This is a genomic window from SAR86 cluster bacterium, assembly GCA_023703535.1.
GTDB lineage: Bacteria > Pseudomonadota > Gammaproteobacteria > Magnimaribacterales > TMED112 > TMED112.
The window spans coordinates 115,343-229,663 of the sequence record CP097967.1; the positions used below are offsets into that span (position 1 = coordinate 115,343).

125 protein-coding genes, 4 tRNA genes, 3 rRNA genes, 1 other RNA gene and 2 pseudogenes (2 of these 135 only partly in view) are annotated in these 114,321 nt (G+C 33.9%); 98 read left to right on the plus strand and 37 right to left on the minus strand.

Annotated features, from left to right (window positions below):
• The 8 genes from M9B42_00625 to yacG form a co-directional block, all read left to right on the plus strand.
• Positions 1–113 (plus strand): 16S ribosomal RNA (locus tag M9B42_00625); it begins 1,408 nt to the left of the window's first position.
• A 120-nt stretch (positions 114–233) separates the two neighbouring features.
• Positions 234–2,946 (plus strand): 23S ribosomal RNA (locus M9B42_00630).
• Between the two features lie 44 nt (positions 2,947–2,990).
• Positions 2,991–3,097, plus strand: a 5S ribosomal RNA gene (gene rrf, locus M9B42_00635).
• Together the 16S, 23S and 5S rRNA genes form the textbook arrangement of a ribosomal RNA operon.
• Before the next feature lie 74 nt (positions 3,098–3,171).
• Positions 3,172–3,762 carry a hypothetical protein gene (locus tag M9B42_00640; GenBank protein URQ64363.1) on the plus strand — a complete coding sequence of 197 codons (591 nt, stop codon included), beginning with the start codon at positions 3,172–3,174 and terminating at the stop codon, positions 3,760–3,762.
• 8 nt (positions 3,763–3,770) lie between these two features.
• Positions 3,771–5,393, plus strand: coding sequence for an aldehyde dehydrogenase family protein (locus M9B42_00645; protein ID URQ64364.1), 1,623 nt, complete (start codon positions 3,771–3,773; stop codon positions 5,391–5,393).
• Entirely contained in the window at positions 5,386–5,553 is a 168-nt protein-coding gene (locus tag M9B42_00650) for a hypothetical protein (protein ID URQ64365.1), read from the plus strand. Before M9B42_00645 ends, M9B42_00650 begins: the two co-directional genes overlap by 8 nt.
• Positions 5,554–5,559: 6 nt before the next feature.
• Positions 5,560–6,135 (plus strand): dephospho-CoA kinase, encoded by a 576-nt coding sequence (coaE, locus tag M9B42_00655; protein ID URQ64366.1) that lies wholly within the window; start codon positions 5,560–5,562, stop codon positions 6,133–6,135.
• Entirely contained in the window at positions 6,132–6,296 is a 165-nt protein-coding gene (gene yacG, locus M9B42_00660; protein ID URQ64367.1) for a DNA gyrase inhibitor YacG, read from the plus strand. Before coaE ends, yacG begins: the two co-directional genes overlap by 4 nt.
• Here yacG and M9B42_00665 read toward each other — a convergent pair.
• From M9B42_00665 to M9B42_00685, 5 genes are read right to left on the minus strand one after another with little or no spacing between them, the layout of a single operon-like run.
• Positions 6,268–6,822 carry a thiamine phosphate synthase gene (locus M9B42_00665; protein URQ64368.1) on the minus strand — a complete coding sequence of 185 codons (555 nt, stop codon included), beginning with the start codon at positions 6,820–6,822 and terminating at the stop codon, positions 6,268–6,270. The genes yacG and M9B42_00665 overlap by 29 nt on opposite strands.
• Positions 6,823–6,824: 2 nt before the next feature.
• Positions 6,825–9,293 carry a preprotein translocase subunit SecA gene (gene secA, locus M9B42_00670; GenBank protein URQ64369.1) on the minus strand — a complete coding sequence of 823 codons (2,469 nt, stop codon included), beginning with the start codon at positions 9,291–9,293 and terminating at the stop codon, positions 6,825–6,827.
• Complete coding sequence (lpxC, locus tag M9B42_00675) at positions 9,293–10,207, minus strand: UDP-3-O-acyl-N-acetylglucosamine deacetylase (GenBank protein ID URQ64370.1); 915 nt, start codon at positions 10,205–10,207, stop codon at positions 9,293–9,295. Before lpxC ends, secA begins: the two co-directional genes overlap by 1 nt.
• 30 nt (positions 10,208–10,237) lie before the next feature.
• Positions 10,238–10,915 carry an RNA methyltransferase gene (locus M9B42_00680; GenBank protein URQ64371.1) on the minus strand — a complete coding sequence of 226 codons (678 nt, stop codon included), beginning with the start codon at positions 10,913–10,915 and terminating at the stop codon, positions 10,238–10,240.
• Entirely contained in the window at positions 10,912–12,384 is a 1,473-nt protein-coding gene (locus M9B42_00685; protein URQ64372.1) for a VacB/RNase II family 3'-5' exoribonuclease, read from the minus strand. The genes M9B42_00680 and M9B42_00685 overlap by 4 nt, the downstream gene beginning before the upstream one ends.
• 33 nt (positions 12,385–12,417) lie before the next feature.
• Between M9B42_00685 and M9B42_00690 the strand changes: the two genes are divergently transcribed.
• On the plus strand, positions 12,418–12,939 hold the full coding sequence (locus M9B42_00690) for a thioredoxin family protein (protein URQ64373.1): 522 nt from the start codon (positions 12,418–12,420) through the stop codon (positions 12,937–12,939).
• On the opposite strand, the gene M9B42_00695 is transcribed toward M9B42_00690, so the two are convergent.
• Both M9B42_00695 and M9B42_00700 read right to left on the minus strand, forming a co-directional pair.
• Positions 12,931–13,350, minus strand: coding sequence for a VOC family protein (locus M9B42_00695; protein ID URQ64374.1), 420 nt, complete (start codon positions 13,348–13,350; stop codon positions 12,931–12,933). The two genes, M9B42_00690 and M9B42_00695, sit on opposite strands and share 9 nt — an antisense overlap.
• Complete coding sequence (locus M9B42_00700; GenBank protein URQ64375.1) at positions 13,337–13,588, minus strand: DUF1289 domain-containing protein; 252 nt, start codon at positions 13,586–13,588, stop codon at positions 13,337–13,339. The genes M9B42_00695 and M9B42_00700 overlap by 14 nt, the downstream gene beginning before the upstream one ends.
• A gap of 23 nt (positions 13,589–13,611) precedes the next feature.
• Here M9B42_00700 and M9B42_00705 point away from each other — a divergent pair, with 23 nt between their 5' ends.
• Positions 13,612–14,928 carry an amidohydrolase gene (locus M9B42_00705; GenBank protein URQ64376.1) on the plus strand — a complete coding sequence of 439 codons (1,317 nt, stop codon included), beginning with the start codon at positions 13,612–13,614 and terminating at the stop codon, positions 14,926–14,928.
• Here the strand turns inward: M9B42_00705 and M9B42_00710 are convergent.
• A complete protein-coding gene (locus M9B42_00710) occupies positions 14,915–15,661 on the minus strand; it encodes a type 1 glutamine amidotransferase (protein ID URQ64377.1) in 747 nt (248 codons plus the stop codon). The genes M9B42_00705 and M9B42_00710 overlap by 14 nt on opposite strands.
• Before the next feature lie 43 nt (positions 15,662–15,704).
• On the opposite strand from M9B42_00710, the gene M9B42_00715 reads away from it, so the two are divergent.
• From M9B42_00715 to M9B42_00730, 4 genes are all read left to right on the plus strand, one after another.
• Complete coding sequence (locus M9B42_00715) at positions 15,705–15,872, plus strand: hypothetical protein (GenBank protein URQ64378.1); 168 nt, start codon at positions 15,705–15,707, stop codon at positions 15,870–15,872.
• Between the two features lie 9 nt (positions 15,873–15,881).
• Entirely contained in the window at positions 15,882–17,327 is a 1,446-nt protein-coding gene (locus tag M9B42_00720; GenBank protein ID URQ64379.1) for a peptidase S10, read from the plus strand.
• 66 nt (positions 17,328–17,393) lie between these two features.
• Positions 17,394–18,137 carry a hypothetical protein gene (locus M9B42_00725; GenBank protein ID URQ64380.1) on the plus strand — a complete coding sequence of 248 codons (744 nt, stop codon included), beginning with the start codon at positions 17,394–17,396 and terminating at the stop codon, positions 18,135–18,137.
• A gap of 29 nt (positions 18,138–18,166) precedes the next feature.
• Positions 18,167–18,967: a PDZ domain-containing protein gene (locus M9B42_00730; protein URQ64381.1), complete on the plus strand. Its 801-nt coding sequence runs from the start codon at positions 18,167–18,169 to the stop codon at positions 18,965–18,967.
• A gap of 230 nt (positions 18,968–19,197) precedes the next feature.
• On the opposite strand, the gene M9B42_00735 is transcribed toward M9B42_00730, so the two are convergent.
• Both M9B42_00735 and msrA read right to left on the minus strand, forming a co-directional pair.
• Positions 19,198–19,273, minus strand: a tRNA-Thr gene (locus M9B42_00735).
• A gap of 63 nt (positions 19,274–19,336) precedes the next feature.
• A complete protein-coding gene (gene msrA, locus M9B42_00740) occupies positions 19,337–19,885 on the minus strand; it encodes a peptide-methionine (S)-S-oxide reductase MsrA (protein ID URQ64382.1) in 549 nt (182 codons plus the stop codon).
• Between the two features lie 61 nt (positions 19,886–19,946).
• On the opposite strand from msrA, the gene M9B42_00745 reads away from it, so the two are divergent.
• The 43 genes and pseudogenes from M9B42_00745 (at position 19,947) to rplQ (ending at position 49,036) form a co-directional block, all read left to right on the plus strand.
• Positions 19,947–20,031 (plus strand) — tRNA-Tyr (locus tag M9B42_00745).
• Between the two features lie 65 nt (positions 20,032–20,096).
• A tRNA-Thr gene (locus tag M9B42_00750) sits at positions 20,097–20,172 on the plus strand.
• 15 nt (positions 20,173–20,187) lie between these two features.
• The gene (gene tuf / locus M9B42_00755; protein URQ64383.1) at positions 20,188–21,375 is read left to right on the plus strand and encodes an elongation factor Tu; all 1,188 of its coding nucleotides are present in this window, start codon (positions 20,188–20,190) and stop codon (positions 21,373–21,375) included.
• A gap of 43 nt (positions 21,376–21,418) precedes the next feature.
• A tRNA-Trp gene (locus M9B42_00760) sits at positions 21,419–21,494 on the plus strand.
• 9 nt (positions 21,495–21,503) lie between these two features.
• Positions 21,504–21,851 carry a preprotein translocase subunit SecE gene (gene secE / locus M9B42_00765; protein ID URQ64384.1) on the plus strand — a complete coding sequence of 116 codons (348 nt, stop codon included), beginning with the start codon at positions 21,504–21,506 and terminating at the stop codon, positions 21,849–21,851.
• A 3-nt stretch (positions 21,852–21,854) separates the two neighbouring features.
• Positions 21,855–22,382, plus strand: a complete 528-nt coding sequence (gene nusG / locus M9B42_00770; GenBank protein ID URQ64385.1) for a transcription termination/antitermination protein NusG — start codon at positions 21,855–21,857, stop codon at positions 22,380–22,382.
• A gap of 2 nt (positions 22,383–22,384) precedes the next feature.
• A pseudogene (gene rplK / locus M9B42_00775) lies at positions 22,385–22,807 on the plus strand (50S ribosomal protein L11).
• 143 nt (positions 22,808–22,950) lie between these two features.
• Complete coding sequence (gene rplA, locus M9B42_00780; protein ID URQ64781.1) at positions 22,951–23,637, plus strand: 50S ribosomal protein L1; 687 nt, start codon at positions 22,951–22,953, stop codon at positions 23,635–23,637.
• Between the two features lie 88 nt (positions 23,638–23,725).
• Positions 23,726–24,247: a 50S ribosomal protein L10 gene (rplJ, locus tag M9B42_00785; protein URQ64386.1), complete on the plus strand. Its 522-nt coding sequence runs from the start codon at positions 23,726–23,728 to the stop codon at positions 24,245–24,247.
• Between the two features lie 9 nt (positions 24,248–24,256).
• A complete protein-coding gene (gene rplL, locus M9B42_00790) occupies positions 24,257–24,646 on the plus strand; it encodes a 50S ribosomal protein L7/L12 (GenBank protein ID URQ64387.1) in 390 nt (129 codons plus the stop codon).
• A gap of 39 nt (positions 24,647–24,685) precedes the next feature.
• Entirely contained in the window at positions 24,686–28,738 is a 4,053-nt protein-coding gene (gene rpoB / locus M9B42_00795; protein ID URQ64388.1) for a DNA-directed RNA polymerase subunit beta, read from the plus strand.
• 1 nt (position 28,739) lies between these two features.
• Entirely contained in the window at positions 28,740–32,858 is a 4,119-nt protein-coding gene (gene rpoC / locus M9B42_00800; protein ID URQ64389.1) for a DNA-directed RNA polymerase subunit beta', read from the plus strand.
• A gap of 44 nt (positions 32,859–32,902) precedes the next feature.
• A complete protein-coding gene (gene rpsL / locus M9B42_00805) occupies positions 32,903–33,277 on the plus strand; it encodes a 30S ribosomal protein S12 (protein ID URQ64390.1) in 375 nt (124 codons plus the stop codon).
• Positions 33,274–33,744, plus strand: a complete 471-nt coding sequence (gene rpsG, locus M9B42_00810; protein URQ64391.1) for a 30S ribosomal protein S7 — start codon at positions 33,274–33,276, stop codon at positions 33,742–33,744. Before rpsL ends, rpsG begins: the two co-directional genes overlap by 4 nt.
• Before the next feature lie 2 nt (positions 33,745–33,746).
• Positions 33,747–35,834 (plus strand): elongation factor G, encoded by a 2,088-nt coding sequence (fusA, locus tag M9B42_00815; protein ID URQ64392.1) that lies wholly within the window; start codon positions 33,747–33,749, stop codon positions 35,832–35,834.
• 65 nt (positions 35,835–35,899) lie between these two features.
• Positions 35,900–36,211 carry a 30S ribosomal protein S10 gene (rpsJ, locus tag M9B42_00820; protein URQ64393.1) on the plus strand — a complete coding sequence of 104 codons (312 nt, stop codon included), beginning with the start codon at positions 35,900–35,902 and terminating at the stop codon, positions 36,209–36,211.
• Position 36,212: 1 nt separating this feature from the next.
• Entirely contained in the window at positions 36,213–36,896 is a 684-nt protein-coding gene (gene rplC, locus M9B42_00825) for a 50S ribosomal protein L3 (GenBank protein ID URQ64394.1), read from the plus strand.
• The gene (rplD, locus tag M9B42_00830; protein URQ64395.1) at positions 36,889–37,506 is read left to right on the plus strand and encodes a 50S ribosomal protein L4; all 618 of its coding nucleotides are present in this window, start codon (positions 36,889–36,891) and stop codon (positions 37,504–37,506) included. The genes rplC and rplD overlap by 8 nt, the downstream gene beginning before the upstream one ends.
• Positions 37,496–37,795: a 50S ribosomal protein L23 gene (gene rplW, locus M9B42_00835; protein URQ64396.1), complete on the plus strand. Its 300-nt coding sequence runs from the start codon at positions 37,496–37,498 to the stop codon at positions 37,793–37,795. The genes rplD and rplW overlap by 11 nt, the downstream gene beginning before the upstream one ends.
• Positions 37,795–38,616 carry a 50S ribosomal protein L2 gene (gene rplB / locus M9B42_00840; GenBank protein URQ64397.1) on the plus strand — a complete coding sequence of 274 codons (822 nt, stop codon included), beginning with the start codon at positions 37,795–37,797 and terminating at the stop codon, positions 38,614–38,616. The genes rplW and rplB overlap by 1 nt, the downstream gene beginning before the upstream one ends.
• Positions 38,616–38,891, plus strand: a complete 276-nt coding sequence (gene rpsS, locus M9B42_00845) for a 30S ribosomal protein S19 (GenBank protein URQ64398.1) — start codon at positions 38,616–38,618, stop codon at positions 38,889–38,891. Before rplB ends, rpsS begins: the two co-directional genes overlap by 1 nt.
• Positions 38,891–39,250: a 50S ribosomal protein L22 gene (gene rplV / locus M9B42_00850; protein ID URQ64399.1), complete on the plus strand. Its 360-nt coding sequence runs from the start codon at positions 38,891–38,893 to the stop codon at positions 39,248–39,250. Before rpsS ends, rplV begins: the two co-directional genes overlap by 1 nt.
• On the plus strand, positions 39,234–39,869 hold the full coding sequence (rpsC, locus tag M9B42_00855; protein URQ64400.1) for a 30S ribosomal protein S3: 636 nt from the start codon (positions 39,234–39,236) through the stop codon (positions 39,867–39,869). The genes rplV and rpsC overlap by 17 nt, the downstream gene beginning before the upstream one ends.
• Entirely contained in the window at positions 39,856–40,272 is a 417-nt protein-coding gene (gene rplP, locus M9B42_00860) for a 50S ribosomal protein L16 (protein URQ64401.1), read from the plus strand. Before rpsC ends, rplP begins: the two co-directional genes overlap by 14 nt.
• Entirely contained in the window at positions 40,265–40,465 is a 201-nt protein-coding gene (gene rpmC / locus M9B42_00865) for a 50S ribosomal protein L29 (GenBank protein ID URQ64402.1), read from the plus strand. The genes rplP and rpmC overlap by 8 nt, the downstream gene beginning before the upstream one ends.
• Positions 40,449–40,763, plus strand: a complete 315-nt coding sequence (rpsQ, locus tag M9B42_00870; GenBank protein URQ64782.1) for a 30S ribosomal protein S17 — start codon at positions 40,449–40,451, stop codon at positions 40,761–40,763. The genes rpmC and rpsQ overlap by 17 nt, the downstream gene beginning before the upstream one ends.
• Complete coding sequence (gene rplN, locus M9B42_00875) at positions 40,760–41,128, plus strand: 50S ribosomal protein L14 (protein URQ64403.1); 369 nt, start codon at positions 40,760–40,762, stop codon at positions 41,126–41,128. The genes rpsQ and rplN overlap by 4 nt, the downstream gene beginning before the upstream one ends.
• Positions 41,128–41,451 (plus strand): 50S ribosomal protein L24, encoded by a 324-nt coding sequence (rplX, locus tag M9B42_00880; protein URQ64404.1) that lies wholly within the window; start codon positions 41,128–41,130, stop codon positions 41,449–41,451. Before rplN ends, rplX begins: the two co-directional genes overlap by 1 nt.
• Entirely contained in the window at positions 41,448–41,993 is a 546-nt protein-coding gene (gene rplE / locus M9B42_00885) for a 50S ribosomal protein L5 (GenBank protein ID URQ64405.1), read from the plus strand. Before rplX ends, rplE begins: the two co-directional genes overlap by 4 nt.
• Positions 41,986–42,288 (plus strand): 30S ribosomal protein S14, encoded by a 303-nt coding sequence (gene rpsN / locus M9B42_00890; GenBank protein ID URQ64406.1) that lies wholly within the window; start codon positions 41,986–41,988, stop codon positions 42,286–42,288. The genes rplE and rpsN overlap by 8 nt, the downstream gene beginning before the upstream one ends.
• Positions 42,289–42,292: 4 nt before the next feature.
• Complete coding sequence (rpsH, locus tag M9B42_00895; GenBank protein URQ64407.1) at positions 42,293–42,679, plus strand: 30S ribosomal protein S8; 387 nt, start codon at positions 42,293–42,295, stop codon at positions 42,677–42,679.
• A complete protein-coding gene (rplF, locus tag M9B42_00900; GenBank protein URQ64408.1) occupies positions 42,679–43,215 on the plus strand; it encodes a 50S ribosomal protein L6 in 537 nt (178 codons plus the stop codon). The genes rpsH and rplF overlap by 1 nt, the downstream gene beginning before the upstream one ends.
• Positions 43,216–43,218: 3 nt before the next feature.
• The gene (gene rplR, locus M9B42_00905) at positions 43,219–43,566 is read left to right on the plus strand and encodes a 50S ribosomal protein L18 (protein ID URQ64409.1); all 348 of its coding nucleotides are present in this window, start codon (positions 43,219–43,221) and stop codon (positions 43,564–43,566) included.
• A complete protein-coding gene (gene rpsE, locus M9B42_00910) occupies positions 43,566–44,054 on the plus strand; it encodes a 30S ribosomal protein S5 (protein URQ64410.1) in 489 nt (162 codons plus the stop codon). Before rplR ends, rpsE begins: the two co-directional genes overlap by 1 nt.
• The gene (gene rpmD, locus M9B42_00915) at positions 44,051–44,236 is read left to right on the plus strand and encodes a 50S ribosomal protein L30 (GenBank protein ID URQ64411.1); all 186 of its coding nucleotides are present in this window, start codon (positions 44,051–44,053) and stop codon (positions 44,234–44,236) included. The genes rpsE and rpmD overlap by 4 nt, the downstream gene beginning before the upstream one ends.
• Before the next feature lie 8 nt (positions 44,237–44,244).
• Positions 44,245–44,640 carry a 50S ribosomal protein L15 gene (rplO, locus tag M9B42_00920; GenBank protein ID URQ64783.1) on the plus strand — a complete coding sequence of 132 codons (396 nt, stop codon included), beginning with the start codon at positions 44,245–44,247 and terminating at the stop codon, positions 44,638–44,640.
• 4 nt (positions 44,641–44,644) lie between these two features.
• Positions 44,645–45,931 carry a preprotein translocase subunit SecY gene (secY, locus tag M9B42_00925; GenBank protein ID URQ64412.1) on the plus strand — a complete coding sequence of 429 codons (1,287 nt, stop codon included), beginning with the start codon at positions 44,645–44,647 and terminating at the stop codon, positions 45,929–45,931.
• Entirely contained in the window at positions 45,928–46,041 is a 114-nt protein-coding gene (rpmJ, locus tag M9B42_00930) for a 50S ribosomal protein L36 (protein ID URQ64413.1), read from the plus strand. The genes secY and rpmJ overlap by 4 nt, the downstream gene beginning before the upstream one ends.
• Before the next feature lie 2 nt (positions 46,042–46,043).
• Positions 46,044–46,400: a 30S ribosomal protein S13 gene (gene rpsM, locus M9B42_00935; GenBank protein URQ64414.1), complete on the plus strand. Its 357-nt coding sequence runs from the start codon at positions 46,044–46,046 to the stop codon at positions 46,398–46,400.
• A complete protein-coding gene (gene rpsK / locus M9B42_00940; protein ID URQ64415.1) occupies positions 46,400–46,774 on the plus strand; it encodes a 30S ribosomal protein S11 in 375 nt (124 codons plus the stop codon). Before rpsM ends, rpsK begins: the two co-directional genes overlap by 1 nt.
• A complete protein-coding gene (gene rpsD / locus M9B42_00945; GenBank protein ID URQ64416.1) occupies positions 46,775–47,392 on the plus strand; it encodes a 30S ribosomal protein S4 in 618 nt (205 codons plus the stop codon).
• A gap of 11 nt (positions 47,393–47,403) precedes the next feature.
• The gene (gene rpoA, locus M9B42_00950; GenBank protein ID URQ64417.1) at positions 47,404–48,357 is read left to right on the plus strand and encodes a DNA-directed RNA polymerase subunit alpha; all 954 of its coding nucleotides are present in this window, start codon (positions 47,404–47,406) and stop codon (positions 48,355–48,357) included.
• A gap of 1 nt (position 48,358) precedes the next feature.
• Positions 48,359–49,036, plus strand: a complete 678-nt coding sequence (rplQ, locus tag M9B42_00955; protein ID URQ64418.1) for a 50S ribosomal protein L17 — start codon at positions 48,359–48,361, stop codon at positions 49,034–49,036.
• On the opposite strand, the gene uvrA is transcribed toward rplQ, so the two are convergent.
• Positions 49,029–51,821, minus strand: coding sequence for an excinuclease ABC subunit UvrA (uvrA, locus tag M9B42_00960; GenBank protein URQ64419.1), 2,793 nt, complete (start codon positions 51,819–51,821; stop codon positions 49,029–49,031). The genes rplQ and uvrA overlap by 8 nt on opposite strands.
• 41 nt (positions 51,822–51,862) lie before the next feature.
• On the opposite strand from uvrA, the gene M9B42_00965 reads away from it, so the two are divergent.
• The gene (locus M9B42_00965; protein ID URQ64420.1) at positions 51,863–52,279 is read left to right on the plus strand and encodes a single-stranded DNA-binding protein; all 417 of its coding nucleotides are present in this window, start codon (positions 51,863–51,865) and stop codon (positions 52,277–52,279) included.
• Here M9B42_00965 and M9B42_00970 read toward each other — a convergent pair.
• Together M9B42_00970 and M9B42_00975 are read right to left on the minus strand one after the other, a co-directional pair.
• Positions 52,276–53,472, minus strand: coding sequence for a beta-ketoacyl-ACP synthase I (locus tag M9B42_00970; GenBank protein URQ64421.1), 1,197 nt, complete (start codon positions 53,470–53,472; stop codon positions 52,276–52,278). The genes M9B42_00965 and M9B42_00970 overlap by 4 nt on opposite strands.
• Positions 53,469–54,410, minus strand: coding sequence for a polyprenyl synthetase family protein (locus M9B42_00975; protein ID URQ64422.1), 942 nt, complete (start codon positions 54,408–54,410; stop codon positions 53,469–53,471). The genes M9B42_00970 and M9B42_00975 overlap by 4 nt, the downstream gene beginning before the upstream one ends.
• A 16-nt stretch (positions 54,411–54,426) precedes the next feature.
• Between M9B42_00975 and rplU the strand changes: the two genes are divergently transcribed.
• From rplU to cgtA, 3 genes are read left to right on the plus strand one after another with little or no spacing between them, the layout of a single operon-like run.
• Complete coding sequence (gene rplU / locus M9B42_00980) at positions 54,427–54,747, plus strand: 50S ribosomal protein L21 (protein ID URQ64423.1); 321 nt, start codon at positions 54,427–54,429, stop codon at positions 54,745–54,747.
• Entirely contained in the window at positions 54,737–54,997 is a 261-nt protein-coding gene (gene rpmA, locus M9B42_00985; GenBank protein URQ64424.1) for a 50S ribosomal protein L27, read from the plus strand. Before rplU ends, rpmA begins: the two co-directional genes overlap by 11 nt.
• Positions 54,998–55,002: 5 nt before the next feature.
• Positions 55,003–55,992, plus strand: coding sequence for an Obg family GTPase CgtA (gene cgtA, locus M9B42_00990; protein ID URQ64425.1), 990 nt, complete (start codon positions 55,003–55,005; stop codon positions 55,990–55,992).
• Here cgtA and rpsT read toward each other — a convergent pair.
• The 3 genes from rpsT to smpB all read right to left on the minus strand — a co-directional run bounded on the left by rpsT (position 55,979) and on the right by smpB (position 57,069).
• On the minus strand, positions 55,979–56,236 hold the full coding sequence (rpsT, locus tag M9B42_00995; GenBank protein ID URQ64426.1) for a 30S ribosomal protein S20: 258 nt from the start codon (positions 56,234–56,236) through the stop codon (positions 55,979–55,981). The genes cgtA and rpsT overlap by 14 nt on opposite strands.
• Before the next feature lie 15 nt (positions 56,237–56,251).
• Positions 56,252–56,594: a transfer-messenger RNA gene (gene ssrA / locus M9B42_01000) on the minus strand.
• Between the two features lie 19 nt (positions 56,595–56,613).
• Positions 56,614–57,069, minus strand: a complete 456-nt coding sequence (gene smpB / locus M9B42_01005; GenBank protein URQ64427.1) for an SsrA-binding protein SmpB — start codon at positions 57,067–57,069, stop codon at positions 56,614–56,616.
• A gap of 4 nt (positions 57,070–57,073) precedes the next feature.
• Between smpB and M9B42_01010 the strand changes: the two genes are divergently transcribed.
• Both M9B42_01010 and M9B42_01015 read left to right on the plus strand, forming a co-directional pair.
• A complete protein-coding gene (locus M9B42_01010) occupies positions 57,074–57,517 on the plus strand; it encodes a DUF3429 domain-containing protein (GenBank protein URQ64428.1) in 444 nt (147 codons plus the stop codon).
• Positions 57,518–57,528: 11 nt separating this feature from the next.
• Complete coding sequence (locus M9B42_01015) at positions 57,529–58,893, plus strand: sodium-dependent transporter (GenBank protein URQ64429.1); 1,365 nt, start codon at positions 57,529–57,531, stop codon at positions 58,891–58,893.
• Here M9B42_01015 and bamE read toward each other — a convergent pair.
• Complete coding sequence (gene bamE, locus M9B42_01020; GenBank protein URQ64430.1) at positions 58,890–59,201, minus strand: outer membrane protein assembly factor BamE; 312 nt, start codon at positions 59,199–59,201, stop codon at positions 58,890–58,892. The genes M9B42_01015 and bamE overlap by 4 nt on opposite strands.
• Before the next feature lie 19 nt (positions 59,202–59,220).
• Here bamE and fur point away from each other — a divergent pair, with 19 nt between their 5' ends.
• From fur to rimI, 24 genes are read left to right on the plus strand one after another with little or no spacing between them, the layout of a single operon-like run.
• Positions 59,221–59,640, plus strand: coding sequence for a ferric iron uptake transcriptional regulator (fur, locus tag M9B42_01025; protein URQ64431.1), 420 nt, complete (start codon positions 59,221–59,223; stop codon positions 59,638–59,640).
• 9 nt (positions 59,641–59,649) lie between these two features.
• Positions 59,650–60,174 carry a nucleotide exchange factor GrpE gene (locus M9B42_01030; protein URQ64432.1) on the plus strand — a complete coding sequence of 175 codons (525 nt, stop codon included), beginning with the start codon at positions 59,650–59,652 and terminating at the stop codon, positions 60,172–60,174.
• A 12-nt stretch (positions 60,175–60,186) separates the two neighbouring features.
• Positions 60,187–62,100 (plus strand): molecular chaperone DnaK, encoded by a 1,914-nt coding sequence (dnaK, locus tag M9B42_01035; protein URQ64433.1) that lies wholly within the window; start codon positions 60,187–60,189, stop codon positions 62,098–62,100.
• A 2-nt stretch (positions 62,101–62,102) separates the two neighbouring features.
• Positions 62,103–63,023: a DnaJ domain-containing protein gene (locus M9B42_01040; GenBank protein ID URQ64434.1), complete on the plus strand. Its 921-nt coding sequence runs from the start codon at positions 62,103–62,105 to the stop codon at positions 63,021–63,023.
• Entirely contained in the window at positions 63,016–63,747 is a 732-nt protein-coding gene (locus M9B42_01045) for a hypothetical protein (GenBank protein URQ64435.1), read from the plus strand. Before M9B42_01040 ends, M9B42_01045 begins: the two co-directional genes overlap by 8 nt.
• Complete coding sequence (gene rpsB / locus M9B42_01050; protein URQ64436.1) at positions 63,734–64,753, plus strand: 30S ribosomal protein S2; 1,020 nt, start codon at positions 63,734–63,736, stop codon at positions 64,751–64,753. The genes M9B42_01045 and rpsB overlap by 14 nt, the downstream gene beginning before the upstream one ends.
• Entirely contained in the window at positions 64,753–65,547 is a 795-nt protein-coding gene (gene tsf, locus M9B42_01055) for a translation elongation factor Ts (GenBank protein URQ64437.1), read from the plus strand. The genes rpsB and tsf overlap by 1 nt, the downstream gene beginning before the upstream one ends.
• Positions 65,544–66,263, plus strand: coding sequence for a UMP kinase (gene pyrH, locus M9B42_01060; GenBank protein ID URQ64438.1), 720 nt, complete (start codon positions 65,544–65,546; stop codon positions 66,261–66,263). The genes tsf and pyrH overlap by 4 nt, the downstream gene beginning before the upstream one ends.
• Positions 66,256–66,819 carry a ribosome recycling factor gene (gene frr / locus M9B42_01065; protein ID URQ64439.1) on the plus strand — a complete coding sequence of 188 codons (564 nt, stop codon included), beginning with the start codon at positions 66,256–66,258 and terminating at the stop codon, positions 66,817–66,819. The genes pyrH and frr overlap by 8 nt, the downstream gene beginning before the upstream one ends.
• Positions 66,820–66,821: 2 nt before the next feature.
• The gene (gene uppS / locus M9B42_01070; GenBank protein ID URQ64440.1) at positions 66,822–67,490 is read left to right on the plus strand and encodes a polyprenyl diphosphate synthase; all 669 of its coding nucleotides are present in this window, start codon (positions 66,822–66,824) and stop codon (positions 67,488–67,490) included.
• Complete coding sequence (locus M9B42_01075) at positions 67,487–68,629, plus strand: 1-deoxy-D-xylulose-5-phosphate reductoisomerase (GenBank protein URQ64441.1); 1,143 nt, start codon at positions 67,487–67,489, stop codon at positions 68,627–68,629. The genes uppS and M9B42_01075 overlap by 4 nt, the downstream gene beginning before the upstream one ends.
• Complete coding sequence (rseP, locus tag M9B42_01080) at positions 68,626–69,906, plus strand: RIP metalloprotease RseP (protein ID URQ64442.1); 1,281 nt, start codon at positions 68,626–68,628, stop codon at positions 69,904–69,906. Before M9B42_01075 ends, rseP begins: the two co-directional genes overlap by 4 nt.
• Entirely contained in the window at positions 69,903–72,305 is a 2,403-nt protein-coding gene (gene bamA / locus M9B42_01085) for an outer membrane protein assembly factor BamA (protein URQ64443.1), read from the plus strand. Before rseP ends, bamA begins: the two co-directional genes overlap by 4 nt.
• 46 nt (positions 72,306–72,351) lie before the next feature.
• A complete protein-coding gene (locus tag M9B42_01090) occupies positions 72,352–72,867 on the plus strand; it encodes an OmpH family outer membrane protein (GenBank protein ID URQ64444.1) in 516 nt (171 codons plus the stop codon).
• Between the two features lie 8 nt (positions 72,868–72,875).
• Entirely contained in the window at positions 72,876–73,772 is an 897-nt protein-coding gene (locus M9B42_01095) for a UDP-3-O-(3-hydroxymyristoyl)glucosamine N-acyltransferase (protein URQ64445.1), read from the plus strand.
• A complete protein-coding gene (fabZ, locus tag M9B42_01100) occupies positions 73,769–74,197 on the plus strand; it encodes a 3-hydroxyacyl-ACP dehydratase FabZ (protein URQ64446.1) in 429 nt (142 codons plus the stop codon). The genes M9B42_01095 and fabZ overlap by 4 nt, the downstream gene beginning before the upstream one ends.
• On the plus strand, positions 74,190–74,966 hold the full coding sequence (gene lpxA, locus M9B42_01105; GenBank protein URQ64447.1) for an acyl-ACP--UDP-N-acetylglucosamine O-acyltransferase: 777 nt from the start codon (positions 74,190–74,192) through the stop codon (positions 74,964–74,966). Before fabZ ends, lpxA begins: the two co-directional genes overlap by 8 nt.
• On the plus strand, positions 74,967–76,046 hold the full coding sequence (gene lpxB / locus M9B42_01110) for a lipid-A-disaccharide synthase (GenBank protein URQ64448.1): 1,080 nt from the start codon (positions 74,967–74,969) through the stop codon (positions 76,044–76,046).
• Positions 76,027–76,566: a ribonuclease HII gene (locus M9B42_01115; GenBank protein ID URQ64449.1), complete on the plus strand. Its 540-nt coding sequence runs from the start codon at positions 76,027–76,029 to the stop codon at positions 76,564–76,566. The genes lpxB and M9B42_01115 overlap by 20 nt, the downstream gene beginning before the upstream one ends.
• Positions 76,566–80,117, plus strand: coding sequence for a DNA polymerase III subunit alpha (gene dnaE, locus M9B42_01120; protein ID URQ64450.1), 3,552 nt, complete (start codon positions 76,566–76,568; stop codon positions 80,115–80,117). The genes M9B42_01115 and dnaE overlap by 1 nt, the downstream gene beginning before the upstream one ends.
• Position 80,118: 1 nt before the next feature.
• Positions 80,119–81,060, plus strand: coding sequence for an acetyl-CoA carboxylase carboxyltransferase subunit alpha (locus M9B42_01125; GenBank protein ID URQ64451.1), 942 nt, complete (start codon positions 80,119–80,121; stop codon positions 81,058–81,060).
• A 3-nt stretch (positions 81,061–81,063) separates the two neighbouring features.
• On the plus strand, positions 81,064–82,032 hold the full coding sequence (gene tilS, locus M9B42_01130; GenBank protein ID URQ64452.1) for a tRNA lysidine(34) synthetase TilS: 969 nt from the start codon (positions 81,064–81,066) through the stop codon (positions 82,030–82,032).
• Positions 82,025–82,807, plus strand: coding sequence for an enoyl-CoA hydratase/isomerase family protein (locus M9B42_01135; GenBank protein URQ64453.1), 783 nt, complete (start codon positions 82,025–82,027; stop codon positions 82,805–82,807). Before tilS ends, M9B42_01135 begins: the two co-directional genes overlap by 8 nt.
• Complete coding sequence (gene rimI, locus M9B42_01140) at positions 82,770–83,249, plus strand: ribosomal protein S18-alanine N-acetyltransferase (GenBank protein URQ64454.1); 480 nt, start codon at positions 82,770–82,772, stop codon at positions 83,247–83,249. The genes M9B42_01135 and rimI overlap by 38 nt, the downstream gene beginning before the upstream one ends.
• Here the strand turns inward: rimI and M9B42_01145 are convergent.
• A complete protein-coding gene (locus tag M9B42_01145) occupies positions 83,235–83,726 on the minus strand; it encodes a glutathione peroxidase (GenBank protein ID URQ64455.1) in 492 nt (163 codons plus the stop codon). The genes rimI and M9B42_01145 overlap by 15 nt on opposite strands.
• A 9-nt stretch (positions 83,727–83,735) precedes the next feature.
• On the opposite strand from M9B42_01145, the gene M9B42_01150 reads away from it, so the two are divergent.
• The 3 genes from M9B42_01150 to M9B42_01160 are packed head-to-tail and all read left to right on the plus strand — an operon-like array spanning position 83,736 to position 85,784.
• Positions 83,736–84,188 carry a GNAT family N-acetyltransferase gene (locus M9B42_01150; GenBank protein URQ64456.1) on the plus strand — a complete coding sequence of 151 codons (453 nt, stop codon included), beginning with the start codon at positions 83,736–83,738 and terminating at the stop codon, positions 84,186–84,188.
• A complete protein-coding gene (locus tag M9B42_01155) occupies positions 84,185–84,907 on the plus strand; it encodes a PD-(D/E)XK nuclease family protein (protein ID URQ64457.1) in 723 nt (240 codons plus the stop codon). Before M9B42_01150 ends, M9B42_01155 begins: the two co-directional genes overlap by 4 nt.
• A gap of 31 nt (positions 84,908–84,938) precedes the next feature.
• Positions 84,939–85,784: a hypothetical protein gene (locus M9B42_01160; protein URQ64458.1), complete on the plus strand. Its 846-nt coding sequence runs from the start codon at positions 84,939–84,941 to the stop codon at positions 85,782–85,784.
• Here M9B42_01160 and M9B42_01165 read toward each other — a convergent pair.
• From M9B42_01165 to M9B42_01180, 4 genes are read right to left on the minus strand one after another with little or no spacing between them, the layout of a single operon-like run.
• Entirely contained in the window at positions 85,764–86,498 is a 735-nt protein-coding gene (locus tag M9B42_01165; GenBank protein ID URQ64459.1) for a hypothetical protein, read from the minus strand. The genes M9B42_01160 and M9B42_01165 overlap by 21 nt on opposite strands.
• Before the next feature lie 3 nt (positions 86,499–86,501).
• Positions 86,502–87,623, minus strand: coding sequence for a hypothetical protein (locus M9B42_01170; protein ID URQ64460.1), 1,122 nt, complete (start codon positions 87,621–87,623; stop codon positions 86,502–86,504).
• Positions 87,620–88,747: a VWA-like domain-containing protein gene (locus tag M9B42_01175; protein ID URQ64461.1), complete on the minus strand. Its 1,128-nt coding sequence runs from the start codon at positions 88,745–88,747 to the stop codon at positions 87,620–87,622. Before M9B42_01175 ends, M9B42_01170 begins: the two co-directional genes overlap by 4 nt.
• Positions 88,747–89,754: a MoxR family ATPase gene (locus tag M9B42_01180; protein ID URQ64462.1), complete on the minus strand. Its 1,008-nt coding sequence runs from the start codon at positions 89,752–89,754 to the stop codon at positions 88,747–88,749. The genes M9B42_01175 and M9B42_01180 overlap by 1 nt, the downstream gene beginning before the upstream one ends.
• A 70-nt stretch (positions 89,755–89,824) precedes the next feature.
• On the opposite strand from M9B42_01180, the gene M9B42_01185 reads away from it, so the two are divergent.
• From M9B42_01185 to M9B42_01195, 3 genes are read left to right on the plus strand one after another with little or no spacing between them, the layout of a single operon-like run.
• Positions 89,825–90,823 carry a WYL domain-containing protein gene (locus tag M9B42_01185; GenBank protein ID URQ64463.1) on the plus strand — a complete coding sequence of 333 codons (999 nt, stop codon included), beginning with the start codon at positions 89,825–89,827 and terminating at the stop codon, positions 90,821–90,823.
• On the plus strand, positions 90,807–91,208 hold the full coding sequence (locus M9B42_01190; protein URQ64464.1) for a hypothetical protein: 402 nt from the start codon (positions 90,807–90,809) through the stop codon (positions 91,206–91,208). Before M9B42_01185 ends, M9B42_01190 begins: the two co-directional genes overlap by 17 nt.
• Before the next feature lie 21 nt (positions 91,209–91,229).
• Positions 91,230–92,144: a DNA cytosine methyltransferase gene (locus M9B42_01195; GenBank protein URQ64465.1), complete on the plus strand. Its 915-nt coding sequence runs from the start codon at positions 91,230–91,232 to the stop codon at positions 92,142–92,144.
• On the opposite strand, the gene M9B42_01200 is transcribed toward M9B42_01195, so the two are convergent.
• The 5 genes from M9B42_01200 to M9B42_01220 are packed head-to-tail and all read right to left on the minus strand — an operon-like array spanning position 92,123 to position 99,702.
• Positions 92,123–94,225, minus strand: coding sequence for an AIPR family protein (locus M9B42_01200; GenBank protein URQ64466.1), 2,103 nt, complete (start codon positions 94,223–94,225; stop codon positions 92,123–92,125). The two genes, M9B42_01195 and M9B42_01200, sit on opposite strands and share 22 nt — an antisense overlap.
• Complete coding sequence (locus M9B42_01205) at positions 94,218–95,198, minus strand: PD-(D/E)XK motif protein (GenBank protein ID URQ64467.1); 981 nt, start codon at positions 95,196–95,198, stop codon at positions 94,218–94,220. The genes M9B42_01200 and M9B42_01205 overlap by 8 nt, the downstream gene beginning before the upstream one ends.
• Complete coding sequence (locus M9B42_01210) at positions 95,191–98,004, minus strand: Z1 domain-containing protein (GenBank protein ID URQ64468.1); 2,814 nt, start codon at positions 98,002–98,004, stop codon at positions 95,191–95,193. The genes M9B42_01205 and M9B42_01210 overlap by 8 nt, the downstream gene beginning before the upstream one ends.
• A gap of 4 nt (positions 98,005–98,008) precedes the next feature.
• A complete protein-coding gene (locus M9B42_01215; protein ID URQ64469.1) occupies positions 98,009–99,358 on the minus strand; it encodes an ATP-binding protein in 1,350 nt (449 codons plus the stop codon).
• Positions 99,346–99,702, minus strand: a complete 357-nt coding sequence (locus M9B42_01220) for a hypothetical protein (protein URQ64470.1) — start codon at positions 99,700–99,702, stop codon at positions 99,346–99,348. The genes M9B42_01215 and M9B42_01220 overlap by 13 nt, the downstream gene beginning before the upstream one ends.
• Before the next feature lie 111 nt (positions 99,703–99,813).
• Between M9B42_01220 and M9B42_01225 the strand changes: the two genes are divergently transcribed.
• A complete protein-coding gene (locus M9B42_01225) occupies positions 99,814–100,257 on the plus strand; it encodes a hypothetical protein (protein URQ64471.1) in 444 nt (147 codons plus the stop codon).
• Between the two features lie 42 nt (positions 100,258–100,299).
• Here the strand turns inward: M9B42_01225 and M9B42_01230 are convergent, their stop codons facing one another.
• Positions 100,300–101,067 (minus strand): site-specific DNA-methyltransferase, encoded by a 768-nt coding sequence (locus tag M9B42_01230; protein URQ64472.1) that lies wholly within the window; start codon positions 101,065–101,067, stop codon positions 100,300–100,302.
• Between the two features lie 26 nt (positions 101,068–101,093).
• Complete coding sequence (locus M9B42_01235; GenBank protein ID URQ64473.1) at positions 101,094–101,747, minus strand: SDR family oxidoreductase; 654 nt, start codon at positions 101,745–101,747, stop codon at positions 101,094–101,096.
• A gap of 37 nt (positions 101,748–101,784) precedes the next feature.
• On the opposite strand from M9B42_01235, the gene M9B42_01240 reads away from it, so the two are divergent.
• Positions 101,785–102,192: a hypothetical protein gene (locus M9B42_01240; GenBank protein ID URQ64474.1), complete on the plus strand. Its 408-nt coding sequence runs from the start codon at positions 101,785–101,787 to the stop codon at positions 102,190–102,192.
• 1 nt (position 102,193) lies between these two features.
• On the opposite strand, the gene M9B42_01245 is transcribed toward M9B42_01240, so the two are convergent.
• Genes M9B42_01245 through M9B42_01255 form a run of 3 tightly spaced genes read right to left on the minus strand, consistent with a single transcriptional unit; the run spans position 102,194 to position 106,286 of the window.
• Positions 102,194–104,416, minus strand: coding sequence for a valine--tRNA ligase (locus tag M9B42_01245; GenBank protein ID URQ64475.1), 2,223 nt, complete (start codon positions 104,414–104,416; stop codon positions 102,194–102,196).
• The gene (locus M9B42_01250) at positions 104,416–104,814 is read right to left on the minus strand and encodes a hypothetical protein (protein ID URQ64476.1); all 399 of its coding nucleotides are present in this window, start codon (positions 104,812–104,814) and stop codon (positions 104,416–104,418) included. Before M9B42_01250 ends, M9B42_01245 begins: the two co-directional genes overlap by 1 nt.
• On the minus strand, positions 104,814–106,286 hold the full coding sequence (locus tag M9B42_01255) for a leucyl aminopeptidase (protein ID URQ64477.1): 1,473 nt from the start codon (positions 106,284–106,286) through the stop codon (positions 104,814–104,816). The genes M9B42_01250 and M9B42_01255 overlap by 1 nt, the downstream gene beginning before the upstream one ends.
• A 28-nt stretch (positions 106,287–106,314) precedes the next feature.
• On the opposite strand from M9B42_01255, the gene M9B42_01260 reads away from it, so the two are divergent.
• Positions 106,315–107,328, plus strand: a complete 1,014-nt coding sequence (locus M9B42_01260) for an LptF/LptG family permease (GenBank protein ID URQ64478.1) — start codon at positions 106,315–106,317, stop codon at positions 107,326–107,328.
• Positions 107,315–108,220, plus strand: coding sequence for a hypothetical protein (locus tag M9B42_01265; protein URQ64479.1), 906 nt, complete (start codon positions 107,315–107,317; stop codon positions 108,218–108,220). The genes M9B42_01260 and M9B42_01265 overlap by 14 nt, the downstream gene beginning before the upstream one ends.
• On the opposite strand, the gene M9B42_01270 is transcribed toward M9B42_01265, so the two are convergent.
• Complete coding sequence (locus M9B42_01270; GenBank protein ID URQ64480.1) at positions 108,194–108,622, minus strand: RDD family protein; 429 nt, start codon at positions 108,620–108,622, stop codon at positions 108,194–108,196. The two genes, M9B42_01265 and M9B42_01270, sit on opposite strands and share 27 nt — an antisense overlap.
• A 28-nt stretch (positions 108,623–108,650) precedes the next feature.
• Between M9B42_01270 and M9B42_01275 the strand changes: the two genes are divergently transcribed.
• Positions 108,651–110,153, plus strand: coding sequence for a peptide MFS transporter (locus M9B42_01275; protein ID URQ64481.1), 1,503 nt, complete (start codon positions 108,651–108,653; stop codon positions 110,151–110,153).
• A 1-nt stretch (position 110,154) separates the two neighbouring features.
• Here M9B42_01275 and M9B42_01280 read toward each other — a convergent pair whose 3' ends face one another.
• The 4 genes and pseudogenes from M9B42_01280 to map form a co-directional block, all read right to left on the minus strand.
• On the minus strand, positions 110,155–111,744 hold the full coding sequence (locus M9B42_01280; protein ID URQ64482.1) for a hypothetical protein: 1,590 nt from the start codon (positions 111,742–111,744) through the stop codon (positions 110,155–110,157).
• 26 nt (positions 111,745–111,770) lie between these two features.
• The gene (dapE, locus tag M9B42_01285; protein URQ64483.1) at positions 111,771–112,901 is read right to left on the minus strand and encodes a succinyl-diaminopimelate desuccinylase; all 1,131 of its coding nucleotides are present in this window, start codon (positions 112,899–112,901) and stop codon (positions 111,771–111,773) included.
• Positions 112,901–113,602, minus strand: a pseudogene (locus M9B42_01290) (2,3,4,5-tetrahydropyridine-2,6-carboxylate N-succinyltransferase). The gene dapE and the pseudogene M9B42_01290 overlap by 1 nt, the downstream one beginning before the upstream one ends.
• Positions 113,603–113,784: 182 nt before the next feature.
• Positions 113,785–114,321: the 3' portion of a type I methionyl aminopeptidase gene (map, locus tag M9B42_01295; protein ID URQ64484.1), read on the minus strand. The gene runs 231 nt beyond the window's last position; the window shows 537 of its 768 coding nt (coding positions 232–768); its start codon lies beyond the right edge, outside the window; it ends in the stop codon at positions 113,785–113,787.

The window sequence follows — 114,321 nt, forward strand, 5'->3', positions numbered from 1 at the left end:
CAGAAGTAGATAGCTTAACCTTCGGGATGGCGTTTACCACGGTGTGGTCCATGACTGGGGTGAAGTCGTAACAAGGTAGCACTAGGGGAACCTGGGGCTGGATCACCTCCTTACGGAAGGGCGCCCACAAGGGTGACTAAATTTTCAGACGATCATAAGATCTATAAAAGAACAATTTGCGAAACTGCAATAAAATTATTTCAAAGAACAAAGAGTTAACTTTGAGGTTACTTATTCAAGTAATTAAGTGCTAAAGGCGGATGCCTTGGCATCTAGAGGCGATGAAGGACGTTGTAACTTGCGATAAGCCCCGGTGAGCCAGTACACAGGCTACGATCCGAGGATTTCCGAATGGGGAAACCCGACATTTATGTCACCACTTTTGTGGAGCAAACCCGGAGAACTGAAACATCTTAGTACCCGGAGGAAAAGAAATCAATTGAGATTCCGTTAGTAGTGGCGAGCGAAAGCGGACCAGCCCTTAAGCTAATTTTTGTCTAGTAGAATGTTATGGAAAGAACAGCCATAGTGGGTGATAGCCCCGTATACGAAAGGCATTAATTAGTGAAATCGAGTAGGTCGGAACACGTGAAATTTTGACTGAATATGGGAGGACCATCTTCCAAGGCTAAATACTCCTAGATGACCGATAGTGAACAAGTACCGTGAGGGAAAGGTGAAAAGTCCCCCTGTTAGGGGAGTGAAATAGTACCTGAAACCTTTAGCATACAATCAGTCAGAGCCCTTCGGGGTGATGGCGTACCTTTTGTATAATGGGTCAGCGACTTAATTTCAGTAGCAAGCTTAACGTTAGGTAGGCGTAGGGAAACCGAGTCTTAAATGGGCGATTTAGTTTCTGGAATTAGACCCGAAACCAAGCGATCTATCCATGGTCAGGTTGAAGTGTGAGTAACATCACATGGAGGACCGAACCCACTTATGTTGAAAAATGAGGGGATGAACTGTGGATAGGGGTGAAAGGCCAATCAAGCTTGGAGATAGCTGGTTCTCTTCGAAAACTATTTAGGTAGTGCCTCTTGTATTACCAATGGGGGTAGAGCACTGTTTCGGCTAGGGGGTCATCCCGACTTACCAAACCGATGCAAACTCCGAATACCATTGAGTATAAGCAAGGGAGACAGACAGCGGGTGATAACGTCCGTTGTCGAGAGGGAAACAACCCAGACCAACAGCTAAGGTCCCTAATCGTGGTTAAGTGGAAAACGATGTGAATAGACTTATACAGCTAGGAGGTTGGCTTAGAAGCAGCCATCCTTTAAAGAAAGCGTAATAGCTCACTAGTCTAGTTTGTCTGCGCGGAAGATTTAACGGGGCTAAATCACGAACCGAAGCTTTGGATCATCTTCGGATGATGGTAGAAGAGCGTTCTGTAAGCCTGTGAAGGTGAACCGAGAGGTTTGCTGGAGGTATCAGAAGTGCGAATGCTGACATGAGTAACGAATAAGGAGGTGAAAAACCTCCTCGCCGGAAGACTAAGGATTCCTGTCCAACGCTTTTCGTGGCAGGGTTAGTCGGCCCCTAAGGCGTACCCGAAAGGGGAAGTCGATGGGAAACAGGTTAATATTCCTGTACCAGTTGGAAGTGACGGATCTGGTAAATTGTATGCACTTATTGGATTGTGCATGCAGTGAACAGGTTCCAAGAAATAGCTCCAACATAGACCGTACCACAAACCGACACAGGTGGTCAGGTAGAGAATACCGAGGCGGATGAGATAACTCTGGTGAAGGAACTAGGCAAAATGTAACCGTAACTTCGGGAGAAGGTTAGCCAATTTTAAGGCAACTTTAAATTGGTCGAAGATACCAGGTGGCTGCGACTGTTTACTAAAAACACAGCACTCTGCTAACACGAAAGTGGACGTATAGGGTGTGACGCCTGCCCGGTGCCGGAAGGTTAAATGATGGGGTTAGCTTCGGCAAAGCTCTTGATTGAAGCCCCGGTAAACGGCGGCCGTAACTATAACGGTCCTAAGGTAGCGAAATTCCTTGTCGGGTAAGTTCCGACCTGCACGAATGGCGTAACGATGGCCACACTGTCTCCACCAGAGGCTCAGTGAAATTGAAATAGCTGTTAAGATGCAGTTTACCCGCAGCTAGACGGAAAGACCCCGTGCACCTTTACTACAGGTTCACACTGAATTTCGGTCATATTTGTGTAGGATAGGTGGGAGACTTTGAAACTATGACGCCAGTTGTAGTGGAGTCGTCCTTGAAATACCACCCTTGTAAGATTGACATTCTAACTTTGATTTAGTCAAGGACAGTGTGTGCTGGGTAGTTTGACTGGGGCGGTCTCCTCCTAAAGAGTAACGGAGGAGCACGAAGGTATCCTCAACACGGTCGGACATCGTGTGTAGAGTGCAAAAGCAAAAGGATGCTTGACTGCGAGATCGACGGATCGAGCAGGTAGGAAACTAGGTTTTAGTGATCCGGTGGTTCTGAATGGAAGGGCCATCGCTCAACGGATAAAAGGTACGCCGGGGATAACAGGCTGATAGCGCCCAAGAGTTCATATCGACGGCGCTGTTTGGCACCTCGATGTCGGCTCATCTCATCCTGGGGCTGGAGCAGGTCCCAAGGGTATGGCTGTTCGCCATTTAAAGAGGTACGCGAGCTGGGTTTAGAACGTCGTGAGACAGTTCGGTCCCTATCTGCTGTGGGCGTTGGAGATTTGAAGGAAGCTGCTTCTAGTACGAGAGGACCGAAGTGGACGAACCCCTGGTGGGCCGGTTGTTGCGCCAGTAGCATTGCCGGGTAGCTATGTTCGGAAAGGATAACCGCTGAAAGCATATAAGCGGGAAGCCTCACCTAAGATGAGATCTCCCTTGAGAGCCGTTGAAGACGACAACGTTGATAGGCTAGATGTGTAAGTCCTGTAAAGGATTCAGCTTACTAGTACTAATTGCTCGATCGGCTTGAATAAACCTCAAAGTAAATTCTTTTATTAAGTTTCGCAAATCACGGTTGCCCGATAACAATAGCTCACTGGAACCACCTAATCCATCTCGAACTTAGAAGTGAAACGGTGTAGCGCCAATGGTAGTGCGTAAGTGCGAGAGTAGGTATTATCGGGCTTTTTTTTGTTCTTTTTATTACTTGAATTCATCTCATTTTTCCTTTTTAATCAATAGTTCAACTTGGAGAAATTATGAGATATCTATTTACATTATTAATACTAAATTCTTTTATTCTGCTATCGCATACTAAAGATAGCTCACATGCTAGTGCCGAATGGCAAATTGAAGCCTATGGTTCTGCTGCACCTGATTTTATTGGCAATTACGCAACAATAATTGGTGGCAATGGAGAAGTTTTGCACGAAGGAAGTAACGGTTGGACTTGTCAGTCAGGTAACAACAGACCTTTTCCTAAAATGGGTTGGTCAAGTGCTCACGAAGCAATGCCATTATGCATGGATGAAAATGCTTTCAAATTTATGAATGGTAAACAGAGCGAAATGACAGCTGATGGTTGGGCTTGGATGCTGCATGGTGATGTTGGTGAAGATAACTCCAAACCAGGAGTACTCAATAAGAAAGATAGTGCACCTGGGCAATGGATTGAATCGGGGCCTCATATGATGTTAATGCCTAAAGATCCGGCAACTATTAAGAATATGTCATCAGATTTCACTACTGGTGCACCTTATGTGATGATGCCTAATACACCAATAGCACATTTAATGATTCCATTAACTGGCTATTATGTATATCAGCCAGAATCTAATCCAAAAAATTAATTTTTTTGATGGGGGAAAAACACAGCGATTTAATAAATAAATCTAGAGCTGCTTTTTTAAAATGGAGAGCTTTACCAGCTCCTGAGCGTGGCAATTACATCAGGTTGTTTGGAGAAGCTCTTCGAGAGCAAAAAAAAGAAGTTGCAAATCAAATAACATTTGAAGCAAAAAAAATTATTTCAGAATCTGAAGGTGAGGTTCAAGAAGTCATTGATATGTGTGACTTTGCTACTGGTTTAAGTAGGCAGCTCTATGGTCTCACCATGCCAAGTGAAAGACCTAATCATCGATTGCAGGAGATTTGGCAACCTTTAGGTATTGTTGGTTGTATTACAGCTTTCAATTTTCCTGTAGCTGTGTTCGGTTGGAATTTTTGTTTAGCTGCTGTTTGCGGCAATAGTATTATTTGGAAACCATCACCTCATAGTGAGGGATGTGCAGACTTAACAAAAAAAATATGGGATTCTGTCGCAGGTGAATATAAGGATTTGGTTTTAATCAAAAAAGGAGCAAATGAGGCTTCAGTAGAATTTGCTGAAGATGAAAATATTGCCCTACTTTCTGCCACTGGAAGTTGTGCTATGGGCAAGGCTATTGCGCCAATAGTTTCAGCCAGATTAGGAAGAAACTTACTCGAACTTGGTGGGAATAACGCAGCTATTATTTGTCCAACTGCAGATCTGGATTTGACAATTAAAGGTGTGACTTTTTCTGCAGCAGGTACAACTGGTCAAAGATGCACAACATTAAGAAGACTCTTCGTACATGAAGACATTTATGAGGAGGTAATAAACAAACTTATACCTTCGTTTGAGAGTTTAAAAATTGGAGATCCTTTTGATAGAAATATTCAGGTGGGACCTTTAATTTCTGAGCAAAGTTACGATGCTATGAAAAAAACATTAGATGCTTGTTCGAGTAAAGCAAAGAAAATACATGGTGGTCAAAAATTAGATATCGAGGGCGGCACATATGTGCAGCCGGCAATTGTTGAAGTTGACAGCCATATCGATGAAATGAAAGATGAGACCTTTGCGCCAATTCTTTTTGTAATGCCATTTAATAAATTAACTGATGCTATTGAATTGCAAAACTCTGTTAAGCAAGGTTTAAGCAGCTCTATCTTTACTAATGATTTTCGAGAGTCAGAACTTTTCCTTGGTCCTGAGGGATCAGATTGTGGTATTGCAAATGTGAATATTGGCACAAGCGGCGCAGAAATTGGTGGTGCTTTTGGAGGAGAAAAAGAAACTGGAGGCGGCCGTGAATCAGGTTCAGATGCATGGAAAGCTTATATGAGAAGAACAACTGCAACTCTTAACTACGGAACAGAATTGCCCCTTGCTCAAGGAGTAGAGTTTGGAGATAAAGGGAAAATCATGTATGAAGGCATGACATTTGTAAGGACAGAAAATGAATTAATCCCACAAGTAGCAATTCATAATCGTCAAAGAATTGAATGGATCGCAGAGGCTGGTGAAGATGGTAGAACTTATGAGGAAATAAATGCACCAAATTCTTACTACAGAAAATGTATTAAAAGGCGAACTTACCATGGCAATCATTCAAGTATTCTTCAGGACCTAAGGTATGATGTAGCAAGAGGTTGGATAAGATTAAAACATGAATAACGACAAGAAGTTTCAATTTTTCAAAGAGGAAATAGAAGCACTTTATAAGAATCAGGAGTTCCTCAACAAAAAATTAAACTTAATTGATAAAAAATTAAATCTCACAAGAAAACAACTAAATATTCTTGCTAAAGGCGCAGAAGCTGAAGATCAAATATAGATGTTTTTGGTTGGTATAACAGGAGGTATTGCTACAGGTAAAACCCTTGCTTGTGATTTTTTTAAAAAGAAAAAAATTGAGATAGTCGATGCTGATGAAATTTCTCGAAGCTTGCAAGAGGTAGGAGAGAAAGGTTATGAAGAGGTAGTAAAAGCCTTTGGTAAAGATATTCTAAAACCTAATAAAGAATTAGATAAAGCAAAACTAAGAAAGATAATTTTTTCTGATCAAAAAAAGAAGGAAAAACTAGAGGCCATAATGCATCCAATTATTGGTGAAAAGACTATAAAGGATGTAGCAAAAATTAAATCAAAATGGGGTATTTACTCTGCCCCAATTTGGGGAAAGTACGATAATTTTAATAGAACTCTTGTCATAGACGCTCCAGAAAATACTCAAATTGAAAGAATTGTTAAAAGAGATAAAGTTAGTGAGGAGGAAGCTAAAATAATTATAGATAAACAAATGTCTAGGCATGACAGAATATCTTATGCTACAGATTTTATTCTAAACGATTCAAGTATTGAGGATTTTGAACGTAAACTAGAGTTCTACTTTAATTTTTTTGAGAGTCAATTATGAATGAAAAGGTAAACATGAAATGTCCGCAGTGCAAAAATATTGTAGAAATCAGTTCAGAGTTCAAACCTTTTTGTTCGAAGACATGTAAAAATTTAGACTTTTTAAATTGGGCTAATGAAGAAAAATCTATACCTATGCCTGATGATTCCACCAGTGACTAATACCCGCAAAAGCCTCGACTATTGCATTAGACTCATTAATACCACCCAAGGGCACAATTGTGATTTGTGGATATTTATCCTTTAAAGCAAAAAAAGAATCCCAACCCATACCTTCAATACCATTCTTTCTTATAACAGGCGAGAGAAAGGCATATGAACAGCCAATATCAATTGCTTGAATAATATCTTGATCATTATGGCATGAAGCTCCAAGTACTAAATTCTTACTATTTTTGTATTCATAAATTTCTTTGGAGGTAAGATGATAGCCCTTCGCTTTGTATGAAAATTTATTTGGAGAATTAAGCAACAAAGGTACATTTTCTTTTTTACAAAATTTTTTGACCTCTAAAATAATTTCATCAAGCTGGCCTGTATCCTCTTTTATTCGAAGTATTAGAATTTTTTTATTAAATCTTTTTGTATTTAGTAATTTTTTTTTAAGAGTTGAAATTTTTTTAAATTCACCAGTAATCAAAAAAAAGGTTTCTGGATCTTTGATGAGGTCTCTAATATTTTCAGCCAAGGTTAAGTAGTATTTTTTCTAGCTTCGAATTCAGCTTGTGACATTTTTTGAATTTTTATATTAAAAAGTATTTTCACAGAATCATCTTTAAAAGATTCAATCATGCTATCAAAAAGTTCAAATGATTCTTTTTTAAATTCATTAATTGGGTTTCTCTGAGCATAAGCTCTTAGACCTATATTCCCCCTCAAAGAGTCAATATTTTGAAGATGTCTTTTCCAACAGGCATCTAAAACCTGAATCGAAACCTGTCGCTCCAATTCTTTTTTCTTTTCTTTAAGTGGCTCAAATTTATTTAAATATTCTTCTTTATAGAAATCGTTTAGCACATCCATAATTTCTGCGAAAGTTTGATTTTTATTAAATTCTTTTGGTTCTGGAGCACTCCCCAAAGACTGACTTAAGCTTTTTGTAAAGTCGTCAAAACTCCAATACTCATTTTGATCCTCAGGCAATGCTTTATCTGCAATTTTTTCTAGCAGATTATCAAGATATTCAAAAATAAGTTTTTCATTATCATTGTCTTCAAGAAAAAAGTTTCTGAGCTCATACACAGTTAATCTTTGATCATTTGATACATCATCGTATTCAAGAATTTGTTTTCTTATTTCGAAGTTACGATTTTCTATTTTCTTCTGCGCATTTGCTATCGCACCATTTAGAAGAGGATGCTCAATGCTTGAATCATCCATTCCTTCACTTAATCTTGAGAATAATTGCTTTCTATTTTCATCAATAAAAAGCCTAAGCACTGTATCATCAAGACTTAAAAAGAACTTTGAGTAACCTGGGTCACCTTGTCTTCCAGATCTTCCTCGCAGCTGATTGTCTATTCTTCTTGATTCATGGCGCTCTGTTCCAATAACATGCAAACCCCCGGCATCAATCACTTTTTGATGGTTTTGATTCCATTCTTTATCGTCTTCTTTTTTTCCACCCAAAACAATATCAGTTCCACGCCCAGCCATGTTGGTAGCAATGGTAATAGCACCTGGTCTTCCAGCCTCCTCAATAATCATTGCCTCTTTCTCGTGATATTTTGCATTTAGAACCTGATGTTTAATGCCAGCTTTTTTCAGAATAGAAGAAACCTTCTCTGAACTTTCAATTGAAGCCGTTCCCACTAAAATAGGGGCTTCTTTTTTATTTATTTCCTTAATTTCTGTAAGTAATGCGCTGTATTTATCCTCTTCATTTACGTAGACGACATCATTAACATCCTCTCTTACCATTGTTTGGTTTGTAGGAATGACAACAACACTCATATTATAAATTTGCTTAAACTCAGCTGCTTCGGTGTCTGCAGTGCCTGTCATACCTGAGATTTGATCAAATAATCTAAAGTAATTTTGGAATGTAGTTGAAGCAAGAGTCTGCGTTTCTTGTTGAATGGGTACTTTCTCTTTACATTCTAATGCTTGATGAACACCTTCCGAAATTCTTCTGCCAGGCAACTTTCTTCCAGTATTATCATCGATTAAAACAACTTTATTCCCCTCTTTTACATAATGAACATCTTTTTCAAAAAGATAATTAGCTTTTAAAGTAGCTTGAATGTATTTAAGGAATTTCAAATTATTAGTTGTGTAGAGACTTTCATCTTCCTTAATCATATTTCTGTTGACTAAAAAATTTTCAACTTTTTCAAACCCATTTTCTGTAAGTTCCACTGAGCGACCTTTTTCATCTATCAGAAAATCTCCCTTTTCTTCTTCAGATAAAGGTTCTTCATCAGTACCTTCCCTCAATTGCTGTTTTAAATTTGGAATCAATTTAAGGAAAACAGGGTAAGCAGATGCATCATCATCAGTGGCTCCAGAAATAATCAAAGGAGTTCTTGCCTCATCAATCAAGATTGAGTCTACTTCATCGATAATGGCAAAATTTAAATCTGCTTGTGATTTTTGATTTCTAAATAAGACCATGTTGTCTCTAAGATAATCAAATCCTAACTCACTGCTAGTGCAGTAAATAATATTTGATTCGTAGCTAGATTTTTTTTCTTCAAAACTTTGAGTAGAAGTAAGCGCTGAGACTTTAAGTCCGAAGTACTCATATATTGGAGCCATCCAGGCTGCATCACGTTCAGCCAAGTAGTCATTTACCGTCACGACATAAACTTTTTTTCCATTTAAAGCGTTTAATACTGCAGGCAATGTTGCAACAAGTGTCTTTCCTTCACCTGTTTTCATTTCAGCGATATTTCCATCTTTTAAAACTAGACCTCCTATCATCTGACAGTCAAAATGTCTTAATCCTAGTGTTCTTACCGAAGCTTCACGCACAGATGCAAAAATATGAGAAAATTTTTCTTCATCTGGCTTTTCATCAAAATGAAGTTCTTTAAAAAAATTTTCATCCTTTGATGACATTTCTTCTTCTAAAGCGTTTATTTTATTTACAATTTTGGTGTATTCAGAGATTCTCCTTTGATTGGCTGAAGGAAAAATTTTTCTAAGGATATCTAGCATTAGATAGCTTCTTCAATAAGAGGCTTAAGATAGTTTATAGGCGCATCTTTTATTTCATCGATTTCAATAATTTTGTATGCGTTCTCGCTCTCAATCTTTCTTAATAATTGATTGTTTAATGCATGCCCGGTTTTAAAACCAAAAAATTCACCTATTAAATTATGTCCAAGTAAATAAAGATCACCAATAGCGTCAAGAATCTTATGTTTAACAAATTCATCAGCAAATCTGAGTCCACCCTCATTTAAAACATCTTCATCACCTATTCCAATAGCATTATTTAAATTAGCTCCAAGTGCTAAGTTCATCTTTTTAAGTTTCTCTAAGTCATCCATTAAGCCAAAAGTTCGTGCTCTGCTTACTTCTCTTATAAAAGAAGTTTGTGAAAAGTCTATTGAGGCACTATGGGGATATTTGTTATAAACGGGATGATCAAATTCAAGAGTAAAAGTTACTCTAAAACCATCATATGGTTTAATCCTAGCCACAGCATCATCTCTTTGAACTTGAACAGACTTTGTTACATACACAAATTTTTTCACTGCATTTTGTTCAACAATACCAGCTGTCTGGATTAGGAAAACAAATTGAGTTGAGCTGCCATCCATAATTGGAATTTCAGGCCCATCGCAATCAATAATGCAGTTATCAACGCCAGTGCCTGCTAATGCAGAAAGTAAATGCTCAATAGTTGAGATTTTATAATCTCCATAGACAAGCGTAGTTGAAAGAGTTGTCTCTCCAACGTTTTTAGCAGTGGCTGGAATATCGACAACTTTATCTCCATCAATTCTTCTAAAAAGTATTCCAGTATTTGGCTCAGCGGGATGAAAAGTTAGTTTAACTTTTTTGCCGGTGTGCAAACCTACTCCTGAGCAAGTAATTTTATTTTTTATTGTTCTTTGTGAGAGCATTTGGCTATTTTAGTTTATAAATATCTTTTTTTATATTTTATTTGTTAACGTGTAAGTCGCTATAGCAGCTGCTATAGAAATATTTAATGATGATGTCTGTCCAATTTGCTTGATTTTCAATACTTCATCACAGTTTTTTAAAACTAATTGTTTTATGCCCTTTTGCTCATTGCCAAAAACGAATACATTTTTTTCAGAGGGCACTAATGTATTTATATCTTTTTTAGCATGCTCAGAAAAACCAGTTACCCAATAATTATTTTCTTTAAGTTTGTTTATGGTCTGACTTATGTTTGCAACTTTGTATAAATCTAAATCGTAGACACCTCCTGTTGAGGTCTCTATAACAGCCGTGTTATTAAAATCTGCGGAATTATTTTTAGGAATAATGACTGAATTAATGCCAAAAAATGATGCAGTCCTTAAACAAGATCCTAAATTTCTTGTATCCTGAACCTCATCAAAAATAAGAACTGATTTCCCTATTTCATAATTTGCCGATTTTATATCCCTAACTGCAGGCTCTTTACATGCTGCGTAAAAGTCTTTCGATTTATTTAAAATTTTTATACCAGATTGTTTCGCATTAACAGCTAATTCAGAAATCTTTTTATCTTTAGGGTTAGGGATATTAATGAATTCAATAATCTCGGGATTAGATTCAATCAGAGTCTCAATACAGTAAAAGTTTTTTATATTTATTTTCATACATAAAACAGCGATATTTTGCCTTCAAGCTCCATAACATTATCTATACCAACTGAAATCTTGTCACCCAAACAAAAAGTATTAGCCCTTCGTTTACCTGATAATATTTTATCTCTTGCATTGTATTTATAGTTATCTTTTGGCAACTCAGTTATATGTAGAAGGCCTGAGGTATATAATTTTGGCATATCTACGAAAACTCCAAAGTCTTTTACGCCAGTTATAAAACCATCAAAAATTTGACCCCTAAAATTTGCAGCATAAGAGCACAACATGTTCTGTTGTACTTGTTTAGATGCAAACTCTGATGATCTTTCACGTTCAGAGCAATGCATTAATAAATCGTCCAAATCCTCTATTTCACAATTAAGCTTATTTAATTTTGCAATTATCATGCGATGAACAATAAGGTCTGGATACCTTCTTATTGGAGAAGTAAAGTGTGTATATTTTTTATATTTCAAACCAAAGTGACCAATTTCTTTTGTTGAATATTCAGCTCTTTGCATAGACTGCAATACAACTGCGTTTAGAATGCTTTTATCACTTCTTTTTGAAAGATTTTTTATAAAAATATTGAGATTATCAACATCTTCAATACTGCCCTCCCAATTAATATTTCTTCTTTTTAGAATCTGGCTAAGTCTATCAATTTTATAATTCTCAGGATAATCATGAACTCTGTATATTCCTTGACTGTAATTTTTATTTAAAAAATCAGCTGCACAAATATTTGCAGAGAGCATAAATTCTTCGATTAATTTATGCGACATTAATCTTGTCCTATTTTTTAATTCTTGAATTTTTCCTTCTCTATCAAAACTCATATAAGGCTCATCAAGTTCAAAGTCTAATGCACCTCTTTCTGCTCTACGCTCTAAAAGCTTTGACATTAAAATTTTTGCTGAATCGAGTGACTCCTTGTATTTTTCTCCATTGAGATTGATTTTATTTTCTAAAAAATCTTCAACTTTGTTGTAAGTGAGGCGTGCACAAGATTTAATTTCACTTCTGTGGAATGTATATTTTTCAATATTGCCTGCCTTATCAAAATTAATCTTAACTATTAAAGTTTTTCTTAAGACTCCCTCTTTGAGCGAGCAAAGATCATTTGATAGTTTTTCTGGAAGCATAGGTAGAACTTTTCGAAACATATAAGTTGAAGTGGCCCTTGCTCTCGCCTCCATGTCTATAGCCGAATTTTCTTTCACATAAAAAGATACATCTGCAATAGCAACATAGAGCTTAAATCCATCGGGAATTAACTTACAAAATATTGCATCGTCAAAATCCTTAGCATCCTCACCATCAATTGTTACAAAGGGCAATTCATTAAAGTCTTCCGAATTGACCTTTTCATCACTCAGAAGTTTTGATTCAGTCAATACCTCCTGAGGCCAAATTTCTCTGAGAGAGTAGTCGTAAATGGCTTTATTGTGAAATTTTTGTAAATTATTTTCGTTTTTCATTTTTTTTTAAAAACAATCCTTAAATTAGCCATTATGAATAAATTGATTTTTAGTTTATTTGTGGTCATTTTATTAACCAGCATCTTATTTGTTATGAATTTTAAAAAACCAATTTCAAATCTTTCACAAGATGATATCCCAAAAACTGTTGTTAAGCCCTATAAGCCAGATTTAAATTATCCAGATTTAGTGATCGAGGGTATTGAAAAAGCATTGAAGGAAAATAAGCAACCACTCATTATTTTTGGAGCAAATTGGTGCCCAGATTGCATTATTCTTCATCAAATTACACTTATTCCTCAAATGGCAAAATTTATAAATGAAAACTTTGAGCTAATTTATGTAGATGTTGGGGATTATCGTGATGGCTCAGAACCAAAGAACAAGCAGATATTGCTTAATTACGGAATTGCTGAATTGGAAGGAGTGCCAACAATAGTTGTTTTATCAAAAGATTTGAAAGTGCTAAATAAAGATAGTTCGACACAATGGCGCAATGCAAGAGAAAGACAGCCTTCTGAGTTTTACTTCTATCTAAATAACTTTCTAGGTTGATTTAAAAATCTCATCATCACTTTTGAAAGATTTAAACTCTAAGGAGTTTCCGAAAGGATCTTGAAAAAACATTGTTTTTTGTTCGCCTGGTTTTCCCTCAAATCTCAAATAAGGCTCAATAACAAACTCAAGCTTACTTTCTTTAATTTTTTCAGAGAGCAAGTCAAAATCTTGCCAGTCAAGAATTACACCAAAATGTGGTATTGGAACCATCTTTCCATCAACTTCTTTACTTACTTTTTTTGGCACATCGCCAATATGGCAAACTAATTGGTGACCAAAAAAATTATAATCTACCCAATTTTCTGAAGAGCGACCCTCATTGAAACCAAGAAGATTTCCATAAAAGTTTTTTGCCTTTTCAATACAGTCTACGGGAATGGCTAGGTGAAATGGTCTAAGTTTTTGCATTATCTTTTATTCTTTGTTTTTTCTTCTCATATGTATCTTCCCATGATTTTCTAAAAGAGTCTGACATTCTACTTTTTATATCTTCAAGGTTAGAGTTTTTCCATGCATCTGTAGTTTCATCTTTTTTCCATTTAATTCTTTCATCTTTTGTACGCATACAACCTAGACATTTATTTTGAGAATCATACTGACAAATAGAAATACATGGCGAAACTATTTTGTTGAACTTTTTTTTCATTTTAGAAGTATTATATTTTATTAATGAAATACAGACTTTCAATTATTCTTTTTTTTCTAACATGCTCTTTATGGGCAGATGATTTAAGGAATGAAATGTCTGCATCATTAAAATCTTTAATGCCTAAAGTAATTGAGTGGAGACATGATATTCATGAGTTTCCAGAACTATCAAACAGAGAATTTAGGACTTCAAAAAAAGTTGCAGATCATTTAGAGAGTTTGGGAATTGAGATAGAGACAGGAATAGCATATACAGGTGTTGTTGGAATAATTAAAGGAGGAAAACCTGGACCAACAGTTGCACTTAGAGCTGACATGGATGCCTTACCTGTAGAGGAAAAGACTGGACTTCCCTATGCATCAAAAGTAAGAACAACTTATCTTGGAAACGATGTAGGTGTCATGCATGCATGTGGTCATGATGCACATGTTGCAATTTTGATGGGGGCTGCAGAGTTTTTAGCAAAACATAAAGAGCAACTTGAAGGCAATATCATGCTTATCTTTCAACCTGCTGAAGAAGGTCCACCTGAAGACGAAGGAGGTGGAGCTAAGATGATGCTTGAAGAGGGAATATTTGAAAGATATCAGCCTGAAGCAATTTTTGGCTTACATGTAACTAATATGCCTAATGGACTAATTGCTGTAAAGCCTGGACCAGCAATGGCAGCAGCATCTGCTTATAGAATTTCAATCAAAGGCAAACAAGCTCATGGCTCTGCTCCATGGGCGGGAATTGACCCAATAATGGCAACTGCAGAATTAATTCAGTCTTTAAATACAGTTGTAAGTCGAAGAATAAATATTATTAATAATCCTGCGGTTATTTCAGTTGGCATAGTCGAGGCAGGCACAAGAAATAATATTATTCCAGAAGATGCCATGATAATGGGAACCATTAGAACTTTTGATCCAGAATTAAGAAGTGAAATCTACAGTGAAATTGAACAACTTGCAGAAGGTGTTGCAGTTGGAACTGGTACAACAATAAATGTCGAATTTGATGTAGGTGGCTTCTTTCCAGTTACTTATAATCAAGAAGATCTAGTCAAGAAATATTCATCAACTCTAAAAGAAGCTTCTAACGGAAAATTCATGATTTCTGATGTTCCGACTACAGGCGCAGAAGATTTTTCATATTTTTCCCAAGAAATACCTGGCATGTACTTTTATTTAGGTGTAAACAGACCAGGCAAGGGAGAGGCATCTGGCGAATTCAACAGAAGGTCTGATGTTGCAGGAAATCATTCACCTTATTTCATTGTTGATGATGAAGCATTAGACGAAGGCGTTAGAGCAATGAGTTTTCTTGCAATTGATTACCTTAAGAATAATTAAGTAAAACATTATCTACAAAATTGAGCATTAATTTATGTGAATCTGGTGTTTCTACAAGAGAGTCTAAGACTTTATTAAATTCTTCTTCACCAGAAGTGTACTTTGCCTTATAGATTGCAAGTCTTTCAAAAACTGTAGCTCGATCTACTTCAGGATGAAATTGGAATGCCCAGAGTGGTTTATCTCTTAATTTAAAACTATGTAAACATTGTTGTGTGTATGCTAAAAGATCAAGATTTTCTGGTAAGTCATCTGCATATTGTTGATGAACCGAAAGAGCATAGAATCCTGATTTAACCCCTTTAAAAACAGGATCAATATTTGCTAAATTTGTTGTTTTAATAGGTATGCTTCCCATCTCATAATCAGCATCTTTGCTTTTTATTACTCCATCAAAAGCTAGTACAGCTAATTGAAACCCAAAACATGAAGCAAAAGTTGGTATTGCATTTTCTCCAGCAAATTTTATTAGTCCTACAGAGTCTTTTATGAATGGATATATTTCAGGTTCAAGTACATTAGCTTCACTAGCTCCACCAACATACAAAGCATCATAACCATTCAATACATCTGTAGAAAAATTTGGCTTATCAAAAACATTAAGTATATCTATTTGGTTAAGTTCCAATTCACTGTATTTTGCGAAGCTTTCATGCTCTTCTTTGCGCACTTTCTGATCATCCCTTATCTGTAAAAGGAGTATTTTTAATTGATCTCTTGTTTTATTAACCATTTCGCAAATTTATTTTTTACCATAAATGATATAGAATACAACTATGATTCAATACTTAATCGTGGGGGCGCTTGGGTTAATATCTCTCACAACAATGTGCTTGTTCCTTTTAGTTAAAGAAGGAACTAAAGGTATTAAATCAAAACCATACAAAACTAAAAGTGGAATTGTTCATACCGCTGAAAAATTTCGAGAAAATCATTTAGTTTAAATTTACATAATGAGAGCCATTCTTTTTTTACTTTTAACCTCTTATGTATTTGCAGAGAGTAATTTTGATTTTTCAAAAAAATTTTCGGGCACTTTCAATGGGAAAAAGCTGGAATACACTGCAAAAGTTTATGAAAAAGTAATTTTTGAACGAGATGACTCAACAAAACCTTTAGCTTCTTTTGTCGTCACTGAATACAGTGTTGATAATCAAAAAAATAGACCAGTCATGTTTAGTTTTAATGGAGGTCCTGGATCTGCATCATTGTGGTTGCATATGGGAGTTTTAGGTCCAAAAGTGGTGAAAGTTCCAAGCGACGCAGGTGATGATGGTTCTCCTCCATATAATTTAACAAACAACAAATTATCGCCCTTAGATAAAGCTGATTTAGTTTTCATTGATCCAATTGGGACTGGCTATAGCAGACCATTGGGTGAACATGAAGGAAAAGAATTTTGGGGAGTAAAACAAGATGCCGTAGTAATAGCAGAGTTTATTCGAAGATGGATTAACGACAATAAAAGATGGAATTCTCCAAGATATATTTTAGGTGAGAGTTATGGTGGAATAAGAGGACCATTATTGGTATCAGAGTTGAGAAGTGGCGTTTTAACAAACATCGAAGTCAACGGCCTTCTCTTAGTTTCACCTGCTGCTGATATGCAATATATAAGATTTGCTCCAGGAAACAATTCCCCACATTATGGCTATCTTCCAACTTATGCAGTAACTGCCTATTATCATGGAAAGGTAGATACAGATTTGACTTTGCTCGAATTTTACGAAAACTCAAAAAAATTTAGTCTAGAAAAATATGGTCCAGCTTTATTAAAAGGTACAAGAATTTCTCAAGAAGAATACGACGAAATAGTTAAAGAATATTCTTTTTATACTGGTTTAAGTGAAGAGTTTGTTAGGAATTCAGATTTAAGAGTTGAAGCGTCTGATTTTAGAAAAGAGTTATTACGTGATGAGGGTTTTTCTGTTGGAAGAGCAGACTCAAGATACAAAATGAAAGATTATGTAGCTGCTGGTCAGTATCCTGATACGGATGCTTCAATGGAGGGTTTCTCTTCTGCATATGTATCTGCATTACATACATGGTTTTCTGAGATTGGTGTTGAAACTGTGATGCTGTACCAGAGTAGTGATAGAGATTTATATAATAACTGGGATTGGAACTCCACCCAAGATCAAAAATGGCCTAGATATGTAAACCCAACACCACATATTGGTTATGCTCAACGTGGAAATGAAGAATTTAAAGTTTACGTTTCTTGTGGAATTTATGATTTAGCTACACCTTGTTTTACTGCTGAAAATTTTCTTTATGACAATGGGGTCGATATGGAAAGAGTTATTTTTTCTGAATTTGAAGCAGGACATATGATGTACAATCATCAACCTTCATTTGATCGTTTTTTAAAGGAAGTAAATAATTTCTTAAAAGAATAAGTCACAATTCTGCAAATTAATTCTATTTTTCTTCAAAGTTCTTATTAATTGTTTTAAATTGTAATTATGAATATTCAAAAGTTTTTTATTGGACTACTTGTAGTCACATTCTCGTTATCAATATTTGCAGATCATCACAAAGGTGATGGTATGAAAGACAAAGGAGCTAAAAAAGGGATGATTGCCAAGAAAATGGTTGAATCAGGTTATAAAGGTAAAGATCCATTTCTAAAGATGGTGAAAAAACATATGGCAGATGATGGATATCAATACCCAAGTCGTTTTGTTGGTTTTGGATTCTATTATGACCCAAATGGAGACCAGCCTGATGTTGTAATTTCAACTGTTGAGGGAAGCTCAGCATCAGAGGCAATGAAAGTTGGAGACGAAGTATTGTCAATTAATGGAGTTAAAGACTGGAGAAATACTGATCCAGAGGCAACAAAAGTTGGTGATGTATGGAATGTGAAAGTCAAAAGGGACGGCAAAGAAGTAGACCTTGAAATGGCAAGAACAGTCGTGCAGCCAAGAACTGATAAGGCCACTTTTGTGGAAAATATTGAAGGAGCTGATGCAGAACAATGGGGATCAAGCTTGATCGAATACAGAATGATTGATGTTGCTGTAGGTAAAGAAGTAGCTTATGTACTTCATTGGAGAAAAGATTTAGATGAGGAGTCTGGAGTAGAAGCAGAAACCTATATTGTTACAAGAGTTGGATTTGATGAAAGTGGCAAAGTTAATTTTATTGGTGCTCTTTCAGAGGATGAACTTTTGTTAAGGCAGACTGGTTGGTCTATAACTAGATAATAAAATTCATTTCTTAAGGCGCTATTTTTATGGCGCCTTTTTTTCTTTTAAAAAAAATCATTTTGTTTTATGGTTTTAGGATGGATATTAAAAAAATTATTGTTGGACTCTCAGTAGTCCTAATTTCGTTATCAATTTTTGCAGACCACCACAGAGGTGGAATGAAGTCTATGGCAGCTGTAGCTGAAAGCTGGGTAAAAGCACAATATACCAGTAAAGAAAAAACATTAGCTATGGTTAAAAATCATATGGCTGAAGATGGAGTAAGTTTTTCTGGCAGATTTGTAGGTTTCGGTTTTAACTGGGATCCGCAAAATGAAGAAGGAATGATTGTTACAAGAGTAATTCCTGGTTCACCTTCAGAAGGAGTTTTAGAGGTAGGAGATAAATTTGTTTCTGTTAAAGGTGTAAAGGTTACTGAAGATAATATTAATACAGGGAAGCTTAGCTTTTCTGGATTACCTGGTGAGCCCGTTGATGCTGTTGTTATGAGAAATAATAAAAGGGTAAAAGTATCTGTAACTAGAGGAATTGTAAATCCAACTTGGTCCAAAGCTCAGGTATTGGAAAATATTGAATCTGCAGATGCAGAGGAATGGGCAAGTAATTTAGTTGATTACCAAATTGGAGATGTAGTAGTAGATAGAGGAAAAAATATTGCATATGTCTGGCATTGGTCAAAATCTAAAGATGAAGTTTCTGGAAAGGAAGCAGAATCACATAACTTCACTAGAATGCGATTCAATGAAAATGGTATGGTACAAGGCTATTGGAGCTTATCTGAAGAAGAGCTAGTTTTAAGGCAAACTGGCTGGACAATTACTAGATAATTATGTAATATAAAAAATGTAGAAATAAGGATTGGAAACAAAACTTAGATCTGCAAAAAAGACACCAAGAAATTGGTGTCTTTTTTTTTGTGATGGCTTTAATTTTTTTTATAAATGTATAGACAATTATTAGAAGATTATGTAATATAGAAAATGTAGAAATAAGGTTTGGAAACAAAACTTAGATCTGCAAAAAAGACACCAAGAAATTGGTGTCTTTTTTTTTGTGTTGGAGCCACCTGTCAGAGTCGAACTGACGACCTACTGATTACAAATCAGTTGCTCTACCAGCTGAGCTAAGGTGGCTAGAAGACTGAATTCTACAACATAATATTTTCATAGTGAAGTTGACTTTAACTTTCTAGAATTTTATAAAAAGCAACCTGTGCCTTTTAGGTTGCAATACCCATCTGGATTTTTTGCTAAATATTGTTGATGATAATCTTCTGCTGGAAATGTTTTAGTTTCAATCTTAATTTCGGTAGTTATTGGACCAAATCCTTTTTCATCTAATTTAGTTTGAAACACTTTTTTTGAAATATTTGCTGCATCTAATTGGTGGCTGTCTTTGCAAAAAATTACTGATCTATATTGCTCCCCAATATCATTACCTTGTCTCATCCCTTGTGTTGGATCATGACATTCCCAAAAGGTTTTAAGAATTGTTTCAAATTTGATCTGCTTTTGGTCATAAAAAACATTTACTGTCTCAACATGCCCAGTTACTCCCATACATACTTCCTCATAAGTTGGATTATCTCTTCTTCCTCCTGAGTAGGATACATAAGTTGTCCATACTCCCGGAAGTTCCCAAAAAAGCCTTTCAACACCCCAAAAACATCCAGCTCCTAAAATTATTTCTTTTACTGATTCTGGATAGGATTTAAATAACTCTCTATCAGTGACATAGTGTTTCATTAAGATAATTATATATGTATTGACTAACAAAAATGGAAGTTGATAATAACTACTTCAACTCGGAGGGGTTGGGGAGCGGTCAAACCCAGCAGACTGTAAATCTGCCGCCTCGTGCTTCGAAGGTTCGAATCCTTCCCCCTCCACCATTTTTTAGTTTTTTTTAAAACTAATATAATGGTTGAAGCTTTGCTTTTTAGGGTTTATGATATGCGCTCATATAGCTCAGCAGGTAGAGCACTTCCTTGGTAAGGAAGAGGTCACCGGTTCAAATCCGGTTATGAGCTCCAAACATAGAGGTAATTATGGCTAGAGAAAAATTTGATAGAAGCTTGCCACACATAAACGTGGGTACAATTGGACACGTTGATCATGGTAAGACAACGTTAACAGCAGCACTTACAAAGGTGTGTGCTGATACATTTGGTGGTGAAGCAGTCGCTTTCGAGGGTATTGATAATGCACCTGAAGAGAAAGAAAGAGGCATAACTATTGCAACATCACACGTAGAATATAGTAGTGATCAAAGACATTATGCTCACGTTGACTGTCCAGGTCACGCTGACTATGTCAAAAATATGATTACTGGTGCCGCTCAGATGGACGGCGCTATATTAGTAGTTAGTGCGGCGGATGGCCCAATGCCACAAACAAGAGAACACATACTTCTGGCTAAACAGGTTGGGGTTCCTAATATTGTTGTTTATCTAAATAAAGCAGATATGGTTGATGATGAAGAACTCATTGAACTTGTAGAAATGGAAGTTCGTGAATTGCTTAACAAATACGATTTTCCTGGCGATGATACTCCAATCATAAAAGGAAGTGCGCTTAAAGCTTTAGAAGGTGACGCTAAGTACGTAGAAAGTGTTGTTGAATTAGTAAAATCTCTTGATTCTTACTTCCCAGAACCTGAAAGACCTATTGATAAGCCTTTCTTAATGCCTATCGAGGATGTCTTTACTATTTCAGGTAGAGGTACTGTTGTGACAGGTAGAGTTGAAAGAGGAATCGTCAAGACAGGTGACGAGTTGGAGATTGTTGGGATTAAAGATACCGCAAAAACAACTTGTACTGGTGTTGAAATGTTCAGAAAAACACTTGATGAGGGTCGAGCAGGAGAGAACTGTGGTGTGTTACTTAGAGGAACAGAAAGAGATGACGTTGAAAGAGGTCAAGTTCTTGCTATTCCAGGTTCAGTGAAGCCACATACAAAATTTACTGCAAAGATCACTGTTTTAAGTAAAGAAGAAGGTGGAAGACATACACCATTCTTTAAAGGTTATAGACCACAATTTTATTTCAGAACTACTGATGTTACTGGTGAAGTTAATTTACCTGACGGTGTTGAAATGGTTATGCCAGGGGATACCGTTGACGAACTTAACTGTGAACTTATCGCTCCAATTGCTATGGAAGAGGGATTGAGCTTTGCTGTAAGAGAAGGTGGTAGAACTGTAGGCGCAGGAATTGTGCTTAAGATTGTTGCCTAAATTTTTAAAGGTTTCTTTAGAAGGTTATAATAGGAGATCGCAAAGGCCTGTAGCTCAATTGGCAGAGCGGCGGTCTCCAAAACCGCAGGTTGTGGGTTCGATTCCCTCCAGGCCTGCCATTTAAAACAATGAACAGCACTCTTAATAATATTCTCTGGATTTCTTCCCTGATATTAGGGTTTGCAGCTGTTATATTATTCACTTACTTAGAGGATCTCGGTTTGCTATATCGAGTGCTTATATTAAGTGGTTTATTATTTGCTTCCTTGGGGCTACTTTCTAGAACTGAATTTGGGAAAAATGCAATGAAGCTTATAGTTGACGCAAGAACAGAGGTTTCTAAGGTTGTCTGGCCTGGAAGAGGTGAAACAACTCAAATGACTGTTGTGGTTTTAATAATGATTTTGATTTTAGCTTTAGTTTTCTGGGGCCTAGACTCATTGTTATCATTTCTCTCGAAATTTATTCTGAGTTAAATTATGGACTGGTATATCATTCAAGCTTATTCTAACTGTGAAAAAAAAGTAAAAGCAGCACTAGAAGAGCGCATAGATATTTCGGGGTTATCTTCAAAGTTTGGTGAAATTATGATCCCTACCGAACAGGTAACAGAGTTAAAAAAAGGTCAAAAAAGACAAATCGAAAGAAAGTTTTTTCCTGGATATATGCTTGTACAGATGGAATTAGATGATGATACATGGCACTTAGTTAGAAAGACACCGAATGTAATGGGTTTTCTAGGTGGAAATAAAACAAGACCAAGTCCACTCACTGAAAATGAATTAAATAAAATAGTAAATAGAGTTGATGAAGCTGTAGAGCAGCCAAAATTCAAAACAGTATTTGAATCCGGAGAAACTGTGAGAATAAACGATGGGCCATTTAATGATTTTAATGGTGTTGTTGAGGAAGTTGACTATGAGAAAAATCTTATTAAGGTTTCTGTAAGTATTTTTGGTAAATCTACTCCTGTAGAATTAAATTTCTCGCAAGTAGAAAAGGTATAAGAATGGCAAAAGAAGTGATGACAATAATAAAACTGCAAGTTCCTGCAGGAGGTGCAAATCCAAGCCCACCAGTTGGTCCAGCTTTGGGCCAGCATGGACTAAATATAATGGATTTTTGTAACGCCTTTAACGAAAAAACTAAGGAAGTTGAAAAAGGTCTGAAAGTTCCTGTTGAGATTACAGTTTTTGAAGACAGAACATTTACATTCATAACAAAATCACCTCCAGCATCAATTTTATTGAAAAAAGCTGCTTCAATTCCTAAAGGAAGTGGAGAGCCAAATAGAACAAAAGTGGCAAGAATTTCTTTAGAAAAAGTTAAAGAAATAGCTGAGATGAAGATGGAAGATTTAAATTCAAATGATATTGAATCTGCTATAAAAGTAATAAGTGGTACGGCTAGAAGTATGGGTATCGAAATTAAAGGAGTTTCAGATTCTGGTCAAGAAATAGTAGCGCCAGAGGAAGCAGCACCAGCAGACGCTACAGCAGAAGAAGAAGTGCCAGCAGAAGATGCAGCACCAGCAGAAGATGCTCCAGCTGATGTGAAAGAAGAAGAGTCAAAATAATTATGAAAGAAACAAAATACAAAAAAGCCTTAGGTGCTCTAGACGAAGATAAAAGTTATAGCACTGAAGAAGCGCTGGAATTAATTCTAAAACAGCCAAAAAGAAAATTTCAAGAAACTGTTGATATTTCAGTATGGTTAGGAATAGATCCAAAGAAATCTGAGCAAAACATACGAGGTTCTCTAACTCTTCCAAACTCATTGGGTAAAGAAGTTAAAGTTGCTGCTTTTGTAGATTCAGATAAAGCTGATGAGGCAAAAAAAGGCGGAGCAGATTTTATTGGATTAGATGATTTGATAGAAAAATATAAAGATGGAAATATAGACTTTGATGTTGCTATCACTACTCCAGCTCAAATGAAGAATGTATCTAAACTTGCAAAAGTTTTGGGTCCTAAAGGTTTAATGCCGAGCCCTAAATCTGGGACTGTTACGGAAAATATAGATAAAGCTGTCAAGGAAATAAAACATGGACAAGTAAGGTTTAAAGCAGAACAAGAAGGTATAGTGCAAGGCACTATTGCAAATGTAAGTATGAAAAAAGTTCAACTTAAAGAAAATTTTGATTCTTTTATTAATGAACTTAAAAGATTGAAACCTGCTTCTTCAAAAGGAATATATTTTAAAAGTGTTTTTCTCTCGACAACTATGGGTCCAGGGTATAGAATTGACACTTCTCAATTTTGAGATATCAAAGACTGTAGGTGCCTTGCTTAATTTCCTACATAGATAAATCAAATGATTATCTATTAATGTCTTTAGTAAAAATATAAAAATGGCTTTAAGTGTAGATGATAAAAAAAGAATTGTAGCCGACATTAGCAGCTTTGCTAATGATTCAAGCTCATTAGTCCTTGCAGATGCAAGGGGTTTAAATGTTTCCGAAGCCAATCAACTAAGATCGGAAGGACATAAATCAAACGTAAAATTTGTTGTAGTTAAAAATACATTGGTCAAGCTAGCATTTAAAGGAACAACATACGAAGGTTTAGATGACTATCTAACAGGACCCACAATGTTAGGTTTTTCTTATGATGAACCAGGTGCAGCAGCAAAAATTCTTAGAAAATATTCAAAGTCGAACGAAAACCTAACAATAAAAGGTTTATCGGTTGATGGAGTGCATCTCGAAGGCTCAGAAATAGACAAATTAGCCTCATTACCAACATTTAATGAAGCTATTTCAAAAATTGCTGGACTTTTGAAGGCACCTTTGGGTAAAATTGCATCTCTCATGAATGAGATTCCTTCAAAGTTTGCAAGAACCCTTCATGGTGTAAAAGAGCAAAAAGGTTAAGGAGATATAATGGCAACGAAAGAAGAAATATTAGAATCTATATCCAAAATGTCTGTAATGGACCTTGTGGATCTTATTAAAGAAATCGAAGAAAAATTTGATGTATCAGCTGCGGCAGTAGCAGCTCCAGTTGCAGTCGCTGCAGGCGGTGCAAGTGCGGAAGCTGGTGGTGAGGCCGCTGAAGAAAAAAGTTCATTTGACGTCGTATTAACTGCTTCAGGAGATAAGAAGGTAGCAGTTATTAAAGCCGTTAGAGCGGCTACAGATCTTGGACTAAAAGAAGCTAAAGATTTAGTCGATGGTGCTCCCAAAACTGTGAAAGAAGGAGCAAAAAAAGATGAAGCTGAAGCTTTGGTTGCTGCTTTACAAGAAGCAGGAGCTCAAGCAGAAATGAAATAATCTTATATAATAAAAATTGTAAGGCCCTATAAATAATTAATGACATACTCTTTTACTGAGAAAAAACGAATTAGAAGACAATTCGGTACACTCCCTGACGTCATGGAGTTGCCATATCTTGTTAAAACACAAACTGATTCATATCGTGATTTTCTTCAAGCTTCAAGCGATCCTGATAAAAGAGATAATAAAGGCTTAGAAGAAGTCTTCAGATCAATCTTTCCTATAAATAGTGCTTCTCAAAATGCTGCGCTTGATTATGTCAGTTATGAGCTTGAAGATTGTTTATATACTCCAGAGGAATGCAGGCTAAAAAGTATATCTTACGCAGCAAAATTGCATGTAAACCTTCAACTAAGGCTAATGGATAAAAATACACAATATAAAACTGTTAAAGAAAAGGGAATAAGCCCTGACCGAGTTTTTCTTGGTGAAATTCCTCTCATGACAAAAGATGGAAGTTTTGTTGTTAATGGAACTGAAAGAGTTGTGGTATCCCAATTACATAGATCACCTGGCGTGTTTTTTGATCATGACAAGGGCAAAACTCATGCCTCTGGAAAAGTACTGTATGCAGCAAGAATTATCCCTTACAGAGGCTCTTGGCTGGATTATGAATTTGATGCAAAAGATTTAATTTATGCTCGTATAGATAGAAAAAGAAAATTTCCTGCAACTGCAATATTAAAGGCTCTAGACCTTTCAGATATAGAAATTTTAAATGCTTTTTATGAGTCTCTAGATGTGGAAATAAATAATAAGAAAATTTATCTAAATGTTGACCCTAAAAATTTCAAAGGAAAGGCTTTTGACTTTGACCTTAAAGTAGGAAATTTAGAAGTTGTATCGGGGAAAAGAATAAATGCAAAAGTTGCAAATGAACTAGAAAAACAAAAAAACAAAAGCCTTGAAATAGACTTTGATAATTTTATAGATCAAACAATTGCGGAAGACATCATTGACAAAGAATCAGGAGAGGTCCTCGTTACAGCAAATACAAAACTCGATAAAACAATATTAAAGAAATTAATTGAAAGTGATTTTAGCTTCAAAATTCTCTATATAAATAGTATCGATAGTGGGTCATATATTGCTGATACATTAAGAAATGATCCAAGCACTAATAGACTTGAAGCGCTAGTTGATATTTACAGAATGTTGAGACCTGGAGAGCCTCCAACAAAAGAATCAACTGAAGTTTTATTTAATAACCTTTTCTTTTCCGAGGATAGATATGACTTATCAGATGTTGGAAGGATGAAATTAAATTGGAGATTAAAAATTGAGGATAGAACAGATGTTCACGTTCTAACAAAAGAGGATATTATTGCCGTTCTAAAGAAACTAGTTGATATAAGAAATGGTAAAGATACTGTCGATGACATTGATCATTTAGGTAACAGAAGAATTAGATCTGTTGGAGAGATGACAGCTAATCAATTAAGAATTGCCCTTGTAAGAGTTGAGAGGGCTGTAAAAGATAGATTAGGAATGGCTGAAACTGAGGGTTATAAACCTTCAGATCTTATAAATGCTAAACCTATAACTGCTGCATTTAAGGAATTTTTTGGTTCAAGTCAGCTATCACAATTTATGGATCAGAATAATCCTTTATCAGAAATTACACACAAAAGAAGAGTTTCAGCTTTAGGCCCCGGTGGATTATCAAGAGAAAGAGCGGGTTTTGAGGTACGAGATGTTCATCCCACACATTATGGTAGAGTTTGTCCGATTGAAACTCCTGAAGGTCCTAATATTGGACTAATTAATTCTTTATCATCTTACGCAAGGACTGATAGATATGGTTTTATTGAAACTCCATATAGAGTTGTAAAAGAGGGAAAGGTTACTGATGAGATAATTTATCTCTCTCCAATAATGGAGAGTAATCACTATATTGCGCAGGCAAATGTTGAGCTCGACAAAAAAGGAAAATTTACATCAGATTTTGTAACAGCAAGACATCAAGGTGAAACAAGTTTAACAAGCGTTGGAATGATTACATTAATGGATGTATCACCAAAACAAGTCCTATCTGTTGCTGCATCACTTATACCATTTTTAGAAAATAACGATGCCAACAGAGCACTCATGGGATCAAACATGATGAGACAGGCAGTACCTACACTTATTCCTCAAAAACCTTTGGTGGGAACTGGTTTAGAAAGACAAGTTGCAAGAGACTCAGGTGTATGTGTTGTTGCAAATAACTCTGGAGTTGTTGATTCAGTTGATGGTGGAAGAATAGTTATAAAAGTTTCTAGTGGGGATAGTGTAAGTGTTGATATATATAATCTCGTTAAATATACAAGATCGAACCAAAACACATGCATAAATCAAAGACCGCTTGTTAAAAAAGGAGATGTTGTAAAAGCAGGTGACATTATAGCTGACGGGCCATCAATAGATCTTGGAGAGTTAGCAATTGGACAGAATATGAGAATAGCTTTTATGCCATGGAACGGATTTAATTATGAAGATTCTATTCTAGTTTCAGAAAGGGTTGTTCAAGAGGATAGACTTACAAGCATTCATATCCAAGAACTCACTTGCACAACAAGAGATACAAAACTTGGTATGGAAGAAATTACTTCAGACATCCCAGGTGTAAGCGAATCAGCTTTATCAAAATTAGATGAAAATGGAATTGTTTATGTTGGAGCAAAAGTAGAGGCTGGAGATATTTTAGTTGGGAAAGTTACGCCAAAAGGTGAAACACAACTGTCACCTGAAGAAAAATTACTTAAAGCTATATTTGGAGAGAAGGCATCAGATATTAAAGACACTTCATTGAGAGTGCCGTCAAGTGTAAGTGGAACAGTCATTGATGTTCAAATCTTTACACGAGATGGAGTTGATAAAAATCCGCGTGCTAAAAGTAATGAAGATCTAATGATGTCTGAATTTAGCAAAGATTTAGATGATGAAATGCGAATTGTTACTAATTCACTTAAAAATACAATCATTCAAGCTTTAAAGAAAGAGAATTTAATAAAAGCAAAAGGGAAATTAACTCAAGAGTCTTTGGAAGAAATGGATTTAGCAGCCGTTCTTAAAATAAAAATAACCAATAAAAAAATTACAGAACTTCAAAAAAATGTTTCAGATCAATTCAAAAAATACCAAGCTGAAAATAAAGAAAAAATGAATATTTTTAAGCAAAAAGTTGCTGGTGGAAATGATTTGGCTCCAGGTGTACTTTCTGTTATTAAAGTTTATTTAGCTGTAAAAAGAAAAATACAAGCAGGCGATAAGCTTGCTGGAAGACATGGTAATAAAGGTGTTATTTCAAGCATTGTTCCAGTTGAGGATATGCCCTACGATGAAAATGGTGAACCAGTAGATATAATTCTAAATCCTCTTGGTGTACCGTCAAGAATGAATGTAGGTCAGATTTTAGAGACGCACTTAGGGCTTGCTTCAAAAGGTCTTGGTAACCTGATTGATAAGATGCTAAAAAATAAAGAAAAATTAGATAAAGTTAAAAAAGTTTTAAATGATATATATTCTTTTGGACCTAGAACTAAAGATGATGTTGGTTCAATGAAAGATATTGAGCTTAAGGAACTTTCAGAAAACTTGAAAGATGGTGTTCCATTTGCAACGCCAGTTTTTGATGGAGCAAATGAACACCAAATAAAAGAACTTCTTAAATATGCTGGACTACCTGAAAGCGGCCAATTTGATTTATATGACGGACGAACAGGTGAAAAATTTGATAGGCCAGTTACGGTTGGTTATATGTATATGTTAAAACTTAATCACTTAATCGATGACAAGATGCACGCCAGATCTACAGGTTCATATAGTCTTGTTACACAACAGCCTTTGGGAGGAAAAGCTCAATTTGGTGGACAAAGGTTTGGGGAAATGGAAGTTTGGGCTCTTGAGGCTTATGGTGCTGCCTATACTCTGCAAGAAATGTTAACAGTTAAATCGGATGACATAATTGGAAGATCAAAAGTTTATAAAAATATCGTAGACGGTAACTATGAGGTTGATTCAGGTGTACCAGAATCATTTAACGTTTTAAGTAAAGAAATTAAGGCTCTTGGCCTTAATCTTGAGTTGGAGGACTCATCAGAGGAATAACATGCAAGACATAATTAAAAATATTAATAAAAGTTCAAAAAGAAATTTTGATCTAATATCTTGTGGTTTAGCTTCACCGCAAATGATCAGATCTTGGTCTTGGGGTGAAGTAAAAAAACCAGAGACCATAAATTATAGAACCTTCAAACCTGAAAGAGATGGTCTTTTCTGTGCAAGGATATTTGGACCTGTCAAAGATTTTGAATGTCTTTGTGGAAAATATAAAAGAAGAAAACATAGAGGTGTTATTTGTGAAAAATGTGGTGTAGAAGTAACAGCAACAAAAGTAAGACGTGAGAGAATGGGGCATATTGAGCTAGCCTCTCCTGTTGCTCATATTTGGTTCTTAAAATCTCTCCCATCTCGAATAGGTCTCTTCCTTGATATGACTCTAAGAGAAATAGAAAGAGTTCTTTATTACGAAAGTTACGTTGTTGTTGAGGCAGGGATAACTGATCTCACAAAAGGACAACTTCTCACTGAAGAGGAATACTCCGAAGCTTTAGATGAATATGATGACGACTTTACAGCACTCATGGGTGCAGAAGCTATTCAAATTCTACTCACTGATGTAGATATGGAAAAAGAAACACAATTTATTAAAGAAGAATTAAATACTAGTGGTTCCGAGACAAAAATTAAAAAACTTCAAAAAAGACTGAAATTGATGGAGGCCTTTAAAGAAAGCGGTCAAAAACCTGAATGGATGATAATGAATGTTTTGCCAATTTTACCTCCAGACCTAAGACCATTAGTTCCATTAGATGGTGGAAGATTTGCAACATCTGACTTAAATGATTTATACAGAAGAGTAATAAATAGAAATAACAGGTTAAAGAGACTTCTTGAACTAGGAGCTCCAGAAATCATTGTTAGAAATGAAAAAAGAATGCTGCAAGAGTCAGTTGATGCTTTGCTTGACAATGGAAGAAGAGGTAGAGCTATTCTTGGAACAAACAAAAGACCATTAAAATCCCTTGCAGATATGATTAAAGGCAAACAAGGAAGATTTCGTCAGAATCTATTAGGTAAGAGAGTTGATTATTCTGGACGTTCAGTAATTGTTTCTGGGCCAACCTTAAAATTACATCAATGTGGGCTGCCAAAAAAAATGGCACTTGAGCTCTTCAAGCCTTTCATATTAAACAGATTAGAACAAAAGGGTATAACGGTCACAATAAAAGCTTCAAAACAATTAGTAGAAGAGGAAGCACCAGAGGTTTGGGATTGTTTAGATGAGGTGATAAGGGAACATCCTGTGCTATTAAACAGAGCTCCAACTTTACATAGGCTTGGCATTCAGGCATTTGAGCCAATTCTTATTGAGGGCAAGGCAATTCAATTGCATCCTCTAGTATGTGTTGCATTTAATGCAGACTTTGATGGAGATCAAATGGCTGTACACGTTCCTTTATCCTTAGAAGCTCAATTGGAGGCAAGGGCATTAATGATGTCAACAAACAACATACTTTCACCTGCAAGTGGAGAGCCAATAATACAACCAAATCAAGATGTAGTTTTAGGGGTTTATTACTTAACTAAAGAGGATAAAGATGTAGAAGAAAAGACAAGGACATTTGTTGATGTTCATGAGGTTAAAAGAGCATATTTAGAGAAACAAGTAAGCCTTCATTCAAAAGTAAATGTACGAATTAAAAAAGCTGAGGGTTTAAAAATTGTCTCAACTACAGTTGGAAGATGCTTATTTTTTGAAATCATGCCGCAGGAATTAGATTTTGAAGAAGTAAATAAAACATTTAAGAAAAAAGATATTCTTAAACTTATTTACAAAGTTTACAGAGATTTTGGTCTAAAAGAATCTGTTCTATTTGCAGATAAGTTGATGTATCTAGGGTTTGAATATTCAACTACTTCTGGAGCTTCAATTGGTGTAAATGACTTTGAGATCCCTGATGACAAAAATGAAATTATCTCTAAAGCAGAATCAGAAGTTAAAAATATTGAGCAACAGTTTGAATCAGGACTTCTAACAAAAGGAGAGAAATACAATAAAATTATTGATATCTGGTCAAGGACTAATGAAAAGGTTGCATCTTCAATGATGAAAGCTCTTGGCGATAAAGTAGAAGTTGATAAAAATGGTAATGAGGAAGTAATTCCATCATTTAACAGTGTATTTATGTATGCAGATTCCGGAGCAAGAGGTTCCGCGGCACAAATACGACAGTTAGCTGGAATGAGAGGTCTTATGTCCAAACCTGATGGGAGTATTATTGAGAGTGCAATTACATCAAACTTCAGAGAAGGCCTATCGATGCTTGAATACTTTACTTCAACCCATGGTGCACGAAAAGGTCTCGCAGATACTGCTCTTAAAACAGCAAACTCTGGATATCTTACAAGAAGACTAGTAGACGTATCGCAGGATGTCGTAATAACTACTGACGATTGTGAAACTACTGAAGGAATAACAGTTGAGGCCATTATTGATGGTGCTTCTGTGATTCAAACCATTTCAGAAAGAATTCTTGGCAGGGTTTTACAAGAGGATATTAAAAAAGATGGGAAAGTTTTATTTGAAAAAGGACATTTATTTGATGAAGAGTCAGCAGAGGTAGTACAAAATTCAGGGATCAAAAAAGTAAAAATTCGCTCACCAATTACATGCGAGGCATCTCTTGGTTTGTGCGCAAAATGTTATGGGAGAGATTTAGCTCGTGGACACTTAGTTCATGTAGGTGAGTCTGTAGGAGTTGTAGCAGCACAATCAATTGGAGAGCCTGGTACACAACTTACAATGAGGACATTCCATATAGGTGGTGCCGCTTCAGGTTCAGCTGAAGACGATTCAATAACAACGCTTCGTGGTGGAAAAATAGTTTTTGATGCATCACTAAAGACGGTTGAAAAGAAAAATGGAGAAGCAATTGTTATCTCTAGAAACGCTTATTTAACTATACAAGATGACGATGAAAATCTTCTTGAAAAATACTCAATTCCTTATGGAGCAGAAATTCTTCATACAAACAATACAAAGGTCGACCCTGGAACACTTATTGCAAAGTGGGATCCTCTTACTCTACCTATTATTTCGGAACAAGAGGGAACAATTGTTTTTGCTGATCTAACAGAGGATGTAACTATGAAAGTTGATATTGACGAATTGACAGGATCAACTAAGAGAGAAGTTATTGATGTTAATGAAAGGCCACTAAAAGGAAAAGGAATGACACCAACAATTAGCGTTCTGAATGATAAGAAAAAAGCTCTTGCAACTTATACACTTCCTTCAAAATCAATTTTGATGAAAAACAATAGTAATAAGGTTTCTAAGGGAGAATTTATAGCTAGAGTACCTGTCGAAGGAACAAAAACAAAAGACATTACAGGTGGTTTACCAAGAGTTGCAGATTTATTTGAGGCAAGAAAACCTAAAGATGGTGCAATTTATTCTGAACTTTCTGGAGTGCTTTCATATGGAAAAGAAACTAAGGGACGTAAAAGACTTGTGATTACACCAGAAAAAGGTGAGCCGTGGGAAGTTATGGTTCATAAATACAGAGCTGTTTCCTTCTTAGAAGGAGACACTGTTCAAAGAGGTGATATTCTTTGTTACGGACCTACCGATACACACAGCTTATTGCATTTACATGGTGTTGAAGAATTAGCTAAACACTTAATATCTGAAGTTCAGGATGTATATAGATTGCAAGGCGTTGTTATTAACGACAAACATATAGAAGTAATAACAAGACAAATGCTGAAGAAAGTTACAGTTATTGATTCAGGAGATAGCGGCTTCATTGAAGGGGATGTCTTAGAAATTGCAAAAGTAAGAGCTGAAAATAAAACTTTAGAGGATTCAGGTAAAAAGCCTGTTAAATTTGAGAGAATGCTGCTAGGGATAACAAAAGCAGCGTTATCGACTGATTCATTTATATCGGCAGCTTCTTTCCAAGAAACTACAAGGGTTTTAACTGAAGCGGCTGTCACAAGCAGAAAAGACATCTTAAAAGGTTTAAAAGAAAATGTAGTTGTTGGTAGATTAATTCCTGCTGGAACAGGGTTTGCAGCAAATCAAAAAGCAAGTGTATCTTCAGAAGAAATACAAGATATTGAAGAGGCATTGAAAAAAGAACTTCTAGAGAGCTTTCAGTAAATATTGACCGATGATATTCACTGCTATATTATTCTCCTTTTGATATGGCTACGATAAATCAATTAGTAAGGAAACCACGAAAAACTAAGCGTGCTAAGAGTGATGTTCCTGCACTTAAAAATTGCCCACAAAGAAGAGGGGTTTGCACACGTGTTTATACAACAACCCCAAAGAAACCTAATTCTGCTTTAAGAAAAGTTTGCAGAGTTAAACTTACCTCGAAATTTGAAGTTACATCTTACATTGGAGGTGAAGGTCATAATCTTCAAGAACACTCAGTAGTTCTTATAAGGGGTGGAAGAGTAAAAGATTTACCAGGTGTTAGATATCACACCGTGCGAGGCGCTCTAGATACTTCAGGAGTTGCAGATAGAAAGCAAGGTAGATCTAAATATGGAGCTAAGAAAGCTAAAAAATGAGAAGAAGAGCAGCTCCAAAAAGAAAAATAATTCCAGATTCAAAATACGAGAGTGAGCTTGTAGCTAAATTTATGAATCAACTTATGGTTGATGGGAAGAAGTCAATTGCTGAAAAAATTGTATACGGTGCATTTGATGAGTTAGAAAAGTCAGTACAAAAAGAAAGCCCAGTTGACGTATTTAAAAAAGTTTTAGACCAAGTAGCACCGGTTGTTGAAGTTAGATCTAGAAGAATTGGAGGAGCTACATATCAAGTTCCTGTTGAAGTTAGAGCAAAAAGAAGAACTGCATTAGCGATGAGATGGTTGGTTGAAGCAGCTAGAAAAAGAAAAGAAAAATCAATGCCTGCAAGATTAGCTGCTGAGTTAAAAGAAGCAATGGATGGAAAAGGAGCAGCAGTAAAAAAGAAAGAGGATATGCATAAAATGGCTGAAGCAAATAAAGCTTTTTCACATTTCAGATTTTAAAAATGGCAAGAAAAACACCTTTAAACCGTTACAGAAATATAGGAATTTGTGCCCATGTTGATGCTGGTAAGACAACTACAACTGAAAGAGTTCTTTTCTATACTGGGATTTCACACAAAATTGGGGAAGTGCATGACGGAGCTGCAGTTATGGACTGGATGGAACAAGAACAAGAACGAGGAATAACCATTACATCTGCTGCAACAACATGCTTTTGGAAAGGTATGGATCAACAGTTTGAAGAACACAGAGTAAATATTATCGATACTCCTGGGCACGTAGATTTTACTATTGAGGTAGAGAGGTCATTAAGAGTTCTTGATGGAGCAGTTGTTGTTTTTTGTGGTTCCTCCGGTGTTCAACCACAATCTGAAACGGTTTGGAGACAGGCAAACAGATATGAGGTTCCACGAATTGTTTTTGTAAACAAAATGGATAGAGCTGGAGCTGACTTTGAAAGGGTTATAGGACAAATTAGAGAAAGATTAGGTGCGACTGTCGTTCCTATACAATATAACATTGGAGCTGAAGACGATTTTAAAGGTGTTATTGATCTTATAAAAATGAAAACAATCACTTGGAATGAAGCTGATAAAGGATCTACTTTCGAATATACAGATATACCTGAAGAGCTTAATTCAAAATGCCAGTCTCTAAGAGAGGAATTAGTTGAAGCGGCTGCAGAAGCAAATGAAGATTTAATGGAAAAATATTTAGAAACATCAGACCTATCAGAGGAAGAAATAAAAAAAGGCCTAAGAGAAAGAGTTTTATCAAACGAAATAACTTTAGCATTATGCGGTTCAGCATTCAAAAATAAGGGCGTTCAAGCAGTTTTAGATGCAGTTATAGAATTTTTACCAGCTCCAGATGAAGTTAAGGCTATCGAGGGAGTCAACCCTAAAACAGAGGAAAGCACCTCAAGAAGTTCAAGTGATGAAGAGCCTTTTTCAGCACTTGCATTCAAAATAGCTACAGATCCTTTTGTAGGCAATCTTACTTTCGTAAGAGTTTATTCTGGCGTTCTGTCTCAAGGTGATGGCGTTATCAATACAGTTAAAGATGATAAAGAAAGAATTGGAAGAATGGTACAAATGCACTCTAACAACAGAGAGGAAATAAAAGAGGTTAGAGCAGGCGATATTGCTGCTTGTATAGGACTTAAGAACGTAACTACTGGGGATACACTTTCAGATGAGAAAAACTTAGTTGTTCTAGAAAGGATGGAATTTCCTGAACCGGTTATATCTCTGGCAGTGGAGCCAAAATCAAAACCTGACCAAGAAAAGATGTCAATAGCACTTGGTAAGCTTGCACAAGAAGATCCCTCTTTTAGGGTGAGTTCAGATGAGGAATCAGGTCAAACAATAATATCTGGAATGGGAGAATTGCATTTAGAGGTTCTGGTTGAAAGGATGAAAAGAGAATTCAGTGTGGAGGCAAATGTAGGGAAACCTCAAGTTGCATATAGAGAAGCAATTACACAAAACGTTGAAGTTGAAGCTAAATATGCAAAACAGTCAGGTGGTAGAGGCCAATATGGACATGTTCTAATGAGAATGGAACCTAGCGAAGAGGAATTTGAATTTATTGATGAAATCAAAGGGGGAGTCATACCAAAAGAGTATATTCCTGCAGTTTCTAAAGGTGTTAAAGAACAACTTCAAAATGGTGTTATAGCAGGATATCCACTACAAGGAGTAAAGGTGACACTATATGATGGCTCATATCATGATGTCGATTCAAGTGAAATGGCTTTTAAATTAGCTGGGTCAATGGCAGCTAAAGATGGTGCTATGAAGGCAAAACCTATACTACTAGAGCCAATGATGGATGTAGAAGTTGTAACTCCTGAAGATTATATGGGTGATGTAGTAGGAGATTTAAATAGACGAAGAGGACAGGTTCAAAATATGGAAGATATCCCTTCAGGAAAGGCTATTAAAGCACTTGTTCCCCTTGCAGAAATGTTCGGTTATGCAACAGATTTGAGATCTGCAACACAAGGAAGAGCAACATACACTATGGAGTTTCAAAAATATCTAGAAGTTCCTTCAAATTTAACCGAAGAAATAATCAATAAGAATTAGTCAAATCCTTTGACAGCACATATCTAAAGCCCTAAAATTGTGGTCTTTCGGTATGAATTGATAGTATGGAACAGCAAAAAATTAGAATTAAATTAAAGGCTTTTGACCACAAATTAGTTGATAAATCTACTAAGGAAATAGTCGAGACCGTGACAAAGACTGGGGCCAAAGTTATTGGACCTATTCCACTGCCTGTAAAAAAAGAAAGACTGACAATTCTAATTTCTCCACATAAAGATAAAGATGCAAGAGATCAATATGAGACTAGGACTCATAAACGTCTTTTCGATATCATTAACCCAACAGAACAAACTGTTGACGCACTTATGCGATTAGATATTGCAGCAGGTGTTGATGTAAAAATTACCCTTAATTAAAATGCTTGGTCTGGTTGGTTTAAAAAAGGGTATGTCGCGCGTCTTTAAAGATGATGGTAACTCTATTCCTGTAACAGTAATTAAAATCGAAGATAGTAAAATAGTCCAAAGAAAATCCCAAGAAAAAGATGGTTACTTTGCTGTGCAAGTAAATTATGGGTCTAAGAAAAAAGTATCAAAAAGTTTAGAAAAAAAATTCACAACAAAGAATAAGGGATACTTAACCGAATTCAGTGTTTCAGAAACTGAATTTAATGAATTAAAAGAAGCCAAAAAACTCTCTTTAAAAGGGTTTACAGTAAATTCTAAGGTTGATGTGTCAGGAATATCAAAAGGAAAAGGTTTTTCTGGAGTAGTTAAAAGGCATAATTTTAAGACACAAGATGCTACACATGGAAATTCATTATCACACAGAGCACCAGGTTCGATTGGTCAATGTCAATTTCCTGGAAGAGTTTTTAAAGGAAAGAAAATGGCAGGACAATATGGAAATACTAAAGTTACTATTCAAAATTTAGAAATCGAAAAAATAGATTATGACGAAAATCTTATTTTGGTAAAAGGGTCAGTACCTGGACCAATAGGAACTTTTTTAAAGATTACACCATCTATAAAAGAAAAACCAGAGGCAAAAGCTAAACCAGAAGAAAAATCAGAAGAAGTAGAGGATAAAAAAGATGCCTAAGTCTGAAACTAGTAAAAGCACTAAAACTGCATCACCAAAATTACCTTCTGAAATTTTCTCAGTAGACTTTAATGAATCTTTAGTACATCAGGTTCTTACAAGCTATATGAGCTCTGAAAGACAAGGATCAGTGTTATTAAAAAATCGTTCAGATGTAAGAGGCGGAGGAAAAAAACCTTTTAGACAAAAAGGGACTGGTCGAGCAAGAGCTGGAACTATAAGAAGTCCTATTTGGGTAGGAGGTGGAGTTACTTTTGCAAATGTAAAGAACTATAAAAAGAAAACAAACAAAAAAATGGCAAAAAAAGCTATTGCATCAATTCTTTCAAAATTCAAGACTGAAAAAAGATTAGATCTCGTAAAGGATATTAAATTTAAGGAGGGTAAAACTAAAGAAGCTAAATTATTCTTCGAAAAAATGAAATTAGATTCAGCACTTTTAATTTCCGATGAATTTGATCAGAAATCTATTCTAGCTATGAGAAATCTGAAGAATTTCTCTTTTTTAGAGGTATCAGATTTAAATCCCTACGATCTTATTAAAGCCAAATATATTTTAATAACACATTCATCTGTACCAAAAATAAAGGAGCTTTTAAATGTTAAGTGAAAAAACATATAAACAAATTCTTTCTCCTTTAATAAGTGAAAAATCTGCTATTCAAAAAAGTGTTTCAAATACTTATGTTTTTAAAGTTAATAAAGATGCTACAAAGACGGAGATTAAAAAAGCGACTGAAGAAATTTTTGGTGTCGTTGTGAAATCAATAAGAGTTTTGAATACTAAATTTAAAAATAAAAGAACAAGATTTGGCAAATACAAAACTAAAACCTTTAAAAAAGCTTATATAAAACTGGAGGAAGGGAAAGAAATTAATCTAGAAAACCCTTTTAAATAATGGCAATTATTAAGGCAAAACCAACATCACCAGGTAGAAGGTTCAGAGTAAATATTAAACAAGATCTTTACAAAGGAAGACCAGAAAAGACTCTCGTAGAGTCAAAAAAAAGAACTTCTGGAAGAAATAATAATGGAAATATTACAGTGCGCCATAGGGGTGGAGGCCATAAAAGACTGTATAGAATAATTGATTTTAAAAGAAACAAATTTGATATTGAAGGTGTTGTAAAAACAATCGAATATGATCCTAATAGATCAGCAAATATTGCATTAATTGAGTATAAAGATGGAGATAAGTCTTACATAATTGCTCCTAAAAAATTAAAGGTTAAAGCAAAAATTTTATCTGGAGAAAATGCTCCAATAAAAGATGGGAATTCGCTGCCATTAGCTAAGATTCCACAAGGAACTGAAGTTCATTGTATTGAAATGCGTCCAGGAAAAGGCGCTCAAATAGCTAGAGCTGCCGGCACAACTGCTAGATTGGTTGCAAAGGAAGGTAAGTATGCAACATTGAGACTAAGTTCTGGTGAAATGAGAAAAATACTCCTGAGTTGTCGAGCTACTGTAGGCGTAATATCGAATGAACAACATAATTTACAATCGATTGGTAAAGCAGGTGCAATGAGATGGAGAGGAATTAGACCAACAGTCAGAGGTGTTGCAATGAACCCAGTTGATCATCCACATGGTGGAGGTGAAGGAAAGACTTCTGGCGGAAGAAATCCAGTATCTCCTTGGGGCACACCTACCAAAGGATATAGAACAAGAAAACCAAAAGCGAGCGATAAACTCATAGTGAAAAGGAGATATAAATAATGGCTAGGTCAAGTAAAAAAGGACCATTTGTTGATCATTCTCTTGAGAAAAAAGTTCTAAAAGCGATTGAGACAAAAGATAAAAAACCAATAAAAACTTGGTCAAGATCATCCATGATAACTCCTGACATGGTTGGATTGACTATTGCTGTTCACAATGGAAGGCAGCATATTCCTGTATTTGTTAGAGAGGATATGGTTGGCCAAAAATTAGGAGAGTTTTCCATGACAAGAACATTTAAATTACATTCAGGAGATAGAAAAGTAAAAACATAATGGAAGTAAGAGCATATCTAAGAGGAGCAAGACTCTCACCACAAAAAGCTGGGTTGGTTGCAGACCAAATCAGAGGATTGGGCGTGGAAAAAGCCTTAGATATATTAAATTTTTCAAAGAAAAAAGGAGCAGATTTAATTAAAAAGCTACTTAACTCAGCAATTTCAAATGCAGAAAATAATGAAGAAGCAAACATAGATGAATTAGCAATTAAATCCATAATAGTTAACAAAGGATTCGTTATGAAGAGAATAAAAATTAGAGCAAGAGGTAGAGCAGATAGAATCAGAAAACCTTTTTGCAACATTGAAATAATGCTTACAGACAACAAGGAGGCTAAAGATGGGTCAGAAAGTTAATCCAGTAGGCTTCAGATTAGGAACATCTAGAGATCACGATTCTATTTGGTTTGCAAAATCAAAAGATTATTCAAAGCTTGTTTTACAAGATTTGAAAATTAGAAAAAGAGTAAAAGAAATTCTTCCTCAAGCACCGATTAGCTCTGTAGTAATTAAAAGGACAATGGAAGAGGTAATTATAGATATCAAGACTTCAAGACCAGGAATAGTAATAGGAAAGAAAGGTGAAGAGATTGAGAAAATCAAATCTGAGTTAAAGAAAGTAGTTAAACAAGATGTGAAATTAAATGTTGTTGAAGTTAAGCAGCCTGATTTAGATGCTCAATTAGTGGCAGATTCAGTAACACAACAACTAGAAAAGAGAATTATGTTTAGAAAAGCAATGAAAAGAGCTGTGCAAAATACTATGCGTCAGGGCGCTAAGGGCATAAGGATAGAGGTTTCTGGAAGGCTAAATGGAGCTGAAATAGCAAGATCTGAGTGGTATAGAGAAGGTAGAGTCCCTCTTCATACGCTAAAAGCAGATATTGATTATGCAACAAGTGAAGCGTTAACAACTTATGGGATTTTAGGCGTTAAGGTTTGGATTTACAGGGGAGATGCAAATGCTTCAGCCTAAAAAAACAAAATATAGAAAACAAATGAAGGGCAGAAATACTGGTTTTGCTTCAGCTGGGAATCAAGTTTCTTTTGGCGATTTTGGACTGAAGGCTGTGGGCCATGCAATGGTTACTTCTCGTCAGATAGAGGCTGCTAGGAGAGCGCTGGTTAGATATATAAAAAGAGGTGGAAAAGTATGGATAAGAGTATTCCCTGATAAGCCAATTACCAAAAAACCCTTAGAAACCAGACAAGGTAAAGGAAAAGGGAATGTTGAGTATTGGGCTAGTCCTGTAAGGCCTGGAAAAATTTTATATGAAGTAGCTGGTGTATCTGAGAAAGATGCACAAAAAGCTTTTGAACTTGCAAGTGCAAAACTTCCTATGGCTACAACTTTTACAAAGAGAGGAGCAAATGGCTAAGAAGAAAGTTAAAGACTATGAGTCGATGAAATTAGAGGCTCTGCAGAAAGAATTAATTTCAGAGAGGAAAGAGTTGTTTGAGAGCAATTTCAAGCATAAAATGGGCCAGCTTAAAGAAAGTCATCTTCTGAAAGAGAAGAAAAAAAATATAGCAAGAATTAAAACAGAAATGAGGAATAAAAATGCCAGTTAGAACTCTGCAAGGAAAAGTGGTTAGCCATAAAATGTCAAAAACTAGAACAATTTTAGTCAATAGAAGGCAAAAACATCCAAAGTATGGCAAATACATAAATCTTTCAACTAAATATCATGCACATGATGAAAAAGATGTTTCAAAAGAAGGCGATGAGGTTCTAATTCAGGAGTGTCGTCCAATTTCTAAGACAAAAAGTTGGAAAATTTTAGAAGTTTTAGGTGGAAAAAAAGCAGTGAAAAAGAAAGCCGAAAAAAAGGTTAAAGAAGAAATAAAAGCTGAGGAACAAAAAGAATGATTCAAACACAAAGCATGTTAAATGTTGCAGACAATAGTGGTGCACGTGAAGTTATGTGCATTAAAGTTTTGGGTGGATCAAAAAGAAGAACTGCAAATATAGGCGATGTAATCAAGGTAGCAGTGAAAGATGCGCTGCCACAAAGCAAGATTAAGAAAGGTTCTGTCATGAACGCATTAATTGTGAGGTCAAGATCAGGTGTAAGAAGAAATGACGGATCCAAAATTGGTTTTGATGAGAACGCAGTAGTTCTTTTAAATAATAATAAGGAACCTATTGCTACAAGAATCTTTGGCCCTGTTACACGTGAGTTGAGATCAGCTAAATTCATGAAAATTGTATCACTCGCTCCGGAGGTCCTTTAATGAAACAAAAAAGTACAAAACTAAGAGAGGGCGATGAAGTGATTGTTATCTCAGGTAAAGATAAAGGAAAGAGAGGGAATATATCAAGAATTATTGGCCAAAGATGTATTGTGAACGATATGAATCTTGTTAAAAGACATACTAAGCCTAACCCACAATTAGGTATCACTGGAGGAATAGTTGAAAAAGAAATGTCGATCCATCTATCAAATTTAATGATATGGAATGGCTCTTCTAATAAAAGAGACAAGATTTCGTTTGGGGAATTAAAGGATAAAAAAGTAAGGCTTTTTAGATCAAATAAAAAAGAGGTGAAAAAGTGAATTTAAAAAATCATTATCAAAAAGAAATAGTTCCAAACCTCAAAGAGAAACTTGGTTATAAGTCTGTTATGGAGGTCCCTAAGCTTGAAAAAATTACAATAAATATGGGTGTAGGTGAAGCTTCAAAAGACAAAAAAATTCTAGAAAATGCTTTAAATGACTTAGAGGCTATATCAGGACAAAAACCTGTTGTAACTAAGGCTAAACAAGCTGTTTCAACTTTTAAAATTAGAGAACAATATCCTATTGGCTGCAAAGTAACTTTAAGAGGCAATAAAATGTACGATTTTTTTGAAAGGCTTATTAATCTTGCAATACCAAGAGAAAAAGATTTTAGAGGTTTAAATCAAAAATCTTTCGATGGGATGGGAAATTATAATCTTGGCATTAAGGAACAGATAATTTTTCCAGAGATTGATTATGACAAAATAGATAAGTTGAGAGGAATGGATATAGCAATTACGACTTCTGCTAAAACAGATAATGAGGCAAAAGAACTTCTAGAGAGTTTTAACTTTCCATTCAGGGGGAAAAATGGCTAGAAAATCAATCATAGAGAGAGAAAAAAAGAAACTGAAGTTAACTTCTCAATATTTAGAGAAAAGAAAAAGTATTAAAGAAGAAATGAGAAAAGCTGAGACATTTGAGGAAAAAATGGAAGCACAAAAAAAACTTCAAAAACTTCCTAGAAATTCAAATCCTAATAGAGTTGTCCGTAGATGTGAATTGACTGGTCGACCAAAAGGGGTTTATAGAAAATTTGGGCTTAGTAGAGCAAAGCTTAGAGAGCTTGCAATGGCAGGGAAGCTGCCTGGAGTAAAAAAATCAAGTTGGTAACATTATGACAGATCCTATAGCAGACCTTTTAACAAGAATAAGAAATGCTTTAATGCGTGGGAAGAAAAACGTAAACGCACCCTATTCAAAGTTAAAACATGAATTGGTGAAGGCTCTGGTAAAAGAGGGCTTTTTAGAGGGTGTTAAAAAAGTTAAAAAAGACTTTGACGAACTTGAAATTACACTGAAATATCATGAAGAAAAACCTGTGATAAAAGAAATATCAAGAGAATCAAAACCAGGTTTGAGGAAATACGTTAACTATAAAGATATTAAACCTTACAAAGGAGGTTTAGGTATAAAGCTGTTAACAACAAGTAAAGGAATTTTAACTGACAGCCAAGCAATAAAAAATCAAGTGGGCGGAGAGATAATCTGCAGAGTGTTTTAATGTCAAGAATAGCGAAAGATCCAGTAATCATCCCTGAGGGAGTAACAATAAATATTGTTGATAACTTGCTCGAATTTAAAGGTTCTAAAGGAGAGCTTTCTCTTCATATTCACAATTCTATAAGTTTTGAAATGAAAGATAATCAAATTGCTGTAAAGTGGTCCAAAGACGAACACAGAGCAATGGCCGGAACAATGAGGTCGTTAATTAATAATTGTGTCATTGGAGTGAGTGAGGGCTACACCAAAAATATAAAACTCAATGGTGTTGGTTATCGTGCAAATGTGCAAGGAAAAAAAATTACCTTAACCCTAGGATTTTCTCACCCAGTAGAATATCAACTACCCGAAAATGTTGAAGCTAAGTCTGAGGGGCAGACTGAATTTAATTTAACATCTGCCGATAAACAACTACTAGGTCAGGTATGTGCTGAGATAAGAGCTTTTAGACCTCCAGAACCTTACAAAGGTAAAGGAGTGTTCATTGACAATGAAACTATTATAAGAAAAGAGAGAAAGAAGGCAGCAACAGCGTAAAAAATGAATAAGAAAGAAACAAGAATAAGAAGAACTAAGAAACTGAGAGCTTCTCTAAAAAAGAAAGAGTCTTTGAGATTATGTGTGAGCAGATCTCTTAAAAATATCTCAGTGCAGTTAATTGACTCTAATAATGGAGCAGTGCTTGCATCAGCCTCGACTAATCAGAAGGAATTTAAAGGAAAAAACGGAGGAAATATTGACGCTGCTAAAAAAATTGGCGAAACAATTGCGGCTAAAACAATTAAATTAGGACATAAAAAAGTTTCGTTCGATAGATCTGGATTCAAATATCATGGAAGAGTAAAAGCATTAGCTGAAGGAGCTAGAGAAGGAGGGCTAGAATTTTAATGGAAAATTTAGATCCACAAAATAATCAACAAGATGCTCTTGAAGAGAAGCTTGTTCAAGTTAATAGAGTTGCAAAAACAGTTAAAGGAGGAAGAGTAATGTCCTTTACTGCTCTTACTGTTGTGGGAGATGGAAATGGAAGAGTTGGTTACGGTAGAGGGAAAGCTAAAGAAGTTCCAGTTGCAATTCAAAAAGCTCTAGATGAGGCAAAAAAGAGTTTAGTAAATGTAGAATTAAACGGAAATACACTCTGGTACCCTGTTACAGAAAAAAGTTCAGCAACCAAAGTCTACATGCAGCCAGCATCTGAAGGTACTGGGATTATTGCTGGCGGTGCAATGAGAGCTGTGCTTGAGTTGGTTGGAATAAAAAACGTTCTTGCAAAGTGTTACGGATCTACAAACCCAATAAATGTTGTAAGAGCAACAATTAATGGATTAGCAAAAATGGAGTCTCCAGATAATGTAAAAGAGAGGCGTGGAAAATGAGCAAAGTCAGAGTGAAGCAATTAAAAAGCCTTATAGGTAGAAAAAAAGATCACAAGCTTTGTATATCAGGTTTAGGCCTTAAAAGAATTGGTGATGAAAAAATTCTTGAAGATACCCCTTCCATTAGAGGAATGATCAACAAAGTTGCATACATGCTAGAAGTTGAAGAGGTCAAAAAATAATGGAAAAAATATCTTTAAATAATTTAAGTGATAGTAAGTCTAGATCAAACAGAAAGAGAGTTGGTAGAGGTACCGGCTCAGGTGTCGGAAAAACTGCAGGCAGAGGACATAAGGGTCAAAAATCAAGATCAGGTGGGAATATTAGACTTGGATTTGAAGGCGGACAAATGCCATTGCAGATGCGTGTACCAAAATTTGGTTTTAGCTCAAGAGTCTCTCGAGTAACACAGGAATTAAACGTAAAAGTTCTGGAGAAAGTGAAAGATGTAAGCATACAAAACCTTAAAAAATTAGGTCTTATTAAAAAAAATATCAAAAAAGTAAAAATCTTCGGGGTAGGTAAGCTCTCGAAGAAACCTACAGATGAAAATATTAAATGTTCAAAAGGAGTGAAGTTTGAATAATTCAATGTCTGAGTTGTGGAGTAGGTTAGGATTTCTTGCAATAGCTCTTGTTGTATATAGAATCGGTACTCACATACCAATACCTGGCATAAATCCTGAACAGGTTGCTGCTTTGTTTCAGCAGAGTCAAGGAACAATCCTTCAGTACTTTAATTTGTTTTCAGGTGGTGCATTGGAAAGAATGAGTATATTTGCATTAAGTGTTGTACCTTACATTTCTTCAGCTATTGTGATGCAACTTTTTTCAAACTCAGTACCTTATCTTCAGGAATTAAAAAAAGATGGTCAAGCTGGTAGAAATAAAATTACCCAATACACTCGTTATGGCACTGTTATATTTGCTTTAATTCAATCTTCTGCTTTAACAGTTACACTTCAAACAGCAGGTTTGATAGATGCTGGCAGTATTTTCAGCGCGTTTGTGGCAGTTATATCGATTGTTACCGGAACAATGTTTTTAATGTGGTTAGGTGAACAAATCTCTGAGAGAGGTATTGGTAATGGAATTTCTATTATTATCGCTACAAGTATTATTACAGGTGTACCTAGGGCCTTTGGTCAAGCGTTAGAGCAAACACAGCAGGGAGATCTGAATTATTTATTGCTAATAGTTTTAGCAGTACTTACCCTTCTTGTTGTTGCATTTGTAGTTTTTGTCGAAAATGCACAAAGAAAAATTACTGTAAATTACGCTCAAAGAAATCAAGTTAGAGGTATGATTCAGGCTCCATCAAGCTTTCTTCCGCTAAAATTAAATATGTCTGGTGTAATACCAGCTATATTTGCAAGTACATTCTTACTTTTTCCCGCATCGCTATCATCATGGTTTGGAAACATTGATGGACTTGGCGGTTTACAAGAATTTTCGCTTTATTTAAATCCAGGACAGCCTCTTTACATTCTTTTATTTGTTATTTTAATTGTTTCATTTTGTTACATTTGGCTTGCATTGACCTTTAGCTCTAACGATATTGCTGAAAATTTAAAGAAAGGTGGTGCCTTCATTCCTGGAATAAGACCTGGCGAGCAAACTGCCTCATTTATTGATTTAATTCTTTCAAGACTAACAGTTTTTGGCTCATTTTACTTATCACTTGTTTGTATTTTGCCTCTAGTCCTTATCAACAGTTTTGGTGTCTCCTTTTATTTAGGAGGAACTTCTGTATTAATTGTTGTTGTAGTTATGCTTGATTTACAAAGACAAATCCAGTCATACATTATGAGCCAACAATATCAATCTATCCTGAAAAATGCTAATATTTCGGGCTCAAAAAAGAGTAAAAGAAGATGAAAGTTAGATCGTCAGTAAAGAGAATTTGTAAAAATTGCAAAATAGTAAAAAGGACAGGAACGCTTTATGTTATTTGTAAGAATAAAAGACATAAACAAAGACAAGGATAACTATGGCAAGAGTTGGTGGAATTAATATACCTGACAATAAACATGTTGATGTTTCCTTAACTAGTATATTTGGGATTGGCAGAAAAACAGCACAGGATATTTGCGATAAGTTTAAAATACCTTATTCAAAAAAAGTATCAGAACTTAGTGACGGAGAGCTTGATAAAATCAGAGATGAGCTTAAAAATTACCAAGTTGAAGGTGACTTAAGACGAGACATTAATTACAACATAAAAAGATTAATGGACTTAGGTTGCTATAGAGGGATTAGGCATAGAAAAGGCCTACCCCTAAGAGGGCAAAGAACTAAGACTAATGCAAGGACAAGAAAAGGTCCAAAAAAAGCAATTAAGGCATAATGGCAGTAAAAAAGAAAACAAAAAAAATAGTCACTGATGGTATAGCTCATATAAATGCTAGCTTTAACAACACAATCATTACTATTACTGATATGGGTGGTAATGCTGTTTGTTGGGCAACATCAGGTGGATCAGGATTTAAGGGGTCAAGAAAAAGTACTCCTTTTGCTGCACAGATTGCTGCTGAGAGAGCTGGAACAATGGCAAAAGACATGGGAATGGTAAATGTTGAAGTTAGGGTTAAAGGTCCTGGTGCAGGTAGAGAATCTTCAATTAGAGCCTTAAATGGTTGCGGGTTGCGAATAAATAAAATAACTGATGTTACACCACTGCCACACAACGGGTGCAGACCACCAAAGAAAAGGAGAGTTTAGTTGGCAAGATATAGAGGACCAAGACTAAGACTATCTAGAAGAGAAGGAACAGATTTAATGTTGACTTCTGGAACAAGAGCTATTGAGTCAAAGTGTAAATTTGAGAATAAACCAGGGAATGCTATGTCTCGAGGAAGATTGTCAGATTATGGCACTCAACTAAGGGAAAAACAAAAAGTTAAAAGAATGTATGGCGTCTTGGAGAAACAGTTTAGAAATTACTACTTAAAATCAGCAAGAATGAAAGGTAATACAGGTGAAAATTTATTAAATCTTTTGGAATCAAGGCTCGATAATGTAGTTTATAGAATGGGCTTTGCAACAACTAGAGCTGAAGCAAGACAAGTAGTAAATCATAAATCTGTAGAGGTAAATGGAAAAGTTGTAAATATCCCATCTTATGACTTAAAACCTGGAGATGAAGTTACAGTTAGAGAAAAAAATAAAGAACAACTAAGAATTAAAGCTGCTGTTGAATTGGCTAAATCCAAAGATGGACTCAGCTGGCTTGAGGTGAGCTTTGATGATATGAAAGGGAAGTTTGTTACTTACCCTGACAGATCCGAATTAAGTTCTGAAATTAATGAGAATTTAATTATTGAGTTGTACTCAAAGTAATAGAGGGAAAAATGGAAGAAAAATTGAATGTGCTTGCACCAGAAGTTGCAAAAGTCGAAGAAGTTGATAAGAACAACTTAAAAGTTGTTTTAGAGCCGTTTGAAAGAGGGTTTGGTTATACCATCGGACATAGTTTAAGAAGAATCTTACTGTCCTACATGCCGGGGGCAGCTGTCACTGAAGTGAAAATTGAAGGTGTTGCTCATGAATACGGAACAATAGAGGGAGTTAAAGAAGATATTTTAGATATTTTGTTAAATCTAAAAGATATGGCAATTAAACTTGATGGTTCAAATGAGGCAGAACTAAAGCTAGATATTAAAACACCAAAAACAATTCTTGCATCAGATTTAGAAGTGCCTGCAGGTGTAGAAATAATTGATCCAAATCATGTTATTGCAACACTCGTGGAACCAAAAAAACTTGTTATGACTTTAAAAGTTTGTACAGGAGTGGGATATGAGCCTGCCGAAAATAATCAGAATAAAGGTGTTGACTCACTTCATCTTGATGCAATTTTTTCTCCAGTCAAAAGAGTAAATTATAAAGTCGAGAATACCAGAGTAGAAAATAGAACAGATTTAGATAAATTAATTTTAGAGCTTGAAACTGATGGAACTATCGATGCAAAGCAAGCAATTAAATTTGCTGCAACAATTCTACAACATCAGCTAGCAGTTTTTGTCGACGAGGAACTTGTTTCAAGAAAAGAAAAAAGAAAGGATAAATACGACTTTGATCCACTTTTACTGAGGTCTATTGAAGAGCTTGAATTAACAGTGAGATCAACAAATTGTTTGAAAGCAGAAAGTATTTTTCTAATAGGAGACTTAATACAAAGGTCTGAAATGGATTTACTAAAAACACCAAACCTAGGAAAAAAATCATTAAATGAAATCAAAGACGAACTTGGTTCAAGAGGTTTATCTCTCGGAACTGTGCTGAAAAACTGGCCACCAATGTAAAATGAGACATAGAAAGCTTAGTAGAAGATTTAGCAGAACATCATCACATAGAACAGCTATGATGAGGAATCTAGCTATCTCTCTTATAGAGCATGAAATTGTAAAAACTACAGTCGAAAAAGGAAAATATCTTCGTACATTTTTAGAGCCTCTTATAACTAAATCAAAAAAAGATACTCTTCATAATAGAAGGAAAGTTATTTCATCACTTAATTCTCAAACTGCCGCATCTAAACTTTTTTCTGATATATCTCCAAAATTATCTGAAACAAATGGAGGTTATTTAAGAATTATTAAGGCTGGATTTAGACCAGGAGATAAAGCAGACATGTGTTTTGTTGAATTGACTTGCAGAGATCCTGAAAAAAGTCTGTCTGATACAACTTTAGAAGATAATGCTATTACCTCACCTGAAATAGCTCCAGTTCCAGAACAAACCCAAATTAAAAGTACATCTGAGACTGTTGCTGTAGAAAAAGAAGCTAAAAAACCTGCTTCAAAGAAAGAAGAAGAGAAAAAACCAGTTCCTAAGAAAGAAGCTGCTAAAAAAGAAGAAGAGAAAAAACCAGCTCCTAAGAAAGAAGCTACCCAAAAAGTAGAGGCTAAAAAACCAGCTCCTAAGAAAGAAGAAAAGAAAGAAAGTTGGTGGAAAAGATTTGTTAAAAATCCTTTTAGGTAATTTTTAACATTTGACCGGTAAAGGACTTTTTATTTTTTAAGATAGCCTTTAGATCACCTTCAGCAACTACCGTCCCCCCGCCATCTCCACCTTCTGGGCCAAGATCGATTATCCAATCTGAAAGTCGAATTACGTCTAAATTATGCTCTATAACTAATACAGAATTGCCTTTGCTTACTAACTGGTTTAATACATTCATCAGCATTTGAATATCATGAAAATGAAGTCCAGTAGTAGGTTCATCTAAAATATAAAGAGTTTTTCCAGTATCTCTTTTAGAAAGTTCTTTCGATAATTTTACCCTTTGAGCTTCACCACCAGATAAAGTGTTTGCAGCTTGGCCAAGTTTTACATAAGACAGTCCTACGTCCTGCAGTGTAACTAATTTTTTAAGAATTTGAGGTATTGAACTAAAGAACTCTGCTGCCTCTTCAACTGTCATTTCAAGAATTTCATGTATGTTTTTTTTCTTAAATTTAATTTGCAATGTATCGTCTCTAAATCTTTTACCTTTACAAACATCACATTCAACATATAAATCTGGAAGAAAATGCATTTCAACTTTTACCCAACCTTCTCCTCTACAATTTTCACATCTTCCGCCTTCAACATTAAAACTAAATCTACCTGGTTTATACCCTCTAGCACGTGCTTCTTTAGTATTTGAGAAGATTTCTCTTATATATGTAAATAAGCCTGTATAAGTTGCAGGATTAGATCGAGGTGTTTTGCCTATAGGACTTTGGTCGATCGATATAAGTTTATCAATATGTTCTTCTCCCATAACTTTTTTAAATTCTGTTGAGTCTGGAACTTTATGTCCATGCAGTTTTTCATTTAGTGCGGGTATCAAAGTATGATTTATAAGTGATGATTTTCCAGAACCAGAAACTCCCGTAATAGAAACTAATTTATTTAATGGAATATCAACACTTACATTTTTTAAATTATTAGTATTTGCTCCAGAAATTAATATAGATTTATTAGAAGTAACTCTTTGATCTTTTGAGATGCTTATTTCTTTTTCTCCTCTCAGATATTTTGCTGTAAGTGATTTTTTATTTTTTTTGATTTCTTCTAAATTACCCTCAGCAATAATTTCTCCACCATGAATTCCAGCACCAATACCAAGATCTATTACATGATCAGCAGACTTTATCATTTCCTCATCATGCTCAACTACAATTACTGTGTTTCCAAGATCTCTTAATTTTATAAGAGTATTTATAAGTTTTTGGTTATCTCTTTGATGCAAACCAATTGAAGGCTCATCAAGCACATAGATTACCCCAACAAGACCTGAACCAATTTGGCTAGCTAGTCTAATTCTTTGTGCTTCACCGCCTGAAAGTGTTTGCGCACCTCTTGAGAGATTTAAATAATTAAGTCCAACATCTTTCAAAAAAGAAAGTCTTAGGCTAATTTCTTTACAAATTTTCTCAGCAATCTCTAATTTATTCCCAGTAAGATTTAAGTTATTTACTATTTCAAGAGCATCATCAATCTTTAAGTCACTAATTTCAGGAAGATTAAAACCATCAACAAAAACATTTCTTGAAATAGCATTCAGTCTTTTTCCGCCGCAACTTTCACATTTTTTCTCTGAAATATAGCCACTAATTTTTTCTCTTATAAAAAATGAGTCTGTACGGTTATATTGTCTCTGAAGTGATGGAATTACACCTTCAAAATTTTCCTTTTTAGTTTCTTGATTAGTGAGATCTTTAAATGTAATTTTCTCATTTATTCCCCATAAGATTTTTTTTCTAGTTTTTTCAGACAAACTTTGCCAATTTTTATTTATGTCTTCTTTAAGATGATCAAAAATTCCTATTAATTTTGACTGGTAATAAGGGGTATTCCATGGCTCTATACATCCCTGCATTACACTAAGGTTTTTATATTTAACTATTTTATCTTCATCGAAATAAGTATTTGTTCCAAGGCCATCACATTCTTCACAAGCACCACTAGGATTATTAAAAGAAAATATTTTTGGCTCTAACTCTTGTAAAGAAAAATTGCACTTTGGACACGAATGTTTATTTGATAATCGAAAATTTACGTCTCCAGATTGTATGTCAACTGATCCTTCTGAAAATCTCAATGCAGTTTCTATAGATTCTGTAAGTCTTTGTCTGCAATCATCTTCATCTTCAATCATAAGCTGATCAACCAAAACAGATATATTATGTTTTATATTTTTTTCCAAGATTGGAACTTTATTTATTTGATAAATTTCTCCATCAATACTTACTTTTGTGAATCCCTCTGCCATAAGTTGAGAAAGAAGTTCAACATGTTCTCCCTTACCATCCATAACTATGGGAGCAAATACAGAAATTTTATTTCCTAATTCCTTTTGAATTACATTGGCTACCATAATAGTAACTGGTTTAGCATCTAGCTCAAGCCCATGATCTGGACATTTTGGTATACCTACTCTTGCGAAAAGCAGTCGTAAATAGTCATGAATCTCAGTAATAGTCCCAACTGTTGACCTTGGATTATGAGAGGTTGATTTTTGTTGAATTGAAATCGATGGCGATAATCCCTCTATTGATTCTATATCTGCCTTATCCATTACAGATAAAAACTGCCTAGCATATGTTGAGAGTGATTCAACGTATCTTCTTTGCCCTTCAGCATATATAGTGTCAAAAGCTAGAGAGGATTTCCCAGATCCAGAGAGCCCTGTTATTACAGTGAGCTTATCTCTTGGAATTTTCAGAGATACATTTTTTAAGTTATGAGCCTTAGCTCCTTTTACTTCTATAAATTTCAATTTGATACAATCGAGTAGAAGTTTTATTATAGATTACTTATATGTCTAACGGTCTAAATAAAGTATTAATTATTGGAAATTTAGGAGCTGATCCAGATGTAAAATTTACACAGGCTGGTAGTCCTGTCGCAAATTTGTCTATAGCTACTACCGAAAGATGGAAAGATAAAAGTTCTGGAGAGCAAAAAGAAAAGGTTGAATGGCATAGAGTTGTTCTTTTTAATCGCTTAGCTGAAATTGCCCAAGAGTACTTGAAAAAAGGTTCGCAAATTTATGTTGAAGGTAAACTTCAAACAAGATCTTGGGAAAATGATAAGGGTGAAAAGAAGTATACAACTGAAGTCATAGCAAAAGAACTAACAATGCTAGGTTCTAAATCATCATCAAACGATACGGGAGCGGCACCTCAAATGGATGAACAGAAGCCACCTCCAATTGATGACGAGATTCCTTTCTAAATTTTTTTAATAATTATCGAACCATTTGTTCCACCAAAACCAAATGAATTCGACATGAAAGAATTAATTTCTTTTTCTATATTTTCTTTAAGAATCGGAAAGGGTTTTGCCTTAGGGTCAAGTTCTTCTATATTGTGACTGCCGCACAAGAAATTATTTTTCATCATTAAAAGAGAATAAATAATCTCATGAACACCTGCAGCACCTAAAGAGTGCCCTGTTAATGATTTTGTGGACGATATTGGCGGCACTTCACTTCCAAAAGCTTTTGCAATTGCCTCTATTTCAGATATATCTCCTGCTGGCGTGCTTGTTCCATGCGCATTAATATAATCCACAGTCTCAAGTCCTGATAATTTTTTCATACAATTATAGGCCCCATCCCCTGAAGGGCTAACAAGGCTATAACCATCACTTGATTCAGCACATGAGACTATTTCACCATAAATTTTTGCACCTCTTTTTTTGGCGTTATTAAAGTCTTCAAGAATTAAAATCCCACCACCACCTGAGGGTATAAAGCCATCTCTATCTATATCATATGGTCTAGAGGCTTTTGTAGGAGTTTCATTATATTTTGTACTTAATGCTCCCATTGCATCGAACATCATTGCTCCAGTCCAATGATCATCTTCTGAACCTCCAGCAATAACTATTTTTTGTCCTCCATTTTTTATTAAGTTAAATCCATGTGAAACACAATGAAGGCTTGTGGAGCAAGCAGAGGATATTGAAAGTGAAATTCCTTTTGTTTGAAAAAAAGTAGAAATTACAGCAGAAGTCGTATTGCCCATTGTTCTGGTGACAGAATAAGGTCCAATTTTTTTTATGCCGTTTTCTGAAGCTTCAAATACACGTTTAATTTCTCTGCTTGAACCAGTTCCAGACCCTACAATTACCCCAGTCTCATTATTTGCAATGTCATCAATATCTAAACCAGAATCCTTTATAGCTTCCTCAGCAGCAACAAAACTATATGCTGATGTTTCACTCATAAATCTTCCCATCTTCCTGTCGATTTCATCTATAGAAAATTCCATTTTCCCAGAAACATGGCATCTCATTCCATTATCTTTAAACTCCTGGTTCAATTCGAGCCCTGATCTTGCATTTATAAGGGCATCTAAGACCTCATTCTGCCCTCTTCCCAGACAAGATATTATTCCAATTCCTGTTATGACAACTCTATTCATGCTTTTAAACTAGTTTTTAAAAAACTTTCCATTAATTCTACGTTATCTAGTTTAAATAAAGTTTTTGTGTATTCAATGCAGTTATTAATTGCCTTATCTCTCTCCAGTCTAGTCAAGTTAAAGCCGTCATTCTTCTCAATTTCATCAAATACTGCATCGAATTTTTTTTCTTCTATTAGTTTCGAAATGTTATTTTTTGAATCTTTGTCTGCACGACTCATAGTTATGATGATCGGATAAGTTATTTTTCCTTCATTTAAGTCTTTAAATTTTTCTTTTCCAGAATTTAACTGATCAAAAAAATCAGCAAGATCATCATTTAGTTGAAAAGCATTTCCAAAATTTAATCCCAATTTTTTTAAAGATGAAATTTTTTCTTTTACTAGCTTGCCATGAATACCTAAACACTCCAAAATTCCAGAAAATAGAATAGCTGTCTTTTTCTCAATTACCTTAAAATAATCTTCTTTGCTTTTATCTGATATATTTTGTAATTGAATAAACTCTCCTTCTATCAATTGCTCTGCACAACTTATAAGCACTTCTGCAATTTGTGTATTCTCAAGTGAATTTAGAGCTTGAAAGGTTTTAGTATATAAAAAGTCACCATATAAGATTGCTTTTTTTAGCCCCCATTTTGCTATGACTGTAGGTTTATTCCTTCTAATTTTTGCCTCATCAATTATATCATCATGTATTAGAGTCGATAGATGGATTAATTCAGCCGCAGCTGCAAGTTCAATTAATTTCTTTTTTTCAATATCAATAACAGAGCCATAAATAAATACAAGCTGTGTCCTAATAAATTTTCCAGGATTGGCAAGAACATAATCAGAAATTTCTATAATATTCTTGTTACTAGAACCTGTAATATTCAGCATTTTTAGCTTTACTTCATCTAAAAATTCAGTTAAATTTTCAACCTCATGAAATGACATAACTATATTTTAAGAAATGTACGCAATTATAGACACAGGCAATAATCAAGAAAAAGTAGAAATCGGGTCCAAAATCGAGGTTGACTTCATTTCTGATAAGAAAAAAGGGGATACAGTGAAGTTTGACAAGGTTCTGTTGCTTTCAGACGGCAAAACACCAAAAATTGGTAAGCCATATGTCGCTAAAGCATTTGTTTCAGGAAAAGTGTTAGATCATGCAAAAAAAGATAAAGTTTATGCTATACAATTTAGAAGAAGAAAAGACTCTAAAAGGATAGTAGGACACAGAAGAAAAGTTACTATGATTGATATTAAGGAAATAAACAATGGCACATAAAAAAGCAGGTGGCTCTAGTAAAAATGGTAGAGATTCAAACCCAAATTTTCTTGGAGTTAAAAGATTTGGCGGTCAAAATGTCAACGCAGGTGAAATTCTTGTAAGACAAAGAGGAACAAAATTTCATCCTGGTCAAAATGTCGGTATTGGAAAAGATGATACTCTTTTTGCTTTGAAAAGCGGTTCGGTTGAATTTAAAGTAAAAGGTGAAAACAAAAGAAAATTCGTTAATATCGTCCCTCAAAAATAACTCAAATGGCTTATTTCGATGAAGCCAAAATCACTGTAATTTCTGGCAAAGGTGGTGATGGCTGTTTAAGTTTTCGCCGTGAGAAATATATTGAAAGAGGTGGTCCGGATGGCGGTGATGGCGGTGATGGCGGCGATATAATTTTAGAAATAGATCTTAACTTAAATTCATTATCAAGTTTTAAAGGAAAAAGAAACTTTCAAGCAGTTTCTGGAAAGAATGGCAGTGGTAGAAACAAAAAAGGAAAATCAGGAGAAGATTTAGTGATTAAAGTTCCCATAGGTACTCAAATCTATGCTACTCAGACGAAGGAATTAATTGGTGAAATAAATGAATCTAACTCAAAAATTATAGTTGCAAAAGGTGGCAAAGGTGGTTTGGGGAATGCACGTTTTAAATCTTCAACAAATCAAGCTCCAAAAAAAACTACCAAGGGCGAACAATCAGACAGCAGAGAGATTTTTTTAGAGATGCGTCTTATTGCAGATATTGGGTTGTTAGGTCTGCCAAATGCTGGGAAATCTACACTTATTAACGCTCTTACAAACAGTAAATCAAAAGTGGGAAATTTTCCTTTTACTACATTAATACCAACATTAGGAGTATTAGAAAATTCGGAAAAATCACTAACTATTGCCGATATGCCAGGAATTATTGAGGGAGCTTCAGATGGACATGGTTTAGGGTTTAAATTTTTAAGACATTTACATAGAACAAAATTTTTACTTCATTTAGTTGACTGCAGCATTTCAGCTGATGAGGCATTAGACTCTTTTTCAATTATAGAAAACGAATTGAAAGAGTTTCATTTAGATTTTTCCAAACAAAAAAGATGGGTATGCTTAACAAAAGTAGATTTACTTACAGATCAGAAAATTTCTAACATAGTTAGTCAGTTTTCAAAAAAATTAAAGGATATTCCATTAATACTTATTTCATCAAAGGATGGTACTGGCCTAGAAGAACTTAAAAAAGAATTATTTAAGAGGCTTTGATTTTTTTACTAAGTCTACTTTTTAAACGCGCAGCCTTATTTTTATGAATGACACCTTTATTTGCTAAGTTATCAAGTACTGCTTGAGTAGTTTTAAATGTTTCTTTCTTATTTTTATCTTTAGTCTCAACAGCTTTTTCAACTTTTTTTACAGCTGTTCTCATCATTGATCTTTGAGCATGCTTCAGCTCATATCTTTTTTTATTTTGTCTAGCTCTTTTTTCAGCTGATTTTGAATTTGCCATATATTTCTCTCTAATTGGTGGAGGCGGCGGGATTCGAACCCACGTCCGTCATCACTTTCCCCTAGCATCTACATACATAGATTCATCAATTAATCTCGCATTAGTATAACCTGATGATCAAGACATACTAAGCAAAGCCAGTAAATTCTTCCCATTTCTTGGCAAAAATGAGATATATCCTACATTAATGACTATTTAAACCCGTAGTAGGCTACAGTTTTAAACAGGTTGGCTTTAAGCAGCCAATCTATAGTTGTAATTATCTGCAACTAATTTTTTGAACAATTTTTACGAGGTGTGTCCATTCTCGGTATGCACTTCGGGTTCCATGGTAGACGTCAAAGCCAAATACGCCCCCGAGCGAGAGATAATAATACCTATTTAAAGTTTTTTAAAGCCCTTTCTTTATCTCTGTTTATATCTGCAATTTTTTTAGAAGCCTTTTTATCGTAATTTTTCTTACCTCTTGCTAGTGCTAGTTCAAGCTTAGCCAAAGTTCCCTTCCAAAAAAGTTTAACCGGAACACATGTTTGTCCTTTTGCAGAAATAGCAAAAAGTATTTTTTTTACCTCTTTTTTATTAAGGAGAAGTTTTCTAAACCTCAAAGGATCAACACCTTCTTTTTGGTTAATAAATTTAAGCGGATCTATTCTTGAACCAACTAGCCATAATTCATTTTTAATATCTTTTATGTATGACTCTTTAAGATTTAATTTCCCTTCTCGTAGGGATTTAACCTCCCAGCCCTCTAAAAGCAACCCAGCTACAAAAGTTTCATCTAAAAAATAATCAAACCTTGCTTTCTTATTGGATGCTATAGTTTTACTATTCATAAATATGATTTTACAAGATAAGGCTAAACTTTTTTCTTATCTAGGACTTTTGCCATTTATTTTCATTCCAATAATAGTTTGGATAAATCCTTCAATGCCTGGGTTTTTTATTACGTCATTCATGCTTTGGTCGCAATATATGGCAATTTTTTTATCAGGTACCTTATGGGCATACGCTTTAATGCAAAAAAAAGGAATTATTCCATCCGTATTTTTATTTAGCCTCGCAACATTTGTAGTATTAACTTTAAAGGTATTCCCCATTAATAACCTTATTCAAATTAATATTGTTTTAATCACTTTATTATTAGTTTATGAGGGAATATATTTTTTTGAAAAAAAATTAATCAAATCAGAAAAGTGGTATCAAGACTTAAGATTTTTTTTAACTTTTGCAGTTAGGATTTGCCATTTAGTTATGATTGCGTTTATATTTACATATCAATAATTATCTGAAACATGCAAAGTAATACTAGGTGGAACAATAATTTAGCATTCTTACTAGCTGCAACAGGTTCTGCTGTCGGACTTGGAAATATTTGGGGATTCCCTTATAAGGCTGGAGAAAACGGTGGAGGACTTTTTGTCTTGCTTTACATTTTCTTTGTTATTTTGCTTGGATTGCCCGTATTTATGGCAGAAGTCGCTATAGGAAAGATTGGAAAAAAAGACCCAGTGTCGGCAATGATAAATACTGCAGAAAAAACAAACTCGACTAAGAATTGGAGAGTTGTAGGTTACTTGGGAATTTTATCGAACCTATTTATAGGTGGTTATTACGCTGTTATTGCTGGATTAGTAATAAATTATGGTTTTATATCAGCATCAGGTTTCATTGGCAAAGATCCAACAGTCATTTATGACACTGAAATTTCAAGTTTTTTAGAAATGACATTTTGGTTTCTTTTATTCCTTGCTTTAACAGGATTTGTGCTAGCTAGAGGAATAGAAAAAGGTATAGAGTCATCAATGCGTATTCTTATGCCTACTTTATTTTTCTTAATAATTTTAATGGTAGGTTATGGGGCGTACAGAGGTGATATGAGTGCTGCACTTTCTTATTTATTCTCTTGGAAAGCTGAACAATTTTCTGCTGCAACGATGCAAGCCGCTATAGGACAGGCATTCTTTTCATTAAGTATAGGTATGGGAACACTCATGGCATTTGGATATTACATGCCTAAAGAGCAAAAAGTACCTGGCGCGTCATCCATTGTTGTAACAGCAGATACTTCAGTAGCTCTTCTTGCAGGACTTGCAATTTTCCCATTGGTATTTGCATTTCCTTTTCTAGATCCTAATGCAGGAACAGAGCTCGTTTTTAAAACAATGTCCACAGCTTTTGCCGAGTTAGGTGCAATCGGCCAATTTGTGGGGCCGCTTTTTTATCTTTTGCTTGCAGTTGCAGCATTAAGTTCAATGATTTCAATTCTTGAACCTAGTGTTCTATGGGTTCAAGAGCGAATGCCAACTACAAGAACTCGCGCAACATTTATAGTAATAGCAATTTGTATAATTCTATGTCTCATAAGTGTATCTGGATTTAATGTTTTAAAGGATTTTAAAGTTGGAAGTCTTGAGAATCCTTTTGAAATGATGAAATACATAGCCGATGACTTCTTGCTTCTACTTGGAGGAACAGGTATCTCCGCATTTGTTGGGTGGAGACTGAGCAAAATCATTGATATGGAAAAATTAGGGTTTAAAAGCAAGCTTTTATTTTCCGCCTGGATTTTCATATTGAGGTGGGTGAGCCCATTATTCCTAATGGTAATTTGGGTACTTGGAAATCTTGAGAGAATATTCTTTATAAAGTTTTTCTAAATCTTAATCACTTTAATTTCTTTTAGTTCACCATTTTCATCAAATAACAGCTTTAGTTTTTTTTCAGATTGAATTTTTGTGCCGTTTTTTACTTGAAAATAATAATCCCATATATTTTCATCAAAAATATTTTGAAAACTTGGTTGACCCATGATAAAAGAAACTTGATCTTTACTCATGCCTATTTCAAGTCTATCAATATCGTCTTGTTTAAAAACAGTACCTTGAGTAACTGTTCTATTATAAATACTTGTATTAGAGCAAGAAGCCACTACTAAGAATATAATTACGTAGATGAAAAACCTCATTTGACATAGAATAAATTGTATGGACGATAAAACCAACAAAAATTTACAAGAAGCTGGCTTAAAAGCCACTTTACCAAGAATAAAAATTCTTGAAATAATGCAGAGAACTGCAGGAACAGAGGATCATTACACAGCTGAAGATATATATAAAGAATTAGTAATGAATAGCTATGATATTGGATTAGCAACTGTATACAGAGTTTTAACACAATTCGAAAACGCAGGAATGGTCGTAAAACATAAGTTTGAAGAAAATAAAGCTGTTTATGAATTAAATGATCCCCAACATCATGATCATATGGTGTGCGTAGAAACAGGTGCTATTACAGAGTTCCATGATGAGACAATTAAAAAGAAACAAAGAGAAATAGCTGAGAAGCATGGCTACGATCTTCTAGATCAAAGTGTCATCTTATATGTTAGAAAGAAAAAGAACTAATAATTATTAATGACAAAAAAAGATAATCAATCGCCTGAAGATAGTAAATCTACAGAAAATAATACTGAAGAGAATAAAGATTTAAATACTCTAAGTTACGAAGAGCTACTACAAAAAGTTGCTGATTTAGAAGATGAAATCTTAAGGTATAGAGCTGAATTAGAGAATTTTAAAAAACGTACATCTTCTGAAATTACAAATGCATTAAAATATGCTAACTCTGAATTATTATCCTCATTAATTCCAATCATTACCTCTCTTGAAAAAGCTATAGAAAATTCAAAAGAAGAAAAAAATATAGACAAAGAGGGAATTTTGTTAATTTTAAATTCCTTTGAAAAAACCCTTGAAGATTTCAACATAGTACCCATTAATCCTACTGGTAAAGAGTTTGACCCTGAGAAACATGAAGCTGTTTCAACGGTCAATAACCAGGGGGAAAAAGATAATATTGTTATAGAAACTCTAGAACGGGGTTGGGAACTTAACGAAAGAGTTGTCAAACCTGCTTTAGTTGTAGTTAACAAAAAGTAGAATTTTAAAAAAATGGGAAAAGTAATAGGTATAGACTTAGGCACAACCAATTCATGCGTAGCTGTTATGGAGGGTTCAGAGCCTGAAGTTATTTCGAATTCAGAGGGCAATAGGACTACTCCATCAGCAGTTGCATATACGTCTGATAATCAAATTCTTGTGGGTCAAGCAGCAAAAAGACAGGCTGTAACAAATCCAAAAAATACTTTGTTTGCAGTAAAAAGACTAGTTGGAAGAAAATTTAAAGATAAAGAAGTTCAAAAAGATATTAAATCTTGTCCATTTGGGATAGTTGAAGCAGAAAATGGTGATGCGTGGGTAGAAATTGAAGGCAAAAAGATTGCACCACCACAAGTTTCAGCTGAGATTTTGAAAAAAATGAAAAAAACTGCCGAAGATTATCTTGGTTCAAAAGTTGATGGTGCAGTTGTAACTGTACCAGCTTATTTTAACGATTCACAAAGAAAGGCAACTGAAGCTGCTGGGAAAATTGCAGGATTGGAAGTTAAAAGGATTATTAATGAGCCAACTGCAGCTGCACTAGCCTTTGGATTAGACAAACTAAAAAAAGATGGAGTTATAGCTGTTTATGATTTAGGTGGAGGTACTTTTGATATTTCTATAATAGAAATGACTAATGTTGATGGAGAGTATCAATTTGAGGTTGTATCAACATCAGGCGATACTCATTTAGGGGGAGAAGACTTTGACTCCATTTTAATTGAACATCTTGCTAGTGAATTCAAAAAAGAATCTGGCTTTGATCTCAATACAGACCCAATGGCATTACAAAGGCTTAAAGAGGGTGCTGAAAAAGCAAAAATTGAACTTTCAACATCAGAGCAAACAGAAATAAATCTTCCGTACATAACAGCAGATGCCTCTGGGCCAAAACATTTAGTGCAGAAATTAACTAGGGCAAAGCTCGAATCATTGGTTGGAGATTTGGTAAAGAAAAGTCTCGAACCTGTAAAAACTGCTCTGAAAGATGCGAAATTAAGTCCTAAAGATATAGATGAAGTAATTCTAGTAGGTGGCCAAACTAGAATGCCCATGGTACAGAAAACTGTAACAGATTTCTTTGGGAAAGAGCCAAGAAAAGATATAAACCCTGACGAAGCTGTTGCTTTAGGTGCTGCAACACAAGGAGCTGTTCTTAGTGGAGAGAGATCTGATGTTCTATTATTGGATGTTACACCCTTAACACTTGGAATAGAGACACTGGGAGGGGTAATGACGCCATTAATTGAGAAGAACACAACTATTCCCACTAATAAATCTCAGGTATTTTCCACTGCAGAAGACAATCAAACAGCAGTCACAGTTCACGTTCTGCAGGGAGAAAGGAAGAAAGCAACAGATAACAAATCTTTAGGTCAATTCAATCTTACAGATATTCCTGCTGCACCAAGGGGAACACCACAAATTGAGGTGACTTTTGATATTGATGCAAATGGAAAGATTGATGTTTCTGCAAAAGATAAATCTTCAAACAAGGAACAATCTATCACAATACAAGGTGGCAGCGGTTTATCAGACGATGAAATCGAAAAAATGGTAAAAGATGCTGAAGCTAATGCAGAGGAAGACAAAAAATTTGAGGAACTTGTTGCTTCAAGAAATATGGCTGATAGCTTGGCAAGTGCCACAAAGAAAGCCATGGATGAAAATGCTGACGAACTTTCAGATGATGAGAAAAAATCATTGACCGAATCAATATCAGCTGTAGAAGAAGCATGTAAAAAAGATGATAAATCCGTAATTGATAAGTCAGTTGAAGAATTATCTAAAGTAGCTCAACCTTTGTCCTCAAAGTTATACAAAACTGATCAACCGGAATCTGAACCTGATAAAGGTGAAGGAAAATCTGATGAAGCAGTAGATGCGGAATTTAAAGAAGTTGATGAAGAAAAAGACAAAAGCTAAAAGTGAAAAGGGATTATTACGAAGTTCTTGGTGTATCAAAGAGCGCAACTCCCGAAGAATTAAAAAAAGCTTTTAAAAGACTCGCAATAAAATATCATCCAGATAAAAACCCAGGAAATAAAGAGGCTGAAGACAAGTTTAAAGAAGCAGCTGAAGCCTATGAAGTTTTAAATGATCCACAAAAAAGAACAACTTATGATCAGTTTGGTCATCAAGGTGTTAACTCAAACTTTGGTCATACTGGCTTTAATGACGTAAATATAAATGATATTTTCAATAATATTTTTGGTGGTGATGAAATATTTGGTGATATATTCGGTGACATTTTTGGCTCAAGTAGAAGAAGGCCACCGAGAGGTAGAAATATTCAGATAGCTTTGGAATTAACACTTGAAGAGGCAGTTTTTGGAAAATCAATAGAAATAAAACTTCCTAATAATGGAAAAAAAGTTGAAGTTAACATACCACCAGGGGTAGATATAGGGAACAAAATTAGACTCTCTGGCGAGGGAGAGCAAAGTCAATATGGAGGAGAAAATGGAGATCTCTATATTGTAATAAACCTCAAAAAACATTCTTTTTTTGAGAGAGAAGGAAATAATTTATATTGTGAAGTTCCGTTGAGACTAGATCAGGCGCTAATAGGCGATGATATTGAAATACCAACCCTTACTAAGAAAATATTATTAAAAATTCCACCCGAAACACAAACCGGAAAAGTATTTAAGATCAAAGATAAAGGAGCAGGTTCACTGCATGGCAGAACGCAAGGAGATTTATTTGTAAGAGTTGTAGTTGAAACTCCAACTAATCTTTCTAGCAAAGACAAGAAAGAAATGATAAATATTTTTTCAAATATTAAAGAGAACTATCCAGAGCATAAAAGCTATTTAGATCAGCTAAATAAAAAGTTTGATGATTAATATTTCTTTACTTGGCTCATCTGGAAAAATGGGCAAAGCAATTTTAAATGAATCAAAAAAATTTAAGGATATCTCTGTAATAGATGCTTTGGTTCACAGCAAATCAAAAAACTTAGGAAAAGATTCAGGAAAATTTCATTTCAATAAAAAAAATGGGCTGATATTTAAAAAAGATCTATCTGAAAATACTGACTTAATAATAGATTTTTCTAATTCAAAACAGTTAAACAGTAAAATTAAATTTTTTAAAGAATATAAGAAGCCTGTAATTTTTTGCTCAACAGGAATTGATAAAAAAGGTGAGAAACAACTGCATGCTCTATCAAAATTAATGCCAATTTTTATTGCACCAAATACATCAAAAAATATTTTTGTTCTTGCAACTCTTTTGAGAGACATTTACACATCAAGTGCAGGATACATTTCCATATCGGAGGCTCATCACAAATCAAAAATTGATAGGCCTTCTGGGACAGCGATATTTTTGGCAAATCAAGTTGGAATTCCAAAAAATAAAATTAAGGTTACAAGAAATACATCGAATAAAAGTATTCATAAAATTAAATTTATCTTGAATGGCGAAACAATTGAAATTAAACATACAATTAACGACAGAAAGGTTTTTGCAGAAGGTGCACTTAAAATTGCAAAATGGTTTTACCAAAAGCCTAAAAAACTTTATCATATGCAAACCTTTGTTGAGGAATTAAATGGAAAAAAATAGTTTAACAGTTGAAAAGCTTTTTGAACTTGGTGCACATTTTGGCCATAGAAAAAGATTTTGGAATCCAAATATGGAAGAATTTATCTTTTGTGAAAAAAATAATATTCACATTATCAATCTTTTTAAAACACAGGAAAAGTTACTAGAGTTTTACGATATATTCAAAAATTTGTCTGCTGTGGGAAATAAAATAATGATTGTTGGTACAAAAAGAGCTGCAAATACTTATGTAGAGTCTTTCGGAAAAGAAACAGAAATGCCTTACATATCCCATAGATGGCTCGGTGGAATGCTTACAAATTGGAAAACCATTAGAGTTCCTATCAATAAACTTTTAGAGTATGAGGAAAATAAAGCTTCTGGACAGTTGGAAGGGATGATAAAAAAAGAGGCAGTCCAACTTGAAAAGGAAATGAAGAAGCTTCTTTTAAATTTCGATGGAGTAAAAGATATGAAGGGTCTGCCGGATGCTCTTTTTGTAATTGATGTTGAGAATGAAAAAATAGCGGTTCAAGAGGCCTTAAAAATGGGAATTCCTGTATATGGATTAGTTGACACTAACAGTAATCCAAATAATCTAACAAATTTTATTCCTATAAATGATGATTCTTCGAAAACAATTAAGTTTGTTTTAAATTACTTAGCTCAAGCAGTAAACGAAGGCCAAGAATCAGCTAGAAAGCAAGGACTTGTTCAGAAACTAGAAGGTGAAGGAGGACCAAAGGTATTTTCTTTAAATTCTACAAATCAAAAGGTTTCAGCTAAAGCAGACAGCAGATCTCAACAAGAAGAGAATAATTCAAAACCAACTGTCGTTGGATCGGAGGAGACAGTCAAAAAAGTTTCAAAACCAGCAGCCAAAGCAGCTCCAAAAAAACCAGCAGCCAAAGCAGCTCCTAAAAAACCAGCAGCCAAAGCAGCTCCTAAAAAACCAGCAGCCAAAGCAGCTCCAAAAAAACCAGCAGCTAAAGCTGCTCCAAAAAAACCAGCAGCTAAGAAAAAATAATGATAACTGCTCAACAGGTCAAAGAACTTAGAGATAGAACAGGCATTTCAATGATGGACTGTAAAGATGCTTTAAGTGAGGCGAAGGGTGATATAGATAAAGCAATAGAGATACTCAGAAAAAAAAGTATTATTAAGGCCGAAAAAAAATCTTCCAGAACAACTAATGAGGGAGCTGTAGTTGCCGGAGGCGGCTCAAGTAATTATTTCTTAATAGAAGTAAATACAGAAACTGATTTCGCAGCAAATGATCAAGAATTCAAAAAATTTCTTACAGAACTAAAAGAGTTTTGTGAAAGTAAAATGATAATTGATCTAGAGGATTTACAAAAAAAGTTTAATGATAAAATCTTGGAAATTATTCAAAAAATTGGAGAAAACATAAAAATTTCATATTTTGAAAAAATCACCTCAGATAATGATTCTGTTTACATATATGTTCACTCTGATAATAAGCTTGCTTCTTTAGTACATCTTGAAAAAAATGATGATGAACTTGGAAAAGACATTGCTATGCAAGTTTCAGCGAATGCTCCCCTTGCTATCTATCCTGATGAGATTGATCAACAAATCTTAGATAAAGAAAAAGAAATTGCTTTAGCCACAATAGAAAACGAAAAAAAGCCCGATGAAATTAAAGAAAAAATTGTGATGGGTAAGCTCAAAAAATTTAAAGATGAAAATTCTCTTACCGAGCAGGCTTTTATTAAAAACCCTGACTTCAAAATAAAAGATCTTCCCCGTCTCCGTGATAACAAAATTTTAGGTTTTCTCAGAAAAAAGGTTGGTGAGTGAGCTCCCAAACATATCAAAGGATACTTCTTAAATATAGCGGTGAAGCAGTAGCGGGAGACGAGGATCAAGGAATTGATCCAAAGGTTCTTCATTTTATGTCTAAGGAAATAAAAAGCATTGTTGACAAAGGCGTATGCGTTGGACTGGTGATAGGTGGAGGAAACCTTTTCAGAGGCGAAAAGCTTAATCAGGATGGAATGGATAGAGTTGCTGGAGATCATATGGGGATGTTGGCAACAGTTATGAATGGCATTGCTTTAAGAGACGCATTAGAGAGAGATGGAATAAAAACTAGAGTTATGTCTGCTATTCCTATGCCTGGAATAGTTGAACATTTCGATAGGAGGATAGCAACTCAACTTCTTGAAGCTGGTTTTGTTGTAATTTTTACTGCTGGAACTGGAAATCCTTTTTTCACAACTGATACTGCTGCTTGTCTTAGGGGTATTGAGATTGGAGCTGACTTAATGTTAAAAGCAACAAAAGTTGATGGAGTATATTCTGATGATCCAAATTTAAATAAAGATGCAGAGTTTTACCCATCTTTAACTTTCGATGACGCAATAGATAAAAAATTAAAAGTTATGGATACAACAGCATTAACTTTAGCTAGAGTAAACAATTTAAAAATTAAGGTATTCAACTTTAAGAAAGAAGGCGGTTTACTTGATATAGTAAATGGAAAGAAATTAGGTACATTAATTAGCAATGGATAAATACGAAAACATTTTAAATGACTGTGAGGCACGTATGGCTTCATCCCTAAAGAATTTCAAAGAATCCATACAAAAAATCAGAACTGGAAGGGCTAATCCAAATATGTTGGATGGCATTATGATGGATTACTATGGAGTAGACACACCGTTAAATCAATGCTGTTCAATTACAGTTGAAGATTCAAAAACTCTTTCTTTAACACCATGGGATAAGGGGCTTGTTCAAGAAATTGATAAAGCAATACAAAAGTCTGATCTAGGTATAAATCCAACTGTTGCAGGTGAGGTAATAAGAATTATCATGCCACCGCTTACAGAAGAATCAAGAAAAGATTTAATCAAGAAAGCAAAAGGAGAAGCAGAAAACGGAAGAGTAGCTATAAGAAACATTAGAAGAGATGCAATGACCTCGATGAAGAATTTAGAAAAAGGAGGAGAGTTAACTGAGGATGATATATCTGATTCAGAGAAAGATATTCAAGAAATAACTGAAAAATATATTAATTTAGTCGATCAGTCATTGGAGTCAAAAGAAAAAGATCTCCTTACAATTTAGTTGTGTCAGTAAAAACCGTAGCTATCGTAATGGATGGTAACAGAAGATGGGCTAGGCAGAATAATTTACCATTCTCATTGGGACATCGCAAAGGTGTTGAAACTCTTGTAGAAATAACAAAAGAAGCCAAAAAAAAGAAAGTAAAAAAACTAATTGTTTACGCATTTTCATCAGAAAACTGGTCCAGAGAAAAATTTGAAGTTAACTCACTGATGAACTTAATAAGCTTTGGTACTGAGGTGAAGTTAGATGAAATTATTAAAAATGAGGTTCGTATGGAGTTTATTGGAGACCTTGATTCAATACCGAAAAAAGCAAAAGAAGAGGTTGATAGGTGCGTAAGATCTACAAAAAATTTCTCTGATTTTACTCTTGTGATTGCTCTAAATTATGGAGGTGTATGGGATATTGTAAATGCATTAAAAAAAATATCTGAAAAGGGTGAAACTATTAATGCTAAAAACTTTTTAAAATTTACAGAACTTAAAGGTGAGGAAGTAGAAATTTTTATCAGAACAGGAGGAGAAAAAAGAGTGAGTAACTTTTTGTTACCTAACATTGGATATTCTGAGCTTTTCTTTTCTGATAAATTATGGCCTGATTTCAATGCCGAAGACTTTAATGCTGTTCTTGATGATTTTAAAACACGACAAAGAAGGTTCGGCAAATGAAGAAAATTTCAATTTTTGGTTTTACAGGCAATTTAGGAACTCAAGCCTTAGATATCCTTAAATCTTATAAAAACCAATTTGAATTTGATATTTTTGTTTGTGATAAAAACCTTAATCTTGCAAAAAGTGTTGTAAGGGAATTTAATCCAAAATCTATTTTTTTCTCTTGCAAGGAAGTCAAAAAAGAGTTTAAAAATCTCGAACTAAATGTCGAGGTTCTTGATTGTATTGAAAATGTTGCTGAGAGAATAGAGAACAACCCAAGTGATATTTTCTTATCAGCTATAAGTTCTTATGAGGCTCTTGAACTTACAATTGCGGCAGCAAAATCAGGAAAAAAACTCTTACTAGCAAATAAGGAATCATTAGTTGTTTTAGGTAAATTTATAATGGATAAAGTTTCCTCATCTGGAACAGAATTAATTCCAATTGATTCAGAACATTTTTCACTTTTTTCGTCTCTTAGGAGTCTAAATAAAAATGATATAAAAAAGATCTTCATAACAGCTTCAGGCGGGCCTTTTTTAGGACAAAATCTAGAACAAATAAAAAACAAAAAAGCAGTTGATGCTCTCAAGCACCCAACGTGGAAGATGGGCGACAAAATTACAATTGATTCTGCTACTCTCATAAATAAATGCTTTGAACTTATTGAGGCAAAATTTCTTTTTAATTTAGATCCTGAAAAATTAGACATATTGATTCAGCCCCAAAGCATTATTCATTCATTGATTGAATTAAATGATGGTTCAGTAGAGGCCCAATTATCAAAGCCAAGTATGATTATTCCACTTTCGTATGGACTGCTGGATAGTAGATCAGATGAAGTAAGAAATAAATTTTCTTTAAATATGTTTGAGGACGAAATAAATTTACAATTAAAGTTCTTTCCTGAAGATAGAAAAGAATTATTAAAAATTACTAGGGAGATTATGAATCTTGGAGGCAATAGAGGGCTCATTTTTGCAACACTGAATCAAATAGCTGTAAATAAATTTTTAAAAGATCAAATTAAATTTGGAGAAATTTATGAATTTATTTATAAAAACTATTTTAATTTTGAAAAAAAAGAATTAGATACATTAGAGGATCTCAGGTCCGCTCATAAGGATATACTTGAGAAATTAAATAAATCATGACAACAATTTTTGGGGCAATAATTCTCTTCTTAATACTAGTAACATTCCATGAGTATGGCCATTATTCCGTAGCGCGATTCTTTAAAATTAAAATTTTAAAATTTAGCATAGGCTTTGGTCCTGATATTTTTACCTGGAAAAACAAAGATAATGTTCGCTTTTCACTTTCTTCAATTCCTTTTGGTGGGTATGTTGCATTTCATGACCCTCATGACGTAGAGAATTACAAAAAACTATCAGAATCAGAAAAAAAATATGTTTTGGCAAATCGTCCAGCACTAGAAAAAATGTTAGTTACATTGGCTGGTCCAATATTTAATTTCATACTCTCATTTGTAATTTTTTCGTTTGTTGCACTTTTTATACCTAAACAACCAGATGTATTAACTGCAAAATTTAATAAGATAGACGGCGAACAATATTTTAAAGTTATTTCAGTAAATGAAAGGTCTATTAAAAATGTACAAGATTTTGAAATAAGTCTTCTGAACTTATCTGGTTTTACAGGGAACGTAGTATTTAACGTTTATGACTATTCAAGTGGTTCTTATAAAACTTTTCAAGAGGAGGTCAAGGACTTAGCATTTTCAGAGGAACAGGCTCCATCAGCACATTTTTCAATAGAAGCTTTTAATGATTACTCTCCAATAATAGGATCAATTACACAAGGAAGTATCGCTGAAGAATATGGTTTAAAAGACGGTGATAAAATTAATGCTTTAAATAATATCGAAGTGCTTTCTCTATCACAACTTAACAATCTTTTACAAAATAAAAAGCAAAAATCATTAGAAATAGAAAGAGATGGAGAAATTTTGTTTCTTTCTCTACCAAGTATTGGACAAGAAGAATTCTATGGCATAGCTTTAAGTCCTGAAAGTAATAATTTTATAGATTCTTTAAGATATGGATGGGATCAAACTTTATTTTGGATAGTAAATACCTTTAAGTTTCTTGCAAAAATGATCACTGGCAATTTGGGTGTAGAAAATTTAAGTGGGCCAGTTGGAATTGCTAAAGTTGCTGGTGATTCTTTAAGTTCTGGTTTAATACCTTTTCTGCTTTTAACAGCTATTTTAAGTATTAGTCTTGGGGCATTTAATCTATTACCGCTTCCAATGCTTGACGGTGGTCAATTTTTGTTTATCTTATTTGAGGAAGTGATAGGTACACCAATAAATATGAAACTAAAAGTTGCTCTTTTCAATCTAAGCTATATGTTTATCCTTGCTTTGTTTATATTTGTTGTTTACAACGATTTAATGAGAATATTTTGAATAAACTGAGATTTTTAATTCTTTTCTTATCCAGCTTTTGTTTTGGAGCTCCAATAGTTGTAGAGGATATCAGATTAGTTGGGCTTCAAAGAGTTTCCTTAGGGAGTGTATTAGATACCATCCCTGTAACTATTGGAGATAAAGTTGATGAAACAGATTATAAAAGAGTTATAAAGACACTCTTTGATACCGGTCAATTCGACGACGTACAAATTTCTGTAGAGGGAAAGATTATTTTTATTAAAGTTCAAGAAAGACCAACGATATCGGGTATCGAAATAGAGGGAAATTCTGCTATTAAGACTGAAGATTTATTGGCTGCTCTTGCATCTGAAGGCGTATCTGAAGGTTCGGTTTTAAAGAGAGTTACTCTTGATTTGATAATAAAAGGATTGCAAGCACAGTACTCACAGCAAGGAAGATATGGAGCTTCTGTTGAAGTAAATCAAGTAGAGAGACCTCGAAACCGAGTTGATGTAGATATAGATGTTGATGAAGGTTCGCCTACAACTATAACTTCTATAGAAATAATTGGGAATCAAGAATTTTCAGACAATGATTTAAAAGATATTTTTGAACTTTCAGAGGGAAATATCATATCTGTTTTTACTGGAGACAATAAATACACCAGAGAAAAATTAAGAACAGATTTAGAAAATCTTGAAGCTTATTATAAAGATAGAGGATTCCTTCAATTTAGCATTGATTCATCGCAGGTATCAATAAGTAGCGATTTGGAAGAACTTTACATCACTTTAATTCTCGCTGAAGGTGAACAATATAAAGTTGGCGAAGTAAATATTTCAGGTGAGTTGCCGCTTGAGAGAGAATTTTTTGAAAAATTAATAAATATTCCTGAGGGATCTACATACTCAGAATCAATAATTACAAGCTATGAGGAATTTTTTGCAAACATTCTTGGTAATGAAGGTTATACATTTGCTGAAATAGATGGTGTGCCTACTATAAGCTCAGAAGACAAAATCACAGATATTACCTTTGTATTTAATCCTGGCAGAAAAAATTACACAAGAAGAGTGATATTCCGAGGGAATGATTTTACAACTGACGAGGTTTTAAGAAGAGAAATGAGACAGTTTGAAGGAGCACCTGCTTCAAATCAATTAATTGAGCAATCTAAGCTTTTTTTGGAAAGAACTGGTTATTTTAAAACTGTTAGCGTTGAGACAGTTCCAGTTCCCGGGGAAGAAGACAAAGTTGATGTGGTATTTGATGTTGAAGAGCAACAATACGGAAATATTATAGGTGGTTTTAGTTACTCTCAGTTTGGCTTTTCATTTAATTTCAATATTCAGCAAAATAACTTTTTGGGGAGTGGAAATACTGTGGGTATTGGACTACAGACCAGTGATTACTCCAATAATATCTTTCTTCAATATGAGAATCCTTACTATACAGTTGATGGCGTAAGTAGAGGATACTCGCTAAATTATCGTGAATTTGACTATGGATCATTTGGTCTATCAGAATATAACACTGAGTCATATGGATTAGGATTAAATTTAGGATATCCAATTTCTGATATTCAAAGACTAGGTTTAAATATTTCAGCAGATCATACAGAATTACAAAGCGGATCTTTAACATCTAGAGAAGTTTTAGATTTTGTCGAAACAGAAGGGACTGTTTTTGATACTTTGAAATTGCAGGGTTACTGGACAAGGGTAACTCTTAATAGGGGAATATTTCCTACCAAAGGTTCTTCAAACTCTATATCTTTTCAAACTACTGTTCCTGGTTCAACTTTAAACTATTATCGTGTTGATTATAGAAATGAGTTCTACCAACCTCTAGGGGGAGATTTTGTCTTTAAAATCACATCAAGGCTTGGCTATACAGGTATTTATGGTGATACTGAGATTCCTCCTTACTTTGAAAATTTCTATGCAGGTGGTCCATACTCAATTAAAGGCTACGAAACAAATAGTCTTGGTCCAAGAATAACTCAGGTGCCATGTTATGAATACGTATCAGCGGAGGATTATTGTCCGCCACTAATTGATAATGATTTTGATGGAGAGCCAGATACGCCATACTACAATCAGTACAGCACATATAACATAAATAGACCAATTGGAGGTAATGTACTTACTGAGACAAGTCTCAATCTTATTTTTAAAGTCCCATTTGTTGAAGATCAGTCTCAATTTCGTTCTGCATTTTTTATTGATTTAGGAAATGTTTTTTCAACATATTGTTACCCTTATCAAAATCAGTGTTTTGAACCTAGTGTTGAAGAGTTAAGAGGTTCTTATGGATTAGGAGGAAGTGCAATAACTCCATTTGGTCCGGTAAGTGTATATTTTGCTGTTCCATTCAACAATGATCCTTTTGACAGGACAAAAAGATTTGAATTCACTGTAGGAAATAAGTTCTAAAATTCCTCGATTATTCAAAAAAAGTCATATAAAATAGCGAACTTATATGAACAAACTATTAATTGCATTTATCTTAACCTTATCACTTGGAGCTTATGCCGAGGGCACATTCGTTTTAAATGCTGAAGGTGCAATGCTCAATACACAATACGCTAAAGACGCATTCAAAGAATTGGAAGAAGACTCAGATTTTGTTGCGGACAAAGAGAGATTAGAGCTACTTCAATCTGAGGGCCAAGATTTAGTTGAAAAGTTTCAGAAAGACAATGAAACACTGTCTGATGAACAAAAACTTGATATGCAAAAGAAAATTCAAGATAAGCAAAATGAGATTCAATTTTTAGCAAATAAATTACAGACAAAACAGCAAGAAGCAGCACAAGCAATAGTTGCTGCTCTAGCACAAGACTTCCAAGCTGTTTTAAGTGAATTAATAAATGCAAAGAAAATAGAATTAGTAGTTACACCTCAATCACTTTTTTATGCTAAACCAGAATTAGATATCACAGATGATGTTACTTCAGGTCTTGATGTCAGGTTAGCTAAAAAATCAGAAGAATAATCTAATTAATGCCCACTCTTACCTTAAGAGATATCGCATCATCAATCGACGGTGAAGCAAAAGGCAATGTTGACTTTACTATTAGCTATCTCTCAGAGGCGCAAAGATGCAATAATGACCAAATCTGTTTTATTAAAGATGAAAGTTTCATCTCTAAACTTTCAGAAGATGCAGGCGCTGTAATACTTTCTCCAGAAATAGCTAAAAAAGTAAAAATTAAAAATCAGATAATCGTTGATGACCCGTATCTTGGTTATGCAAAGGCATCAAAATTATTTTTTGACCTCTCCCAAAGTTATGAAAAAACCAAGCCTGAAATTGGCAAAAATTTTATTAGTGGAGAGAATGTCTCCATTGGTCATAATTGTGAAATTGGAAAGAATGTAAAAATTCATGACAATGTCTCGATATATCCAAATACTAAAATTGGTGATGATGTAGAAATACACTCAGGGAGTGTTATTGGTTCTGATGGTTTTGGTTTTGCAAAAGACAAAAATTTAGATAAATGGATAAAAATTTATCAACTTGGTTCAACTATTATTGGAAATGACGTAGAGATAGGCGCAAATTGCACAATAGATAGAGGAGCTATAGGAAATACTCATCTTGCAAATGGAGTAAAATTAGATAACCAGATTCATATTGCTCATAATGTAATTATTGGCAAAAATACTGCTATTGCTGCACAAACTGCTATAGCTGGGAGCACAAAAATTGGGAATAATTGCCAAATAGCCGGGCACGTTTCTATAGTTGGCCACATTGAAATTTGTGATGATGTTGTTATTTTGGCAAAATCATTTGTAACAAAATCTCTTTTCAAGTCAGCAGTATATAGTGGGGTTTTGAAAGTACAGGAACATACGAAAACACTTAAATTAATTGCGAAGTTGAATAGATGAAAGTAGAAGCTTTTTTACCACATAGAGAACCTTTTTTATTTATTGACGAGGTTATTGAAGTATCTAATGAAAAAATAGTAGCAAAAAGATTTGTTTCGCCTGAAGAGGAATTTTTCAAAGGACATTTTCCAGACTTTCCAATCATGCCAGGAGTTTTAATTCTCGAAGCAATGGCACAAAGTTGTGGATTATTGGGTTCACATATAATGAAGCAAGAAGCTACTAAAGATTCAGTTTATCTACTTTGTGGAGTGGAAAAGGTAAGATTTAGACAAAAAGTGCTACCAAACGATACTTTAAAATTTGAATCGAAGGTTATAAGCTCTAAAAGAGGTATCTGGAAATTTGAATCATCTGCCTTCAAAGAGGATAAATTAGTTTGTTCTGCAGTGATTATTTGTGCCGATAGAAGTTTAAATGAGTAATATCCATCGAACAGCAGTAATAGACAAAAATGCTAAAATTCATGAAAGTGTAAAAGTTGGACCATATTGCGTTATTGGACCCGAAGTATCAATTGGTAAAGATTGCATTTTAAAATCTCATGTTGTTGTAAATGGCCCAACTAAGATTGGTTCTAATAACGAGTTTTTTTCTTTTTCTGTAGTTGGAGAAGATACTCCAGACTTAAAGTATCATGGGGAAAAGACATATTTAGAGATTGGTAATGGAAATACATTCCGAGAATTTTGTAAAGTTCATAGAGGTACTGCAGCTGACTTAGGTTTTACAAAAGTTGGCAACAAAAATCTTATCATGCCTGGGGTAATGATTGCCCATGACTGTGTTTTAGGAGATCACAACATTTTAGTTGATAATTGTGCATTAGCTGGACACGTAAAGATTGGTGATTACGTAACCTTAGGGGGGTATACTTTGATACACCAATTCTGTCAGTTGGGCTCTTATAGCTTTACTGGAATGGGTTCTCAAATAACAATGGATGTTGCTGCTTATACACGTGTTGCAGGCAACCCTTTGAAATTGCTTGGAATCAATACAATTGGTTTAGAGAGAAAATCTTTTTCTAAAAATCAAATTTCTAATATCAAAGACGCATTTAAGATTTTCTTTAAGAGCAAATTAAAATCTGAAGATGCAATTGCTGAATTAGAGAAAAAATTCTCGAAAGATGAAGATGTAAAAATATTCATCACATCCGTAAAAAAATCTTCAAGAGGAATTCATAGATAGTTGAGCATTAAAGTTGGAATTGTTTCTGCAGAACCTTCAGGAGACCTTCTAGGAAGTAGATTAATTGCACAAATAAAAGATAAATTTGGGGACATTGAAGTTATTGGTGTCGGTGATGGAGAACTTTTACAGTATGGCACATCAAATAATAGAAAAATAATCGAAGTCATGGGATTTATTGATCCTTTGAAAAATTTTTTTAACATTAAAAAGTTTCAAAAAAAACTAATTAAACAATTTAAAGACGAACAAATAGATATTTTTATTGGTATAGATGCTCCTGATTTTAATTTTGAAATTCATAAACAATTAAACAGAGAAAATATCTTAACAGTCCACGTAGTATGTCCATCTGTTTGGGCATGGCGTAAAGGTAGAGCAAAAAAATTCAAATTCGTTGACTACATGCTCTGTTTATTTCCTTTTGAGCTTGATTACTGTAAAGAAGTGAATAAAGGAGCACTATGCATTGGACATCCTCTTTTAACCAATAAAAATCTTTACACTGGTGGCAAGGAAGATGATTTGATATGTCTTTTGCCAGGAAGTAGAAAGTCAGAAATAGAACACCATTTACCAGTGATGATAAAAAGCTTTAAGTTATTTTCAGAAAACACAAAATTTAAAGCAATTATTCCTGCATACGACCAAGCAACACTTGAGTTAATTAATGCTTATATAAAAAATGAGGTTAGTATTAGCGCAAAAGTAGTAAAAGCTAGAGAGATAATGAGAGAGGCCTCTCTTGCAATATGTTGTTCTGGAACTGCTACATTAGAATGCATGCTTGCTGAAATTCCAACAACTGTAATTTATAAAACTAATTTAATTAATTATTGGATTTATAAAATTTTGGTGAATGCTAAATTCGTAGCATTACCTAACCTAATAGCGGGAAAACAAGTTATGAAAGAGCTTCTGCAGAATAAAATGACTGTAGAAAACATTGTTGAGGATCTGAAAAATAATTTTAAAAATAAAGATAAAATTTCAACTGAACTTAAAAAGGCTTCGAACTTATTAACAGAACCAAATTTTTCAGGATTTCTTGATCAAATTAATGATTATTGCAGGCGTTGATGAGGTAGGAGTTGGTTGCCTTGCTGGGCCAGTTGTTGCGAGTTGTGTAATTCTTCCTGAGAAAATAAATGAAATATTTAAAGATTCTAAAAGTACTTCAGAATCTTTGAGATCTAAACAATTTCAATTTCTGAGAAGAAATACTTATGCATCTATAGGACTTTGCACTCCTCAAGAAATTGATGAAATAAATATTCTTAATGCTACGCATCTTGCTATGAAAAGGGCAATTAATAATATTCAGATAAAACCGGAAAAAATACTTATTGATGGTAAGTATGTTCCAAGTGGACTATTAAATGCTGAAGCATTTATTGGTGGTGATAAACTCCATCAACAAATAAGCGCGGCTTCAATTTACGCTAAATATTTTAGAGATAATTTGATGGCACAATATGCAAAGATTTTACCTGTGTATTACTTTGAAAAAAACAAAGGATATCCCACCCAAGTGCATAAAGAGGCAATAATTGAATATGGTTTATCAAAGATTCATAGAAAAAGTTTTAAAATGAAATAATGTCTGAATTTGTACATTTACAGGTGAAATCTCATTATAGTTTGAGGTCTGGATTGCCTGCTCCAAAAGATATTGTTGATGCAGCACATAAAAAAGGACTGAAAGCGGTCGCTATGACTGATAAAAACAGTTTTTTTGGCATCATAAAGTTTTATAACTACGCAATATCAAAAGGAATAAAACCAATTTGTGGAGTTGATTTTGACATAGAGTCAAACTTAAAAGGTCTTACTAAAGGGCTATTGTTAGCAAAAAATAAAAAAGGTCTAGAAAAGCTATTTTCATTGAGTACAAAAAGTTACTTGCAGGCAAATAAGGGAATAAAGATAAATGAAAATGAAATACTAGCTTTAAGAGACGACATTATTTTTATTTTACCCTCTGATAATTTCTCAGTTTATAAATCAACTGATATTCATGAAGAAAAAGATGTTGTAGCTACAATTGAGGCGCTAAAAAACACTTTCTCATCTAATCTATATTTGGGTGTAACGAATTATTCTGATGATGTGTACAATGAAAATTCCTCAAATTTAATAAAATTTTGCTCAGAAAAAAATATCCATGCTGTTGCATTAAATGATGTGCATTTCATTAAACAAAGCGATTACTTAAACCATCAAGCAAAAGTAGCCATAAATACAGGAACATATCTTAGAAGTGAAATGGAAAACCCAAGCTGCTCCAAAGAGCAGTACTTTAAGACTTTTGATGAAATGAAATCTAATCATAAGGAGGATTTATTATTAAATACCTTTGAAATTGCAAAGCAATGCAATGTTTTTTTGAGTGAGGAAGAATATTTCCTTCCTTCCTATCAAATAGAGGAAGAAATTTCATTAACCCAACATCTTGAGCAAATATCAAAACAGAGACTAGAGGAATATCTTAAAGAGAATGAAAAACTGAATAAAGATGTTTATAGAGAGAGATTAGCATCTGAATTAAAAATAATTACAGAAAAAGACTATCCAGGATATTTTCTTATAGTTATGGATTTTGTTAAGTGGGCAAAACAAAATTCTATTCCTGTTGGACCTGGAAGAGGATCTGGCGCAGGATCGCTCGTAGCTTTTGTCTTATCAATTACCGAACTTGATCCATTGAAGTATGGGCTTATTTTTGAAAGATTCTTAAATCCGGAGAGAATGTCCTTTCCTGATTTTGATATTGATTTTTGCATTGAAGGTAGAGATAACGTCATTGATTATGTAAAAAACAAATATGGTGAGAAGTCTGTTGCACAAATTGGGACTATTGGAACAATGGCAGCAAAAGGAGTAATAAGAGATGTAACAAGAATTCTTGATAAGCCATATGTTTTTGGAGATAAGTTGGCTAAACTCGTTCCTGATACTCCAGGAATCTCACTTCTTGAAGCTATATATGGAGAGGTTTTTGTTGATAAAAATGGTGATGTTTACATTAAAGGAGTTCTTGACGCAGATTTAAAAGGTCTAAAATCTGATGAAGCAGGCAATGTCTCAAGAGATGGAAAAATTATTGAAGGCTTAAAAAATTCAATACCTAAAAATACTAATTACACTATCCCAACTGAAAGCAACGAATTAAAAAAACTAAGGGAAGAAGATGATGAGGCAGCAGAAATAATCGAACTTTCTCTTGCACTTGAAGGGAAAGCTAGAAGTATAGGGAAGCATGCTGCAGGTGTAGTTATTGCACCAAATGATATTCATGAATTCACACCATTGCACTTTGATGAGGAGACTGATTCCTTAGCAACTCAGCTAGACATGTATGACGTTGAAGAAAGTGGTCTTATTAAATTTGATTTCCTAGGGTTAAGAACTTTGACAGTAATCAATAATGCTGTTAAATCTATTGAAAAAATTGAACCTGATTTCAAATTAAAATCTATTCCTTTTGATGATAAAAAAGTTTTTCAATTACTAAAGTCAGGTAAAACTAAGGGTATCTTCCAACTTGAATCCAGAGGTATGGTTGATGTTGTTAAGAGAATGAAACCAGAAAATTTCTCCGACATTATTGCGCTTGTTGCTCTCTACAGACCAGGACCAATGGAATCAGGAATGTTAGATCAATACATCAAAAGAAAATTAGGTAAATCTGAAGTTACCGTACAGCATCCTGCGTTAAGAAAAATCTTAAATGAGACTTATGGAGTTTTTGTTTATCAAGAACAGGTGATGGAGGCAGCACAAGTTTTAGCTTCATATTCACTTGGTGATGCTGATAATTTAAGAAGAGCTATGGGTAAAAAGAAAGCAGATGTTATGGAACAGGAAAAAGGAACATTTGTTAAAGGTTGCGAGCAAAATAAAATTAATGCACAGAAAGCTGAGGAGATTTTTGAAAACATAGAGACTTTTGCAGGTTATGGATTCAATAAATCACATTCAGCTGCTTATGCTTATCTTGCCTATCAAACTGCATACCTTAAAACACACTTTACAGCTCATTTCTTAGCTTCTGTTCTCACATCAGAGCAAGATAAAACAGATAAACTAGAACCCCATATCAAAGATTGCGAAGTAATGAAAGTTAAAATTATTCCACCAAATATTAATTCATCAAAAGATACTTTTTTAGTAAATAAAGATAATTTCATTGAATATAGCCTTGCAGCACTAAAAAATGTTGGAAGAAAATTTGTTCAGGATTTATGTAAAGAAAGGGACAAGGGAGAATTTAAAAGTATGATGGATCTAGCCTCAAGAGTTGATTTACGTAAAGGTGGAAAAAGAGCATTGGAAAGTATGGCAAAGGCTGGAGTTTTTGATGATTTTTGTGGCAGAAATGAGGCAATAAGTATGATATTAAAAGTTCTTGAAGCATCAGATCAAATTCATTCAAGTAAAGAAACTGGTGCAGTTGATATGTTTGGTGACGTAAATCAAGTTGATATTTCCGGTTATGAAATATATGAATTTACTGAATCAGAGCTTTTAAATAAGGAATTAGAGTGCTTTGGTTACTATTTTAGTCAGCATCCTCTAACAACGATAAGAAATTCTATTTCTTCTAGAACTAAACCCATTAATAAATTACAGGTATCAAGCCAAGAAAAATTTTTGCCAGTTCTTATTCATAAAAAGAGGATTCGTCAGAAAGGTTCTCAAGTCTCAATCTGGCTTGAAGTGTCTGATGAAACAGGTAACTTAGATGTATCAATTCCTAGAGAGCTACATGATAACAAGAAAGAACTTTTTAAAGAAAATTCAATTGTGATGCTCAAAGGGAAGTTCTCGCATGATGATTTTAGGGAAGATGTAAGAATAAGGATGAGGGCCTCAGATATCATGTCAATTGAAGATTCAAGGAATCACTTGACAACAAAGTTATGTTTGGAAATAGACAGAGCAAATATGAAAAAGATAGGAAATGGACAATTCCCAGAGCTTAAAGAATTAGAGTCGGCTGAAGGAGTTGATGTTTTTATAAGAATTAGTGATGAGGAGTTAAATTTATCTTCAGAATTTAAAGTTGACAATTTTAAGATTTCTCTTGAGGATAGTACGTTCGAAAAGCTAAATAAGCTTTTTGGTGAAGAGAAATATAAGCTTTATTAATATGGAACAATATTTAGATTTTGAACAACCAATTTATACCTGTCTTGAGAAAGTAGAAGAACTTAAAAAAGCTGTTCCTGCTCCAAAAAACTTATCTAAGGAGATAAAAAGATTGGAGGCTTTAGCAAAAGAAGAAACAAAGAGAATATACGAGAACCTTACACCTTGGGAAAAAGTATTGGTAGCAAGGCACCCTAATAGACCACATACAGCTGATTATGTTGCTAATGTATTCACAGAATTTGAAGAAATTCATGGTGACCGCAGATCTGAAGACGATAAAGCTATAGTAGCAGGGGTTGGTTTTTTTGATGGACAGCCAGTTGCTGTTATAGGGCATGAAAAAGGAAGGGAAACTGCGGAAAGAGTTGAAAGAAATTTTGGTATGCCACATCCTTCTGGTTTTAGGAAAGCCAATAGAGTAATGAAGCTTGCAGAAAAATTTTCCTTACCTTTAATTACTTTAATTGATACACCTGGTGCTTATCCTGGTGTAAAAGCAGAGTATTCTGGTCAGCATGAGGCTATTGCTTCAAGTCTTGAATTAATGTCAGATTTAAAAACTCCCATAATTAATATCGTAATAGGCGAAGGTGGTTCTGGTGGTGGTTTTGGCATTGGCTTAGCTGACACAATTGGAATGTTAGAATACTCCATTTATTCAGTTGCTTCTCCAGAGGCATGTGCCTCAATCTTGTGGCGGACAGCTGAAAATGCTGAAGAAGCAGCAGATGCATTAAAGCTTGATGCTACAAATTTAAAAAAGTTAGAGATAATTGACACAATTATCAAAGAGCCTACTGGTGGAGCACATAGAAATCATAGCGAAACATACGACAATATTAAAAAGTTTATTAAATCTGAGTTAGAAAGATTCAGCAAAGAATCTATAGATCAATTAACTGAAAATCGATACGAAAAATTCCTAAAAATTGGCACCTAATTAATGACATTCATTTATGAAGAGGATAAGAGTTTAATTCTTAACGCATCACATATTTATGTCTCATATAGTGGTGGCGCTGATTCGACGTATGCACTTGTTAAAATCAGAGAATACCTTGGTAGTATAGAACTCTCTTCTAAATTAACTGCATTACACTTTAATCATGGAAATAAACAAAGTGATGCATTTGAAAGTCATTGTAATGACTTTTGCAATGAACTTGATATCAATTTTGAATCACAAAATATAAAGGTTGAAGTTTCTGGAGAAGGTTTTGAAGCTGCAGCAAGACTAAAGAGAATGAATATTTTGAAGTCTTTACCTGAAAGCTCTCTGATAATCCAAGGGCATCACTCAGATGATCAAATAGAAACAGTTTTATTCAGAATTATAAGAGGTACAGGCCTGAAGGGAATATCTGGGATCCCAAGAGTAGCTAAAGTTGGTGAAAATAAAATTTTGCGTCCGTTTCTAAAAGAAACAAAAGAAAATATTCTTGAGTTTCTATCTGAAAATAAAATTAATTTTGTTGAAGATCATACAAATGATGATATTTCCTACAGTAGAAATTTTTTAAGAAAAGAAGTTATTCCAAGAATCAAGGATAAGTGGCATTCAATAAATGAAAATGTTTCTAAGATGACAGAAATTACCAAAGATCAAAACTCACTTTATGAGCATTATCTAAAGGGTAAAATAGATGATTTAAAGGATGATGCAGGATTAGCTATTGAGGGGCTTAAGAAATTAGATACATTTGAAAGATCGGAGGTGATTAGATTATGGTTAGATATGGAATTAGTTACCACTCCTAATCACAGCCAAATGAAAGAAATTGAAAAATCTTTCTTTCAATCAAGACAAGATGCAAATCCTGTAATAAAATTTGAAAGGAGTGATAGGCAAAGAGTCGGTGTAATTCTGAAAAAAATAAATAAAACCTTAGTAATGGAGAAATTTGATGAGTAGTGAGAAAGTATTATTTGAAGAGCAAGATGATATTGCAATTTTAAAATTAAATAGACCTGAAAAAAGAAATGCTTTGGACCCTGAAACAGTTTTGTTATTCAATGATTATTCAGAAAAAGCAAAAGATAAAAAATACAAATCTGTTGTAATTACTGGAAATGGTGGTGCCTTTTGTGCAGGTGCTGATTTAAGACCCTCAGGCGATTCAATGGGCTGGGAAAGCGTTGAAAAAGCACTCAATGAGGGATACCACATTGGACTAAACAATCTCATCGAAATGAATAAAGTAGTTATTGCAGCAGTGGAGGGACCATGTGCAGGTATTGGATGTGCGTATTATATGAGTTCCGATATTGTTTTCATGGGACAGTCTAGCTTCTTTCAAATAGGTTTCTCAAAAATTGGACTTATTCCAGATGGAGGTTCGACTTGGCTTCTTCCAAGAATTGTTGGCTATCAAAGAGCTTTCAGAATGGCATCTGAAGCGCAAAGAGTATCAGCGGAAGAATGTAAGCATCTAGGCATGTGTGCAGAAGTCTCTGCCGATGGGAAAACTTTAGAGGATGCAATTGAAATGGCAAAAGTTTACGCAGATTTTGCTCCCGTAGCTCTAATGCGAACAAAACAACTGATGAGAGAAAGCTTCACTAGGTCCTATTATGATCAATTAAAAGAAGAGGCAAAACTCCAAGACGATCTTGTCGGTAGTAAAGATAACCTTGAGGGCGTTGCTGCGTTTGTCGAAAAAAGAAAAGCAAAATTTACAGGCGAATAACCTAATAATAGAAAATTTTTCCGAACCTCATCTTAACGAGGTCTTTTCTATTGAAACTAATTCAAATCCAACTCCATGGAAAATCGATACATTTAAACAAGTCCTAGAAGTTCGAACCATGAGTTTTGTTATTAAGGATGAAAACAAAATAATCGCCTTCTGTATTGCCTCTAAAGTTCTTGACGAATGCCATCTGCAAAATATTTCAGTTATCGATGGGTTTAGAAATCAAGGTTTGGGTACCTATGTTATCCAGGTTTTAATGGGTAGAGCACAAATTTTTGGTCTTAAGGTTATATTTCTTGAAGTGAGAGAATCTAATAAAGTAGCAATCAGTTTTTATAAAAAATTAAATTTTAAAGAAGCAGGTCGTCGAGAGGGATACTACAAAAAAGATTCTGGTAGAGAGTCTGCTTTATTGATGTCTTTAGCCCTTAGCTAAAAGTTTGGTAATATCAGCTTCGATTGATTCGGGAGCATCCATGCTGCCATATCTTTTGATAACATTGCCTGATTGATCAACTAGAAATTTTGAAAAATTCCATTTTATCGATTCACTCCCTAAGAAACCTTTTACAGTTTTTTTCAAAAATTTAAAAAGTGGGTGGGCATTAGTACCGTTAACTTCAATTTTTTCAAACATAGGAAAAGAGACATCAAAATGTGATGTGCAAAAGTTTAAAATTTCCTCATTCGTACCTTTTTCTTCTTCAGCAAACTGATTACAAGGAAAACCTAATACTTCAAAACCTTTGGCTTTAAAGGACTTATAAAGTTTTTCCATGCCCTTGTACTGCGGTGTAAAGTAACAAGCACTAGCAACATTGACAATTAAAACAACTTTATTTTTAAAGTCATTCATTGACACTTCGTTACCTAGAATGTCTTTTGCTTTGAAATCGTAGAAACTTTCTTTCATAATTCCTTAATGTCTTCTTTATTAGAGTCCGTAATCATAAAAAAGTTTCAAGATTTAAACAAGCTTGAACTTTATAAAATTATGCAGCTTAGAATCGAGGTTTTTGTTGTTGAACAAGATTGTCCTTATCAAGATTTAGATGGTTTAGATGAGCTCGGCACACACCTTTGGCTAGAGGAAGATAATGAGATTATGAGCTATTTGAGAATTAATCCACCTGAGACGAGGTTTGATGAAGTTTCTTTTGGTCGCATAGTGACAAAAAAATCAGTTCGTAAAAAAGGTTTATCAGAAGCAATTATTTTAAAATCCTTAGAAATAGTAGAACAGGAAAACTTAGGGCCCGTAAGAATTTCTGCACAAAGTTATCTTGAGAACTACTATTCTAAATTTGGTTTTGTAAAATGTAGTGATGAATATCTTGAGGATAATATTCCACATGTGGAGATGCTAAGAAAATGATTAAATTAAGTCGTTCAGCAGTAGAACAACACTTGAATTGTCAAAGATGCTTTTACCTCGCTTATAAGCACAAAATCAGGCCACCGAGTCTTCCTTTTACCTTAAATAGTGCTGTTGATAATCTTTGTAAAAATGAATTTGATCATTTCAGAGAAAAAGCAGAACCTCATCCATTATTTATTGAGCATGGGATAGATGCAGTTCCTTTTGCTCATGAGAGCATGGATGAATGGCGAAGTAACTTTAAAGGTATAAGGCATATAAATGAAGAGGAAGGTTATAACTTTGGTGGGGCAGTTGATGATATTTGGCAAAAAAGCTCTGGTGAATTAATAGTTGTTGATGTAAAGGCTACTTCAAAAAATGTATTTGATTGGGAAGACACCTTTTCAAAATGGGAGTACGCAAAGGGATATAAGCGACAATTGGAGATGTACCAATGGCTATTGAGAATGAATGGCTTTGACGTAGCGAGTGAAGGGTATCTAGTTTATTTTAATGGCAGAAAAAATGAGCCAATGTTTAATCAAAAAATTGAATTTGATCTGCATTTAATAAAATTAGAGTGTGATGATTCTTGGGTAGAGGATGCTGTTTTAGATGCTAAGAAAACACTCGAAGGAGATATGCCTAAATCTTCAAATGTTTGTGAGAACTGTAATTATTTGAAAAAACGCTGGGAAGTTGCTCAAAATGACCCAACTAATCTTTTAGATTAATATTTTTATCTCGTCCTAAACTGTCCATCAGTTGCATAAAGTAATAGATGTGATTGGTAAAAACGGTAAATATTACATACAAAACTTTTTAGGATCAAATCAAGCAAAAATTGTTTCAGAACGGCATCTAAAAGCAGTAAATCTTATCGAAGATCATATCTGGGACAGATCGACTAGAGCAGAATTAAATTACGAATTTGGAAAGTTTGTAGGAGAACAGACTTTTTTAACTTGGGGTTATTCATTAAGTGATTTAACCCTTGCTTCAAAGATTTTCGATCAACAGATAAAAATATCCAAACAAATTAAAACAATACAGGATTTCATGGATTCAAGAATAATGTCGACACTAAATTATTTTATAAAAGGGGAATATTTAATTTCGGTGTTCTTATTTAAAAAAGATCAATATAAAAAAGATGTTGTACATTTAGAGGTAAGAACGGATCAATCAAGTAAAAAACTTTTAACCGCAAAATTGGCTGATGATAGGTTAATTTCTTTTAAACTGTTTTATTTTGGACAACATTATAATTTAACCGGCAGATGTTTATATTACTGCACTGGAAAAAATAGTGAAATCAGTAAAGTTACTAGATTTAGTATTTTTAGTACACCCAGGAAAATCATGTCAATTACAAAATATATTTCTGGAAAAAAATCTGCATTATTTGGATTTGATAACGGCAGTTTAAATAAATTCAATTATTATGAAAAAGGTTTAATCAAAGCATCCCTCAAGATATCTAAAGGTGAGATTATTAAAAGAAAATTATATGAAGCTGGAAAGTTGGTTAAAAATCCCTTTAAACAAGTGGCCTCTGACTTCAAACTTCCTATTAGAGCGCAAAAAGCTTTAAATACATTCATGCCATAGATACCAACTGAATTTTTTTATATCCATAGATGCTGAAAATTTTTCTGCATTAGAAAAATTAATGTCCATTGCATTTTTTTGTCTTAGATTTTTCCATAAATTAACATTTTTAAATAAAGCAGAGGGAGAGGACGAGCGAGTATCTGATTTAGATTCATTAACCTCACATAGATGCTCTACTATTCCAGTTAAGTTTATAGGTTCTTTATCCCAGGTAATTTGATTAAATAACCAATTAGTAAATTTGTGAGCGAAAGTTCCATGCGTCATAAATTTGTGCAGTGATTCATTACTAAAATATCTTCTTAAGAAAAATTCTCCCTTAGGATAAAAAACCTCGTCTCCATCCTCTCGCCATTTAGTACGTAAAATATCACAGATTAATTTGGCTACATAACCATCTTTATTTTTAAACAAAGGTAAAAGATCTTTCAGCATAAAATTAAAAATCTCTTCGATATCTTTTTCAAAAAAGATAAAATCATCCACATCACAACATGCAATTATATCTAAAGGAGATAAATAGATGTTTTTCTTTGCATATTCCATTGAGCGTTCAATTATTTCATCAAATAATTTTTGTTTTTCTGAAAAAAATGTGAAATCCTCCTGAACATGACAGCAAGTTTTAAAAAAATCGAAATCAAAAGTTATTATTGGTTCATCAAGTTCTGAGATAAGCTTTTCTGTTAAAAATAATTTTTCTGTATTCAATGCTTAAAAGGGAATGTCTTCGACTGAATATGAATATGAACTCGAAAATATTGTGTCTCCAGTCATATCTAGAGTATTTCGAACAGCTTTAACAAATGATGTATTAAATCCTAACTTTTTCAGCTCTTGATTATAATTCGCCATTTCAAAAGGGCTTAAGCTCTTATGCCCCTCCATGTAAGAGGCATATTTATTCATAACAGGGTGATTAATTAAGTTTATAACAACATTGAAGAAAGTATTAATATGACTGTTCTCTATTTGATTTACTACTAAAGTAAGAATTGCTGCTGCACGAGCTCCCTTAGCATTTTTCATATTTAATAGTGCTTTAAAATATTTATTTCCCGCATCATTTTGAAATGCTCTAGTCCAGGTGCTTTTTTCGTACATTTTTAAATAGGAGGACCTGCTATTTCCACAGTTTTTTAATAACCATTTAGGACTTAATTTTCTTGCGATATAAAAATTACTTTGAATATCTTTTATAGTTTGAATTAGAAAGGTTCGTTTTAGAGTTTCGGGCAGACAGTCTATTGTTGATATGTTCCGTATTCTATGTAATTTACTGACAATCAGTGAAAAGTTTTTTGGATTATTTAAAATTTTCTTATCAAAAAAACGAATTACATCAATTTGTTCTGATGCTAGCAATTCAAAATATTTATTTGAACTTAGTATCTTTTTAGGAGCATTTTTAAGAGCACAACCTCTCTTAGATCTTAAAGCTAATTTTAGTATATCTGGATCTGATTTGAGTTTATCGGAAAGAAACATATAAATCCTTGAATTTACAAGCATTCCTTTGATAGCCATTCTTTTTGTTTTAAATTTTCCTAAATGTTGTAGTAAATGATTTTTAAAGAACGGATTTAAAATGCAAAAATCATATAGCTCATCAAAATTAGAGTGATCTATTTTGACATCGTAAGAACCAAAATTTCGACCTAGTGTGTCATTAATATCAAATATAGTAAAAGATATTTTAGTGCCATTAGGTTTTTGAAATATTTCTTTTTTAGCACTTATCGAAGGAGCCCGTCTATTTTTGTTTCTAATAAACACATGCAGATTTTTTGAAATTTCTATTTTCCTTTCAACCGAAAGTTCACTCCACTTAATCATTTGCTTATCCTAATTGTTTCACCAAAAGGGAATGATTCTTTTCCTAACCCATCATGGGTCACAAGCCAGAGGGTTGGCAGCGAGGAATTTTTAGGAAAGCTTCCATAGCCATCTGTAAGATAGACTGCAACTCTGTTGTCTTCAAAACCTACATTTTTTACTTTTTCAATTTCCTTAAAAAATGGAATAAATGTTGTGCCTCCACGACCTTTAGCAGCAGGAATTTTTGAGTTCTCATTTAGCTTATAAGGGCCATAAATTTTAGTATCACAATAATATAGATTTACATTCACATGAGGATATGATGAAAGAATCCCTTTAAGTTCACCAAAAAATTGTTCAAGCTGTTCATCAGAAACAGAACCACTAGTATCAATGCAAACCTCTGCTGTCACAGATTCACTCATTAGGTATTCTAAATAAAGTTTCCTATGTATAAACCTTCGATCAATATCATCAAAATCAGTAGGTGTTTTGCAGACAAATTTCCAAAGATAAGATCGCCAATCAATTTCAGGCTCTGTAACTGCCTCAATCTCTTGCTCTATGCCTCCAGGGAAAAAACCTTGCAATTTCTCCTTCGAAATCATGCCTGTGTTTTTTAATAAATTGATTTTATCTTTCCAATAATTAGAGACATCCTCAGATTCATTTTTCGTTTTTTCATTATTTGCAGATGAGTTAGAAATAATTAGATCTGGCATTTGCAATTTTGGGTATTTCTTAGATTTTTTTACTTTTTCATACACATGTTCAACAGACTTCCCCTTAAAATTTGCATCAACAATACCGCCGTCTGGCAATTTAAATTTTGTATTTGAAAGAATTAGGTCATTAACAACGATATCTGCAGCAACATTCCAATAATGCTGATCTCTTCCTCCCATTCGAGGTATATGGAGAAGAGCCATATGGAGCACTTCATGTAAAAGGAGACCATTTTGTTGTGATGAAGTTAAGCTCAAAAAAAAGTCCTTATTGACAAAGACTTTTTTCCCATCTGTTGCTGCAGTATCTATTTTTTTAGATTCTATAAATTCAGAAAAAAGCATAAGGGCTCCAAAAAATTCATTAGATTCTTTAATTTGAATCACTGCTTTTGAAACGCTATCCGCAAAATTCATTATGCTGCCAGTAGTTTTGATATTTCTTTTGAACAATTAAGCAAATCACTATCAGAGCTTAAAACATCAATCAAATCGTTTTGTTTATTTTTCTCTTTGAGAATTGTGAAGATATCAATGGTTGTTTGATTTAACCATTCATTTGTACCCTTTTTTGCTAGATATAGAAGCGCATTTTTAATCTGTGCTTTATCTTTTGATCTTAACGCTAAAGCACAACATAGCGCATATTTTGCAGATAGATCTTTGGGAAAATCCGGCTTACCTCTACCATCCAAAATAATATCGATATTTGGTAATGTTTTATATATTGAACAGAAACTTCTAAATTCTGAGGCAGCTGCTGTTCCAACAGCAGGATCTATATCCAACTTTGCTTTCAATAAATTATCACACTTCACCCATTGTCTTGGAGAAGGCCAGGCTGGTGAATTTCTATCAATTTTGTGAAGTAAATTAGGTCTAAAGTTAAGAAAAGATATAATTCTGTCATCAACTTCATTTTTAATTGCATAATTTTTAAATTCATCTAGACCTGTAGTTATTTCAAGATGAAAAAACCTATTAGATAATGGAGCAGGCATATCAAACACAGCTGCATGATCTTCTTTTCTATTACCTGCAGACCAAATAAACCAATTATCAGGGACTTTATAACTACCTACCTGTCTATCTAAAATCAGCTGTTGAGCTATCCCTTGAATTGCTGGTGGTGCCATATTTAATTCATCAAAAAATAAAATACCAGCGCCATCTTGAGGTAAGAATTCTGGTGGACACCAATAAGATATTCCATCTCTAGGTTCCGGTAAACCTCTAATATCAGTTGGTGCTAATTGACTGAGCCTTACATCAATAAAACGTAAGTTATTTTTTTGTGCGACACTTGAAACTACTGAAGATTTTCCAATGCCTGGGGCACCCCAAATCATTATTGAATCCATTACTTTTGCCGTAGTAATTTTATTTAAGTATTCTTCAAGTTTTTTAATCGATAGTTTTTTCATAAATACTCCTATATATTTATATTGATAAGTGAAATTATGAGTTAAGGGGAAGACACTTTAAGTCAAAGCTATGGCAAAATCAGAATCTAAAGGAGCAATAGACAGAGGCATGTTGTTGTTAAACCTGCTTGATCCTATTCAAAGAACAAGAAAAGAAATTCACGGGATGTTAATTGAGAGGGGATATGACATAAGTGAAAAATCAGTTGAAAGAGATCTAAATAGACTTGCAGATTTATTTCCTAGGCATGTTTCTTATATTAAAAAATTCCCTCCTTTCGGCTACAGACTAAGGGAGTCTGCAAAAATGAGCTTTATGAAGCCAGAAGAGGCAATTTCAGTCTTAACTGCCTACGAATACCTAGATCCTCTTATTCCAAAACTCGCACAGGGTTTAGACCTTTATATAAAAGAAGCAGAGAATGTCCTCGAACATAATTTCTCATCAAACTATAAAAATTGGAAGCAAAAAATATCAATAAAAAATGAAGGGTTTCAATTAAAACCAAAACTTATTAAAAGAAGTGTTTTACAAAATATTCATGCAGCAATACTTTTGGGAAAAAGTATCTCATGCACCTATCATGCTAGAGCAACTCTTAAGGATAAAAAATTCAGTGAAATCTTTCCAATAGGCCTTGTTCATTGCGGCCGATTAATATACTTAATTGGCTCCCATGATCGGGCAGCTAAAAAAAGATTTGGTTGGCCTCTACATAGATTTAAGTCAATAAACGTTAATGATGAAATAAATCCATTAAAAGACGAGAGTGTAAATAAACATATCAAAGATGGAATGCTTGGGTTCTTACTTTCGAATATTGAGAAAAAAGTTGTTTTAAAATTTCAAAAAAATGCTGGGTATATATTCACAGAAACAAAAACCTCAAATAAAATGCGGCTCACAGAAACAAGTGATTCAATAATAATTGAAGACAAACTTCCAGATACCTCTGAGCTAGAAAACTGGATTCTTGCCTTTGGTGAAAAAGTAGAAGTTATAGAGCCTCAGGAATTAAGAATAAAAATTAAACAAAGATTGGAGTCCTCTCTTGAAAAATATAAATAATATTACTCAAAATTCATATGAAGCAATTGCATTATTTGTAGTGTACATTTGTTATCAAGATAGAAAATTATCTGATCAGGAGTTATCTGAATTATTTTTACAATCAGATGTAATGAAAAATTTCTATTTTGAATGCTATGGTGAAATTTGTGATTTAGATATAGAGGAAGTTACTTTTAGTTTAAAAAACTTTATCGAAATAAAAGAAAATTATTTTGGCAAAAAAACCTCCAATGAAGAAGTAAAATTTTTCAATAATATTATTACTGACAATAAACTAAGAGATTTTGCATTATTAATTTCAAAGCTAGCAGCCAGCAAAGATGGACTACATAAACTTGAGGAAAATAAATGGAATTTTTGGTTTAAGCATTGGTTAAATTAGAAAATATGGTAACCTGGTTAAATGAAAAAAATATCTTTTATTGACCTTTTTGCAGGTATTGGCGGGTTTAGATTAGCTCTAGAAAAATTTAATTTTGAGTGTCTCTTTTCTTCAGAAATTGACGAGTCTTGTAGGGAAGTTTACAAAGAAAATTTCGGATCTACTCCAAAAGGGGATATACGAAAAATATTATCAAAAGATATACCAAAACATAATTTATTAGTTGCAGGATTTCCCTGCCAACCATTTTCAAGGGGAGGAAAAAATTTAGGTTTCAAGGATGAAAGGGGAAATGTTTTTTTTGAAATTGTAAGAATTTTGAGGGACAAAAAAACTGATTTCTTTCTGCTTGAAAATGTGAAAGGTTTAAGAGGAGAAAATTTAGATTTAGTAATTAATACTTTAGTTGATCTAGGTTACTTTGTGAGAGTATCGCAATTAAATTCAAAAGATTTTGGTTTACCTCAAAGCAGAGAAAGAATTTTTATTTTTGGTTCAAGAAAAATTATTAATTTCAATTTTCCTATTAAAACAAAAATTAAGACAAGGATTGGAGATATTTTGTTTAAAAGAACTAGCCAAAAATATACTATTTCTGACAAATTATGGTTAAGTCATCAGGCAAGAAAAAAACGAAATAAACAAAGAGGAGTAGGTTTTGGTTATAGCAAAGTCAGTAGAAATGATGAATATACTAGAACCTTATCGTCTAGATATTATAAAGATGGATCTGAAATTCTAATTGATCAAAAAAACAAGAATCCTAGAATGCTAACTCCCCGAGAATGTGCAAGACTACAAGGTTTCCCAGAAAGCTTTGAAATTCACAGGAGTAAAAAAGAAGCATATAAGCAGTTTGGTAATGCAGTTTCTGTTCCTGTCGTAGAGGCTATAGTAAGAGAATTTCTAAAATCTCAAAATATAAAATCTTCTTGAAGCGCTTTATTTCTTATTTCAAGTGCTTTTTTCATCTGTTTTTCACTTGGAATTCTTCTCCCTTGAAACATTTGAGAGCATAGAACTGCTAGGCTTACTTCAATATCTGTCTCTGAGAACCCCTTTTTTATAAAATAATCTGCAAGAGCTTCCCACTCATCTTGTCCAATTTTTAAAGCTTTTTCATAGTCTGCAATTTGATCCCCGGCCTTAATTTCTTCTTTATTATCTTTAATTCTTTCACTAATTTGCTCATGGTTTATAAAATCAATACTCTTAATATCTGAAAGCGTATAATTTAATTCTTTAATTTTTTCCCATGCATCTTGTTTTTTACAGAATTCTGAGGGATTCGATGTTTCAGCAAAGGAGGAATCTGTAATTTTTTCTTTGATGTATTTTGCAATACATACTATTTGATTCAGTAAAGAATCTGTCAATTTTTGATTAGCATAGATTATATCAAGGTTAATATCCTTTTTATCTTCTAAAAGCTTATGCCTCACAAAGGCAATGGCATATGTCACAATTTCTGCTTTTAATCCTGGATTATCTTTGTACCATTCTGATCTTAAAATGGCAGAATCAGAATTTTTGAATAAAATTGCTTTTGCAATCAAATCTTTGTAGAAAGGCTCTTTAAAATTATCTTCATTTTTTTCAAACTCTTTTGATATTACTTGCCCTAGTAATTTCAAATTTGCTTGAGCTCCCTTTTTTACCTCCCAAGGTTTAAGGCGCCATGTATTTTCAAATTTTGCCATATCTGTTTTTACAAATTTCTGTTTTGATGGGTACTCCACTTGGAATTGTTTTTTCTTAGCTAAACTGTATCCCCTCATTTTTACGTTATATTGGCCCCTAGTCCGTTCATAAAACCATTTTGAAGGTATTCCAGTTTCACCAGCTGGCATTAGTATTCGTCTAGAAAGATCTTCAAGTTTTTTGTGGAATGGGTGATTTGAAACAAGGTCTGCTGCTTGAATATTATTTTGTGTATTAGCATATTCAGAAATTTTTGATTTCATATCTTCAGCAATATCTGTATCTTCAATTACGTTTAATTTCATTTGAACAGAAATTTTATCCAGCTCTATATCTGCATAATTTAAATCACCTATTGAACCTTTTTCTCTTTTAGCAAAGTAAATTGAAGAGGTTGTTTGCCCTCCATTAACAATTTGCATATTTTCTAATTCTTCAATCAATAATTGCCCATTTGAATTTTTTGTTTTAATTGATGAAGCTGTCACAGTGAGGCCATTATTATATGCAAAAACATTTTGTGGCTCTTTTACTAGCGATCTCCTTATTCCTTTATTTACTCCTGATCTAAAATCTAAAAATGTTCTTACATTACTCTCTAAAAGTCTTTGTCCATATTCGTGATAGAGATCTGAAAGGACTTGAGCAGGCATCACACAAAGATACGAATCAACTTCAGAGTTATTATCAAAGCTTGCTGGAAGGGCTTTCAACCCACCACATAAATTTTTAAAATCAACAGTAAAAGGTTCAGACTCAGATGACGATTCCTCAATTTCTTTTAATGCTTGTAAATCATATATTTCTACAGAAGTATCCTTTTCTTTAATTTTGTCAATGCTTATTTTCTTAATCCTTTTACTTAAAAAGTTATTTGTTACTAAAACAATTCTGAACTTAATTGAGTCTTCTATAAAGTTTTCCAAAGACTCTGCAACAACTCTTCCTGGGTCCGTTTCGTCAAGTGTTTCTAAAAATGATAAATCATCAATTTTTTCTAAATATCGATATGCTGATTTTGAAAGCTTATCTAATTCTGTTTGTGTTATGACTTTTGGTTCATAATCATTTTCAAACTTTACAACAATTACATTAATTGATTTTTCTAGGACATTGTAAGAGCAACCATCAATCCTCATACCTCTTCTTGAGTTTTTAAAGGGTTGATATTCGATATCATCTAACACACCAGCCTCTCCAAATAAATCAGCTGAAAAATTGAAAAATTCCTCCTCTGCAAAGGTTTGATTCGCTTCTGTATTTATAAGTATTTTGTCTATAAGTTCTTGATTATATTGATTTAGATCTTTATCCATCTTTTAAAATTGTTTCCAGACTCCGATTAATTATAAAATTACTCAATTTATTAGGGTCCAGTTCATAAGATGCCTTTACAATAGCAGGATGTAATTCTTCACTTGCAATAAATCCAGGAAAATTATCTTCAACTTCATATATATTCATGTCTATATAGTTAAAGCTCATCTCTTCTTGTTCTTCAGTTGCCCTGTTCAGAAGTTTGCTTACTTTTCTTAAAAAATTTCCTTTTACTGAAATATCTTCCCCTATTTTTTTGAGGATTTCTTGATAAAGCTTTTTCAAGTTCCAGCCATCATCAGGACTACATTTATTCAAGAAAATGTGTACCAAGAAAAGTTTTGGAGTAATTTTTTCAAGCTGCTCCAGAGAGGCAATTTTAATTCTTGAACTATTTTCAGATAATGTTGTTTTTATTTCGAGTGCAAAATCATTAAATGTAAAATCTTGTTTTTTCCTTTCAGGCCCAACCCAAGCAGTTATGGCTTGGGATTGAGTGTATTCTTCAAAAAAGTATTTTAATAATAGGTACATCTCTCCCCATAAACCTATTAATTCTCTTTCAGATAATCCTCGCCTGCTTGGCTTGAGAAACTCTGACCAACTGCCAAATCTATTAATAATCTCAGAAAAGAATTCAGTGCCTTTATACGCCGAAGAGTGTATTGCAACATCTTTTACAACTATAGCAAGCTGCTCATTTATCGATTGGTGAATTTCTTCAAAGGTTATTATTAATCTCTTTGTTGATTCGTCAATATTATCATATTCTATTTTCAGTTCTGGAACATTTAATTTTATTTCAGGCACCTTATCAATTTTTTCAAAGGCCCAAAATACTAATTTTCCACCATCCCTCTTAGCTACAAAAAATCTTTCATCATCTTCATAAAGCTGTTTTCCTTTAGGGAAATTGTCCTCCTCAATACTTGCCCAAGGATCTTCGCGAAATTTATTAGCTAAGTCAGTCATCGTGTATATCATCATCATATGTTGATGCGTTAAGGTCAAATTGCATTTCTAATTGTCTTTGATGATTTTGAGTATAGATTTTTGTAGATTCTTCATAAGCCTTTATCTGATCTGAATCCTGAAGGCCATTAATACCAAATTCATACTGTGGAAAAGATATAGATATCCCTACTGCAGGTTTTGTAAAAGGCTGTGTTACTTCAAGATTACTTAGATTATCACCCCATAACTTTGACTCAAAAGGTGTAAGGATTCTCACATTAAATAAGTAGATTATTAATCCAGGAAAATTTCTTTTCTCTGTAAAAACATATGAATCATTTTTATTAGGTTTGAAATTTAGAGAATTTTTTATTTCTTCTCTATCATTCTTGTTGAATAGAAGTTTTTCATCGTCACTATTACCTAGTTCTGATTTGGGATTCGAAATTTTGACCCCATCTGATTCCATTTTTCGTCTTGGAACTATAAATGGATATCCACCTACTTCGCAAGAATCATTAAATTGGGTTTTTTTCATCCACGCAGTATTCGTATTTTTCTTTACATGCATTACGGTTACTCTAAAGTTTGATACATTATTTTTTTCCATATTATTTTTTATAAAATCAATTAAGACATCGTTTGGAATATGATCTGGCAATAAATCTAATTGCTCTATAAGCTCAACTACCTTTTCATGCTTCACATCTTTAAATATAAAATCTTCTTTATCTTGCTCTGAAGAAAATTCTAGGTTTTTCAAGAACTTATCAATTAATTCGAAATTCTTATTATTTTTGGCATCATCTTCAAATATAAACCGTCTTATTCGTTTTGCCCAAAGATCTAATTTAAATAGTCTTTCTTCACCAGTCCCTCTCTTATTTCTTGCAGTAACCATTAAAGCCCCTGGGTGTGTTCGAATTTGCAACCCAAAATCTGAAGGAGTTTTTTCTTGATCCTTCATTCTTTGTAGCTGAGCGTATAAGTCATTAATAGCTGACGAAATAAATTTATACCAATCTCTAGATTCTTTTGGCAGAAATACTTTGCACAAGTCTTTATAGCCTGGTCTATACCCAAACCATCTACACATTTGCATTAATGTGTCATACATTTTTGAATTTCTAGCAAAATAAGAAATTGTAAGACCCTCTAATGTCAATCCTCTTGAAAGCTTATAGCCACCAATTGCAATTGCACACAAGCCATTTTCTTTATACTGAGAGTAATCAAGAACTTCACCACTTTTATTATTGATTGCAAAAACCTTAATTTTGTTTGCAGCTTTATTTGAAGTTTTAAGTATCTCTTCGAATGTTTCTTTGATATCAAAATTCTCTTCATAGACTCTTTTAAGTTCAGAAATTTCAGGATTTTTTAATGCTTTATCGATAGGAAGCGCATGATTTGCATCGATTGCAAAGGTTAATTTATCCTTAAATTCTTCAACTAATTTTTTAAGATCATTCTGGAGATCTTTAAGGTGAGTAATATTTATCATCATTGTGTTATGTTTATCTTGTTCAGGTCTTAGCATTCTTGCTGAAGTCGCAATTACAAATGACATAATGGCATCTTTAAGGCTTCGACTTATCTGAGTTATCTCTGTATTCCTATTATGTTTTAATGGCAACATTTCAGTTTCGTTGTCATCAATAATTATTGTTGGCGGTTTATCGCTTTCAATAGAATCGTCACCAAAAAAGAATTCCTGTCCACAATAATTTTCTGGTACAGGCACTCTTACCATGTAGTTTTTTGGGAATAAGTCATCATTAAGCATCTCATCTTCTTCATTTGGATCAATAAATACATTAGCAAATGGAGTGGCAGTATATGCAACGTAATGGTTTTTGTGAAACAGGTTAAGAAGTGTACGAATGAGTTCATTTGTTCTTGATATTCGATTTCTATCTGCTAATCCATTTACGGAAGCATAGTCAGCCTCATCATCAATTAACATCATGGGTACAGAAAGTTTTTGATTTTCATTTAACGCACTAGATTCTTTAATATAGTCAATTAAACTTTGTAAAATAGATGTGTTCTTCTTGATTGTGATGATTAATGGACAGTTAAAAGAAGTTAATGATGTGCTTACTGTTTGAGCAACTTTTTTACTAAAGTCATTTTCCGTAGAGGTTAGTGTTGCGACATCTAAAGAGTCATTTCTAAAAGTTCCAACTCCAATCTTCCTTCTAGTATTATTTAGTATCAGATGTTTTGATTCTAAACCAATAACATCTGCATCAACTCTTATCTGCGTTTGTTTTCTAAGATCATTCATATGACCTCCTAGGAGAATCACAATCTTATAACCACTGTCAAAAGCTTTATTTATTAGCCCAATATAATTTTGGGTTTTACCAGATTGTACATTTCCCATTACAAGCCCCTTTCTTGACCAAGAGTTTTCATTACTATTTGGGTCCCCAGATAAATCTAGAATGCTATCAATCACTCTCTCATTTTCATCAACAACTTTTTTAGGTCTCCTTTGACTCAATAAAGACTTTTTATATGCCTCCCAATAATCCCACTTAATTTCTGTCTTTTTATCGTCAAACCATCTTTGAACTTTATTATCTCCCAAAATAATAGCCTCATCAGATAATGAAACATGAAAGTGATTCTTGATTTCAAAACCTAATTTTTTTATATCTTCCTCTGAAAGCCCACTATCAAAGAGGGTCTTTGAAATAACTTGCATCTTATCCAATACATTATTAACGTAGTCTAGGGTGACATTATTTTCCCTGTTATCTTCTCCAATATGAGTTATAGCAATGCTTAAAAGTTTGTTTAATGTTTCCTTATCCATTTTTTCATAATTCTTTGAGTTTTTTTTCAAATTCTTCCCAGTCAATCTCATATTGTTTTACGTCATTTGGATTTGATGACATGGAATTATAAATATGATTTACAGGTAAAAATTCAGATAGTTTTTTGAGATACCCAATTAAGTATTTCCTGTTTTCTTTTTTTAGTTTATTGACAAGATCAATTAATTTTTTATTGCTTACTTTAATTTCATAGGTAATTTTTTTCTCTCTCTTATCCTCTTTAATATCCCAAAAATCATTGGCCTCCTCGGTCTTGCCTCTGTATGTATATTTTCTTTTTGAGATATTTACTGGACTGGAGATCATTCTCTTAAACAAATGTCTTATTTTTCCTGGCAGTTGAAATGTCTGCTTTTTAACATCTGTTGAAAGTATTTCATCCATTGATGTAGGAACATCAACCTGTATTCTTGCTAATTTACCAAGTTGACTTGATTTAGCTAAATTTAGCCAGCCACCTTCGACTATTAATCTCTTGCCACGAAAAATGTAAAATCCCTGTTTTTTTGCTATTTCGTCAACTCCCCCCATTTCGTCCAGCTTCTCTGGCGAAAGCTTTGTATGATGAGGCAGTATGTGCACTTTAACATCAATTTTACCTCCAGCACTTCTCTGCGAATCGGATGGCCCTTCTGTATAGCCTTTTTCACCAATTAAAAAGGGATCTATTGGAATAAGTTTTTGACCATTCACATTAAATGAAATCTTATTTTTTCCTGTCATAAATCTATGAAAATAAAGGGCCACATATTTTTTTATATTTACAACATCAATTGCAAGCTCTTGTTCAACTTCTTCTGTACTTCTCAAAGAATCATATCTTGGCAGTTCACTCCAAATAACTTGCGTTCCAGGAGTGCCTTCAAGAAGTTTTTTGCTAACTTCATCCAACTCTCTTATTTCATTAAGAGTTAAAATTTCAACATCCCAACGATTATTTTTGACTATTAGATCAATGTCATACCTACATGCACAAAGTTTTGAGTTTTTAGATTTAGAGACAACTGTAAGCACATTTGCTACAGAAAAGCTTGCAGTTTTCATGCCAGAGCCAAATCTGCCGAGGTCCTCAGAATTTCTCTCGTCATTAGGGTTTTTGCAAGCAATGCGCATATTTTCAAGGAGCTCCTTTTCATTCATGCCGCGTCCGTCGTCAATAATTGATATAGTTGGCCTTTCTTGGGGTGGGCTATAAATGGAAATATTTTTTGCATCGGCAGCAATTGAATTATCAACAATATCACCTATTGCAGCATTTAAATCATAGCCTATTCTTTGTAGAGTTTTTATTTGATTCTTTGGTTGAGGATTTAATTGCTCTATTCTTCCCATTTTTCAATATCGTCTAGATTTTTATTTGAAATTTTAAGAGCACGATCAAAAGCTATATTTTCTCTGATATCTAGCCCATCTGAAGTGGCAGAAACAAGTGCAATATGTAATAAAAGTTCAGTTTCAATAGAAGAATGAAGCAACTTATAGTAGTCATCAATATCTTTTTCAGAATTAAAAAAATCTTCTACTAATCTTTCAAATTCTTTTTCTGATGGATTTTTGATATTAAGTTTTTTTTGATATTTTTTTAATTGTTCTTTTAATGAATTTATTTCAGTTTCAGAAATAATTCCGTCTTGAGCACATATCAGGCAAACAAATGAAACAATGTCTTTTATCATTATATGAATTTACTATTTTTAATTATTCGATTCAACAGAATGAAATTTAAGCTCGACTTAAAGTGTCCTCTGCAGCAATTAGCATATTTAATTATTAATTAAGGAGTAAATATGAATAGCTTTAAATACATAAACGAAGAGACATTTGAACAGAATTTCAAGAGATGGAAAGAGGTTTTGGGAAGCAGGATAATGCATCAGTGTGAAGATTCAGCCTATTTATCTTTTAGGAGAGAATGGATTGATTTTATAAAACCAGCAACACCTAACATACCCTATATATCCTTTAATCATGCACCAGTTTTAAGTATTGATTCAAATAGGATTGATTGTCCAGATGGAGATTTTCAAGTTCTTGAATACGATGAAAATAATAATGAGGTTTACTCAGATATTAGAGTAGTTGTTAGAAATGGATTATTTGATCTCACTTCTGCTTTAAAGGCACATAAAGAATTAATTGATAGAGGCATCATACATGAGAGGTACTCTTACTTTGAGGGCATGAATTATATTGAAGGAAAGGGAGCCTTAGAGATAAGATATGGTAGTTAAAAGTTAAGACTATTTAGAGGATCTATTTAAATATATTATTTGTTAACTAAATAAATCCTCTTCGTCTTTTATTCTTCTTATCGAAATATCAAGATATTCTTTTTCTAGGTCAATTCCTTTGTAACTTCTTTTAAGTCTTTTTGCTATAACACCTGTAGTGCCGCTGCCATGAAAAGGATCAAGAACAGCATCACCTTCATTTGATGCAGCAAGCAAGATTCTTTCAAGTAACTTTTCGGGTTTCTGTGTGGGGTGTTTTCCATGTCTTTTCTCTTGTTTTGATGGCGCCATAAGCTTCCATACGTCCTTCATTTGTTTGCCCTCATTTATCTCTTTCATCAGAGGATAATTGAAAATATGTTTTGATTTTTCGTTCTTTGCAGCCCAAATTATTTGTTCCGTAGAATGAGTAAAGTATCTACAACTAAGGTTAGGAGGAGGATTAGGTTTTTCCCAAGTAATAACGTTTAAAATTTTTAAACCCAAGGCTTTCATAGTATTTCCTACCGAATAAATATTATGATGTGTACCACTTACCCAAATAGAGCCATTATCTTTTAAAATTCTTTGACACTCAGATAGCCAAATCTTATTAAATGTCTCGATTTCTTTATATGTATCAATTTTGTCCCAATCGCCTTTATTAACTTTTACCATCTTGCCTGCTTGGCAGGTTATTCCATCGTTTGATAAGAAATACGGAGGGTCTGAAAATATTAAGTCAATTGAGGTATCATTTATTTCCTTTAGAAGTTCAAGGCTGTCGCCTTGGAAAAGTTCAATATTGGAATCAGAGAAATAAGGTTTCACATTTGTATTTTAATCTAAAAAAAAATTTATTTTAGATTAATCATTCCACCATCAACTGAAATAACCTGGCCGGTCATCCAATTTTTGTGAGCATCAAGTAAGTAATCTACAGATTTTGCTATTTGAGAAGGTGTACCAATTTGCTTCATAGGATTTCTCTCTTTGCTAGCTTCAACCAATCTTTCAGTTTTTAGTAAATTTTCAGCCATTGGTGTATCTGCAAGGCTTGGAGCTATTACATTAAATGATATTTTTGCTCCGGCATACTCTGCAGCCATAGAACGAGCATATGCCTCTAATGCCGCTTTAGCAGGCGAAATACTTGCGTGAAAAGGCAAACCAAGACTAGCTGCGACTGTAGATATAAAAACAACACTTGCACCCTCGGCCTCCTTCAATTTTCCAATGAGCTTTTTAACAACTTTTACAGCTCCAAGAAAATTTATATCCAAGTCATTCTGAAAGTCATTTTCTTTTAACATTGTGAAGGGTTTTAGATTGATAGTGCCAGGAAAATAAACAAGCCCATTTATATTATCCAGATCATCTAGTTCAGACAAATCACCTGAGATATCAAGATTGTTATTTGATCTAGAAAAACATATAAATTCTCTTTCGGAGTTTTCCTGAAGTGCTTTAGCTATTGCTGAGCTTGAACCTATTATGACTACCTTAGACATACTTTATATTTAAGACTGATTTTTTTATTATAAAGGTATGCCTGAATACGCATTTAGTGAATGGGAAAATATAAGAAGGGGTGTTTTAAAGCACTATCCTGATAAACAGCTAGTGTTGATAAATGATTTGATAGTTGTTCACGGCAATTACAGAACTACTCCAAGTAAAGTTTTTTCTGTCTTTGAACCAGAATTTAAATATTTCACTTTTAAAATTAAGACACCTCTAGGAAAAAGGTACAAAAAATATGATAGAGGGGGATATGATATTGAGAAAATTTCAATACCCGCAACTCAACTTAACCATATTTGCAAAGAAATGAGAGATAAAAAACTAAAATTTGTTGTTTTAGATAGAGATGATGAAACAGGCACTAACCATGGTAAGAGAAAAGTTATTAGAACTGACGAAAGTGACAATCCTGAAGATGCTAATCGATATTGATTTATTTAATTAAAGATCCATCATTAAAAATAAGTTCATTTACCTCTTCAGTAATGAATGGGGCAAAAGGGTGCATTAAAATAAGAATTTTCTTGAGCATAGGATGTAAGTTGTCTGTTTCTCCTGAAGTCTTACATTCTTCAATGTATTTATCGCAAAACTTCCCCCAAAAAAATTCATAAACTTCGTTCATTGCAAAATCCAGACGATATTCTTCAATATTTTTTGTAATTTGTTTACTAACATCATTAAACTCCTTCTCTATCCATTTATCGGCATCAGTTTTAGCCTCAAATTTATCCTGCACTTTTGAATAATTATTGATAAATCTTGCTGCGTTCCATATCTTATTGCAAAAATTTCTATAGCCTTTGAGCCTACCTAATTCAAAGCTGATATCTCTGGTGTGAGTAGCTAGAGAGAAAAAAGTCATTCGAACTGCGTCAGTGCCATAGGATTCGATGCCATTTGGAAATTGTTTTCTGGTTTTTCTTTCAATCTTTTCTGCTAATCCCTCCTGCATCAAATTAGAGGTTCTTTTTTTAAGCAAATCATCAAGCTCAATGCCATAAATTAAATCAAGAGGGTCAATAATATTTCCTTTTGATTTAGACATTTTTTGACCATTTTCATCTCTAATTAGTCCAGTTACATAGACATTTTTAAAGGGAATTTGTCCAGTGAATTCTAAACTCATCATCATCATTCTTGCTACCCAAAAAAAGATAATATCAAACCCAGTAACTAGCAAAGATGTAGGAAAGTGAGTTTTAAAAGTTGTTGTTTCTTGCGGCCAGCCAAGAGAGCCAAAAGGCCATAATGACGATGAAAACCAAGTATCTAGGACATCTTCATCCTGAGTAAGTTTCCTGTTATCGAGTTTGTAAAATTCTCTAAGTTCTTTCTCATCATAACCTACATAAACATTACCCTCATCGTCGTGCCATGCAGGTATCCTATGTCCCCACCAAATTTGTCTGCTGATACACCAATCTTGAATATTATCCATCCAGTTGAAGTATGTTTTAATCCAATTTTCAGGATGGAAAATCACTTCTTTATTATTAACAGCTTCATTTGCTTTGGCAGCCATCTCTTTTGTTTTTACGTACCATTGATAACTTAATCTAGGTTCAATAACCATATTTGATCTTTCACCACGTGGCACACTAATCATGTGCTTTTCTTCTTTAGCTAGGAGATTATATTCTTTTAGTTTTTCTAGAACGACTTTCCTTACCTTAAACCTATCCAGATTCGCAAAATCTTTCGGTACCTCATTATTCGTAAAAGCCTCATCGGTGAATATATTTATTGGTTCAAATTTTTCAGTATCTTCAGAGGTCTCAACAGTATCGGATACCTGATGAAGAGCATATTTTTTTCCAATCTCATAATCATTAAAATCATGTCCTGGTGTAATTTTTAAACAACCGGTTCCAAACTCCATATCAACATAATCATCACCAAGAATTGGAATTTTTCTGCCAACAAAAGGAAGCTCAACATACTTTCCAATAAGTTTTTGATAACGCTTGTCTTTGGGATTTACAGCAACAGCCATATCCCCAAACATTGTTTCAGGTCTTGTTGTAGCTACGGTTACTCTTTCTGAGGAGCCAACAAGAGGATAATCAATATGCCAAATTACACCCTCTTTTTCTTGCCTTACAACTTCAAGATCGGAAACTGCAGTCTTGAGAATTGGGTCCCAGTTTACTAACCTATATCCTCTATATATCTTCCCAGATCTATATAATTCTACAAAAGCTTTGTTTACCGTTTCACAAAATTCATCATCAAATGTGAATCTGTATTTATCCCACTCAACAGTGCAGCCAAGTCGCTTAATTTGTGAAGTAATTTTATCTTCAGAAAAATCTTTCCACTTCCAAATTTCTTCTAAAAACTTCTCTCGTCCTAAATCATTTTTAGTTTTTCCTTCATTTGCTAAATTATTTTCAACAACCATTTGGGTTGCAATGCCAGCATGATCCGACCCTACTTGCCAATATGAATCCGTTCCCTTCATATGGTGATATCTGGTATAGAAATCCATAATGGCATACTGAAAACTATGCCCCATATGCAAGGTGCCTGTTACATTGGGTGGTGGGATGACTTGTGAAAAGCTGTTTTTATGGTTGGTTTTATCCAGTCTTCTCTCTGACCAAATCTTTGACCATTTTTCTTCAATTTCTAAAGGATAATACTTCGCTTCCACTAAATTTTCTCGTGCTTAACCTCTATGTTAGCCTTTTGAAGTTTTGAATAAAGCTCTCTAGAAGTTTTAAGAATACTATTATCACCTTCAGTGGTATATATGAAAGCTGAAAGAAAATTGTCTTCAGTTAAATTTATTTCTGAACTTAATATATGTGCAGCGTCAAATGACTTATCTCCAATCTCCCCATTTACTTGAACATTTTTATTATAGAGAAATTCAAGATTATTAGTCTCATGAAATTTTTTTCTTTTTAAATCTTCAAATTTAGCTAATAGATTTTTATCGAGATTCAAAAAAACTTTATTTCCTATTTGAAAATTCGAATGAATGTTCTCCAACATAAAATCAAGTGCTTCAGATGTATCTGAAAAACCTGAAAAAAAAGTTGCTTGCATTAAAAATTACTTTTTACGTACTCAAACAGTAAGCCTACAGGAACACCTGTTGAGCCTTTAGCTTTTCCTTCTCCAATATCAGCGACACCGGCTATATCAATGTGCGCCCATCTATAATCTTTTGTAAATCTAGATAAGAAACATGCTCCTTCGATTGTTCCAGCTGCTCTTCCTGGAGCGATATTAGCAATATCAGCAAAGTTTGAATCTAAATATGTTTGATACTCATCCCACATAGGTAATTGCCAAGCCTTTTCACCAGTAGTTTGTCCAGCTTCAAGTATCTCATCAACTAGCTTTTGGTCGTTACCCATAACACCAGCAGCGACTGAACCCAATGCTACAACTACCGCACCAGTGAGGGTTGCAGTATTAATGACAACTTTAGGATCATATTTTCCAACGTAGGTTAAAGCATCAGAGAGCACTAGTCTGCCTTCGGCATCGGTATTTAGAATCTCTACAGTTTGCCCTGACATGCTTGTGACGACATCACCAGGTTTTGTAGCTTTACTTCCTGGCATATTCTCTGAAAGTGCAACTGTGCAAACTAAATTTACTGGAAGTTTTGATTTAGCAACTGCACACATTGTTCCAATTACAGATCCTGCACCAGACATATCCCATTTCATTTCATCCATTTTTTGTGGTGGTTTTAAGCTGATACCCCCAGTATCAAATGTGACACCTTTTCCTACTAGAACAATTGGCTTAGCTCCTTTTTTACCGCCTTTGTACTGCATAGTTACCAATTTAGCTGGTTCAATACTGCCTCTTGAAACTGACAGTAAACAACCCATGCCAAGTTTTTTCATATCTTTTTCTTCTAATATTTCAACTGAAAAGCCACCAATATCTTTAGCTAGACCCTTTACGGCGTTTGCAATGTAAGCAGGAGTTGCATGATTTGCTGGTCTATCTCCTAAGTTTCTTGCAGTATTAGCCCCAGAGCCTACATTATATCCAAGTTCAACAACTCTTTTTTGTGCTGCACTGGCACTTTCTACGGCTAGCGAAACATTTTTAAGAATTAATTCTTTTTTGGTATTTGGATTTGTATCTGTGTACCTATAGCTAGCTTTTTCAGCAGTTTTAGCTAAATCAAAAAGGAAATTATCATCTTTAGAAAGGTGACTGGTATCAGCATAAATTACGGCATTCTCTACAGCGTATTTGTCAAGATTTGCAAATAGGCCCTTCATCCAAGCGTATTTTTTGTACTCAGATTTATTTTTACTGAAGTCTCTTAATACTAAAAAATCTCCTTTAAGTCCTGTTAGTTCTTTGCTCAAAAAAAGCGATGATCTTTTTTCATCTGCAAAAAAGTTTGAAACTTTTTTCTTGAGATCTTTGTCAAATAATTCAGAACTTTTAAACCCACTCTTTGAATAGAATGTTAATGCAAACTGATTTTTATCAACTTCTGAATACTTTTTTAGCTTTACGCTGTCTAGTGCTTTATAGAATTTCATTTTTTCTCCTTTTTGATATTCTTAAGAGGTGATTATTTCACGCTACATCCGTAATGAAATTATAGTAAACATTTGCTGGATTTCTCTAGTACTTTTTGGATTAGTTTTATTTTCGCGGTTTAATATTTTCCTGGGTCAAGCCCAAGTGGGGAAGATATCCTCAGAAATTATCTTCATTGTTCTTGCATTATTTTCACCTGAATTATTAAGTATTATTTTTCCAATCAGTGTATTTTTAGGTATAGGTTTTGTCCTGACTCCAATTTACAAGAGTAGATATGCTGTTCTAGAAGCAAGTTCTTTTTCAGTTGGCAAGCTTTTATATGGTCAAACATTTCTTCTATTGAGTATTTTCTTCTTTTCGCTATTTCTTAGTCTTTGGCTCTCTCCATACGCTAAAAATGAAGGCCAGAAATTAATAGATGTAGACAATAATTTTGCTGCAAAGATTGCAGAGCCTAAGGGGCTAGTACAAATTCAAAAAAATAAATTTAATGTGTTCGGAACTAAATCTGAAAATGGATACAAAGATCTTATATTTATTAATTCTGATGATGTTGAAAAGTTTATGTATGGTCGTTCTGGTTATGTTGATCAACAAAACTTAGTACTAGAGGATGGATTTCTTTACGATAATGAAAATAAAGCAATATCGCGCTTTAATAAGGCTAATGTGCCTCTTCGAACTTCAACTGATGACGATTATATAGGCATAGTTGAGCTATTTAGTAATATTAATGCAGAGAATTTGAGTGAATTATTTAGCAGATTAACTATTCCAATCTTTTGCTTATTTTCTGCAATTTTTTCACTGATTTTTTCTACTTTTAGTAATTTTTTAGGCAGAGAAAAATGTTATTTGATCTTGGCTCTTATAAATATTTTGTACCTAATGTTTGTTTTATCCTCTCTGGGTACTTTTTCCACATCCCTTATTTCAATATTTTTTGATTATTTCACAGTTCACATTGTCTATTTATTATTGCTTTCATCATTATTTTTTAAAAAAACAAAAAGGTTTCTAGGTTATGAAGGTTTATAGATACATTTTTTTCAAAGCACTTCTTTCAGTTTTAGGCGTGACTTTAATAATCAGTTTGATCGATATATCTTTTAACTTTTTTTCTCAAATAGAAGATATTAGCAGCTCATATTCTTTTAGTGATGCGCTTGTTTTCGTATTCATGAGTCAACCATTTAGAACTAGAGAATTTTTATATTTATGTATAGTTGTAGGATTATTAGCAACTTTTATTGACCAAAGGTTTTTGAGGTCAATTAATGTTCTGAGACAGGCAGGGTTAAAAAAATTTAATTTAGCTTTGTTACTATTTTTTCCTCTAGCCTTAATAAATTTTTCAACATTTGAATTTCTAGTGCCAGATTTAACTAAGGATGCATTTGAATTTCGGAAGTCTAAGGTTGAATCAAGCAGCAAAGAGCCTCCTATAGTTGTTGAAATTAAGGGAGATATCCAAAACGGATTTCAAATAGTTTCAGAGAAAGTCCATGTAAAGTTTGGCGCCGATGGATCTGTTAAAAATGATAGCCAAGAAACTGAAAATTTTAAAAATTTAAATTTTAATACAAACTTAAAGTATCTAACTTTTTCCGAATTATATGCGAGCACCAATACTGCATTTGAAAATTTTAATCTAGTGGTTAAGACTGAACTATTAAGACGTAGTCTTAATTTTATTTCTTATTTTTTTATTTTTTTAATAGGTTTAGAAATTCTTTTTTCATTTAATAAGGCTCTAAATGCAAACAGGATTTTTGTTTACGGTTTTGGAGCTTGTTTATTTTATTCATTTATCGAAAAAATGATCGTAGATTCAATTGATGTGTTTTCTTTACCATACCTTATTCAAGCCTTTCCAATTTTGCTTATTCCAGTTTATATATTGCTAAGAAGAAGATATTTTTTTAGCTAATCGAATCCGCAAGATTCTATCAGCAAGACATTTTTTATCCTTATCAAAAAGAATCCAAATGAAATTAATTGGAATTGTTAAGAAGGATAACGAAAACCTCTTTAAAGAATCAAATATTGAAAGAGGAGTTCCACTATCATTTTCTAAATAGTGATTCCAGGTTGCCATTCCAAGTGTAGTTCTGCCATTTGACCAAAAATAAACGTAATAAAAAATAGTAGTAGCGAGTATTACTAGAATTCCCAAAGGTGTATTTGCATAATCATCATTTCCTGAGAAAAATCTGAAAATAAATAAAACTAAAAATGCATTCAAAAACCAAAAAGAAACTACCAGAAATGAATCATAGGTAAACGACATTAGTCTTGAAAAAAGGCTGGCTTTGGTAAAGTTTTTATTCATTTTATGTTAACGTAGGCAATCATAACTTATGAATCAGGCTCTGCAAAATACAGGTACTTTTTTAGGTCATCCAAAAGGTCTTTTTATATGTTTTCTAACTGAGATGTGGGAGCGTTTTTCCTACTATGGAATGCGCGCACTGCTTATTCTTTACCTCACAAAACATTGGGAGTTTACTGATTCAACCAGTTACTTAATTTATGCTGCTTACACATCATTGGTTTACATTACTCCGGTGCTTGGAGGTATGCTGGCAGATCAAATTTTAGGTTCAAAAAAAGCTGTAACTTTTGGTGCGATACTTCTAGTGTTTGGTCATTTAGGTATGGCTATTGAAAATAGTGAGCAAATATTTTATTTGTCTTTAGCTTTAATAGTTTCAGGTGTTGGTTATCTGAAACCTAATATTTCAACAATGGTCGGTGCCTTGTATGAAGAGGGAGATTCTAGGAGAGATTCTGGCTTTACAATTTTTTACATGGGAATAAATATTGGTGCTTTTACAGCCACTCTTTTGTGTGGTTATTTAGGTGAAGAAATAGGATGGGCTTACGGTTTTGGTGCTGCTGGCATTGGAATGCTTTTTGGCTTAATTATATTTCTTTGGGGGCAGAAATATCTTGCTGGTCTAGCAGAACCACCAACAAATAAATATAGAGAAACTTTTTATCTAGGCGGCCTTGCTGCAGGAACATATGAAATTTGGGCATATATTGCCGGGGTAGCTATGGTCCTTGTGACTTGGTTTTTAGTTCAAAACTCTGCAATTGTAGGTACATTGTTAGGAGGATTTGGAGCACTTTTCATAGGTGCTTGGTTGCTTTATGCATTATTTAGATGCGAACAAGAAGAGAGAGATAGATTGATTGTGGTGGGCATATTGATATTATTCTCTTTGATTTTTTGGGCTCTTTTTGAACAAGCTGGCTCATCACTAAATATTCTTACAGATAGGGGTGTTGATAGAGTAATTTTTGGTTGGGAAGTTCCAGCTTCAATGTTCCAATCTCTTAATGCCGGTTTTATTTTTACAATAGCTCCTCTTTTTGCATTTTTATGGATTGCACTTGCGAAAAGAAATATTGAGCCCTCAACACCAGTCAAATTCTCTATAGGAATCTTTTTTGTTGGATTAGGTTTTCTTGCGCTTGTTTATGGAATGGAATCTTCAGATGGATTGCAGACTGGCATTATCTGGATAGTTTTAATTTATTTGCTGCACACACTTGGAGAATTATGTCTATCACCTGTTGGCCTATCATCAGTAACCAAACTTTCCCCACAAAGAATTGTCGGATTCATGATGGGTATGTGGTTTTTTGCTTCTGCTGCAGGAAATTTTGTTGCAGGTGAAATTGCTAAAGCAACGGCAACAGACGTTTCAGGTGCTTCAGCAGATGTGTACGATCTAGTGCAAAAACAATCCTTTATTGATGTTTATACAAATGTTGGTCTAATGGCCGTTGGAGTTGCTTTTGTATTACTTCTTTTATCTCCGCTTCTAAATTCAAGATCACACGGAATAAAGTAGTTTAGTTAGAAGAATTTATCTTTAGAAAGAACTCTAATTTATTATCCTCACTTTCTTCAGAAGTTTTCATAAAGACAACATCTAAATCAGAATCAATATCAAGATCTATAAAAACGCTCTGTTGATTTTGAAATGGTAGATTTTCAATTCCCAGTTCTAAATCATCAAAGGCTTTAAATTCAAAAACTGTATTTCCCTCATCATCCTGAGATTGTTGTTTTTCAAGGATAATAAAGTTTGCAGAATTAGCACCAAAGTTGTTAAAGGTCAGAATGATATCCCCACCATCGAGATCTTGATCATAGTCTGCTATTAGAAGGTTTTTATTGATATTCGAACTACCACTTCTTGTAAAACTTACATCAGTTCTGTTATCGAAGATATTTACTTCTCCTGTTTCAAAATGTGCAAGTGTATTTGTATTTGAAAGGTTAAATAAATCCAATGGCTTTTCATCTCCAATCACAAACATGTCTGGGTTTACATCATTATCAAAATTGATTGTAGTTATTTCTTTCGCAAGAATTTGATTTTGATATACAGTAGTGCCATCCCAACTACTTAAACCGCTTGTTCTTGGAACAGTAACAAAAACACCCTGATTATTTGCATCGTATCCAGAGAGCACTAAATCTTGGTTAGCATTATTATCAAAATCGAACACTGTTAGAGAACTTAGTGTTAAGTCCTTCACATTTGTATTATCGTATTCTATAGCTTCGAAGCTAGGACCATCCGCTGCTCCAGCAACAATCCAGTATTCAGACGTATCACCAAGAATATAGAAATCAGGAACTCCATCAGCACTCCTGTCAATTTTGCCCATCAATCTAATTTTTGTGCTATTTAAATCAAAATTTGTTTCGTTAGCAATTAAATCAAAATTTTGTGAAAGTCCAACAAGTTCAGCTCCAGATAAAATACAAAGTTGATGTGTTCTATCTGAACTCAAAGAATCGTTGGAACCAATCAAGACATCCCAAAAAGTGTCATTATTTATGTCAGCTGAGATCATTTGTGCTGAAGCTTGACATCCCTCTATTAAAAGTTCCTCTATATATGGAGCTGGCCCGCCGATAACCTGAAAATATTTCGTACTCTTAAAGCTTGAGTCATTTTTATCTTTAAATTCAACAGCAAATAATGCATCGCCATTAAAATCTCCATTGAAATCACCTCTCGTGACACTGCTTATACTTGCTTTTTCTGAAGCTGGAAATGAAATGCTTAAATTAGGTTCTGATTGTGCTGCATATATAAAGTGCTCCTTTACAGATTTGCTTACATCTACTGCAACCCCTCTATTGATAAATTCGTTATTTCTTCTGCACTCCATTAAGAAATTAAAAATACCTCTTCTTTTTATGGCAAAACTTTCTGTTCCACTTAGAGCTTTTTCTCCACTCCAGTACCCTTCGCCATAACATTGGCTTCCGTTTGATTCCCAAGAAACGCTGAATTCTTCGTTGTAGGTTACTTCACCAGAGGATATAGAAATATCTAAGTAAAGTTCTTCTAGCTCATCCTGTTGTACTCCACAAGAAGTAAGAAGAATTGATGTTATTAAGAATTTTAATAGTTTACTTTTCATTAAATGAGTACATTCTATAACAAACTCTAGCTCTTTACCTTACCGTTCAAGTTTAATAGTGTTTGTTCGTAAATTTTAGTTAGTTTATTTAATTCTTTCTTTTCAATTTTTTCATCTATTTTGTGAATTGTTTCAAATTTAGGTCCTATTTCAACAATTTCAGCATCTGTTTCTGCTACAAATCTCCCATCTGAGGTTCCTCCACTACAACTTATTTTTGGCTTTTTGCCCATGACATTTTTTACTGCCTCACTAACTGAATCAGCGAGTTGATTCGGATTTGAATAAAATGGTTTAGCGTTAGAATCAAAATTTATTTCATACTTGATTTTGTTTTCCTCTAAATAATTAACAATAGTTTTTTGAATTTTTTCATAGCTTGTTTTGGGATTATGACGAATATTGATTTTTAAATTGAGTTCACCTGGAACAACATTATGTGTACCTAAACCCCCATGCATGTCAGCAACTTGCAAGGAAGTTGCAGGAAAATATTCATCTCCTGAATCCCACTCGATTGAGTTAAGGAAATCAACTAATTTTGCAGCCTTATGGATAGGATTATCTACCTTATCTGGGTAAGCTGAGTGGCCTTGTTTACCTAAAATTTTTAAATCAATATTTACAGAGCCTCTCCTACCAACTCTTATATTATCTGCAGTATTTTCAATAGAGGAGGGCTCACCAACAATACAGTAGTCAAAACTTTGTCCTCTATTTACTAATTCTTTTATAACCATCTTTGTCCCATTTTTGGCTGGACCTTCTTCATCAGATGTTAGTAATACTGCTAAGGAGTATTTGAGCTTTTCTAGATCAGTATTTTTGATAGCAGCAAGAAAAGCAGCAACTCCTCCTTTCATATCACAAGCTCCTCTACCATGAATAAATTTTTCATCTTCTACCGCTGCAAAAGGATCATGAGTCCATAATTTTTCTGGTCCAGTTGGTACAACATCAACATGTCCTAAAAAAAATAGCAATGGACCTCCATTGTCATATACGCTCCAAATATTATCTACGTCTTCGAAAGGCATGAATTCGTTTTGAAATCCTAATTTCTCTAAGTAATCAGCAGTAAACTTTAAACATCCACCATCAGAGGGAGTAATTGATTTTCTTGAAATCAATTCTTTGGCTAATTCTATTTCTAACATTAGTTATTATCGTGAAGCGTTTTATTCAATTTAAATTTTTTTTTATTTGATTTTGCGCAAACCTTTCCTGTCATTGAATCTCTAAAATATAAGATGTTATTTTTTCCACTAAGTTCAATAGCTTTTACAATTTTTTCTTCTTCTACTAAAGTAATTTTCATCCCTGAGGTGATATAGAGTCCGGCTTCAACAATACAATCATCTCCAAGGGAAATACCAATTCCTGCATTGGCACCAAGAAGACATCTTTGGCCAATTGAAATTTTTTCTTCGTTTCCACCTGAAAGCGTGCCCATGGTTGAAGAGCCACCCCCTAGATCGGAGTCTTTACCAACAAACACCCCAGATGATATCCTGCCTTCAATCATATTTGGGCCCTCAGTACCAGCATTAAAATTTATGAATCCTTCATGCATTACTGTTGTGCCTGCACCAAGATATGCTCCTAATCTGACTCGTGATGTATCAGCTATTCTGACATTCTCCGGCATTACATGATCTGTCATTCTTGGAAATTTATCTATTGAGTCGATCATTCTGAATCCATCTTTTATTCTATGAGCAATTCCCTCAATCCACATAAGATTTGGTAAAACCTCAAATATATTTTCTAAATTAAGTTCATTTGGTTTGTATAAGCGCCAAGAAAGTAAGTGCAATTTCAAATAAGCTGTTGGAATATCCTCTATAGGTGCATCCTGAATAAAATGTACCTCGAGATTAGTGCTCCATTTTTCCTCTTTATTTTTATCTGGCACCTCATCAAAAGTGAAAGAGTTATTTTTTTCCATTGATTTAGAGAGCCCCTCTTTGGAGAAATAAATTTGAAGAAAACCTTCAGAATCCATCAATGCTTGTCCAGATGCTTTTATGGGTAATTTCATTATTTTTCTTCTTCTCTTAAAGTAAGAATTTCATAACCATGTTTAGTTATAGCAATTGTATGTTCCCACTGTGCTGACAATTTTCCATCTTCAGTTACTACCGTCCATCCATCTTTCAACAATTTTGTTTTATGAGAGCCTAAATTAATCATTGGTTCAATTGTAAAAACCATACCTTCTTCAAGCTTTATGCCTTCTCCTTTATTTCCAAAATGAGTAATTTGAGGGTCTTCGTGATAAATCTTACCAATTCCGTGACCGCAGTAATTTTTAACAACAGAGTAGTGGTTTTTCTCTGCATGTGTCTGAATGGCGTATCCAATATCTCCAGTGAAAGCCCCAGGTTTACATACTTCTATTCCTTTAAACATACATTCTCTCGTAATGTCTACAAGTCTCTTTACATGTGGCTGTGACCTGCCAATTAAAAACATTTTTGAAGTGTCACCATGCCAGCCATCGACTATGACGGTAATATCAATATTGACAATATCTCCGTCTTTGAGAATCTCTTTATCGGATGGAATTCCATGACA

Excerpts from the sequence above, each read along its gene's own strand:
- M9B42_00640 (URQ64363.1), top strand. The coding sequence starts at position 3,172 with ATGAGATATCTATTTACATTATTAATACTAAATTCTTTTATTCTGCTA.
- M9B42_00645 (URQ64364.1), top strand. The coding sequence starts at position 3,771 with ATGGGGGAAAAACACAGCGATTTAATAAATAAATCTAGAGCTGCTTTT.
- M9B42_00650 (URQ64365.1), top strand. The coding sequence starts at position 5,386 with ATGAATAACGACAAGAAGTTTCAATTTTTCAAAGAGGAAATAGAAGCA.
- yacG (URQ64367.1), top strand. The coding sequence starts at position 6,132 with ATGAATGAAAAGGTAAACATGAAATGTCCGCAGTGCAAAAATATTGTA.
- secA (URQ64369.1), bottom strand. The coding sequence starts at position 9,293 with ATGCTAGATATCCTTAGAAAAATTTTTCCTTCAGCCAATCAAAGGAGA.
- lpxC (URQ64370.1), bottom strand. The coding sequence starts at position 10,207 with ATGCTCTCACAAAGAACAATAAAAAATAAAATTACTTGCTCAGGAGTA.
- M9B42_00680 (URQ64371.1), bottom strand. The coding sequence starts at position 10,915 with ATGAAAATAAATATAAAAAACTTTTACTGTATTGAGACTCTGATTGAA.
- M9B42_00685 (URQ64372.1), bottom strand. The coding sequence starts at position 12,384 with ATGAAAAACGAAAATAATTTACAAAAATTTCACAATAAAGCCATTTAC.
- M9B42_00690 (URQ64373.1), top strand. The coding sequence starts at position 12,418 with ATGAATAAATTGATTTTTAGTTTATTTGTGGTCATTTTATTAACCAGC.
- M9B42_00695 (URQ64374.1), bottom strand. The coding sequence starts at position 13,350 with ATGCAAAAACTTAGACCATTTCACCTAGCCATTCCCGTAGACTGTATT.
- M9B42_00700 (URQ64375.1), bottom strand. The coding sequence starts at position 13,588 with ATGAAAAAAAAGTTCAACAAAATAGTTTCGCCATGTATTTCTATTTGT.
- M9B42_00705 (URQ64376.1), top strand. The coding sequence starts at position 13,612 with ATGAAATACAGACTTTCAATTATTCTTTTTTTTCTAACATGCTCTTTA.
- M9B42_00710 (URQ64377.1), bottom strand. The coding sequence starts at position 15,661 with ATGGTTAATAAAACAAGAGATCAATTAAAAATACTCCTTTTACAGATA.
- M9B42_00715 (URQ64378.1), top strand. The coding sequence starts at position 15,705 with ATGATTCAATACTTAATCGTGGGGGCGCTTGGGTTAATATCTCTCACA.
- M9B42_00720 (URQ64379.1), top strand. The coding sequence starts at position 15,882 with ATGAGAGCCATTCTTTTTTTACTTTTAACCTCTTATGTATTTGCAGAG.
- M9B42_00725 (URQ64380.1), top strand. The coding sequence starts at position 17,394 with ATGAATATTCAAAAGTTTTTTATTGGACTACTTGTAGTCACATTCTCG.
- M9B42_00730 (URQ64381.1), top strand. The coding sequence starts at position 18,167 with ATGGCGCCTTTTTTTCTTTTAAAAAAAATCATTTTGTTTTATGGTTTT.
- msrA (URQ64382.1), bottom strand. The coding sequence starts at position 19,885 with ATGAAACACTATGTCACTGATAGAGAGTTATTTAAATCCTATCCAGAA.
- tuf (URQ64383.1), top strand. The coding sequence starts at position 20,188 with ATGGCTAGAGAAAAATTTGATAGAAGCTTGCCACACATAAACGTGGGT.
- secE (URQ64384.1), top strand. The coding sequence starts at position 21,504 with ATGAACAGCACTCTTAATAATATTCTCTGGATTTCTTCCCTGATATTA.
- nusG (URQ64385.1), top strand. The coding sequence starts at position 21,855 with ATGGACTGGTATATCATTCAAGCTTATTCTAACTGTGAAAAAAAAGTA.
- rplJ (URQ64386.1), top strand. The coding sequence starts at position 23,726 with ATGGCTTTAAGTGTAGATGATAAAAAAAGAATTGTAGCCGACATTAGC.
- rplL (URQ64387.1), top strand. The coding sequence starts at position 24,257 with ATGGCAACGAAAGAAGAAATATTAGAATCTATATCCAAAATGTCTGTA.
- rpoB (URQ64388.1), top strand. The coding sequence starts at position 24,686 with ATGACATACTCTTTTACTGAGAAAAAACGAATTAGAAGACAATTCGGT.
- rpoC (URQ64389.1), top strand. The coding sequence starts at position 28,740 with ATGCAAGACATAATTAAAAATATTAATAAAAGTTCAAAAAGAAATTTT.
- rpsL (URQ64390.1), top strand. The coding sequence starts at position 32,903 with ATGGCTACGATAAATCAATTAGTAAGGAAACCACGAAAAACTAAGCGT.
- rpsG (URQ64391.1), top strand. The coding sequence starts at position 33,274 with ATGAGAAGAAGAGCAGCTCCAAAAAGAAAAATAATTCCAGATTCAAAA.
- fusA (URQ64392.1), top strand. The coding sequence starts at position 33,747 with ATGGCAAGAAAAACACCTTTAAACCGTTACAGAAATATAGGAATTTGT.
- rpsJ (URQ64393.1), top strand. The coding sequence starts at position 35,900 with ATGGAACAGCAAAAAATTAGAATTAAATTAAAGGCTTTTGACCACAAA.
- rplC (URQ64394.1), top strand. The coding sequence starts at position 36,213 with ATGCTTGGTCTGGTTGGTTTAAAAAAGGGTATGTCGCGCGTCTTTAAA.
- rplD (URQ64395.1), top strand. The coding sequence starts at position 36,889 with ATGCCTAAGTCTGAAACTAGTAAAAGCACTAAAACTGCATCACCAAAA.
- rplW (URQ64396.1), top strand. The coding sequence starts at position 37,496 with ATGTTAAGTGAAAAAACATATAAACAAATTCTTTCTCCTTTAATAAGT.
- rplB (URQ64397.1), top strand. The coding sequence starts at position 37,795 with ATGGCAATTATTAAGGCAAAACCAACATCACCAGGTAGAAGGTTCAGA.
- rpsS (URQ64398.1), top strand. The coding sequence starts at position 38,616 with ATGGCTAGGTCAAGTAAAAAAGGACCATTTGTTGATCATTCTCTTGAG.
- rplV (URQ64399.1), top strand. The coding sequence starts at position 38,891 with ATGGAAGTAAGAGCATATCTAAGAGGAGCAAGACTCTCACCACAAAAA.
- rpsC (URQ64400.1), top strand. The coding sequence starts at position 39,234 with ATGGGTCAGAAAGTTAATCCAGTAGGCTTCAGATTAGGAACATCTAGA.
- rplP (URQ64401.1), top strand. The coding sequence starts at position 39,856 with ATGCTTCAGCCTAAAAAAACAAAATATAGAAAACAAATGAAGGGCAGA.
- rpmC (URQ64402.1), top strand. The coding sequence starts at position 40,265 with ATGGCTAAGAAGAAAGTTAAAGACTATGAGTCGATGAAATTAGAGGCT.
- rplN (URQ64403.1), top strand. The coding sequence starts at position 40,760 with ATGATTCAAACACAAAGCATGTTAAATGTTGCAGACAATAGTGGTGCA.
- rplX (URQ64404.1), top strand. The coding sequence starts at position 41,128 with ATGAAACAAAAAAGTACAAAACTAAGAGAGGGCGATGAAGTGATTGTT.
- rpsN (URQ64406.1), top strand. The coding sequence starts at position 41,986 with ATGGCTAGAAAATCAATCATAGAGAGAGAAAAAAAGAAACTGAAGTTA.
- rpsH (URQ64407.1), top strand. The coding sequence starts at position 42,293 with ATGACAGATCCTATAGCAGACCTTTTAACAAGAATAAGAAATGCTTTA.
- rplF (URQ64408.1), top strand. The coding sequence starts at position 42,679 with ATGTCAAGAATAGCGAAAGATCCAGTAATCATCCCTGAGGGAGTAACA.
- rplR (URQ64409.1), top strand. The coding sequence starts at position 43,219 with ATGAATAAGAAAGAAACAAGAATAAGAAGAACTAAGAAACTGAGAGCT.
- rpsE (URQ64410.1), top strand. The coding sequence starts at position 43,566 with ATGGAAAATTTAGATCCACAAAATAATCAACAAGATGCTCTTGAAGAG.
- rpmD (URQ64411.1), top strand. The coding sequence starts at position 44,051 with ATGAGCAAAGTCAGAGTGAAGCAATTAAAAAGCCTTATAGGTAGAAAA.
- secY (URQ64412.1), top strand. The coding sequence starts at position 44,645 with ATGTCTGAGTTGTGGAGTAGGTTAGGATTTCTTGCAATAGCTCTTGTT.
- rpmJ (URQ64413.1), top strand. The coding sequence starts at position 45,928 with ATGAAAGTTAGATCGTCAGTAAAGAGAATTTGTAAAAATTGCAAAATA.
- rpsM (URQ64414.1), top strand. The coding sequence starts at position 46,044 with ATGGCAAGAGTTGGTGGAATTAATATACCTGACAATAAACATGTTGAT.
- rpsK (URQ64415.1), top strand. The coding sequence starts at position 46,400 with ATGGCAGTAAAAAAGAAAACAAAAAAAATAGTCACTGATGGTATAGCT.
- rpoA (URQ64417.1), top strand. The coding sequence starts at position 47,404 with ATGGAAGAAAAATTGAATGTGCTTGCACCAGAAGTTGCAAAAGTCGAA.
- rplQ (URQ64418.1), top strand. The coding sequence starts at position 48,359 with ATGAGACATAGAAAGCTTAGTAGAAGATTTAGCAGAACATCATCACAT.
- M9B42_00965 (URQ64420.1), top strand. The coding sequence starts at position 51,863 with ATGTCTAACGGTCTAAATAAAGTATTAATTATTGGAAATTTAGGAGCT.
- M9B42_00970 (URQ64421.1), bottom strand. The coding sequence starts at position 53,472 with ATGAATAGAGTTGTCATAACAGGAATTGGAATAATATCTTGTCTGGGA.
- M9B42_00975 (URQ64422.1), bottom strand. The coding sequence starts at position 54,410 with ATGTCATTTCATGAGGTTGAAAATTTAACTGAATTTTTAGATGAAGTA.
- rplU (URQ64423.1), top strand. The coding sequence starts at position 54,427 with ATGTACGCAATTATAGACACAGGCAATAATCAAGAAAAAGTAGAAATC.
- rpmA (URQ64424.1), top strand. The coding sequence starts at position 54,737 with ATGGCACATAAAAAAGCAGGTGGCTCTAGTAAAAATGGTAGAGATTCA.
- cgtA (URQ64425.1), top strand. The coding sequence starts at position 55,003 with ATGGCTTATTTCGATGAAGCCAAAATCACTGTAATTTCTGGCAAAGGT.
- rpsT (URQ64426.1), bottom strand. The coding sequence starts at position 56,236 with ATGGCAAATTCAAAATCAGCTGAAAAAAGAGCTAGACAAAATAAAAAA.
- smpB (URQ64427.1), bottom strand. The coding sequence starts at position 57,069 with ATGAATAGTAAAACTATAGCATCCAATAAGAAAGCAAGGTTTGATTAT.
- M9B42_01010 (URQ64428.1), top strand. The coding sequence starts at position 57,074 with ATGATTTTACAAGATAAGGCTAAACTTTTTTCTTATCTAGGACTTTTG.
- M9B42_01015 (URQ64429.1), top strand. The coding sequence starts at position 57,529 with ATGCAAAGTAATACTAGGTGGAACAATAATTTAGCATTCTTACTAGCT.
- bamE (URQ64430.1), bottom strand. The coding sequence starts at position 59,201 with ATGAGGTTTTTCATCTACGTAATTATATTCTTAGTAGTGGCTTCTTGC.
- fur (URQ64431.1), top strand. The coding sequence starts at position 59,221 with ATGGACGATAAAACCAACAAAAATTTACAAGAAGCTGGCTTAAAAGCC.
- M9B42_01030 (URQ64432.1), top strand. The coding sequence starts at position 59,650 with ATGACAAAAAAAGATAATCAATCGCCTGAAGATAGTAAATCTACAGAA.
- dnaK (URQ64433.1), top strand. The coding sequence starts at position 60,187 with ATGGGAAAAGTAATAGGTATAGACTTAGGCACAACCAATTCATGCGTA.
- M9B42_01045 (URQ64435.1), top strand. The coding sequence starts at position 63,016 with ATGATTAATATTTCTTTACTTGGCTCATCTGGAAAAATGGGCAAAGCA.
- rpsB (URQ64436.1), top strand. The coding sequence starts at position 63,734 with ATGGAAAAAAATAGTTTAACAGTTGAAAAGCTTTTTGAACTTGGTGCA.
- tsf (URQ64437.1), top strand. The coding sequence starts at position 64,753 with ATGATAACTGCTCAACAGGTCAAAGAACTTAGAGATAGAACAGGCATT.
- frr (URQ64439.1), top strand. The coding sequence starts at position 66,256 with ATGGATAAATACGAAAACATTTTAAATGACTGTGAGGCACGTATGGCT.
- M9B42_01075 (URQ64441.1), top strand. The coding sequence starts at position 67,487 with ATGAAGAAAATTTCAATTTTTGGTTTTACAGGCAATTTAGGAACTCAA.
- rseP (URQ64442.1), top strand. The coding sequence starts at position 68,626 with ATGACAACAATTTTTGGGGCAATAATTCTCTTCTTAATACTAGTAACA.
- M9B42_01090 (URQ64444.1), top strand. The coding sequence starts at position 72,352 with ATGAACAAACTATTAATTGCATTTATCTTAACCTTATCACTTGGAGCT.
- M9B42_01095 (URQ64445.1), top strand. The coding sequence starts at position 72,876 with ATGCCCACTCTTACCTTAAGAGATATCGCATCATCAATCGACGGTGAA.
- fabZ (URQ64446.1), top strand. The coding sequence starts at position 73,769 with ATGAAAGTAGAAGCTTTTTTACCACATAGAGAACCTTTTTTATTTATT.
- lpxA (URQ64447.1), top strand. The coding sequence starts at position 74,190 with ATGAGTAATATCCATCGAACAGCAGTAATAGACAAAAATGCTAAAATT.
- M9B42_01115 (URQ64449.1), top strand. The coding sequence starts at position 76,027 with ATGATTATTGCAGGCGTTGATGAGGTAGGAGTTGGTTGCCTTGCTGGG.
- dnaE (URQ64450.1), top strand. The coding sequence starts at position 76,566 with ATGTCTGAATTTGTACATTTACAGGTGAAATCTCATTATAGTTTGAGG.
- M9B42_01125 (URQ64451.1), top strand. The coding sequence starts at position 80,119 with ATGGAACAATATTTAGATTTTGAACAACCAATTTATACCTGTCTTGAG.
- tilS (URQ64452.1), top strand. The coding sequence starts at position 81,064 with ATGACATTCATTTATGAAGAGGATAAGAGTTTAATTCTTAACGCATCA.
- M9B42_01135 (URQ64453.1), top strand. The coding sequence starts at position 82,025 with ATGAGTAGTGAGAAAGTATTATTTGAAGAGCAAGATGATATTGCAATT.
- M9B42_01145 (URQ64455.1), bottom strand. The coding sequence starts at position 83,726 with ATGAAAGAAAGTTTCTACGATTTCAAAGCAAAAGACATTCTAGGTAAC.
- M9B42_01150 (URQ64456.1), top strand. The coding sequence starts at position 83,736 with ATGTCTTCTTTATTAGAGTCCGTAATCATAAAAAAGTTTCAAGATTTA.
- M9B42_01155 (URQ64457.1), top strand. The coding sequence starts at position 84,185 with ATGATTAAATTAAGTCGTTCAGCAGTAGAACAACACTTGAATTGTCAA.
- M9B42_01170 (URQ64460.1), bottom strand. The coding sequence starts at position 87,623 with ATGATTAAGTGGAGTGAACTTTCGGTTGAAAGGAAAATAGAAATTTCA.
- M9B42_01175 (URQ64461.1), bottom strand. The coding sequence starts at position 88,747 with ATGAATTTTGCGGATAGCGTTTCAAAAGCAGTGATTCAAATTAAAGAA.
- M9B42_01180 (URQ64462.1), bottom strand. The coding sequence starts at position 89,754 with ATGAAAAAACTATCGATTAAAAAACTTGAAGAATACTTAAATAAAATT.
- M9B42_01185 (URQ64463.1), top strand. The coding sequence starts at position 89,825 with ATGGCAAAATCAGAATCTAAAGGAGCAATAGACAGAGGCATGTTGTTG.
- M9B42_01195 (URQ64465.1), top strand. The coding sequence starts at position 91,230 with ATGAAAAAAATATCTTTTATTGACCTTTTTGCAGGTATTGGCGGGTTT.
- M9B42_01200 (URQ64466.1), bottom strand. The coding sequence starts at position 94,225 with ATGGATAAAGATCTAAATCAATATAATCAAGAACTTATAGACAAAATA.
- M9B42_01205 (URQ64467.1), bottom strand. The coding sequence starts at position 95,198 with ATGACTGACTTAGCTAATAAATTTCGCGAAGATCCTTGGGCAAGTATT.
- M9B42_01210 (URQ64468.1), bottom strand. The coding sequence starts at position 98,004 with ATGGATAAGGAAACATTAAACAAACTTTTAAGCATTGCTATAACTCAT.
- M9B42_01215 (URQ64469.1), bottom strand. The coding sequence starts at position 99,358 with ATGGGAAGAATAGAGCAATTAAATCCTCAACCAAAGAATCAAATAAAA.
- M9B42_01220 (URQ64470.1), bottom strand. The coding sequence starts at position 99,702 with ATGATAAAAGACATTGTTTCATTTGTTTGCCTGATATGTGCTCAAGAC.
- M9B42_01225 (URQ64471.1), top strand. The coding sequence starts at position 99,814 with ATGAATAGCTTTAAATACATAAACGAAGAGACATTTGAACAGAATTTC.
- M9B42_01235 (URQ64473.1), bottom strand. The coding sequence starts at position 101,747 with ATGTCTAAGGTAGTCATAATAGGTTCAAGCTCAGCAATAGCTAAAGCA.
- M9B42_01240 (URQ64474.1), top strand. The coding sequence starts at position 101,785 with ATGCCTGAATACGCATTTAGTGAATGGGAAAATATAAGAAGGGGTGTT.
- M9B42_01250 (URQ64476.1), bottom strand. The coding sequence starts at position 104,814 with ATGCAAGCAACTTTTTTTTCAGGTTTTTCAGATACATCTGAAGCACTT.
- M9B42_01255 (URQ64477.1), bottom strand. The coding sequence starts at position 106,286 with ATGAAATTCTATAAAGCACTAGACAGCGTAAAGCTAAAAAAGTATTCA.
- M9B42_01265 (URQ64479.1), top strand. The coding sequence starts at position 107,315 with ATGAAGGTTTATAGATACATTTTTTTCAAAGCACTTCTTTCAGTTTTA.
- M9B42_01270 (URQ64480.1), bottom strand. The coding sequence starts at position 108,622 with ATGAATAAAAACTTTACCAAAGCCAGCCTTTTTTCAAGACTAATGTCG.
- M9B42_01275 (URQ64481.1), top strand. The coding sequence starts at position 108,651 with ATGAATCAGGCTCTGCAAAATACAGGTACTTTTTTAGGTCATCCAAAA.
- M9B42_01280 (URQ64482.1), bottom strand. The coding sequence starts at position 111,744 with ATGAAAAGTAAACTATTAAAATTCTTAATAACATCAATTCTTCTTACT.
- dapE (URQ64483.1), bottom strand. The coding sequence starts at position 112,901 with ATGTTAGAAATAGAATTAGCCAAAGAATTGATTTCAAGAAAATCAATT.